The organism is Streptomyces albireticuli, assembly GCF_021228125.1.
Classification (GTDB): Bacteria; Actinomycetota; Actinomycetes; order Streptomycetales; family Streptomycetaceae; genus Streptomyces; species Streptomyces albireticuli.
The window spans coordinates 1-114,753 of sequence record NZ_JAJQQS010000009.1 but is presented as its reverse complement, the minus strand read 5'-3'; the positions used below and the strand labels follow the sequence as shown (position 1 = coordinate 114,753).

Annotated in this window: 97 protein-coding genes, 2 tRNA genes and 1 pseudogene (1 of these 100 only partly in view); 43 read left to right on the top strand and 57 right to left on the bottom strand. The window is 72.9% G+C overall.

The features are described from left to right. The 7 genes from LUZ64_RS18240 to LUZ64_RS18210 all read right to left on the bottom strand — a co-directional run. Positions 1–310, bottom strand: the 5' portion of a protein-coding gene (locus LUZ64_RS18240) for a hypothetical protein (protein WP_095585122.1). It extends 188 nt beyond the left edge of the window; the window shows 310 of its 498 coding nt (coding positions 1–310); its start codon is at positions 308–310; the stop codon falls past the left edge of the window. Between the two features lie 81 nt (positions 311–391). After that, on the bottom strand, positions 392–616 hold the full coding sequence (locus LUZ64_RS18235; protein WP_095585123.1) for a DUF397 domain-containing protein: 225 nt from the start codon (positions 614–616) through the stop codon (positions 392–394). 97 nt (positions 617–713) lie between these two features. Further along, complete coding sequence (locus LUZ64_RS18230) at positions 714–1,550, bottom strand: helix-turn-helix domain-containing protein (RefSeq protein ID WP_095585124.1); 837 nt, start codon at positions 1,548–1,550, stop codon at positions 714–716. Further along, positions 1,547–2,059 (bottom strand): DUF6879 family protein, encoded by a 513-nt coding sequence (locus LUZ64_RS18225; RefSeq protein WP_095585125.1) that lies wholly within the window; start codon positions 2,057–2,059, stop codon positions 1,547–1,549. The genes LUZ64_RS18230 and LUZ64_RS18225 overlap by 4 nt, the downstream gene beginning before the upstream one ends. After that, on the bottom strand, positions 2,043–2,252 hold the full coding sequence (locus LUZ64_RS18220; RefSeq protein WP_095585126.1) for a hypothetical protein: 210 nt from the start codon (positions 2,250–2,252) through the stop codon (positions 2,043–2,045). The genes LUZ64_RS18225 and LUZ64_RS18220 overlap by 17 nt, the downstream gene beginning before the upstream one ends. A gap of 345 nt (positions 2,253–2,597) precedes the next feature. Beyond that, positions 2,598–2,945: a hypothetical protein gene (locus LUZ64_RS18215; protein ID WP_232390171.1), complete on the bottom strand. Its 348-nt coding sequence runs from the start codon at positions 2,943–2,945 to the stop codon at positions 2,598–2,600. 134 nt (positions 2,946–3,079) lie between these two features. Continuing rightward, positions 3,080–3,877 (bottom strand): exodeoxyribonuclease III, encoded by a 798-nt coding sequence (locus tag LUZ64_RS18210; RefSeq protein WP_095585128.1) that lies wholly within the window; start codon positions 3,875–3,877, stop codon positions 3,080–3,082. Between the two features lie 67 nt (positions 3,878–3,944). Here LUZ64_RS18210 and LUZ64_RS18205 point away from each other — a divergent pair, with 67 nt between their 5' ends. Next, positions 3,945–4,427 (top strand): GNAT family N-acetyltransferase, encoded by a 483-nt coding sequence (locus LUZ64_RS18205; protein WP_095585129.1) that lies wholly within the window; start codon positions 3,945–3,947, stop codon positions 4,425–4,427. A gap of 153 nt (positions 4,428–4,580) precedes the next feature. On the opposite strand, the gene LUZ64_RS18200 is transcribed toward LUZ64_RS18205, so the two are convergent. From LUZ64_RS18200 to LUZ64_RS18190, 3 genes are all read right to left on the bottom strand, one after another. Continuing rightward, positions 4,581–5,075, bottom strand: coding sequence for a DUF1269 domain-containing protein (locus tag LUZ64_RS18200; RefSeq protein WP_170116967.1), 495 nt, complete (start codon positions 5,073–5,075; stop codon positions 4,581–4,583). Between the two features lie 232 nt (positions 5,076–5,307). Further along, positions 5,308–6,606 carry a sensor histidine kinase gene (locus tag LUZ64_RS18195; protein WP_232390172.1) on the bottom strand — a complete coding sequence of 433 codons (1,299 nt, stop codon included), beginning with the start codon at positions 6,604–6,606 and terminating at the stop codon, positions 5,308–5,310. Positions 6,607–6,626: 20 nt separating this feature from the next. Then, positions 6,627–7,109 (bottom strand): hypothetical protein, encoded by a 483-nt coding sequence (locus LUZ64_RS18190; protein WP_095580036.1) that lies wholly within the window; start codon positions 7,107–7,109, stop codon positions 6,627–6,629. Between the two features lie 265 nt (positions 7,110–7,374). On the opposite strand from LUZ64_RS18190, the gene LUZ64_RS18185 reads away from it, so the two are divergent. Next, positions 7,375–9,639: an alpha-N-acetylglucosaminidase gene (locus LUZ64_RS18185; RefSeq protein ID WP_095580038.1), complete on the top strand. Its 2,265-nt coding sequence runs from the start codon at positions 7,375–7,377 to the stop codon at positions 9,637–9,639. Positions 9,640–9,737: 98 nt separating this feature from the next. Here LUZ64_RS18185 and LUZ64_RS18180 read toward each other — a convergent pair whose 3' ends face one another. Beyond that, positions 9,738–10,736 (bottom strand): Lrp/AsnC family transcriptional regulator, encoded by a 999-nt coding sequence (locus LUZ64_RS18180; RefSeq protein WP_095580040.1) that lies wholly within the window; start codon positions 10,734–10,736, stop codon positions 9,738–9,740. A 70-nt stretch (positions 10,737–10,806) separates the two neighbouring features. On the opposite strand from LUZ64_RS18180, the gene LUZ64_RS18175 reads away from it, so the two are divergent. Beyond that, a complete protein-coding gene (locus tag LUZ64_RS18175) occupies positions 10,807–11,739 on the top strand; it encodes an inositol monophosphatase family protein (RefSeq protein WP_095580042.1) in 933 nt (310 codons plus the stop codon). Between the two features lie 135 nt (positions 11,740–11,874). Here the strand turns inward: LUZ64_RS18175 and LUZ64_RS18170 are convergent. The 7 genes from LUZ64_RS18170 to galU form a co-directional block, all read right to left on the bottom strand. Beyond that, a tRNA-Ala gene (locus LUZ64_RS18170) sits at positions 11,875–11,948 on the bottom strand. Between the two features lie 90 nt (positions 11,949–12,038). Then, complete coding sequence (sepX, locus tag LUZ64_RS18165; RefSeq protein WP_095580044.1) at positions 12,039–13,193, bottom strand: divisome protein SepX/GlpR; 1,155 nt, start codon at positions 13,191–13,193, stop codon at positions 12,039–12,041. A 176-nt stretch (positions 13,194–13,369) separates the two neighbouring features. Next, complete coding sequence (locus tag LUZ64_RS18160; RefSeq protein WP_095580046.1) at positions 13,370–14,005, bottom strand: GNAT family N-acetyltransferase; 636 nt, start codon at positions 14,003–14,005, stop codon at positions 13,370–13,372. After that, a complete protein-coding gene (locus LUZ64_RS18155) occupies positions 14,002–14,688 on the bottom strand; it encodes a MogA/MoaB family molybdenum cofactor biosynthesis protein (protein ID WP_232390173.1) in 687 nt (228 codons plus the stop codon). The genes LUZ64_RS18160 and LUZ64_RS18155 overlap by 4 nt, the downstream gene beginning before the upstream one ends. Next, positions 14,685–15,200: a cyclic pyranopterin monophosphate synthase MoaC gene (moaC, locus tag LUZ64_RS18150; protein ID WP_095580048.1), complete on the bottom strand. Its 516-nt coding sequence runs from the start codon at positions 15,198–15,200 to the stop codon at positions 14,685–14,687. The genes LUZ64_RS18155 and moaC overlap by 4 nt, the downstream gene beginning before the upstream one ends. A gap of 48 nt (positions 15,201–15,248) precedes the next feature. Continuing rightward, positions 15,249–16,574, bottom strand: coding sequence for a molybdotransferase-like divisome protein Glp (gene glp / locus LUZ64_RS18145; RefSeq protein WP_232390198.1), 1,326 nt, complete (start codon positions 16,572–16,574; stop codon positions 15,249–15,251). A 46-nt stretch (positions 16,575–16,620) separates the two neighbouring features. Beyond that, the gene (gene galU, locus LUZ64_RS18140) at positions 16,621–17,523 is read right to left on the bottom strand and encodes a UTP--glucose-1-phosphate uridylyltransferase GalU (RefSeq protein ID WP_095580050.1); all 903 of its coding nucleotides are present in this window, start codon (positions 17,521–17,523) and stop codon (positions 16,621–16,623) included. Between the two features lie 51 nt (positions 17,524–17,574). On the opposite strand from galU, the gene LUZ64_RS18135 reads away from it, so the two are divergent. Next, positions 17,575–18,213, top strand: a complete 639-nt coding sequence (locus LUZ64_RS18135) for a 5-formyltetrahydrofolate cyclo-ligase (RefSeq protein WP_232390174.1) — start codon at positions 17,575–17,577, stop codon at positions 18,211–18,213. 101 nt (positions 18,214–18,314) lie between these two features. On the opposite strand, the gene LUZ64_RS18130 is transcribed toward LUZ64_RS18135, so the two are convergent. Continuing rightward, positions 18,315–21,194, bottom strand: coding sequence for a penicillin acylase family protein (locus LUZ64_RS18130; RefSeq protein WP_095584891.1), 2,880 nt, complete (start codon positions 21,192–21,194; stop codon positions 18,315–18,317). A gap of 247 nt (positions 21,195–21,441) precedes the next feature. On the opposite strand from LUZ64_RS18130, the gene LUZ64_RS18125 reads away from it, so the two are divergent. The 5 genes from LUZ64_RS18125 to mscL all read left to right on the top strand — a co-directional run bounded on the left by LUZ64_RS18125 (position 21,442) and on the right by mscL (position 26,594). Then, positions 21,442–22,941, top strand: coding sequence for a potassium/proton antiporter (locus LUZ64_RS18125; RefSeq protein ID WP_095584890.1), 1,500 nt, complete (start codon positions 21,442–21,444; stop codon positions 22,939–22,941). 264 nt (positions 22,942–23,205) lie between these two features. Beyond that, on the top strand, positions 23,206–24,483 hold the full coding sequence (locus LUZ64_RS18120) for an MFS transporter (RefSeq protein ID WP_095584889.1): 1,278 nt from the start codon (positions 23,206–23,208) through the stop codon (positions 24,481–24,483). Between the two features lie 66 nt (positions 24,484–24,549). Next, positions 24,550–24,888: an FmdB family zinc ribbon protein gene (locus tag LUZ64_RS18115; RefSeq protein WP_095584888.1), complete on the top strand. Its 339-nt coding sequence runs from the start codon at positions 24,550–24,552 to the stop codon at positions 24,886–24,888. 219 nt (positions 24,889–25,107) lie between these two features. Next, complete coding sequence (locus LUZ64_RS18110; protein WP_232390175.1) at positions 25,108–25,995, top strand: S-methyl-5'-thioadenosine phosphorylase; 888 nt, start codon at positions 25,108–25,110, stop codon at positions 25,993–25,995. A 125-nt stretch (positions 25,996–26,120) separates the two neighbouring features. Continuing rightward, entirely contained in the window at positions 26,121–26,594 is a 474-nt protein-coding gene (gene mscL / locus LUZ64_RS18105; RefSeq protein ID WP_095582197.1) for a large conductance mechanosensitive channel protein MscL, read from the top strand. 27 nt (positions 26,595–26,621) lie between these two features. Here mscL and LUZ64_RS18100 read toward each other — a convergent pair whose 3' ends face one another. Continuing rightward, on the bottom strand, positions 26,622–26,807 hold the full coding sequence (locus LUZ64_RS18100; protein ID WP_095582196.1) for a hypothetical protein: 186 nt from the start codon (positions 26,805–26,807) through the stop codon (positions 26,622–26,624). 221 nt (positions 26,808–27,028) lie between these two features. Here LUZ64_RS18100 and LUZ64_RS18095 point away from each other — a divergent pair, with 221 nt between their 5' ends. Next, a complete protein-coding gene (locus LUZ64_RS18095; protein ID WP_232390176.1) occupies positions 27,029–28,255 on the top strand; it encodes a low temperature requirement protein A in 1,227 nt (408 codons plus the stop codon). A gap of 231 nt (positions 28,256–28,486) precedes the next feature. Then, positions 28,487–29,590 (top strand): P1 family peptidase, encoded by a 1,104-nt coding sequence (locus LUZ64_RS18090; RefSeq protein WP_232390177.1) that lies wholly within the window; start codon positions 28,487–28,489, stop codon positions 29,588–29,590. A 272-nt stretch (positions 29,591–29,862) separates the two neighbouring features. On the opposite strand, the gene LUZ64_RS18085 is transcribed toward LUZ64_RS18090, so the two are convergent. From LUZ64_RS18085 to LUZ64_RS18065, 5 genes are all read right to left on the bottom strand, one after another. Continuing rightward, a complete protein-coding gene (locus LUZ64_RS18085; RefSeq protein ID WP_232390178.1) occupies positions 29,863–30,618 on the bottom strand; it encodes a VIT1/CCC1 transporter family protein in 756 nt (251 codons plus the stop codon). Positions 30,619–30,669: 51 nt separating this feature from the next. Then, entirely contained in the window at positions 30,670–31,449 is a 780-nt protein-coding gene (locus tag LUZ64_RS18080) for a class I SAM-dependent methyltransferase (protein WP_095585304.1), read from the bottom strand. 94 nt (positions 31,450–31,543) lie between these two features. Beyond that, the gene (locus LUZ64_RS18075) at positions 31,544–32,518 is read right to left on the bottom strand and encodes an ABC-2 membrane transporter-related protein (RefSeq protein WP_095585305.1); all 975 of its coding nucleotides are present in this window, start codon (positions 32,516–32,518) and stop codon (positions 31,544–31,546) included. Continuing rightward, entirely contained in the window at positions 32,515–33,432 is a 918-nt protein-coding gene (locus LUZ64_RS18070) for an ATP-binding cassette domain-containing protein (protein ID WP_095585306.1), read from the bottom strand. The genes LUZ64_RS18075 and LUZ64_RS18070 overlap by 4 nt, the downstream gene beginning before the upstream one ends. Continuing rightward, positions 33,429–33,914: a GntR family transcriptional regulator gene (locus tag LUZ64_RS18065; protein WP_232390179.1), complete on the bottom strand. Its 486-nt coding sequence runs from the start codon at positions 33,912–33,914 to the stop codon at positions 33,429–33,431. The genes LUZ64_RS18070 and LUZ64_RS18065 overlap by 4 nt, the downstream gene beginning before the upstream one ends. 351 nt (positions 33,915–34,265) lie before the next feature. Between LUZ64_RS18065 and LUZ64_RS18060 the strand changes: the two genes are divergently transcribed. From LUZ64_RS18060 to LUZ64_RS18030, 8 genes are all read left to right on the top strand, one after another. After that, positions 34,266–34,565: a hypothetical protein gene (locus LUZ64_RS18060; RefSeq protein WP_095585308.1), complete on the top strand. Its 300-nt coding sequence runs from the start codon at positions 34,266–34,268 to the stop codon at positions 34,563–34,565. Between the two features lie 222 nt (positions 34,566–34,787). Then, complete coding sequence (locus LUZ64_RS18055; protein WP_232390180.1) at positions 34,788–35,468, top strand: hypothetical protein; 681 nt, start codon at positions 34,788–34,790, stop codon at positions 35,466–35,468. A gap of 1,411 nt (positions 35,469–36,879) precedes the next feature. Then, positions 36,880–37,422 (top strand): DUF6879 family protein, encoded by a 543-nt coding sequence (locus tag LUZ64_RS18050; protein WP_095581794.1) that lies wholly within the window; start codon positions 36,880–36,882, stop codon positions 37,420–37,422. A 69-nt stretch (positions 37,423–37,491) separates the two neighbouring features. Continuing rightward, the gene (locus LUZ64_RS18045; RefSeq protein WP_095581795.1) at positions 37,492–38,727 is read left to right on the top strand and encodes a helix-turn-helix transcriptional regulator; all 1,236 of its coding nucleotides are present in this window, start codon (positions 37,492–37,494) and stop codon (positions 38,725–38,727) included. Between the two features lie 333 nt (positions 38,728–39,060). Then, entirely contained in the window at positions 39,061–39,195 is a 135-nt protein-coding gene (locus LUZ64_RS37170) for a hypothetical protein (protein ID WP_267897180.1), read from the top strand. After that, on the top strand, positions 39,192–40,358 hold the full coding sequence (locus LUZ64_RS18040; RefSeq protein WP_095581796.1) for a methyltransferase domain-containing protein: 1,167 nt from the start codon (positions 39,192–39,194) through the stop codon (positions 40,356–40,358). The genes LUZ64_RS37170 and LUZ64_RS18040 overlap by 4 nt, the downstream gene beginning before the upstream one ends. Before the next feature lie 26 nt (positions 40,359–40,384). Continuing rightward, the gene (locus LUZ64_RS18035) at positions 40,385–40,918 is read left to right on the top strand and encodes a DUF6879 family protein (RefSeq protein ID WP_095581797.1); all 534 of its coding nucleotides are present in this window, start codon (positions 40,385–40,387) and stop codon (positions 40,916–40,918) included. A 118-nt stretch (positions 40,919–41,036) separates the two neighbouring features. Next, positions 41,037–41,699, top strand: coding sequence for a hypothetical protein (locus tag LUZ64_RS18030; protein ID WP_232390182.1), 663 nt, complete (start codon positions 41,037–41,039; stop codon positions 41,697–41,699). Positions 41,700–41,745: 46 nt separating this feature from the next. Here LUZ64_RS18030 and LUZ64_RS18025 read toward each other — a convergent pair whose 3' ends face one another. The 5 genes from LUZ64_RS18025 to LUZ64_RS18005 all read right to left on the bottom strand — a co-directional run bounded on the left by LUZ64_RS18025 (position 41,746) and on the right by LUZ64_RS18005 (position 47,643). Beyond that, a complete protein-coding gene (locus LUZ64_RS18025; RefSeq protein ID WP_095581799.1) occupies positions 41,746–43,803 on the bottom strand; it encodes a PTS fructose transporter subunit IIABC in 2,058 nt (685 codons plus the stop codon). 115 nt (positions 43,804–43,918) lie between these two features. After that, a complete protein-coding gene (locus LUZ64_RS18020; RefSeq protein WP_143593458.1) occupies positions 43,919–44,155 on the bottom strand; it encodes a hypothetical protein in 237 nt (78 codons plus the stop codon). Continuing rightward, complete coding sequence (gene pfkB / locus LUZ64_RS18015) at positions 44,152–45,150, bottom strand: 1-phosphofructokinase (protein ID WP_095584868.1); 999 nt, start codon at positions 45,148–45,150, stop codon at positions 44,152–44,154. Before pfkB ends, LUZ64_RS18020 begins: the two co-directional genes overlap by 4 nt. Then, complete coding sequence (locus tag LUZ64_RS18010) at positions 45,147–45,908, bottom strand: DeoR/GlpR family DNA-binding transcription regulator (protein ID WP_095584869.1); 762 nt, start codon at positions 45,906–45,908, stop codon at positions 45,147–45,149. The genes pfkB and LUZ64_RS18010 overlap by 4 nt, the downstream gene beginning before the upstream one ends. Before the next feature lie 199 nt (positions 45,909–46,107). Next, a complete protein-coding gene (locus LUZ64_RS18005; RefSeq protein ID WP_095584870.1) occupies positions 46,108–47,643 on the bottom strand; it encodes an MFS transporter in 1,536 nt (511 codons plus the stop codon). A 95-nt stretch (positions 47,644–47,738) separates the two neighbouring features. Between LUZ64_RS18005 and LUZ64_RS18000 the strand changes: the two genes are divergently transcribed. Further along, complete coding sequence (locus tag LUZ64_RS18000; RefSeq protein WP_095584871.1) at positions 47,739–48,722, top strand: helix-turn-helix transcriptional regulator; 984 nt, start codon at positions 47,739–47,741, stop codon at positions 48,720–48,722. Positions 48,723–48,861: 139 nt separating this feature from the next. Here LUZ64_RS18000 and LUZ64_RS17995 read toward each other — a convergent pair whose 3' ends face one another. Beyond that, a complete protein-coding gene (locus LUZ64_RS17995; protein WP_095581075.1) occupies positions 48,862–49,923 on the bottom strand; it encodes a sigma-70 family RNA polymerase sigma factor in 1,062 nt (353 codons plus the stop codon). 626 nt (positions 49,924–50,549) lie between these two features. Here LUZ64_RS17995 and LUZ64_RS17990 point away from each other — a divergent pair. After that, positions 50,550–50,999 carry a hypothetical protein gene (locus LUZ64_RS17990; protein ID WP_232390183.1) on the top strand — a complete coding sequence of 150 codons (450 nt, stop codon included), beginning with the start codon at positions 50,550–50,552 and terminating at the stop codon, positions 50,997–50,999. A 116-nt stretch (positions 51,000–51,115) separates the two neighbouring features. Then, positions 51,116–52,234 (top strand): questin oxidase family protein, encoded by a 1,119-nt coding sequence (locus tag LUZ64_RS17985; protein WP_095584742.1) that lies wholly within the window; start codon positions 51,116–51,118, stop codon positions 52,232–52,234. Between the two features lie 68 nt (positions 52,235–52,302). On the opposite strand, the gene LUZ64_RS17980 is transcribed toward LUZ64_RS17985, so the two are convergent. Then, positions 52,303–53,097, bottom strand: a complete 795-nt coding sequence (locus LUZ64_RS17980; protein WP_095584741.1) for a dioxygenase family protein — start codon at positions 53,095–53,097, stop codon at positions 52,303–52,305. 129 nt (positions 53,098–53,226) lie between these two features. Here LUZ64_RS17980 and LUZ64_RS17975 point away from each other — a divergent pair, with 129 nt between their 5' ends. After that, complete coding sequence (locus LUZ64_RS17975) at positions 53,227–53,787, top strand: MarR family winged helix-turn-helix transcriptional regulator (RefSeq protein WP_095584740.1); 561 nt, start codon at positions 53,227–53,229, stop codon at positions 53,785–53,787. Positions 53,788–53,943: 156 nt separating this feature from the next. Here the strand turns inward: LUZ64_RS17975 and LUZ64_RS17970 are convergent, their stop codons facing one another. Together LUZ64_RS17970 and LUZ64_RS17965 are read right to left on the bottom strand one after the other, a co-directional pair. After that, entirely contained in the window at positions 53,944–55,452 is a 1,509-nt protein-coding gene (locus LUZ64_RS17970; RefSeq protein ID WP_095584739.1) for an MFS transporter, read from the bottom strand. Between the two features lie 82 nt (positions 55,453–55,534). Next, entirely contained in the window at positions 55,535–56,179 is a 645-nt protein-coding gene (locus tag LUZ64_RS17965) for a TetR/AcrR family transcriptional regulator (RefSeq protein WP_095584738.1), read from the bottom strand. Between the two features lie 348 nt (positions 56,180–56,527). On the opposite strand from LUZ64_RS17965, the gene LUZ64_RS17960 reads away from it, so the two are divergent. Continuing rightward, entirely contained in the window at positions 56,528–57,826 is a 1,299-nt protein-coding gene (locus LUZ64_RS17960) for a M6 family metalloprotease domain-containing protein (RefSeq protein ID WP_095584737.1), read from the top strand. On the opposite strand, the gene LUZ64_RS17955 is transcribed toward LUZ64_RS17960, so the two are convergent. Next, positions 57,792–58,418, bottom strand: coding sequence for a TetR family transcriptional regulator (locus LUZ64_RS17955; RefSeq protein WP_095584736.1), 627 nt, complete (start codon positions 58,416–58,418; stop codon positions 57,792–57,794). The two genes, LUZ64_RS17960 and LUZ64_RS17955, sit on opposite strands and share 35 nt — an antisense overlap. A 105-nt stretch (positions 58,419–58,523) precedes the next feature. On the opposite strand from LUZ64_RS17955, the gene LUZ64_RS17950 reads away from it, so the two are divergent. The 3 genes from LUZ64_RS17950 to LUZ64_RS17940 all read left to right on the top strand — a co-directional run bounded on the left by LUZ64_RS17950 (position 58,524) and on the right by LUZ64_RS17940 (position 59,262). Beyond that, positions 58,524–58,673 (top strand): hypothetical protein, encoded by a 150-nt coding sequence (locus LUZ64_RS17950; RefSeq protein WP_095584735.1) that lies wholly within the window; start codon positions 58,524–58,526, stop codon positions 58,671–58,673. A gap of 1 nt (position 58,674) precedes the next feature. Beyond that, positions 58,675–59,145, top strand: a complete 471-nt coding sequence (locus LUZ64_RS17945; RefSeq protein WP_232390184.1) for a hypothetical protein — start codon at positions 58,675–58,677, stop codon at positions 59,143–59,145. A 44-nt stretch (positions 59,146–59,189) separates the two neighbouring features. After that, positions 59,190–59,262 (top strand) — tRNA-Arg (locus LUZ64_RS17940). Positions 59,263–59,363: 101 nt separating this feature from the next. Here the strand turns inward: LUZ64_RS17940 and LUZ64_RS17935 are convergent. Then, a complete protein-coding gene (locus LUZ64_RS17935) occupies positions 59,364–59,864 on the bottom strand; it encodes an RICIN domain-containing protein (protein WP_095584733.1) in 501 nt (166 codons plus the stop codon). Between the two features lie 853 nt (positions 59,865–60,717). Here LUZ64_RS17935 and LUZ64_RS17930 point away from each other — a divergent pair. Both LUZ64_RS17930 and recQ read left to right on the top strand, forming a co-directional pair. Then, complete coding sequence (locus tag LUZ64_RS17930) at positions 60,718–62,844, top strand: restriction endonuclease (RefSeq protein WP_232390185.1); 2,127 nt, start codon at positions 60,718–60,720, stop codon at positions 62,842–62,844. A 246-nt stretch (positions 62,845–63,090) separates the two neighbouring features. Further along, positions 63,091–64,971, top strand: a complete 1,881-nt coding sequence (gene recQ / locus LUZ64_RS17925; RefSeq protein WP_095580834.1) for a DNA helicase RecQ — start codon at positions 63,091–63,093, stop codon at positions 64,969–64,971. Between the two features lie 204 nt (positions 64,972–65,175). Here recQ and LUZ64_RS17920 read toward each other — a convergent pair whose 3' ends face one another. Next, positions 65,176–66,273, bottom strand: coding sequence for a questin oxidase family protein (locus LUZ64_RS17920; RefSeq protein ID WP_095580833.1), 1,098 nt, complete (start codon positions 66,271–66,273; stop codon positions 65,176–65,178). Positions 66,274–66,390: 117 nt separating this feature from the next. Here LUZ64_RS17920 and LUZ64_RS17915 point away from each other — a divergent pair, with 117 nt between their 5' ends. Continuing rightward, positions 66,391–66,963, top strand: a complete 573-nt coding sequence (locus LUZ64_RS17915; RefSeq protein ID WP_095580832.1) for a MarR family winged helix-turn-helix transcriptional regulator — start codon at positions 66,391–66,393, stop codon at positions 66,961–66,963. Here the strand turns inward: LUZ64_RS17915 and LUZ64_RS17910 are convergent. Then, positions 66,893–67,549, bottom strand: a complete 657-nt coding sequence (locus LUZ64_RS17910; protein ID WP_232390199.1) for a class F sortase — start codon at positions 67,547–67,549, stop codon at positions 66,893–66,895. The two genes, LUZ64_RS17915 and LUZ64_RS17910, sit on opposite strands and share 71 nt — an antisense overlap. Positions 67,550–68,774: 1,225 nt before the next feature. Beyond that, complete coding sequence (locus LUZ64_RS17905; RefSeq protein WP_095581626.1) at positions 68,775–69,311, bottom strand: GVDTG sorting domain-containing protein; 537 nt, start codon at positions 69,309–69,311, stop codon at positions 68,775–68,777. Positions 69,312–69,731: 420 nt separating this feature from the next. On the opposite strand from LUZ64_RS17905, the gene LUZ64_RS17900 reads away from it, so the two are divergent. Genes LUZ64_RS17900 through LUZ64_RS17885 form a run of 4 tightly spaced genes read left to right on the top strand, consistent with a single transcriptional unit; the run spans position 69,732 to position 77,770 of the window. Continuing rightward, positions 69,732–71,618, top strand: a complete 1,887-nt coding sequence (locus tag LUZ64_RS17900) for a S1 family peptidase (RefSeq protein WP_232390186.1) — start codon at positions 69,732–69,734, stop codon at positions 71,616–71,618. After that, positions 71,615–73,921, top strand: coding sequence for a serine/threonine-protein kinase (locus LUZ64_RS17895; RefSeq protein WP_095583473.1), 2,307 nt, complete (start codon positions 71,615–71,617; stop codon positions 73,919–73,921). Before LUZ64_RS17900 ends, LUZ64_RS17895 begins: the two co-directional genes overlap by 4 nt. A 13-nt stretch (positions 73,922–73,934) precedes the next feature. Continuing rightward, positions 73,935–75,527: a vWA domain-containing protein gene (locus LUZ64_RS17890; RefSeq protein WP_232390187.1), complete on the top strand. Its 1,593-nt coding sequence runs from the start codon at positions 73,935–73,937 to the stop codon at positions 75,525–75,527. Beyond that, positions 75,524–77,770: a GlnX family signal transduction membrane protein gene (locus LUZ64_RS17885; protein WP_095581534.1), complete on the top strand. Its 2,247-nt coding sequence runs from the start codon at positions 75,524–75,526 to the stop codon at positions 77,768–77,770. The genes LUZ64_RS17890 and LUZ64_RS17885 overlap by 4 nt, the downstream gene beginning before the upstream one ends. A 58-nt stretch (positions 77,771–77,828) precedes the next feature. Here LUZ64_RS17885 and LUZ64_RS17880 read toward each other — a convergent pair whose 3' ends face one another. Both LUZ64_RS17880 and LUZ64_RS37530 read right to left on the bottom strand, forming a co-directional pair. Beyond that, positions 77,829–79,718 (bottom strand): DUF8823 domain-containing protein, encoded by a 1,890-nt coding sequence (locus tag LUZ64_RS17880; protein WP_095581535.1) that lies wholly within the window; start codon positions 79,716–79,718, stop codon positions 77,829–77,831. A gap of 235 nt (positions 79,719–79,953) precedes the next feature. Further along, positions 79,954–82,722, bottom strand: a complete 2,769-nt coding sequence (locus LUZ64_RS37530) for a D-alanyl-D-alanine carboxypeptidase (protein ID WP_095581536.1) — start codon at positions 82,720–82,722, stop codon at positions 79,954–79,956. A 262-nt stretch (positions 82,723–82,984) separates the two neighbouring features. Here LUZ64_RS37530 and LUZ64_RS17870 point away from each other — a divergent pair, with 262 nt between their 5' ends. The 3 genes from LUZ64_RS17870 (at position 82,985) to LUZ64_RS17860 (ending at position 85,412) form a co-directional block, all read left to right on the top strand. Beyond that, complete coding sequence (locus LUZ64_RS17870) at positions 82,985–83,755, top strand: GOLPH3/VPS74 family protein (RefSeq protein ID WP_095581537.1); 771 nt, start codon at positions 82,985–82,987, stop codon at positions 83,753–83,755. Positions 83,756–84,154: 399 nt separating this feature from the next. Then, complete coding sequence (locus LUZ64_RS17865; RefSeq protein WP_087930610.1) at positions 84,155–85,012, top strand: helix-turn-helix domain-containing protein; 858 nt, start codon at positions 84,155–84,157, stop codon at positions 85,010–85,012. Positions 85,013–85,208: 196 nt separating this feature from the next. Then, positions 85,209–85,412, top strand: coding sequence for a DUF397 domain-containing protein (locus tag LUZ64_RS17860; protein WP_087930609.1), 204 nt, complete (start codon positions 85,209–85,211; stop codon positions 85,410–85,412). 111 nt (positions 85,413–85,523) lie between these two features. Here LUZ64_RS17860 and LUZ64_RS17855 read toward each other — a convergent pair whose 3' ends face one another. The 3 genes from LUZ64_RS17855 to LUZ64_RS17845 form a co-directional block, all read right to left on the bottom strand. Continuing rightward, positions 85,524–86,669 (bottom strand): ADP-ribosylglycohydrolase family protein, encoded by a 1,146-nt coding sequence (locus LUZ64_RS17855; RefSeq protein WP_095581538.1) that lies wholly within the window; start codon positions 86,667–86,669, stop codon positions 85,524–85,526. Between the two features lie 78 nt (positions 86,670–86,747). Next, positions 86,748–87,785: a DUF8017 domain-containing protein gene (locus LUZ64_RS17850; protein WP_232390188.1), complete on the bottom strand. Its 1,038-nt coding sequence runs from the start codon at positions 87,783–87,785 to the stop codon at positions 86,748–86,750. A gap of 337 nt (positions 87,786–88,122) precedes the next feature. Next, positions 88,123–90,717: a bifunctional FO biosynthesis protein CofGH gene (locus LUZ64_RS17845; protein ID WP_095578678.1), complete on the bottom strand. Its 2,595-nt coding sequence runs from the start codon at positions 90,715–90,717 to the stop codon at positions 88,123–88,125. Positions 90,718–91,210: 493 nt separating this feature from the next. Between LUZ64_RS17845 and LUZ64_RS17840 the strand changes: the two genes are divergently transcribed. Together LUZ64_RS17840 and LUZ64_RS17835 are read left to right on the top strand one after the other, a co-directional pair. After that, positions 91,211–93,355 (top strand): WD40 repeat domain-containing serine/threonine protein kinase, encoded by a 2,145-nt coding sequence (locus LUZ64_RS17840; protein ID WP_143593002.1) that lies wholly within the window; start codon positions 91,211–91,213, stop codon positions 93,353–93,355. 138 nt (positions 93,356–93,493) lie between these two features. Then, the gene (locus tag LUZ64_RS17835) at positions 93,494–95,704 is read left to right on the top strand and encodes a WD40 repeat domain-containing serine/threonine protein kinase (protein ID WP_232390189.1); all 2,211 of its coding nucleotides are present in this window, start codon (positions 93,494–93,496) and stop codon (positions 95,702–95,704) included. Between the two features lie 17 nt (positions 95,705–95,721). On the opposite strand, the gene LUZ64_RS17830 is transcribed toward LUZ64_RS17835, so the two are convergent. Continuing rightward, positions 95,722–96,582 (bottom strand): TIGR03619 family F420-dependent LLM class oxidoreductase, encoded by an 861-nt coding sequence (locus LUZ64_RS17830; protein WP_095583417.1) that lies wholly within the window; start codon positions 96,580–96,582, stop codon positions 95,722–95,724. Between the two features lie 449 nt (positions 96,583–97,031). Between LUZ64_RS17830 and LUZ64_RS17825 the strand changes: the two genes are divergently transcribed. Together LUZ64_RS17825 and LUZ64_RS37525 are read left to right on the top strand one after the other, a co-directional pair. Next, the gene (locus LUZ64_RS17825; protein ID WP_107426670.1) at positions 97,032–98,579 is read left to right on the top strand and encodes a CehA/McbA family metallohydrolase; all 1,548 of its coding nucleotides are present in this window, start codon (positions 97,032–97,034) and stop codon (positions 98,577–98,579) included. Between the two features lie 46 nt (positions 98,580–98,625). After that, entirely contained in the window at positions 98,626–99,699 is a 1,074-nt protein-coding gene (locus LUZ64_RS37525) for an EF-Tu C-terminal domain-related protein (protein ID WP_095583418.1), read from the top strand. Positions 99,700–99,722: 23 nt separating this feature from the next. On the opposite strand, the gene tgmC is transcribed toward LUZ64_RS37525, so the two are convergent. From tgmC to LUZ64_RS17800, 4 genes are all read right to left on the bottom strand, one after another. Then, complete coding sequence (gene tgmC / locus LUZ64_RS17815) at positions 99,723–100,862, bottom strand: ATP-grasp peptide maturase system methyltransferase (protein ID WP_095583419.1); 1,140 nt, start codon at positions 100,860–100,862, stop codon at positions 99,723–99,725. Next, on the bottom strand, positions 100,859–101,824 hold the full coding sequence (gene tgmB / locus LUZ64_RS17810) for an ATP-grasp ribosomal peptide maturase (RefSeq protein ID WP_095583420.1): 966 nt from the start codon (positions 101,822–101,824) through the stop codon (positions 100,859–100,861). Before tgmB ends, tgmC begins: the two co-directional genes overlap by 4 nt. 14 nt (positions 101,825–101,838) lie before the next feature. Then, a complete protein-coding gene (gene tgmA / locus LUZ64_RS17805) occupies positions 101,839–102,090 on the bottom strand; it encodes a putative ATP-grasp-modified RiPP (RefSeq protein ID WP_095583421.1) in 252 nt (83 codons plus the stop codon). A 67-nt stretch (positions 102,091–102,157) separates the two neighbouring features. Further along, a complete protein-coding gene (locus LUZ64_RS17800; protein WP_095583422.1) occupies positions 102,158–102,577 on the bottom strand; it encodes a DUF6415 family natural product biosynthesis protein in 420 nt (139 codons plus the stop codon). Between the two features lie 270 nt (positions 102,578–102,847). On the opposite strand from LUZ64_RS17800, the gene LUZ64_RS17795 reads away from it, so the two are divergent. Both LUZ64_RS17795 and LUZ64_RS17790 read left to right on the top strand, forming a co-directional pair. After that, positions 102,848–103,717: a helix-turn-helix domain-containing protein gene (locus LUZ64_RS17795; protein WP_095583423.1), complete on the top strand. Its 870-nt coding sequence runs from the start codon at positions 102,848–102,850 to the stop codon at positions 103,715–103,717. Further along, a complete protein-coding gene (locus LUZ64_RS17790) occupies positions 103,707–103,937 on the top strand; it encodes a DUF397 domain-containing protein (RefSeq protein ID WP_211305116.1) in 231 nt (76 codons plus the stop codon). Before LUZ64_RS17795 ends, LUZ64_RS17790 begins: the two co-directional genes overlap by 11 nt. Here LUZ64_RS17790 and LUZ64_RS17785 read toward each other — a convergent pair. The 8 genes and pseudogenes from LUZ64_RS17785 to LUZ64_RS17750 all read right to left on the bottom strand — a co-directional run bounded on the left by LUZ64_RS17785 (position 103,900) and on the right by LUZ64_RS17750 (position 114,432). Next, complete coding sequence (locus LUZ64_RS17785) at positions 103,900–105,000, bottom strand: class I SAM-dependent methyltransferase (RefSeq protein ID WP_095583424.1); 1,101 nt, start codon at positions 104,998–105,000, stop codon at positions 103,900–103,902. The two genes, LUZ64_RS17790 and LUZ64_RS17785, sit on opposite strands and share 38 nt — an antisense overlap. 101 nt (positions 105,001–105,101) lie before the next feature. Further along, the gene (locus LUZ64_RS17780; RefSeq protein ID WP_095583425.1) at positions 105,102–105,512 is read right to left on the bottom strand and encodes a hypothetical protein; all 411 of its coding nucleotides are present in this window, start codon (positions 105,510–105,512) and stop codon (positions 105,102–105,104) included. Between the two features lie 229 nt (positions 105,513–105,741). Further along, positions 105,742–107,361, bottom strand: a complete 1,620-nt coding sequence (locus tag LUZ64_RS17775; RefSeq protein WP_095583426.1) for an APC family permease — start codon at positions 107,359–107,361, stop codon at positions 105,742–105,744. 276 nt (positions 107,362–107,637) lie between these two features. Continuing rightward, the gene (locus LUZ64_RS17770; protein WP_095583427.1) at positions 107,638–109,392 is read right to left on the bottom strand and encodes an N-acyl-D-amino-acid deacylase family protein; all 1,755 of its coding nucleotides are present in this window, start codon (positions 109,390–109,392) and stop codon (positions 107,638–107,640) included. Positions 109,393–109,599: 207 nt separating this feature from the next. Continuing rightward, on the bottom strand, positions 109,600–110,724 hold the full coding sequence (locus LUZ64_RS17765; RefSeq protein WP_095583428.1) for an LLM class flavin-dependent oxidoreductase: 1,125 nt from the start codon (positions 110,722–110,724) through the stop codon (positions 109,600–109,602). A 141-nt stretch (positions 110,725–110,865) separates the two neighbouring features. Further along, positions 110,866–111,655, bottom strand: a pseudogene (locus LUZ64_RS17760) (SDR family NAD(P)-dependent oxidoreductase). A 397-nt stretch (positions 111,656–112,052) separates the two neighbouring features. Further along, positions 112,053–113,030: a TIGR03619 family F420-dependent LLM class oxidoreductase gene (locus LUZ64_RS17755; protein WP_232390190.1), complete on the bottom strand. Its 978-nt coding sequence runs from the start codon at positions 113,028–113,030 to the stop codon at positions 112,053–112,055. Positions 113,031–113,190: 160 nt separating this feature from the next. After that, positions 113,191–114,432: an amidohydrolase family protein gene (locus tag LUZ64_RS17750; RefSeq protein ID WP_232390191.1), complete on the bottom strand. Its 1,242-nt coding sequence runs from the start codon at positions 114,430–114,432 to the stop codon at positions 113,191–113,193. Positions 114,433–114,753: the final 321 nt, after the last annotated feature.

Here is a 114,753-nt window from a genome sequence, read left to right as displayed (position 1 = left end):
GGGCGGCGTCACGGTCGGCAGCCGGGACGAAGCGTGGCGCATGCTCCGCGAGCCGCTCCCCGAGCCAGTCCGCGGCTTCCTTGGGCTCGTCCCAAGTGCCCTGGATCAGCGCGGCGGGCTTCACCAGCCAGTACGCCGTCTCCAGCGGGGGCAGACCGGTCACCCGCCACTCCGCCGTGGCCTGTCGGTACCGCTCCCGCACATCCGGCGGGCTGGTGTCCGTCGGAGGCGTCGGGGAGGGAGGCCGCCGCGCACTCTCCCTGTCGAACTCGGCTTTGTCGCCCACCCAGAGATAACCGTGGAAATGCACAGCCGCAGCCCTTCCCGGAACGCTGATGGGGGCGGCCCCCGCGCTCCCGCAGCGGGAAGGCGAGGGCCGCGTATCGAGGGGTCAGGCCGAGAGCCCGAAACGGGCCGGATCGATACCGGCCGCGTCCAGTTCCGCGAGAGTGAACCTCAGCGGCTCCGCGCCGGGCCGCTTGCTGTCACCGAGGGCGTAGACGCCGGCTCCGATACGGGCGAGAGTGACGCACGATTCGCCGTCCGGGTGCGTGTTGCCACCGCACGCCTTCATGAACCGGACGTCTTCGAGAGGCAGGCCGTACAGATCGGTCACAATGAGCCTTCCTGAGGGAGTAGGACGGTTTCCGCAGAAGTGCTCCCACATCGTGGATCCGCGCCAGTCACAAGACCAGCTCTATTCACGTCCTGGCTTAAAGATCACGAGCGGCGTCTGCGCACTCCCTCAAGAAGGTTCGGGCATCGTCCCCGAGAAGAGCATGTCGTTCCATGACGGAAAACAGTTCCAGATGTGCGGCCACATCCCGGGAGTCCCTCAGTACGAGAATCCCGGCAGTCGTCTCCACTGTGGTCAGGGTCGTGTCATAGATCGTAAATGTGTCCATCGGGGCAACCGGAATGTGCCCCCTGGCCGGGACGACTCCCAGTTTCACGTTGGGAAGTCTCGACACCGAGACCAGCCGGTCCAGCTGCATGGCCATGGCCGGGGCGGGAACGAGAGGCCATTTGACGGCCAACTCCGACAGGAGAAAAGTGAACTTCTTGGTCGTGTCGTACAGGATCTCCTGACGGTCCAGCTTCTTCGTGATCAGCCTGCTCTGATCGCCCTGCAGGTGAGAAAGGCTGGCTTTGATGTACTCCGGCGTGGACAGGAGCCCAGTAATCATCGACAGCAGAAAGTATCTGAACTCGGATGACGAGGACTCCAGGCCGGCCAGCTCCTGCTGCTTCTGATGGAGCCCTCGGCGGCGAAGCGACCGCAGATCCTGCCATTCGGTATGGGCGGTCCTCGCGAGAGCCGTCGCCTCATCGATCAGCTCCTGCGGGGCGTCGGTCGCCCTCAGGATGCGTTCGACATCGATGATGCTCGCGAGGACCTTCCCGTTCTCGATCCTGCTGATCTTGGATTGAGACATGTTGCAGCGCTTGGCGAGCCGGTCTCCGGAGAGCCCGGCCCGCTTGCGTACGTCCTTGAGCATGGCCGCCAGATCCTGCTTGGACTGGCCCATCTGCTCGGGATGGAGCGTCACCCTCCCGTGTACTCCAGGAACGGAACGGACTCGGACACCGCGATCCGCTGGTATTCGACGAACCGACCGACGTCTCCATCATGCAGCTCGCGGCTGATCTGCGTGCCATCCGGACGGTAATTCATGAGAACCACCTTGGATCGGTCGAACATCCAGAAGTCCGGGACTCCTGGCAGCGGATTCTCCCGTTCCGTCACGTCGAGGATGCGGATATCCTCACCGGCCTTGATGTGGTGCCGGTAGTAGTACTCGAACTCGAATCGCAGGTATTCAGAGAGAGGGCGAGTCACGATGTGAACCCGCCCGACCCTCTTGCCCCCCTCGCTCCACCCCCGGACCTCACTCATCCAGCTCGACCAGTAGTCGTCGGGGGATTTCTCGCCGGCCAGGAAGCGATCCATCTTTTCGACTTCTTGAGGCATGGTGTAGACGGGCAGCGTCTCCAGGCGCCACGCCTCCGACCGCATGAAGTCGAAGCACCTGTTCCACTCTTCACCAGCCAAGAGCACGGAAAGCCTCCTTGAGAACGCTCTCGGGAACCTCCACGAGCCCCTCACCGCGAGGCGGAGTGAAGGCGTCGGACACGTTGCCCTGCACCACGAACGATCCTGTCGCCGTGCGGTACACGTTCGGGCAGTCCTTTTCTCCGCATTCACCATCGCCGTTACCGGTGAGACGGGTGAGCGCCGCGCGTCCGGACATGCGAACCCCCTTGACCGTAGGCCCTGTTGGGCCGACTGCCGACGACGTTACGAGGGTCTATGCATGAGCGTCCATGCCAGGACGCGACTATGCGCGTGTTGGACTAAGGATCTTGTCGCGGCACCTAACCAGTGCGCGGACACGGCCGTGCAGGGATCGGGCGACGGTGACTGCTCACTCGCAAGAGTCCACTGTCCGACGAGGCACAACGACCGGGTATAGGCGATCGCCCCCACGAGCACCCCGGAAAGCGAAACCCCCACCCGGCCGTTCAGGCCGGGCGGAGGCCCGGGGTCGCGGCGAAGGCCCGATCCATCTGCCGGGGCGGGCCCATGAACCCGACTGTCACATGCCGGGCTCCGCGCGGGCCGCCATGTGGCGGATGTCGGACGCCTCTTCCAGGAGCGCCTTGGCTTCGGCCGGATCGGCGCACTCGTAGGCGGCACGGTGTTCGAGAGCGGTGACGTGGGCGTCGAGCCGCGGGTCGCGAGCGATCGCGTACTCGCCCCACCAACGGGCCATGAAGGCGGGCACCATGCTGATGTCGTACGCGTCGGCGACGTACCGCTTCCAGTGCGCGTCGAAATCGGGCAGGAGCTGGGGGGCGTGCTGGGCGATGGCCGCGCGGAGTGCCTTCGGGGTTCTCTCCGGCATGGGCGGGGTGCCCGGCTCGCCCATGGCAGCGGTGGGCATCGTGTCCCTCCTCCGTCCGGCCTGTGCTTCCTGGTGCGGGATACCGCCCGTGTGCAGCCTATCGCCGCACAGGCCGCGCGCGAGGGCGTACGGGGCACACGGCCGAACCGTGCCCCGCCCGCCCTCTCGCCGGGCTACTGGCCGTAGACGACGGTCACCGGCGCGTGGTCCGACCACCGCTGGTCATGGCTGGCCGCCCGCTCCACGTACGCCTTCACCGCGCGCTCCCCCAGCCCCGGCGTCACGACCTGGTAGTCGATGCGCCACCCCGAGTCGTTGTCGAAGGCGCGGCCGCGGTAGGACCACCAGGAGTACGGGCCCTCGACGCCCGGGTGGAGGGCGCGGACGACGTCCACGTACGCCGCCTCGTCGAAGACGCGGGTCAGCCAGGCGCGCTCCTCGGGGAGGAAGCCGGCGCTCTTGCGGTTGGCCTTCCAGTTCTTGAGGTCGGCCTCGGTGTGGGCGATGTTCCAGTCGCCGCAGACGATCACCTCACGGCCGTCCGCCGCCGCCCGCGCGCGGAGCGCGACCAGGTACGGCAGGAACTCCGCCATGAAGCGTTCCTTCTCGTCCTGGCGCTCCGTGCCCACCTCGCCCGAGGGCAGGTAGAGGCTCGCGACCGTGACGCCCGGCAGGTCGATCTCCACATAGCGGCCGCTGCCGTCGAACTCGGCCGAGCCGAAGCCGACCCGCACCGCCTCCGGCTCCCGGCGCGAGTAGATCGAGACGCCCGCGCGGCCCTTGGCCGCCGCCGGGGCGTGCACCGTGTGCCAGCCGGCCGGCTCCCGGACCTCGTCGGGGAGCTGGTGGGCCTCGGCGCGCACCTCCTGGAGGCAGACGACATCGGCCTCGGTCTGCGCCAGCCAGTCCACGAAGCCCTTCTTGGCGGCGGCGCGCAGCCCGTTCACATTCACAGAGGTCACGGTGAGCATTCCGGCACGATACCGACTTCCAAGACACCCCTGCCGCCGAACCCCCACACACCCGTACGATTTTCCGATGCGCATCGTGACTGCCACTTACGATCACCCGGACGCCGTGAAGCTCACTGACCAGGTGCAGCAGGAGTACGTGGAACGCTACGGCGACGGCGACCTCACCCCCATGGACCCGGCGCAGTTCGACCCGCCGCGTGGCCTATATCTCATCGCCTACGACGAGGACGGCTCCCCCGTCGCCACCGGCGGCTGGCGGTCCCAGGAGGCGGGCGAGGAGGGCTACGCCGACGGGGACGCCGAGCTGAAGCGGATGTACGTCGTCCGGGGTGCGCGCGGGCGCGGGCTCGCCCGGAAGATCCTCGCGGCCCTGGAGGACGACGCGCGCCGGGCCGGGCGCACCCGGATGGTGCTGGAGACCGGCGTCATGCAGCCCGAGGCCATCGCCCTGTACCTCTCCTCCGGCTACGAGCCGGCCGAGCGGAAGTTCGGCCTGTACCGGTTCCACGTCGACAGCCGGTGCTTCACCAAGTCCTTCCTCGTCTGACGGAGGCCCCGGCGGAGGTCCTTCCTCCTCTAACGGAGGCCCCCGCGGAAGTCCCCTTACCTGAACGGAGGTCCCAGCAGAGGCCCCCGCCTGACGGAGGTCCCGGCGGAACCTGGAAGCGCGCCCGGCGGAAGCCCCCTCGCCCGAACCCCCTCACCTGTCCTCGATCGCCGCCTCCACCGCCTTCCGCACCCCCTCCGCCGGATACCTCTCCACCGCGTCCCCGTACGGCTCCAGCGCGCCGTCCACCAGCTCCGGGCGGTCCTCCGCCACCTCCGCGATCAGTACCGTGCTGCCCGGCGGCACCTCCGCCGCCAGCATCTCCACCGCCGCGTTCGCCGCCGTCGCCTCGCGCGCGTCGTGGGCGCCGCCGATGAGCCCGCCCGCCCCGAAGCCGATCATGATGCCGAGCGGGCCCCCGAGGATGCCGACGAGCCCGCCGACCAGGCCGCCCACCGCGAATCCCCGCGCCGTGCCGGTGTGGTCCTCGGAGTCCGGGAACTCCAGGTTGCCCTCCGCGTCCCGGCTGATCACCGTGGCCTCGCGCAGGCGGATGTCACCGTCCTCGTGGGCCTGCCGCAGGGCGTCGAGGGCGTGCCGCCCCGCCCCGGGGCCGTCGACGTTCATGAACAGGACGTGTTCGTCCATCGTGGCCGCTCCCATGCGTCCGCCGCGTCAGCTTCCGCTGCTCCGGCTGTCCTGCCTGCTCCGGTTGTCCTGCCTGCTCCGGCCGTGCCTTCCTGCCGCGCCGTCTTCCCGCTACGTCGTCCGCCCGCCGCGTCGTCTGCCCGCTACGTCCGCGCCGACAAGGCCCGGTCTCCACCGGGCCCCGTCGAATCCGACGGTTCCACTTTTGCGGCTACCCCGTCGGTCCGCACGTTCACGCCCCGGCGCCCCCGGCGTCCCGGACGTCCCCCGGCCCGCCCGCCGGGGAAGGGCGGCCGTCCGCCCCCTCCGGCCCCCGCACCGCCCCCGTGAGGTCCAGCGTCGCCTCCGCTCCCCCGTCCTCCGGGTTCGCGAACGCCAGCCCCGCCCCCAGCACCCTGGCCTGGCCCGCCGCGATCGTCAGGCCCAGGCCCAGGCCCAGGCCCGACCCCGAGCCCGTACGGAACCGCTGCGGGCCCCGTGTGAGCAGCTCCGGCGGGAAGCCGGGCCCGCTGTCCCGCACCCGGACGACGCCGCCGTCCACCTCCACGACGACCGGCGCCCGGCCGTGCCGGAACGCGTTCGTCACCAGGTTGGCGAGGATCCGCTCCACGCGTCGTCCGTCGGTCTCGACCAGGGCGTCCGCGACGATCTTGACCGTCACCTCGGCACCACCCGCCTCCGCCGGCACAGCCGTGCCCCGCACCGCCCGCCGCGTCAGCTCCCCCAACGCCCGTACGTCCGTGTCGGCGCGCTCCGCCGAGCCGTCCAGCCGGGCGACCTCCAGGACGTCCTCCATCAGGCCGCTCACCCGCCGGGCCCGCTCCTGGACCATATCGGCGGGCCTGCCGGGCGGCAGCAGCGCCGCCGCCGCGACCAGGCCGGCCACCGGCGTGCGCAGCTCGTGGGCGATGTTCGCGGTCACCTCGCGCTCGGCCGCCAGCCGGGCGGCCAGCGCGTCGGCCATGGTGTTGACGGCGACCGTCAGCCGCGCGATCTCGTCCTTGCCGCCGCGCGGTCTCAGCCGGGCGCTGAGGTCGCCCTGGGCTATCCGCTCGGCGGTGCGCGCGGAGGCGTTCAGGCGGCGGCCGGCGACGGTCGCGAGGCCCACCCCCACGACGCACGCGAAGGCCGTGCCGAGGCCGCCCGCCCACCACAGGACCTGGTCGAGGTCGCGGAGGTTCTTCGTCTGCCGGGTGTAGGGGTGCTTGACGACGATGACGTCGTGGCCCAGCCGGCTGCCCGCCCAGAGCGTCGGCTCGGGGCCGCCGCGCTCCAGGTACGTGGCGCGTTTGCCCTTGTCGATCGCGGCCCGCAGGGGCCCGGGTATCCGGTCGGGGTTGATCAGCGTCCGGGGGCGGTCGACGCCCGCCGCGTGGTCCTCGACGGCCGTGCCGAGCCGGGTGTCGATGGCCTCGCGGGCGGTCTCCAGCTGGTTCATGGCGGTGCGGTGGTGCACGACGAGCCCCATGATGACGGCGACCAGGGCGGCCGTGGCGGTGATGGCCACACCGATCTTCGTGCGCAGTCCCATGGCTGGCGGCTCCTCGACGGCTAACGCTGGGGGACGTGGAGCCGGAGGTCGCGCAGGCCGGCGGGGCCCGGCACGGAGCGCTCCGCGGGCAGGCCGCCGGGTTCGACCGTCGCGCGGCTGTAGTAGGCGGAACGATCCTGTCGTACGAGCCCGCTGAGCGTGACCTTCGCCCTGCGCGGCCCCTCCTGGCACCCCGGGCCGCACCAGGCGCCCTCCACCCGGCCGACGGCGACCGCGGTGGCCCCGCCCCAGGTCCGCCAGCGCAGGCCCGCCAGCCGGACGGTCTCCGAGACCGGGAGGGCGGCCGGGCGGCGGAGCGGGGACTTCCCCGGGCCCTCGGAGACGTACACCGGGCCGCCGGTGGCCGCCGGAGGGCTCTGCGCGGGGCCGCTGACCTTCAGCCCGCCGGGTTCGGCGCATCCGCACAGCAGCACGGCCGCCGCCAGGGCGGCGGCCAGGGCCGCGGCGCCGAGGGGCACGGTGAGGGTTCGCGGGGAACGCACGGGATCGGGCTTCCTCTGAGGGATCTGAGAGAGCTGCGGGGGCTGCGAGGGCTGTGGGGTCTGAAGGATCCGAGGGGACGGACGGATCGGATGAGCCCGCACGCCTAGCAGTTCCGACCCACCCGATGGGGCCATTCGTGCCAAATGTAACCGGCGTGGCTGGATTGCCGCCCGCGCCCTTGCCTCGCGGCGGTCGTCAGCTCGTAGGATCACCGCGCTCCAGTGGTCCAGTCCGGTCGCCGCAGTGCCACGGTGGAGGTCACTCATGCACATCGCCCGTCGTACGCTCCTCGGCGCGCTCGCCGGATCCGCCGCGCTCGGGGCCGTGGGCCCGTCCCCCGCCGCTGCCGACGACGAGGCCGGGGCCGCCGCCACGAGCGCGGCCGGGGACGCCGCCGACGCCGACCGGGTGACGGAGGCCGGCCAGGCCGAGGCCAGGGCCTCCGCCACGGCCGCCGCTGCCGCCCTCGCCCGGCTGCTGCCCCGCCACCACCGCCAGGTCACCTTCCGCACCGTGCCGCGCGCGGGCGGCGCGGACGCCTTCCGGGTGACGGGCGGGACGGGCGCCCTCGTGGTGGCGGGCACCACACCCGCGGTGCAGCTCACGGGCTTCCACTGGTACCTCAGACACACGGCCCACGCCCACTTCTCCTGGAACGGTGCGCAGACCGCCCTCCCCGACCGTCTCCCCGGCGTCCGTACCCCGCTCGTCAAGGCCGCGAACGTCACCCACCGCTTCGCCCTCAACGACACCAACGACGGCTACACCGGGCCGTACAAGGGGTGGGACTACTGGGAGCGGGAAATCGATGTACTGGCCCTCCACGGCTACAACGAGGTGCTGGTCTACGCGGGAGCCGACGCGGTCTACCACCGGACGTTCGCGGAGTACGGCTACGACGACGCGGAGCTGCGCCGCTGGCTGCCCGGCCCCGCCCATCAGCCGTGGTGGCTGCTCCAGAACATGTCCTCCTTCGGCGGACCGGTCTCCGGCGAACTCCTCGACCGCCGCACCGCCCTGGCGAAGCGGATCGTACGGCGGCTGCGCGAGCTGGGCATGACACCGGTGTTCCCCGGCTACTTCGGCACGGTGCCGCCCGGCTTCACCCGCCGCAACCCCGGCGCGCGCACCGTCCCCCAAGGCAACTGGGGCGGATTCCGCCGCCCCGACTGGCTCGACCCGCGCACCCGGCACTTCGGGCGCGTGGCCCGGACCTTCTACCGGGTGCAGAAGGAACTGTTCGGCTCCACGTCGATGTACAAGATGGACCTGCTGCACGAGGGCGGCAAGCCCGGGAACGTACCCGTGGGCGAGGCGGCCAGGGCCGTCGAGAAGGCGCTGCGCGCCGCGCACCCCAAGGCGACCTGGGCCATCCTCGGCTGGCAGGAGAACCCCCGCCGCGAGATCGTCGACGCCGTCGACAAGAGCCGCATGCTGATCCTCGACGGCATCTCCGACCACTATCCGAACGTCACGGACCGCGAGGCCGACTGGGGCGGCACGCCCTACACCTTCGGCTCGATCTGGAACTTCGGCGGCCACACCGCGATGGGCGCCAACACCCCCGACTGGGCCGCCCTCTACGACGACTGGCGCACCCGGGACGGCAGCGCCATGGACGGCATCGCCCTGATGCCGGAGGCCGCCGACAACAACCCGGCGGCCCTGGCCCTCTTCAGCGACCTGCCGTGGACGGACGGGGCGGTGGCGCTCAAGGAGTGGTTCGAGCGGTGGCCGCGCTACCGCTACGGCGGCGCGGACGCCCACGCCGTCCGCGCCTGGGACGTGCTGCGCCGCACGGCCTACGGCACCAGCCGCGCCGACCGTTGGAGCGAGCCCGCCGACGGCCTGTTCGGCGCCCGCCCGGACCTGGCCGTCAGCCACGCCGCCGCCTGGTCGCCGCGCGCCCTGCGCTACGACGCGGAGCAGTTCGACCGCGCCCTGCCCGAACTGCTCGCGGTGGCCCCGGCCCTGCGCCGGAGCAGTGCGTACCGCTATGACCTCCTCGACGTCACCCGGCAGTGCGTGTCCAACCGCGCCCGGCTCCTGCTGCCCCGCGTCAAGGCCGCCTACGACGCGGGCGACCGGGCCCGCTTCCGCGAGCTGACGCGCCAGTGGCTGAGCTGGATCGACCTCCTGGAGAAGACCGTCGCCACCGACGCGGACCACCTGCTGGGCCGCTGGATCGCCGACGCCCGTTCCTACGGTTCCTCCGAGGCCGAGCGCGACCGTCTGGAGTACGACGCGGTGTCCCTGCTCACCACCTGGGGCGGCCGCGCCTCGGCGAACGGCGGCAAGCTGCACGACTACGCCAACCGCGAGTGGTCCGGGCTGGTCGGCGGGCTCTACCGGCTGCGCTGGAAGACGTACTTCACGGAGCTGGACGCGGCCCTCACGGCCCACCGCAAGCCGAAGCCCATCGACTGGTTCGCCTTGGAGGACCGCTGGACGCGCCATCACCCGGCGTACCCGGCGCGGCCGTCGGGGGACATCGTCCGGGTGGCCCGCGAGGTGGCGGCGAAGCTCTGAGCGGACGGCCCGGCCCGGGCCGGCGATCCGGCTCGGGCGGACGATCCGGCCCGGGCGGTCGGACCCGGACGGCCCGGTCGCACCGACGACCAGGAACCTCAGAGCCGCACGCCCGCCCGCTTGACCGCCCGCCCCACCACCGTCGTCTCCGCCCGCGCGATGCCGAGGGGCGCGAGGACGTCGGTGGTGAAGCGGTACAGCCCGCCGAGGTCCTCGCAGAAGAGCGCCACCAGGAGGTTGGAGGGGCCGCTCGTCGCCAGCACGCCGTGCACCCGTGGGTGCGCGGCGAGCACCCGGCCCGCCTCGGCCAGCCGGGCGGGCGGCACCTCCAGCCACAGGTTGGCGTCGACCGCCATGCCCAGCAGGCGCGGGTCGACACCGACGTGGGTCCGCAGCAGCCCGGCCCCGGTCAGCCGCCGCAGCCGGCGGCGCACCGTGGACTCGGGGACGCCGAGCTCGGCGGCGAGCGCGGCGCCCGGCAGCCGGGCGTCCCGGTCGAGGACGGCGAACAGCCTCGCGTCCAGGGCGTCGGGGGCGTACGTGCCCCCGGCCGGAGCGGAAACCTCCGGGGGCCCGGCCGGGTCCGGGGCCGGGGTCAGCGCCGCCGCCTCCCCCTCGTCCAGCCAGCCGGCCCGCCACTGCGCCGCGTCGGCGTACACGTGCAGGACGGCGTGGACGGTGCTGTCCGCGACCGCCCGGGTGGCGGGCAGCTGCCGGTAGAGCAGCCGGTCGCGGTCCCCGGCGGTCGGGACGACCACGGCGCCGATCTCCTCACCGCCCATCAGGATGTCGACGAACGGCACGTCGGGGCGGGCGGCCAGGGCGTCCGCGAGCGTCTCGACCTTGCCGCGCAGCACCCGTACGCGCAGGACGAGCGCCCCGACCGCGCCACTGCCCTCCGGGTCCGGCATCCGGGTGACCCGCACCAGGCCGGCCTCCCGCATCCGGGCCAGCCTGCGCGCGACCGTACGGGCGGAGACGCCGAGGACCTCCGCGATCCGCCGGGTCTCGGCGCGCCCGTCGATCTGGAGGGCGGAGACGATCCGGCGGTCGAGGAGATCCAGCGTCCTGGCGGGATCCGCCACTGAGGTATCCATGATTTCCACTATCCGCCACTTCCCGCCCCTCCAGGGGCAGTCCGGGGCGCACCCTCGATAGACATCCGCCATGACCTCGAACACCGCGCCCACGAAGACCCCGACCGCCCAGACCCCGACCGCCCAGACCTCGACCGCGCGGACCCCGACCGCACAGACCCCGAACCCGAAGATCGCGAACCCGAACCCGAACACGGCACCGGACCTCGCCCGTCTCCTCCCCGCCGCCGTCGAAGCCGCCCGCGCCGCGGGCACCCAGTTGGCCGGCCACCGGCCGGCGGAGCCTGTGCCCGCCACCGACCTGGCGTCGTTCGCCGAGGCGTTCCGCTCCTACGACGAGCCCGCGGCGGCCCTCCTCCACGACCGGCTGGGCGCGCTCCGGCCCCAGGCGGGGCTGCTCACGGACGAGTTCGGGGACGAGGTCCCGGACGAGGGCGAGTGGTGGCTGTGCGACGCGACCGACGGCGCCGTGCAGTACCTCCAGGGCCTGCCGTACTGGTGCGTCTCGGTGACCCTGCTGCGCGACGGCGCCCCCGTCCTCACGGTGCTGCACGCGCCGCTCCAGGGCATGACGTACACGGCGACGCTGGGCGGCGGTGCCCGTCTGGGCTCCCGTCCGGTGCGGCCGTCGCGCCGGGCGCTGTCCGCCGCCGTCGTCGCCACGAGCCACCCGCCGTTCGCGGACCGCCACCCCGAGGCCGCCCGCTGGGCCGGTGCCTCCCTGGGCGCGGCCCTGGGCTCCGTGCTCGCCGTGCGCAACCTCGGACCGACGTCCCTCCAGGTCGCCCATGTCGCCTCGGGCCACCTCGACGCGTTCTGGTCGTACGGGCCCGACGCCGCCAATCTGCTGCCGGGCGCCCTCATCGCCCGCGAGGCCGGCGCCACGGTCACGGACGCGGCCGGAGCCCCCTGGACCCCCCGCTCCGCGGGCTTCCTCGCCGCTTCCCCGACCCTCCATCAGGAATTCGTGACCTCTGTCACAAACTCCCCCGCCCTCGGGTGAATATGCCGGGGCTTCAGAGACTTCGGCCCGTCGGGCGCCCCAACAACCCCCGGAACGCCGAAATCCCGCCCGATCGTGATGATCGGACGGGATTCCGTCTGCCTTTCCCGGGCGGACCCGGGAGAGGCGCTGCGGTGGACCTGTGGGGATTTGAACCCCAGACCCCCTCGATGCGAACGAGGTGCGCTACCAGACTGCGCCACAGGCCCTTGCAACGAGTGAAACTCTAGCACCTCCATACGGGTGCTTGGAAATCCGCTCCCCCGCTGGTCAGCGGCGGGGGTCGCGGACGGCCCCGATCACTCGTTGGCCGCGCGGGGGCGGCCGTCCTCCGCGTACTGGTCGAAGAGGGGGGTGCGGCCGCGCTCGCGGGGGCGGCGGCGGCCGCGGGCCGGGCGGCGCTCCTGCGCGGGCGCGGGGGCGGCGGCCGGTTCGGCGGTGCTGGAGCGGGCGGAGCTCCAGGTGTCGGGCGCGCCGAGGTCGACGCTCTCGACACCGCGTGGGGCGACCGGCGCGGTGACGTACGTCGGCAGCGGTACGGGCACGGGCTCCCAGCCCTCGCCGCCGGCGCGGCGGTCGCGCTGCTGGTCGACCCACTCCGCGTGGTCCGTCTGCTCGACGAGCGCGCGGCGGTCCGCCGTCACCGAGGGCTCGGGCACCGGCGGCGGCGTGGGCGCCGGGTGGGAGACCGTGTCAACGGGGGCGGCGGCGGTCACGGGGTCCGGCGCCGCCGCGTGAGGGCGGGGGCGGCCCTCGCGGAGCCGCTGGGCGGCCAGCTCGGCGCGGCGCTGGTCCATGGTGAAGGCGAACCGGCGCCGTTCCTGGATCCGCAGATAGATGATGTACGCGCTGAGCAGCAGGGCGGGCGCCGCCGGGACCCAGAGGAACGCCAGGCCGCCCACGCCCGCGACGACCGCGCCGACGGTGAAGGCCAGGAAGAGGATCACGGTGGTGCGGCGGCGGCGCGCGAGGACCTTCGAGCGCCGGGCGCGCTCGGCCGCCGCCGAGGCGGCCGCGACACCGGCCGCGCCGGACGGCCCGGAAAGACCCGGAGACCCCGACGGACCCGACGGACCCGCAGCCCCGGAATGAGACCCCTGCCCGCCGGACGCCGGCGACGCGGACGACTGGCCCGACGCCGGCCGCTCCCCGGAAGAGGGCGCGGCGAAGGGCCGGACGTCGACCATTTCGGTCGGCGTGTCCGGCTCGGGCACGCGGGCCTCCGGCTCCGCGGGCTCGGCTGAGACCGGCGCGTCGTCGGAGGCGCGCCCTTCCAGGTCCTTGGCGTAACGGCGCTCCATTCCCGCCCGTCCGGACAAGAGCCGGATGGCGGTGCTGAAGCGTTCCGTCGGACGGGCCTCATTGAGCTCGTCCTGCCTACGGAGCCACATCGGCACCAAGTAGGCGGCCCAGGCCCCGACGATGACTGCGTAGATGAGGCCGCTGCTGCTCACAGTTCACACCGTAGAGGGGTCCACGCGAGGGATTCCGCCAATTGGCCCGGTGTGTCGCACGATCCGGCTGATATCTCGAACTTTTTTTGTGATTGTTGGGGCCGAGATCACTCGAATACCGTCAATTGACAGTCAATTTCGAACGTTTATTCGTTTTCTTGTTCGGTTTGTTTTTCCTATTCGGCGGCGCCGGCCGAACGGGTGCCCGGCCGCGAGCGGTGCCAGCGCGCCAGCAGCCCGTCTCCGGTCTCCTCCGCCGTCAGCGCGTAGACGAGGTGGTCCCGCCAGGCCCCGTCGATGTGCAGATAGCGGGGCCGCAGCCCCTCCTCGCGGAACCCCAGCTTCTCCACCACCCGGCGGCTCGGCACGTTCTCCGGCCGGATGCAGACCTCCACCCGGTGCAGCCCCAGGGTGCGGAAGCAGTGGTCGACGGCGAGCGCGACGGACGTCGGCATCACGCCCCGGCCCGCGACGGCCGCGTCCACCCAGTAGCCGACGTGGGCCGAGCACATCGAGCCCCAGGTGATCCCCGCGACGGTCAGCTGCCCGGCCAGCCGCCCCTGGTACTCCACGACGAAGGGCAGCATCCGCCCCGCGTGCGCCTCGGCCCGCAGATGGCGGACCATCTGCCGGTACGTGGGGCGCTGGGCGACGGGCCCGTCCGGCGGGGGCGGCGGGATGGTGGCCTCCCAGGGGCGCAGCCAGTCGCGGTTGCGCCGGTTGACCTCGCGCCAGGCGTGCTGGTCACGCAGCCGGATCGGGCGCAGCAGCACGTCGCCGTCGGCCAGCTCGGCGGGCCAGACGGCGCTCAGCTCGGGCTCCCGGGTCCGGGGTGGTCACCGCCGTGGACCTGGTCCAGGGCGTGCGGCAGCAGCCGGCCCAGCACGGCCAGGCCGTCGCGGACCCCGCCCGTCGAGCCCGGGAGGTTCACGATCAGGGTGCGGCCGGCCACCCCGGCGAGGCCCCGGGAGAGCGCGGCGGTGGGGACCTTCGCCAGTCCTTCGGCGCGCAGGGCCTCGGGGATGCCCGGGATGTCGAGGTCGAGGACGCGGCGGGTGGCCTCGGGGGTGCGGTCGGTCGGCGAGACGCCCGTGCCGCCCGTGGTGACCACGAGGTCGTACGCCGCCGCGACGGCCTCCCGCAGGGCGGCCTCGACGGGGTCGCCGTCGGGGACCACGCGCGGCCCGTCGACCGCGAGGCCGAGCTCCGTCAGGCCGGCCACCAGGAGCGGGCCGCCCCGGTCGGCGTAGACCCCGGCGGCGGCGCGGTTGGACGCGGTGACGACGAGCGCGCGGTACGGGCCCGGACGCTCGGGCCCCTCAGGGTGCTGGGGACCCCCAGGGCCCTCGGAGCGCTCAAGGCGCTCGGGGCTCTCAAGGCGCTCGGGCTCAGGGCGCTCAGGGCGCTCGGGGCTCTCAGAGCCCTCAAGGTTCTCGGCGCCCTCACCCCGGCCCTCGGAGCCCTCACCACCGTGGCCGTCCGGCCGCGCGCTCACGCCTCGCCCCCGTCCCGCGCGTCCGCGGCGGCGCGCGCGTAGTCGCCGGACTTGCCGCCCGTCTTCTCCTCGACCCGTACGTCCGTGATGACCGCGGCCTTGTCGACGGCCTTCACCATGTCGACGACGGTCAGGGCGGCCACGGAGACGGCGGTCAGGGCCTCCATCTCGACGCCCGTGCGGTCGGTGGTCTTCACGGTGGCGCTGATCTCGACGGCGTCGTCGGCGACCGTCAGGTCGACCTTCGCGCCGGACACCGCGAGGGGGTGGCAGAGCGGGATGAGGTCGGGGGTGCGCTTGGCGCCCATGATCCCCGCGATCCGGGCGGTGGCCAGGGCGTCGCCCTTGGGCACGCCCTCGCCGCGCAGCAGCCGCACGACCTCCGGGGAGACGAGGACCCGGCCGCTCGCGCGGGCCGTGCGGGCGGTGACGGGCTTGGCGGAGACGTCGACCATACGGGCCGCCCCCGCGCTGTCCAGATGGGTGAGGCTGGGGTCCTGGGCGCTGCTCATCGTTCTCCTGATCCGGTCCTTGTGGGCAGACACCGTATCGGCAGCGTGTCAGGGAGTCCGGTCGAGAGTCCGGTCGAGGGTCCGGTCGAGGAGAACGACGTCGAGCTCGGTGCCGGCGGCGACGGCCGTCGTCGCCTCGGGGACGACTATCAGGGCGTTGGCGTCGGCGAGGGCCTTGACGAGGTGCGAGCCCGCCCCGCCGACGACCCTGACCGTGCCGTCCTCGTGGCGTGCCCGCAAGTACTGACGGCGGCCTTCGGGCGAGGAGGCGATCGCGTCGGCGCAGACCGCGCGCACGGTGGGGCGGTCGAAGGGGTCGAGTCCCATGAGGGCGCGGACGGCGGGCCGGACGAAGAGCTCGAAGGAGACGTACGCGCTGACGGGGTTGCCCGGCAGGGCGAACAGGGGTGTCCGGTCGGGGCCGATGCGGCCGAAGCCCTGGGGCTTGCCCGGCTGCATGGCCAGCTTGCGGAAGGAGACGCTGCCCTCGTCGCCGGCCAGCTCGGAGAGGGTCTCCTTGACCACGTCGTAGGCGCCGACGCTGACGCCGCCGCTGGTGACCACGGCGTCGGCCCGGATGAGCTGGTCCTCCAGGGTGGAGCGCAGGGTCTCGGCGTCGTCGTCGACGGCGCCGACGCGGTAGGCGATGGCTCCGGCGTCGCGGGCGCAGGCGGCCAGGGCGAAGCTGTTGGAGTCGTGGATGCGGCCGGGGGCGAGGGGCTCGCCGGGCGGGACGAGCTCGCTGCCGGTCGACATGACGACGACGCGGGGTCTGGGGCGCACCTTCACGGTGGCGCGGCCGATGGCCGCGAGGAGGCCGATCTGGGGCGGTCCGAGGACCGTGCCGGCGGCGAGGGCGAGCTCCCCGGCGGAGACGTCGCTGCCACGGGCGCGGACGTGCCCGCGGGCGGCCACCGGGCGGTGCACGCGGACCTCTCCCGTGGCGCCGTCGGGGTCGGCGCTGTGCGCGGCCATGGCGGCGGCGGGGCCGCCGCCGGTGCCGCCGTCGGTCCACTCCACGGGCACCACGGCCTCGGCGCCGGGGGGCAGGGGCGCGCCGGTCATGATGCGGGCGGCCTCGCCGGGGCCGACGGTGGGCGGCTCACCGCTGCCCGCGGCGATGTCGCCGATGACGGTCAGGACCGCCGGGAACTCCTCGCTCGCGCCCTCGACGTCGGCCGTGCGGACGGCGTAGCCGTCCATGGAGCTGTTGTCGAAGGGGGGCAGGGCGAGCGGCACGGTGACGTCCTCGACCAGGACGCAGCCCTGGGCGTCCAGGAGCTGGAGCTCGATCGGCTCCAGCGGGCGGATCCGGCCCAGGATGTCCCGGAGGTGTTCCTCCACCGACCAGAGGCGCTCGTCGTCCCTCGCCACGTCGGTGTGCGCGTGAGTGCCCTTGTCGGCGGTCTTGCTCAAGGTGCTACATCTCCTCGGTGACGTAACGGCGAAGCCAGGCGCGGAAGTCCGGTCCTAGATCTTCACGTTCGCACGCCAGTCTGACAATGGCGCGGAGGTAGTCACCACGGTCCCCGGTGTCGTAGCGGCGGCCCTTGAAGACCACGCCGTGCACGGGTCCGCCGAGGCCGGGCTCGGCGGCGAGGGCCTGGAGGGCGTCGGTGAGCTGGATCTCGCCGCCGCGGCCGGGCTCGGTCTCGCGCAGCACGTCGAAGACGGCGGGGTCGAGGACGTAGCGGCCGATCACGGCGTAGTTGCTGGGCGCCTCGGCGGCGTCGGGCTTCTCGACCAGGCCGGTGATCTGCATCACGCCGTCGACGTCGGTGGGCTTGACCGCCGCGCAGCCGTAGAGGTGGACCTGCGAGGGGTCGACCTCCATGAGGGCGATCACGCTGCCGCCGTGCTTGCGCTGGATGTCGACCATGTGCGACAGCAGCGGGTCGCGGGCGTCGATGAGGTCGTCGCCGAGGAGGACGGCGAAGGGCTCGTCGCCCACGTGGGGGGCCGCGCACAGCACGGCGTGGCCGAGGCCCCGGGGGTCGCCCTGGCGGACGTAGTGCATGGTCGCCAGGTCGCTGGACTCCTGGACCCGGGCGAGCCGGGAGTCGTCGCCCTTGCGGCGCAGGGCCTCCTCCAGCTCGTAATTGCGGTCGAAGTGATCCTCCAGCGGCCGCTTGTTACGGCCGGTGATCATGAGGACGTCCGACAGCCCGGCCAGGACGGCTTCCTCCACCACGTACTGGATCGCCGGCTTGTCGACGACCGGCAGCATCTCCTTGGGCGTCGCCTTGGTGGCCGGGAGGAAGCGGGTGCCGAGACCGGCGGCAGGGATGACAGCCTTGCTGATCCGAGGACGCGATTGAGTCATGGGCCGAACACTAACGGTTGGGAATGGGCGGAAGATGAGGCTCCACCGAGTATGACCCGACACAGGGAGTTTGTACGAACAGTGATCAAGTCTGACGGTACCAAGGGTGAGTTGCGGAAGAGCCTCCTGGCGGTGAGAGCCGGGTTGACCCCCGATGAGCTGGAGGTGTCCGGAACGGCGCTGACCGGCCGCGCGCTGGGCCTGCCGGAGATCACGGAGGCGGGAACGGTGGCCGCCTATGTCTCGGTGGGGCGCGAACCCGGCACCCGCGCGCTGCTCGACGCGCTGCGTGAGCGGGGCGTACGGGTACTCCTTCCGGTGCTGCTCGGCGACAACGATCTCGACTGGGCCCGCTACGAGGGCCCCGACCGCCTCGTACGGGCCGGCCGCGGCCTGCTGGAACCGGCCGGCGAGCGGCTCGGCCCGGAGGCGGTCACCGGCGCGGACACGGTGCTGCTGCCGGGCCTGGCGGTGGACGGGCGCGGGATGCGGCTGGGGCGGGGCGGGGGGTCGTACGACCGGGTGCTGGAGCGGCTGGACCGGGCGGGGGTGGCGCCGGTGCGGGTGGTTCTGCTGTACGACCACGAGGTGGTGGAGCGGGTGCCGGACGAGCCTCATGATCAGGCGGTGGACGTGGTGGTGACGCCCGGTGGGGTGCGGAGGTTTTCCCCTGCCCGCCCCTTCCCGTAACCGGGCCGGAATTCCGCCCGGCACGCGAAACGCCGGACGGGCTGGAAATCAGCCCGTCCGGCGTTTGAGGACCGGGGTCCGGGGCGGAGCCCCGGGAAGGGTCACGGCTTCAGCGTCAGCTCCGCGTCCGTGCCCTTCTTCACCGCGCCCGGACTGAAAGCCCAGGGCAGCAGTTCGCCCTTCGCCCACTTGTCCGTCTGGTCGTAGTAGTGGTCGTTGTAGGCGTGGCCCGACGCGCCCGTGAGGTTGATCCACCGGGACTTGTCGAGATCGTCGAGGTTGACGACCATCCGCATCGACGGCACCCAGACGGCCTCGTAGCCGCCCGCCGCGTTCCAGCCGGAGGCGTTGACCGCGGCCTCGCCGCCCGCCAAGTTCCAGGGCCCGCGGTTGAGGACCCACCGGACGATGCCGGGGCCTTCCTTGCCGAGGGTCTGGTTCTTCAGGGTCAGCTGGTGCAGACGGCCCCAGCTCCAGGAGTTGACGTCCTTGCCGAGCTTGGAGGTGAGCTCCCAGCGGGCGTCCTTCATGGCGCGCGCGAGCAGCTCGTCACGGTTGCTGGCGCCCGGGTTGCTGCGGGTGCCGAACTTCCACCAGTCGTCCTCGGGCTTGTCGAGGATCGAGCGGACGACCTCGAACCAGCGGTCGCCGCCGTCGGGCTGCGCGGAGTCCGCGTCCCGCTCGCCGCACTCGGTGACGAGGCGGGTGTTGCCGTCGAGGTCCTCCTGCGGGCCGGCGTCGTTGGCCGGGCGCACCCGCAGGCACTGGTCCTTGACCCGGAGCTCCTTGGGCAGCTTGTTGCCAAAGGCGAGCTTGAGGGTGTTGCGCCAGACGGCGTTGAAGTACGCGGCGGCGGCCGAGTCGGCCTCCTGGGTGTAGTCCCAGCCCTGGAGGAGCTTCTGGGCCTCGCGGACGTACTTCGTCTCGCGCTCGTTGGCGCCCTTGAGCTCGATCTTCAGCAGGTACGGGGTGAGCAGCTTGGCGATCTCGCTGGTGTTGTCCATCTGCATCTTCTGCATGTCGTCCGTCGAGATCTTCCCCCCGTCCTTGATCTTCGACTGGATGAGCTCGTTGATGCGCTGGCTGCGGACGCCGTAACCCCAGTCCGAGGTCAGGTTGTACGGGTACTTCTTGTCGACGACGGCCTGGTTGGCGGTGACGATGTAGCCGCGCTTGGGGTCGAGCTCCCAGGGCAGCTCGTCCTGCGGGATCCAGCCGGTCCACTTGTAGGCCGGGTCCCAGCCGGGGGCCGGGTAGCGGCCGTCGCCCTTGCGGACGGGGATGCGGCCGGGCGCCTGGTAGCCGATGTGGCCCTTGGTGTCGGCGTAGACGAGGTTCTGCGAGGGGACCTCGAAGGCGGCGGCGGCCTTGCGGAACTGGGCGAAGTCCGTGGCGCGGTTCAGCTCCAGGAGCGCGTCCATGCTCTTGCCCGCGTCCAGCGCGGTCCAGCGCAGCGAGACGGCGTAGCCCTCGGCGCGGTCGGGCGCGGGGTCCTGGACGGGCGCGTCCTGGCCGACCTTGCCCAGCTCGGTGTTGCGGTCGGAGACGACCGGGCCGTTCTTGGTGGTGCGGATCGTGAACTCACGGTCCTTGCCACCGGCGACCTTGATCTTCTCCTTGCGCTGGGTGAAGGGGACCTGCTTGCCGTCGTAGAGGTAGCTGTCGGCGGTGACCTTCTCCAGGTAGAGGTCGGAGACGTCGGCGCCGAGGTTGGTCATGCCCCAGGAGATGTCCTGGTTGTGGCCGATGACGACGCCGGGCATGCCCGCGAAGGTGTAGCCGGCCACGTCGTACGGGCAGGCCGCGCTGGTCTTCGTGCAGTGCAGGCCCATCTGGTACCAGAGCGACGGCAGCTGCGGCGCGAGGTGCGGGTCGTTGGCCAGCAGCGGCTTGCCGGTGGTCGTGTACTTGCCGGAGACGACCCAGGAGTTCGAGCCGATGCCGTTGCCGGAGGGGCCGAGCAGTGCCGGGATCTTGTCGAGGGTGTTGGAGAGCGAGGACAGCCCGGTCTTCAGGCCGTTCGCGGCGCCCGCGCCACCGGTGGTGGCGGGGGTACCGGCGCCGGCCGTGCCGCCGTTCTGCGCGTTCGGGGTGGTCTGACCGTTCTGACCCGTCTGGCCGTTACGGCCGTTCTGCCCCGGCAGGCCGTCCTGACCGTTCTGGCCGGTCTGACCGTTCTGGCCCGCGGTCGGCGTGGCCTTGGGGTCGAACGCCTTGGTGGCCGGGTCGACGGCGCCGCCCTCGACGACCGGCTTGTTCCGGCCGTACGGGTAGGCCGGGTAGAGCTGCTCGATCTGCTTGGGGCTCAGCCGGGTCGAGGCGAGCGAGCGGTCGATCTCGTCCTGCATGTTGCCGCGCAGGTCCCAGGCCATGGCCTTGAGCCAGGCCACGGAGTCGACCGGGGTCCACTGCTCGGGCTTGTAGTCGTTCTCGAACTCCAGGGCCGCGTACTCGACGGACAGCGACTTGCCCTGATGGTCCTTGAGATACGCGTTGACGCCGTCGGAGTACGCCTGGAGGTACTTCTTGGTGGTCGCCGAGAGCTTGGTGTCGTACTCCTCCTGAGCGACCTTCCGCCAGCCCATCGTCCGGACGAACGCGTCGGTCTCGACCTGACCGTCGCCGAACATCTCGGAGAGGCGGCCGGCCGTCAGATGGCGGCGGACGTCCATCTCCCAGAACCGGTCCTGCGCCTGGACGAAGCCCTGGGCGCGGAAGAGGTCCTCGGCGGTGTCCGCGTAGACCTGCGGAATGCCGTTGGCGTCACGGGCGACCTTCACCGGCCCCGACAGACCCTTCAGCTGAAGGGTGCCGCTCGTCTCCGGGAAGGAGGCGCGGACCGTACTGACGCTCCAGTACGCGCCGAACCCCACGCCCGCCACGATCAGCAGCACGAGGGTGATCACGAGCAGCCGGGCGCGTCGGCCTTTCTTCTTACCGGTCTTCTTCTTGCCGGAAGGGCCGGTCTTGTTGGCGGGCATCGCTGTCCTTAGAGGGGCAGGGTGGTCCTGGAGTGCTGAAGCAACCATAGGCGCAGGGCCAGGAGCGGCCCGACGCGGAGTCCGGCCGCCGAAGTGACATAGATCGCCATCGCCCCTCTGTGACCGCCGTCACGCGTCAAGAACGCGTAAAATATTAGGTTAGGAAATGAAGTTCCCATCGGCCGGAGGAACGTTCCGGCCGAAACCCGCCCGTTATCCGTGGAAAGACTCGTGAAGGGACCGGCCCCTGACTGTCCACCACCTCAACGAACTCCTGCTGATCTGCTCTGTCGTACTGCTCGTCGCGGTGGCGGCGGTACGGATCTCCTCGCGCAGCGGGCTCCCCAGCCTGCTCATCTATCTGGGCATCGGCGTCGCCATCGGCCAGGACGGCCTCGGCGTCTCCTTCAACGACGTCGGCCTGACCCAGGTGATCGGCTACGCGGCGCTCGTGGTGATCCTCGCCGAGGGCGGTCTCGGCACGAAGTGGCATGAGATCAAACCCGCCCTGCCCTCCGCCGCGGTGCTCTCCACCCTCGGCGTCGCCATCAGTGTGGGCGTCACCGCGGCGGCCGCCCATTACCTCGCCGGTGTCGACTGGCGCCAGGCGCTGATCATCGGTGCGGTCGTCTCCTCGACCGACGCCGCGGCCGTCTTCTCCGTCCTGCGAAACGTTCCTCTGCCGTCCCGGCTGACGGGTGTGCTGGAGGCGGAGTCCGGCTTCAACGACGCTCCCGTGGTCATCCTCGTCGTCGCCTTCTCGGCGGCCGGGCCGGTCGACCACTGGTACCTGCTGGTCGGGAAGATCGCCCTGGAGCTGGCGATCGGCGGTGCCGTCGGCCTCGCCGTCGGCTTCCTCGGCGCGTACGGGCTGCGGCACGTCGCCCTGCCCGCCTCCGGCCTCTACCCCATCGCCGTGATGGCCATCGCGGTCGCCGCCTACGCGGGCGGCGCCCTCGCGCACGGCTCCGGATTCCTCGCCGTCTACCTCGCGGCGCTGATCCTCGGCAACGCCAAGCTGCCGCACTGGCCGGCCACCCGCGGCTTCGCGGAGGGCCTCGGCTGGATCGCGCAGATCGGCATGTTCGTCCTGCTCGGCCTGCTCGTCACCCCGCACGAGCTGGGCGACGACATCATCCCCGCGCTAGTCGTCGGCCTGGTGCTGACCATGGTGGCGCGCCCGGTGTCGGTGTTCCTGAGCCTGGCGCCGTTCCGGACGACCTGGCAGGAGAAGACCCTGCTGTCCTGGGCCGGACTGCGCGGCGCGGTACCGATCGTGCTGGCCACCATCCCCATGGTGGCCGAGGTGGAGAACAGCCGGACCATCTTCAACATCGTCTTCGTCCTCGTGATCGTCTACACCCTGGTGCAGGGCCCGACCCTGCCCTGGCTCGCCCGTCACCTGCGGCTGGGCGAGCACGAGCCGGAGGACCTCGGCATCGAGTCGGCGCCGCTGGAGCGGCTGCGCGGCCATCTGCTGTCCGTGGCGATCCCCGAGCCGTCGCGGATGCACGGTGTGGAGGTCGGCGAGCTGCGACTGCCCCCCGGGGCGGCGGTGACGCTCGTCGTGCGCGACGGCACCAGCTTCGTGCCGTCGCCCACGACCGTGCTGCGCCGGGGCGACGAGCTGCTGGTGGTGGCCACGGACCCGGTGCGGGACGCGACCGAGAAACGACTGCGCGCGGTCGGCGAGGGAGGAAAGCTTGCGGGCTGGCTGGGGAGTACGGGTACGATAAAGAGGAAGTAACCTATTTAGTTCGAAATCCTTGATCTTCGAACTGACTCAACGGGTCCACTTCACTGTCGACCGTACCGGCCGGCGACACCGACATCACCGAACCAACTCTGCCTGATGCAGGGCTGGCGCGACCGCACGGCGGCCGCGGTCGCGCAGTACAAGGCGGCCCGCTCGGCATCTACCACGGTCCTGCGCGAGAGGACAGCTCTCGGCGCGCTCCGTGCGGCTTTCCCCGTTCGGTGCGCGCTACCAGGCGGCGGAAAGGCCCAGGCCGTGGCAACCACGGTCAACGACAACGCCGAGGCCAAGCCGGGATACGGACAGCTGCTGCGCACGCGCGGCGCCTGGACGTTCCTGCTCCCCGGCTTCCTGGCGCGGCAGCCGTTCGCGATGCTCACCATCGGCATCCTGCTGCTCGTCGAACACACCACCGGCTCGTACGGCAAGGCGGGCGCCGTCTCGGCGACCGCGGGCGTCGCCATGGCGCTCTTCGCGCCGCAGAGCGGCAAACTCGCGGACCGCTTCGGCCAGGCCCGGGTGCTCGTACCCGGTGTGGTCGTGCACGCGGCGGCCATCGCCCTGCTGATCACGCTGGCGCTGGCGGACGCACCCCTGTGGGCGCTCTTCGCCGCGGCGGTGCCCGCCGGCGCCTCCACCCCGCAGATCGGGCCGATGGTCCGGGCCCGCTGGGCGGCCAAGCTGGACGGCTCGCCCCTGATGCCCACGGCGGCGGCCTTCGAGTCGGTCACGGACGAGTTCACGTTCGTGATCGGCCCGGTGCTCGCCACCGCGCTGTGCACCGGCGTCCACCCGGCCGCCGGTCTGATCACCGAGGCCGTGCTCACCATCGGCGGCGGTCTGCTCTTCGCCGCCCAGCGGTCCACCCAGCCCACCCCGGTCCGCATCGCCGCGGGCGGCCCGGAGAAGCACGCGTCGGCGCTGTCCGTGGCGGGCGTCCGGGTGCTCGCGATCGCGTTCCTCGGCATCGGTTCCGTCTTCGGCGGCATGCAGGTGTCGATGACGGCCTTCACCAAGGAGCTCGGCGAGCCGGGCCTCAACGGTCTGATGTACGGCACGTTCGCGGCCGGAAACATGATCGCGGGCTTGATCTGCGGTGCCGTCGCCTGGCGTATCAGCGCCCAGCGCCGGCTCCTGATCGCCTACCCGCTGCTGGCGCTGGCCACCACCCCGCTGTGGGCGGCGGACGCGCTGCCGGTGCTGGGCGGGCTCGGCCTGCTGGTCGGTCTGTGCATCGCCCCGGCGCTGATCACCGGCTACACGCTGGTCGAGAAGCTGGTCCCGGCGGGCAGCCGCACCGAGGCGTTCACCTGGCTGACCGGCGCGGTCGGCCTCGGCCAGGCGGCCGGCGCGGCCGTCGGCGGCAAGCTCATCGACGCCCACTCGGCGAGCACCGGATTCCTGGTGCCGCTGGTGGGCACGGCGGCCGCGATGGTGGTCCTGCTGGCGCTGCGGAAGGCGCTCACGCCGCACGGGGAGTCCCTCATCGCGGCACGTGGGGTGGGTCACCGTGAGTCCGTCTCGGTGGACTGACGCGTCGGAATACTGCAATATGGATCGTCGTTAGCACTCAACGAGTGAGAGTGCCAGGAGGAGCAAGTGCCGACTTACCAGTACCAGTGCACCGAGTGCGGCGAGGGCCTCGAGGCGGTGCAGAAGTTCACCGATGACGCCTTGACCGTGTGCCCGAGCTGCGACGGACGCCTGAAGAAGGTGTTCTCCGCGGTCGGCATCGTCTTCAAGGGCTCCGGCTTCTACCGGAACGACAGCCGCGGCGCGTCGTCCAGCAGCAGCCCCGCCAAGGCGAGCGGCACCACGAGCACCGCGTCCAAGTCGGACTCCTCCTCGTCGGCGTCCACGTCGAGCACGAGCACGGCCTCCGCGTCGAGCTCGTCCGGCACGTCCGGCACGTCCGGCAGCAGCACGTCCGCCGCCTGACGACGCCGTCCGGAAACATCACGGAGCCCGCCGCCCCTCACCGGGGCGGCGGGCTCCGGCGCGTCCGGGGTGTCCTGTGGGGCGCCCTGGCCCGTCTTGGCTCGTCCCGCCCCCACCTGGCCCCCCTGGCCCCCTGGCACCCGGCCCCTCCCTGGCCCCTCCCTGGCCATGATCGGCCATGCCGTCCGGGGCCCGGTGGGGCGCCGCTAGGGTGGCCGCATGGTCGATACAGACACCCTGATGGTCGGAACGGACAGCGGGCCCGCGGACGGCGTGCGCGCGGACATAGGCGTGATCGGCGGGTCGGGGTTCTACTCCTTCCTGGAGGACGTGACCGAGGTCGTCGTGGAGACCCCGTTCGGGTCGCCGAGCGACTCGCTCTTCGTGGGCGAGCTGGCCGGCCGCAAGGTCGCCTTCGTGCCCCGTCACGGCCGCCGCCACACCCTGCCGCCGAACCGCATCAACTACCGGGCCAACCTCTGGGCCCTGCGGTCGCTCGGCGTCCGGCAGGTCCTGGCCCCCTGCGCGGTGGGCGGGCTGCACCCGCAGCTGGGCCCGGGGACGCTCGTCGTGCCGGACCAGCTGGTCGACCGTACGAAGTCGCGGGTCCAGACGTTCTTCGACGGCGAGCCGCTGTACGACGGGCGGGTGGCCAACGTCGTCCACACCACGTTCGCCGACCCCTACTGCCCCACGGGGCGCGCGGTGGCGGTCGCGGTGGCGCGTGGCCACGGCTGGGGGCAGGTGGTGGACGGCGGCACGATGGTCGTCATAGAGGGGCCCCGGTTCTCGACCCGCGCCGAGTCCCGGTGGCACGCGTCCCAGGGCTGGTCCGTGGTCGGCATGACCGGGCACCCGGAGGCCGTCCTCGCCCGTGAGCTGGAGCTCTGCTACACCTCGATGGCCCTGGTCACGGACCTGGACGCGGGCGCCGAGGCCGGCGACGGCGTCAACCACGGCGAAGTGATGCGGGTCTTCGCCGAGAACGTCGGCCGACTGCGCGAGGTCCTCTTCGCGGCGGTCACCGCGCTGCCGGAGAACGACGGCCGGTCCTGCCTGTGCGCCGGGGTGCACGAGGGCTGGGACCTGGGTATCGAGCTGCCGTAACGGCTCTTGCGCTCCGGATCACCGGACAGAGCTGGCAAAATCTCCCGTACGTTGCGGAACGATTCATTCCGCAACGTACGGAGACAGAGCAAGCGAATCAGAGCAGAGACAGTGAGGCAGCAGCGGTGAGCGAGAAGAAGACAGGCGTCCTCGGGGGCTTCAAGGCGTTCCTGATGCGGGGCAACGTAATAGACCTCGCCGTCGCCGTCGTCATCGGCGCCGCGTTCACCAACATCGTGAACTCCGTGGTCAAGGGTGTGATCAACCCGGTCGTCGGCGCCTTCGGCACCAAGGACCTGGACCACTACGCGTCCTGCCTCAAGGGCCCCTGCGACAAGAACGCGGCGGGCGAGGTGACCAAGGGCGTCTTCATCCAGTGGGGCACCGTGCTCAGCGCGACGCTCACCTTCCTGATCACGGCGGCGGTCGTCTACTTCCTGATGCTGCTGCCGATGAAGCGCTGGCAGGACCGCCAGGCGGCCAAGGCCCCGGCGGCCCCCGCCAAGGAGACCGAGCTGGAGCTGCTCACTCAGATCCGCGACGCGCTCGTGGAGCAGCGGCGCGAGCCGGGCACGGACGCGGTGCCGGCCCAGCGCTAGGGCTCGCGCCTTCCGGCGTCACCGACGTCACACGTGGTGCGGCGGCTTCTCGTCCAGGAAGCGGGCCAGGTCGGCGGCGCCACCGCCACCGCCGGAGGGACGGTCGCCCCAGCCGTGGTCCGTGTCGTCCGAGGACTGCTGCGACAGCGGGTCGTCGAAGATCAGGGCGGCGGGACGGGGCCGCGGCGCGGGCGCGGGGGCGGAGTCACTCATCCGTCCAGGGTACGGGGCGGCCGGGGTACGGGGCGGGGGCCGGCGCGGGCGGGCGGCGGCGCGGGCGGGCGGCGGCGCGGGCGCGTACCCGCTCGCCCGTACGCCCTCACCCTCTCGTCCGCCCCCCGCCCGCCCGTACACGGCCGTACGCGACCGTACGCACTCCCCCGCGGGCGCCGCCTCGCCGCGCGCACCGCGCCGCCGCCGGTGACAATCGGCGCATGAGCGAGCACCCCGTGGCCCGGACCGGTGCCGTCCTGCGGCGGATGGTCGCGCGCGCCCGCGACGAGGAGCACCGCGCGGCGACACCGCTGGAGCTGTTCTTCGACCTCTGCTTCGTGGTCGCCGTCGCACAGGCGGGCGCCCGGCTGGTGCACGCGCTCGCGGAGGGACACACGGGCACGGGGATCATCTCCTACCTTTTCGTGTTCTTCGGGATCTGGTGGGCGTGGATGAACTTCTCGTGGTTCGCCTCCGCCTACGACTGCGACGACGTGCCGTACCGGGTGCTGACCCTGGTGCAGATGGCGGGCGTGCAGGTCTACGCGGCCGGGGTGCCGCGCGCCTTCGACAAGAACGACTGGACGATCGCCGTCCTCGGGTACGTCATGATGCGGCTGGCCCTCACCACACAGTGGCTGCGGGCCGCGCGGTCCGAGGAGGATCCCGGGGCGGCCCGCACGGCCCGGCGGTACGCGATCGGCCTGGTGATCTGCCAGCTCGGCTGGGTGGCCCTGCTGTTCGCCCCGGAAGACTCCCGGAAGTGGCTGTTCCTGATCCTGGTGGCGGCGGAACTGTCCGTGCCGCCGATCGCCGAGCGGAACACCCCGACGCCCTGGCACCCGCACCACATCGCCGAGCGCTACGGCCTCTTCACGGTGATCGTCCTCGGCGAGACGATCACGGCGGGCACGGTGGCGGTGCAGTCGGCCCTGGACGAGAACGAGGCGCTGGACGAGCTGCTGCCGATCGCGGCGGGCGGGCTGCTGATCGTCTTCGCCGCCTGGTGGATCTACTTCGCGGTGCCCATCCACGAACGGCTGTCCTCCAACCGCTACGCGATCCCCTGGGGGTACGGCCACTACCTGATCTTCGCCTCGGCGGCGGCGATCGGCGCCGGCATCGAGGTGGCGGTGGAACAGGCCGTCGGAAAGGCACACGTCTCGACGACCGCGGCGGCGGCCGCGGTGACGGTCCCGTCGGCGGTCTTCCTGTTCGTGGTGTGGCTGCTGCACTCCCGCCATTACAAGAGGGGCGCGGCGCAGCAGGCGGTACTGCCGGTCTCGGCGGCGCTGATGCTGGCGTGCACATTCGCGGGGCGGGCGGCGGTGCTGCTGGCGGGGGTGGTGGCGGGGGTGACGGTGGGGGTGGGGGTGACGTTGGCTTCGCGGGGTGGGGAACGGGGCGGGGGTCCGGGGGATGTCTCCCCTGCCCACCCCTTGCCGTAACCGGGTGCTTCGCCCCGGACGGGCTGAAATCAGCCCGGCCGGCGTTTGAGGACCGGGGTCCGGGGCGGAGCCCCGCCACGCGGCGGAGCCGCACATCGGATGCAGCGGGAAGGGGCGGGGCTGGGGAAAGGCCCCGCGCAGCGGAACCCGACCCCCGGCACCCCGCGCACCACCGCCCCCGCTCCCGTTAGCCACAACCCAACCCCCGCCCCCCCGTGGTACCCAAGCCCCATGACTGACGCCCGCACAGCCCCGCACCCCGGCCCCCAGGACGCCCTCACCGACGTTCCCGGCCTCCGCGTAGGCCACGCCCACCGCACAGGCAACGGCTTCCTCACCGGCACCACGGTCGTCCTCGCCCCGGAAGGCGGCGCCGTCGCCGCCGTGGACGTACGGGGCGGTGGCCCGGGCACCCGGGAGACGGATGCCCTGGACCCGCGCAACCTCGTACAGAAGGTCGAGGCCGTCGTCCTTTCGGGTGGCAGCGCGTTCGGGCTGGACGCCGCGTCCGGGGTGGTGGCGTGGCTGGAGGAGGCGGGCCGCGGCTTCCGGGTGGGGCCGGACCCGTCCCAGGTCGTACCGGTCGTCCCGGCGGCGGCGCTCTTCGACCTCGGCCGCGGCGGCGACTGGCGGGCCCGGCCCGACGCGGCGCTGGGCCGCGAGGCGGTGGTGGCGGCGGCGCGTACGGAGCCCGGGGCGCCGGTCGCGCAGGGCACGGTGGGCGCGGGTACGGGGGCGGTGGCCGGCGGGCTCAAGGGCGGCGTCGGCACGGCCAGCGCGGTACTGCCGTCGGGGACGACGGTCGCGGCGCTGGCGATCGTCAACGCGGCGGGTTCGGTGGTCGAGCCGGTGACGGGCGCGCTGTACGGGCGGCTGGCCATGGGCGAGGTCGAGGTCCCGGACCGGGAGCGGCACCGCGCCGCCCAGGAGAGGCTGGCCGCGGCGGTGACGGAGTCCGCGAAGCGCTCGGCGGCGTCCGCGCGTCCGCCGCTGAACACGACGCTCGCCGTCGTCTGCACGGACGCGGTCCTCACCCGCGCCCAGGCGCAGAAGCTCGCGGGCACGGCACACGACGGCCTGGCGCGCGCCGTACGCCCGGTCCATCTCCTGAACGACGGCGACACGGTCTTCGCTCTGGCCACGGGCGCGCGCCCGCTGGTCGCGGAGGACGTCTTCGGGGACACGACGGTACTGGCGGCGGGGGCGCTGAACGAGATCCTGGCGGCGGGGGCGGATGTGCTGACGCGGGCGGTGGTGAAGGGGGTGCTGGCGGCGGGTTCGGTGGACGGGGCGGGTGGGGTGTTCCCGTCCTACGGGGAGTTGTACGGCGGTTGATCGGCGGGTGGGGTTGCCGCTGCGCGGGGCCGTTTCCCCACCCCGCCCCTTCCCGTAACCGGGGGCAAGCCCCCGGACCCCCTTCCGCGCTCCGCGCGGTGTCCTCAAACGCCGGACGGGCTGAATTCCGCCCGGTTCCGGGCAACCACTCAGCCCGTCCGGCGTTTGAGGACCGGGGCCCGGGGCGGAGCCCCGGTTCGGGAAGGGGCGGGTAGGGGACAAGGCCCGCCGCAGGCGCACCACCGCACCCCCACCCGCACACCCACACCCCCTCAAACCCCCACCGCCCCCAGCAACGACCCCGCCCCGTACGTCACCCCCATAGCCACCACCCCACCCCCCGCATTACGCAGCACAGCCCGCCCCACCCCCGCCCGCCCCATCCGTGCACTCCCCCACCCGCACAGCGCCAGCGCGCAGAGCACGGCCACCACCGTGACCGGCAGCCGGATGTGCGGCGGGGGCAGGACGATCGCGAGGAGGGGGAGCAGGGCGCCCGCCGTGAAGGCGAGGAAGCTCGCGCCGGCGGCCTGCCAGGGGCTGGTGAGTTCGTCGGGGTCGATGCCGAGTTCGACCTCGGCGTGGGCGCGGAGCGCGTCGTGTTCGGTGAGCTGTTCGGCGACCTCGCGGGCGAGTCCGGCGGTGAGGCCCTTGCCCTCCAGGAGCTCGGTGAGCTCGTCGAGTTCGGCCTGCGGGGCCGCGACGAGCTCCTTGCGCTCCAGGGCGAGGGCGGCCTGTTCGGAGTCGCGCTGGGTGCTCACCGATACGTACTCGCCGGCGGCCATGGACAGGGAGCCGGCCAGCAGTCCGGCGAGCCCGGCGGTCAGCAGCGTGCCGCGCGCGTCGGTGGCCCCGGCGACGCCGACGACGAGGCCGGCGGTGGAGACCACGCCGTCGTTGGCGCCGAGGACGGCGGCGCGCAGCCGGTTGAGTCGGTTGCCGAGGGCGCCGCCCTCGTGGGGTTCGTCGTGAGCCGGGGACAGGCTCTCGGCACGGGACGTCCCGACGTCCGCTTCGTCATCGCTCACCAGGCGAGGCTCTCACCCGTCCCCCCGCTCAGGACGCCGGACTCACCCCTGTCACCCGGGCAGGCTCACCCGGATCTTCGACTGGCCGTGCGGCCGGGTCTCCCAGTCCTCCATGAAGCGGGCGCGCAGCCCGTACTTCTCGGCGAGGGCGATCAGGGTCTGCGTGCGGTAGTAGAAGTCCTCGCGCAGCACCTGGTGCTCCGCTCCCTCCGTGCGGTCGAAGGTGAAGTCGAAGAAGCCGCCGGGGGCGAGCACACGGCCGACGTGGGCCAGGCACTCCTCGATGACCTCGATCGGCGAGTGCGAGAAGACGCTGTGCGCGTGCACGACGTCGAAGTGCGCGTCGGGGAGGAAGTCGAGGGTGAGGTTCTGGGTGATGGTGAGGTGGGGCAGCTTGTCCTGGAGACCGAAGGTCGTCAGGGTCTGCTTGGCGGAGATGAGGATGTCGGGCGAGATGTCGATGCCGTAGTAGTTGCCGGCGTCGAGGTGGTCGATGAAGAGGCGGCCCGCGCGGAGGTTGCCGCAGCCGATGTCGAGCATGCGGTGGTGCGGGGCGAGGCCGTGCTCGGCGAGGTAGTCGAACTGCATCTTGCCGAGCGCGAGCCAGCGGTCGTGGCTGCGGCTGCCGACGGCCGCCTCGGGGTTGCGTGCGGTGTCGGAGGCCATGACCGCGCGGTAGTAGTCGACGTGATCGGGGTGCTTCAGACGCAGCCAGGTGTCACGGGCGTGGCGCTTGAGATAGGGGGCGATGCGTGCGGGGTTGCTGACCGCGTAACGGACCTTGTGGCCGAGGTGGCTGCGGTTCTTGAGCATGGCTTTGGACGAAGACATGGGGGATGACCTCCTTCGAGCGGGACGAACGAGACGGGGGGTGGTACGGAGAAGGGGTGCGGAAAGGTGATGCGGAAGAGGAGAGGGCGCGGCGTCAGATCACCGCGCGGCGCCGCAGCACGACGCAGATCAGCGCGAACAGCACGGCCGCCAGCCCCAGGAAGATCGCGGTCTCGATCCACTGGAAGACCCAGAAGTCGCTGCTGGGATAGACCTTGTGGTACCGGCCGACGAAGCCCTTCTGCGCCATGCACGTCTTGAGGTCCGGCAGGCCCTCGCCCCACGGGCAGGCGTCCGCGATCGGCCGCTTGCGGCCGGCGCCGTCGATGAAGCCGAACTCGCCGGTCGACCACGCGCTGCGGACGTTCTCCCGCGGCGCGTCGCCCTGGCTGATCCTGGCCGTGGGCTCGATCCAGCTGGAGCGGAAGGTGTTGAGCAGGAAGCGCAGGCCGACGACGACGCCGAGCACGACGCCCATGGCGGGCAGGGTGCGGCGGATCAGCAGACCGGCGGCGGTGCCGGCGGTGAGGCCGAAGAGGGCGCAGGCGACGGCCGCGGGGCCGGTGGCGTTGAAGATGTAGCCGTCGTGCCAGTAGAGCCCGTCCAGCATGTTGGAGATCGGCGACCACCACCAGGCGACGAGCGCCGCGAGGACGGCGGAGCCCAGGACCGAGCAGAGGACGGCGAGCCCGAAGCGGGCGGTGAACCAGCGGCGGAGGCCGACGCCCTGGGTGAGGGCCAGCTTCCAGGTGCCGCTCTCCAGTTCGCGGCCGAGCAGCGGCGCGCCCCAGAAGATGCCGATGATCACGGGGAGGGCGGCGCTGAGGGTGCCGAGGGCGACGATGCCGTCGTCGTTGTCGCTCAGCAGCCGCTGGGCCTGTTCGAGGTCGGTGCCGGCGCACTCCTCGGAGTCCCAGCCCTTGCAGACCTTGAAGTGGTGGGCGTCGATGAACGACATCATGTCCGCGCGCTGGAACGCGACCCACGCCACGCAGGCGAGGAGGAGCGCGGCGCCGGTCAGGACGAGTGCGCGCTGCTGGCGCCAGGCCAGCCAGAGGGAGCCCTTCACGCGGCCGCTCCGTCACGGCCGGTGTCTTCGGTGGGGCGGTCGTCGGAGCGCAGGTAGGCGAGCAAGAGTTCTTCCAGGGACGGGGTTTCGGTGATCCAGTGGTCGCCGGTGGGCGCGGTGCCGCGGACGAACGCGGTGAGCTGGCGGCCGGTGACGGTGGCCTCCACGACCGTGCCGCGGTCGAGCCCGGCGGGCAGCCCGTCCCCGGTGGAGGCGTCGGCGAGGCCGGTGAACCGCACATGGTCCTCGCACAGCCGCTGGACGTCGCCGTCGAGCCGTACGCCGCCGTGCTTGAGCAGCAGCACGTGGTCGCAGACGCTCTCCAGCTCGGACAGGATGTGCGAGGAGATCACGACGGTGGTGCCCCGTTCGGCGACCTCCTCCATGACCAGGCCCATGGCCTCGATGCGTACGAGCGGGTCGAGGTCGGCGAGCGGCTCGTCGAGGAGGAGCAGCTCGGGGCGCTTGCCGAAGGCGACGGCGAGCGCGACGCGGGTGGCCTGGCCCTGGGAGAGGGTGCCGATCCGGGTGTCGAAGGGGATGTCACCGGCGCGGACGATGCGTTCGGCGGCGGCCTGGTCCCAGTCGTCGTTGAGCTCGCGGCCGAAGCGGAGGGTGTCGCCGACGGTGAAGCGCGGGTAGAGCGGCTTGTCCTGGGCGAGGAACGCGGTACGGGCGCGGGCCTCGTCGCTGCCGGGGGTGGCGCCGAAGACGCTCAGCTCACCGGTGGTGGGGTGGAGCAGGCCGGTGGCGAGGTGGAAGAGCGTGCTCTTGCCGGCGCCGTTGGGGCCGACGAGGGCGGTGATCTTCCCGGCGGGCACGGTGAATGCGCAGTCGCGCAGCGCCCACCGGCTGCGGAATCTGCGGCCGAGGCCCGTGGCCCGCAGGGCCGTGGGGACGGTCGGGTCGGTCACGTGTCTTCCTCCATGGACTGCGGTGATCGGCGGACCACCCGTTCGGGCGATGGCGTCGGGCCGGGGGCGGGGGCGGGGGTCGCCGCCCGGTCGGCGGGGGCGACGTAGAACGTCTCGTCGAGGACGGCCTCGGCGAGCGCCTCGACGTCCTCCCGCTCCAGCCCGGCCGCGCGGGCGCGCGCCACCCAGACGACGGCCTCCGCGCGCAGCGGCGAGTCCGCCCCGGCAGCGGCCCGGGACAGCGACCGCTGTACGAACGTCCCCTGCCCCGGCCGTGGCTCGACCAGCCCCTCGCGTTCCAGCTCCCGGTAGGCCCGGAGCACGGTGTTGGGGTTGATCGCGACGGCCGCCACCACCTCTCTGGCGGTGGGCAGCCGGTCGCCCGGCTCCAGTGCACCCAGACGCAGGGCCTGTCTGACCTGGTGCACGAGCTGGAGATACGTCGCTACACCACTGCGCCGATCTATCCGGAATGCGATCATTTCGCACACTCGTTTCACTAAGGTGTTAGTGGAATGATGCGAGGGTACGACGATGACGTCAAATCACCACAGAAAGCATCCGGCGGATCACGGAGTGGTACGAGCGGACCTGTGACGGGGTGGCCGGAACGGGGCGGCGCCCGCGAGGGCGCGGAGGCGCGTCGTCCGGGCCGAGCCCCCGGGTGGGGGCACGAGCCGTCGACTGGCGACCCACCCCGCTCACCACGCCGCGTGAAACCCGGACACGCCCGCGCGGGACGCCCTCGGGACGCCGCTCCCACACGCCCATTTCCGGGAGTCCGGGGCGGGCCCATCATCAGGGCAGGCAGTACCGAGAAGAGAGGCAACCTCATGAAATCGAGGGCATTCCGCCTCGTCCCGGCGGCGGCGGCGCTCACGGCGGGTCTGCTGCTGGCCGGGGCGTCGGGGGCGGCCGTCGCGACTCCGTCGGAGGAATCCCCGAGCGCGACCGGCAGCGCCGCTAGCAAGTCGGACGACCAGCTGACACGGGCGAGTTGGACAACGCGTGGCGAGTACTACCACAGCAAGGACTGCTGCCACGGGGCGGGCAAGCACGGCAAGCAGAAGGGCGAGTGGCACGAGTACAAATGCGAGCGCCACGGCCACTGGTGGTGGCTGCAAACCAAGTAAACGACGGATCGGCGCGGGACTTGTGCCCCCGGGGAGTCGCCCGGGGGCACAAGACTGTCGCCCGTCCGCCCCTCCGCCGGAGTCCACCCGCGGGTGAATGCCGTAAACGCGGCGCACCGCCTTTAACCCGCCCGAACCCGTCACTTTTCACACGGTCGGCAGTTCACTCGACATGGAAGTACGCCGGTCATACGGGAACCGGCGCCGACTGGGAGGAATGCTGTGAGCATCGTTCAGAGGGTCGCTGCCGCCGCCACGCTGGTCGTTACCGCTCTCGGGTTCGGGTGCGGGTCCGCCTCGGCCGCGGGCCGGGGCGAGGGTTCGACGCACATCTACTGCAACAACCCGTACAACGCCACGCTGGTCGACGCCTCGGGCGGGACCGCGGTGGTGCGTCAGGCGCAGGACCTTCTGGGGATCGGTGTGGGTGGGGACGGCTCGGGCGGGTCGGGCGCGGGCGGCAACGGGGCCGGCGGCAACGCCACCAGCGGTAACGCCAGGGGTGGTTCGGGCGCGGCCGACAACGGCGGCGGCTTCGGCAACATCGGCGGGCCCGTCTTCGGCGACGAGGGCAGCTCGGCGCCGGGCGGCTCGGGTACGAGCGGTCCCGCCTCGGGCGGTCCGGGCCGGGGCGGCGTCGGCACCGGGGGCCCCGGCAGCGGCGGGTCCGGCGCGAGCAGCGGCGCCCAGCACCAGGGGGCGACCGCCAACGGCGGGAAGGGCGGCAGCGCGGACCTGTCCAACGTCCAGCAGGCCAACCACAACCGGTGCGGGGAGAGCGACGACTCCGAGACCAGCAACACGGTCGACAAGAGCACCGCGATCGACAACAGCACCTCGGTGGACAAGTCGGTCCGGACGAGCAACCTGCGGATCGACCGCGGTGGCCGTCCGCGGCACTGAGCGCCGCTGACATCCCGATGACGAGGCCCTGGGGGCGATGCCCCCGGGGCCTCCGGCTGTGCTGTGCCGTGCCGTGCTCAGTCGACGGCCCGGCCGCACGTCCGGACGGCGGCCCGGATGGCGGCGACGCGGGCGGGGACGTCGGCCGGGGGCACGCCGTGCGGGGCGCGTGGGCCGTCCTCGCCCCGGCAGTGGCGGCAGACGCCGCCGGGGAAGGCTTCGGGGCGGCCGGGGGCGCGGCAGACGGTGCATTCGACGATGCGGAGCGGTGGGCGCGGGGCCGGTTCGGGGTGGGGGTCGGGGTGGGGGGTCGGGCGACTCCGGCGGCATCTTGTCGACGAGCCGCCGCCGGGCGAGGGCGCCCGCGCTGTGCACGTCCGGCGGGAGGCCGGCGGTGAGGGCGCGTACGACATCGGCGTCGTCGGCGCCGAGTTCCAGCCACTGGGCGGCGAGGCCTTCCAGGGCGGCGCATTCGGCGGCGGAGAGGGTCATGCGGGGGTCTGTGCGGCCGATGGAGGCGAGGAGGAGGTAGGCGCGGGCGCGGGTGGGTGCCGGTGTCGGTGGGTCGGGGGCGGGGCGGGGTGGGCCCTCCGGGGCTGCATGATTTACGGGCCCCGTTACGCGCCGCTGCCCGCCTTCCCGCCGTCCGGCCCGCAAATCACGCGTCACGCCCCTTGCCGGGCCCACCCCGCCCCGCCCCCTCCCGCCGCACTCCGACTGCGGGCCGGTGCCGCCCGGCAGGTTTTCGGCCAGGAACGTCTGCCACCAGTCGTCACTCCTGGCGGCGCGGGAGAAATATGTCCGGGTCACCCAGTTCCAGCTCCCGCCGTCACCCTTGATCCGCTCCGTCACCCGCCGCAGATGCCCGGCCTCCGAGAGGCGCCGCAGCGCGGTGAGGCAGGCGGCCTGCCCGTAGTCGGGAAGCTGTGCGGCCAGGGTCTTGGCGTCCATCGCCGCCCCTTCGGGAAGCCGGTCGACGTAGGTGGCGATGGAGGCTTCACGGGGGCGGAGATGAGCGAAGTCGCCCCGGCGGCGGGTGGCTTGATCGGGTACGGATCGCTTGCCGTAGCCGGAAGTCGCGGCGGGATGGGGGTGCGGGGCGCGCGAGGCACCACTAAAGTCGACGTCAGCCATTGGATCGGCTCCACGATCTCGGTGGTCAGACCCCGGACCCGGTGTTGGCGCACCGACCGGGGTCGTTTGTTGCTGCGAACGCTAGAACGCGGCGACAGGTCGTCGCAACCCGATCACCCAAAGTGAACTAGCCGTGGTATGGACGGCAGTTGGGAGGGCGGGTGGGTGGTATCCACCACCCGTTCCTCACAAAGAGCGCTCGGGTCCGGGAACCCGGATCCCGGGGCTCAAGCGCCCCGAGGCGCAATGCCCTCCACGCCCCACAAAGGGAGAGCACATGCCTACGCACATCGACTTCGACGAGTTCGACGAGATGTTCGAAACCTTCAAATACACCGCGTGGCGTCTGGAAACCCGGCGCGCGTACCAGTCCGACGAAGAATCCGAGACCTACCGGCGTTTCTCGCGTGGCCTGGACGCCGCTTACGACCTCGACGACCCGTGGTGCAGCTCGCGCCGCGAACAGACGGCCCTCGGTAAGAGGTTCGAGCGCGTACGAGTCGTCGACGCCCCGCCCACGCCGGGGCAGCTCTACCTCCTCGACGGGGCCCGGCGGAACGCCGCTGTCGGGGAAGACATCCGCCACCTGTGGCGCGACGACGCCGCCCGGCTAGGCCTGCCCGCCGAGGACTTCTGGCTCTTCGACGCTCGCGTGGCCACTCTCCTGCACTTCGACGAAGCGGACCGCATCACAGGCATCGCACTGATCACCGACCCCGTCGAGATCGTCCGGTACTGCCAGATCCGCGACGCCGCATGGCATCACGCGGTCAAGCACGAGCAGTTCATCAAGGCGGTGCGCGCCGAGAGTCGGCACTGAACGGAGCTCAGGGGAAACGCTCATCGCCGCGTCACAGCCCTACCCTGGGCTCGAAGGGACGGTGAGCCCATGTCCACTGGATTGTCCGACAACATCAGGAAGCACCGTCGTGCGGCCGGCCTGAGCCAGGAGCAACTCGCCCATGAGGCCGGCCTCTCCCTGGGCGTCGTGCGCAAGGTCGAGCAGGGCGGGGACGCGCGCGTCGAGACGCTGCACACCCTCGCCCGCGCGCTGGGGGTATCCACCTCCGCCCTCTTCGCGACCGAGGCACCGAAACCCGTCATAGGCGACGAGGCGAACCGGCGCTACCTCGCCGAGCTGCGGCAGGCGTTGATGCCTCCGGTGGGGCTCACCGACACGGCCGGGGACCGGGGCGAGGCCCGGGAACTGGCCGAGCTTCGGGAGGGCATCGCGGACGGGCACGCGCTCTACCACGCGGACCGTTACGGCTCCGTCGCGAAGAGGCTTCCGGGGCTGCTCCGGTCGGCCGAAGCCTGCGTCGCCGCGCTGGAGGGCGAGGAGCGGCGACAGGCGGTCGTCCTACGGGCCCAAGCGCTGCTGCTCGCGGGCAAATACCTCACCCAGGTGCGGCAGTACGACATGGCTTATCACGCCCTCGCGGAGAGCATCCGGCTCGCCCGGGACATCGGCCGGACCGACACCGCCGCCACGGGCGTCGTCGGCATGTGCTGGCTCCTGCTGCGCCAGGACCGCTTCGACGAGAGCGAGCGGCTCGCCGAGCGTACGGCGGCCGAGCTGGAACCCCGCTTCTCGACCGCCGATCCGGGACGGCTCGCGGTGTGGGGCGAGTTGTCCCTGCGGATCGCCTCGGCCGCCCTGCGCAACAACCGGCCGGACGTCGCCCGGGAGGCACGGCGGATGGCACGGACGGCGGCCGGGGCGATGGACTCCGAGCACATCGACCACCGGAGTCACTGGTCGACGTTCGGGCCCGTCACGGCGGAGCTCAAGGAGGTCGAGGACCTCTCGATCGTCGACGACGCCCGCGGAGTGCTCCGGCGCGCCGACAACGGCCTGTTGGGCAAGGGCTCGCTGCGAAGCCACGGCAGGCCGAGCGCGAACAACTGGGACCGCCACCGGCTCGACGTGGCCAAGGCCTATGTGTCCGTCGGGTCCCACCAGGACGCGATGGACGAACTGAAGCGGCTGCGGAAGTCCTCCGGCGAGTGGCTGAAGCACCAGGCGATGGCGCGCTACGTCATGAGCGACCTGCTCGCGTCCCGCAAGCGGACCCTCACCCGGGACATGCGGGAGATGGCGGCCCACCTCGGTGTGGTGCGGTAAGTACCACGCTACGTGTCGCATCGCGCCCGGAGCCCGGTGAAGTACCACGCCAGGCTCCTGGTTCGGCCCCACGGGCAGCCCTACGTTTCCGGTGTGATCCAGAGATCGGAACCAACCGCGGTCCACGACCGCCCGGATGACCGTCCGGCCGTTCCCCCATGGTGCATGGAGTGCGCCCAACTCACCCTGGCGCACGTCACGGCCGTCCAGGACGGACGGTGGCACGACGCCATGGCAGCCGCGGAAGCGCGGACGCGGCACCGACAGGAAGCCCATCAAGGAGTCGGCACTAGGGATGTCCCCCCGCCGACGACACTACCCAGGAGGCACACGATGCACGGATCCCGGCTGATGGCCGACGGCGGCAACCCCCAGGACGACAGCGACAGCGGCAACAAGCACGGCGGCGGCGGGTCGGACGAGGGCGGAAACACCAATGACGGCCGGGGCCCGGCGGACGGAAAGTGAGCGTGTGCGAAGGGAGGGAGACGGGCCCCGAGGGGCTCGTCTCCGCGCTCGTCGAGAAGGGCGTGCTCGGCGACGACTGGCTGCCCGCGTTCCGGGCCGTGCCCCGGCACCGCTTCGTGCCGGACGTCATCTGGCCGGGCCGGGCCGGCATGAACCGGCAGAGCGACCGGATGGTCCGTACCGAGGACCCCGCGGCATGGTGGGCGGTCGTCCACCGCGACGTGCCGATCACCACCCAGTGGGACGACGGCGCCTACACCGGCCCCGGCCGGGGCCGGACGCCCTCGTCGTCGAGCTCGATGCCGACCATGGTCGCCTCGATGCTGGCCGCGCTGGACGTCGAGCAGGACAGCACCGTCCTGGAGATCGGCACGGGCACGGGCTGGAACGCGGCGCTGCTGTCGCACCGGCTCGGCTCCGAGAACGTCGTCACGGTCGAGGTCGACGCGCGGAGTGCGGGTGAGGCGCGACGGCGGCTGGCGCACGCCGGGTTCACGCCCCGGTGCGTCGTCGGTGACGGCGCCCGGGGCTGTCCGGAGCACGCGCCTTACGATCGCGTCATCGCCACCTGCTCGATCGGCGCCGTCCCCGAGGCGTGGATCGAACAGACCCGGCCCGGCGGAGTGATCGTCACCCCGTGGGGGCCCACGTACGGCGGGGAGGCCGTGGCACGCCTGACCGTGGCCGGGGACGGAACGGCGTCCGGGCCCTTCGTCGGGTCCAGCGCGTTCATGCGGCTGCGGGCTCAGCGCAAGAACCTGCCGCCGGTACCGGCTTGCCCGGACGGGCGAGCCGAGCGGCGGACCACGGACCTGTCCCCCGACGACGTGGGCGACTGGATCCACATGTTCGTCATCGGGGTCCGGGTGCCGGACCTCTTCTGCCGGGTGGACCCCGGGGTCGAGGGCGCGTACCGGCTGTGGCTGTACGACACCGCTCTGACGTCCTGGGCCTCGGCCGGCTTCGACAAGGGCCGCACGGCGTTCCCCGTCCACCAGTCCGGGCCGCGCCGCCTCTGGGACGAACTGGAAACCGCATACCGGTGGTGGGAGGCCCACGGCCGCCCCGGGTTCGAACGGTTCGGGCTGACCATCGCCGAAGGCGGCCGCACCGACGTGTGGCTGGACGAGCCGACGGCTGTTCTCCAGGCGGCGACCGCGTGACATTCGGCGGACGACAGAGGAGTGACGTGGCAAGAGACCTGGTCCCCTTCGGGGAGATCACCCACCTCTTCGAGGACTTCGCCCACACCGCGTGGCGGCTGGAAACCCGGCGCGGGTACGCCTCCGACCGGCGCGGTCCCAGGTGGGCCCGGTTCCGGGCCGGGGAGACACTGGGCTACCAGCCCGGCCATCCCTGGCACGCGAACGTCCGGAAGCAGACGAAACTCGGCAAGCGGTTCGAGCGCGTACGACTGGTGGACGATCCGCCGACGGAAGGCCAGCGTTTCCTGCTCGCCTCAGGGCTGGGAAACGTGGCGGCGGGCGAGGACATCCGGAACTTGTACCGGGCCGACGCCGCGCGCATCGGGCTGCCGGAACACGACTTCTGGCTGTTCGACTCCCGGACCGTCGTCGAGTTCGTCTTCGACGAGCGGGGCGAGAACCTCGGTGTACGCGTCGTCGAGGACGCCGAGGCCGTCGTCCGCGCCTGCCAGGCGCGGGACGCGGCCTGGCACCACGCCGTCCCCACACAGGAGTTCCAGGCGCAGTCGCTCGGATAAGCGGTCGCGGGCGTCCCGGGTTCCCTCGCTTCGGCCACGCCGTCGGCCCGGAAGGGAGCCGGAATCAGAGTGCCTTGCGGCGAGATGTTACGTACTGTTCCCTTTTGTGAAAAGCAGCATGAAAGTCCACCGCGTGCGGCTCGGCGCGGACGAGTACCGGGTGATATCCCCGGCCCGGCCCGCGCGGGGCGCCTATCTCCACGACCGCTGGGCGGCTTCCATGTATGTCGACCGAGAAGCGTCGGAGCAGCTCTTCGCGGCCTGGTGGCTCGCGGCGCGTTCCCCTCGGTCGCTGGTGTACGTGCCGATGAGAGGCAACGGCGCGGCGCCGGACGGGCTGCCGGATACGGCCGGCGAGCCGGTCGCACCGCTGGACCTCGTGCTGGTGGACCACCGGGTGCAGTTCCCCGTGTCGCGGTGGAAGGCCGTACGGGCGCGGCTCGGGGCCGGGCGGCTTCACACCGTGAAGATCCCGGCGGACGGATTCCGCGACGAGGGGGCCGATGTCCACCCCCTTTACGGGACCGAGGGATTTCGGGACTACCTTCATTTCGAACGGGCGGCGGACACGCTGTTCGTCGTCGGCAGTTCCTTGGCCTTCCGGCAGACCGGGGCCATGGTGCGGGAACTCATCGCCGATGAATACGCGTTCCGGCGCGGCCACGGTGACCCGCACCACTGCGTCGAGCTCAGTTCCGGCCCGTGGCACCGCCGCCGCACGCGCGGGCGCGTGTCCGCGCGGCTGCACATCCAGTACTGCGAGGGGATGCGGGCCGCGTAGTCACGGCCCCGGGCCCCGGGCCCCGGCCCCCGCGTCCGGTGCCCGCTCAGGCCGCCACCCGCGCCCCGGCGGCCTCGGTCTCCGGCCCGGACACCGGCCCGCGCAGGCTCTTGAGGGCCACGACCGAACCCGTCGCCACCGCCACACCCGCCGCGATCGCGACCAGGTACAGGAACGGCGCGCCGATCAGCGGGACGACGAACACACCGCCGTGCGGAGCCCGGAGGGTGCAGCCGAAGGCCATCGACAGGGCGCCGGTCACCGCGCCGCCCGCCATCGCGGACGGGATCACGCGCAGCGGGTCGGCCGCCGCGAAGGGGATCGCGCCCTCGGTGATGAACGACGCGCCCAGCACCCAGGCCGCCTTGCCGTTCTCCCGCTCCGCCGCCGTGAACAGCCGGCCGCGCACCGTCGTGGCCAGTGCCAGGGCCAGCGGCGGGACCATGCCCGCCGCCATGACCGCCGCCATCACCTTGAGGCTGCCGTCGTTGGGGTGCGCGAGGCCGCCGACCGCGAACGCGTACGCGCACTTGTTGAGCGGACCGCCCAGGTCGAAGCACATCATCAGGCCCAGGAGCACGCCCAGGACGACGGCGTTGGCGCCGGACAGGCCCGCCAGCCAGTCGGTGAGCGCCTTCTGGAGCGAGGCGACCGGCTTGCCGACCACCAGGAACATCAGGAACCCGACCACCGCCGAGGACAGCAACGGGATCACCACCACCGGCATGATCCCGCGCAACACCGGCGGTACGTCCAGCCGTTGCACGGCCAGCACCGCACCGCCCGCCAGCAGACCGGCGATCAGACCGCCGAGGAAGCCCGCGTTGACGGTGAGCGCGATCGCGCCGCCGACGAAGCCGGGCACCAGGCCGGGCCGGTCGGCCATGCCGTACGCGATGTAGCCGGCCAGTACGGGCACGAGGAAGCCGAACGCCGCGCCGCCGGTCTGGAACAGCAGCGCGGCCCAGCTCGCCGACTCCGTCCACACGAAGTGACCCGCCACGGACGGCGCCTTGTTCACCTCGTACCCGCCGACGGCGAACGCGAGCGCGATGAGGAGGCCGCCCGCGGCCACGAACGGGACCATGTAGCTGACGCCGGTCATCAGCCAGGTGCGGAGGCGGGTGGCGAAGCCGTCGCCCGCCTCCGCACCCGCGTCCATCGGCGCGGGCGGGGACGCCTGCGGGGACGCGGACGGCTCCGGCGCCGGGCCGGTCGTCCCCCGCGCGGCCTTCGCCCGCACCTCCGCGATCAGCTCGGCCGCCCTGCTCACCCCGGCCTTCACCCCGACGTCGACGACCGGCTTGCCCGCGAAGCGGGCCCTGTCCCGGACCTCGACGTCGTGCGCGAGGATCACGCCGTCCGCCCGCGCGATCACCTCCGCGTCGAGCGCGACGAAACCGGCCGAGCCCTGCGTCTCCACCACCAGCTCGACGCCCGCGTCCCGCGCCGCCCGCTCCAGCGCCTGGGCGGCCATATAGGTGTGAGCGATGCCGGTGGGGCAGGAGGTGACGGCGACGATATGGAAGGGGGTGGGTGGCGCCTCTTCCGGCTCAGGTGATGCCGTTCTCGGGGCGGATGACGACTTTTCCGGGGCGGATGACGTCGTTTTCGGCTCGGCTGTCGGCCCTTCCGACTCGGCCTCCTCCCCCGCCTCCTCCGCCTCGTCCCCCCTGATCAGCGCCGCCACTCTCCCCGCGTCCCCCGCCGAGCGCAGCGCCTCCGTGAACTCCGGCACCATCAGGCGCCGGGCCAGCCCCGACAGGATCGTGAGGTGGTCGCTGTCCGCCCCCGCCGGTGCCGCGATCAGGAAGACCAGGTCGGCCGGGCCGTCCGGGGCGCCGAAGTCGACGCGGGCCGCCGAGCGGCCGAACGCCAGCGTGGGTTCGGTGACATGGGCGCTGCGGCAGTGGGGGATGCCGATGCCGCCGTCGAGCCCTGTCGGCATCTGCGCCTCGCGCGCGGCGACGTCGGCGAGGAACCCGTCGAGGTCGGTGACGCGCCCGAGTTCCCGCATCCGCTCGGCCAGCGATCTCGCCGCCGCTTCCTTGGTCTCGGCGGCCAGGTCGAGGTCGACCAGTGCCGCCGTTATCAGCTCACTCAACGCGGGCTCCCTTGCTCGCGATCGCGCCCTGCGGGCGGTGGGGGGACGGAGAAAACAACGGAGAAAACAGGGGATGGGTGTATGAGGGGGGGCGGGGGGTGCCGGCGCCGGGCCGTCACTCGCCTTCGCGGCTCGCGCCCACCGCCGCCCGCGGCACGACAGGACCCGTGCAGTACGGGCCCACGGGGCCCGGCCGTGCCTTACGGGCCCTCGTCAGGGCCGCCAGCGCCGACGCGGCCGTCACGACCAGTCGGCGTATCCACCGGTCCCGGCGCCGCACGGCCACCCGGCGACGGCGGCGCGCGGCCGCGCAGCGGGACTTCACCGCGCCTGCGGCGCAGCGCGAGGTCATGAGGCCGGCCCGGTCGGCGCGGCCGGAGGCACCACCGTGGACACCGGTGCGGACACCGGCTCGGTCAGCGCGCGGTCCCACGGCACGTCGGCCGTGACCGTGACCGCCGACGGGTCGAGGTCCGCGGGCGCCGGCATCGCGCTGCCCGGGAGCTGGACCGCCGCCGCTCCGTGGGCGAGGGCCGCCGCCAGGGCCTCGGGGCCGGTGCCGCCCGCGGCGAGGAAGCCCGCCAGAGAGGCGTCGCCCGCGCCGACGTTGCTGCGGACGGCGGGCACCCGGGCGGTGCCGAAGTACGTGCCGGAGTCGTCGACGAGCAGCTGGCCGTCCGCGCCGAGGCTGGCCAGGACGGAGCGCGCGCCCAGTGCCCGGAGCGCCCGCGCGGCCCGGGCGGCGTCGCCGACCGTGGTCAGCGGGCGGCCGACGGCCTGGGCGAGCTCCTCCGCGTTGGGCTTGACGACGTCGGGGCGCTCACGGAGGGCGGCGGTCAGGGCCGGGCCCGAGGTGTCCAGGGCGATCCGCGCGCCGGCGGCGTGGGCCCGGGCCACCAGCTGCCCGTACCACTCGGGCGCGAGGCCGCGCGGCAGGCTGCCGCAGCAGGCGATCCAGTCCGCGCCGGACGATCGTTCCCGCACGGCGACCAGCAGCGACTCGGCCTCACCGGCGGTGAGTTCGGGGCCCGCCGCGTTCACCTTGGTGAGGGTGCCGTCCGGCTCTGCGACGGCGATGTTGACCCGGGTGGAGCCCTGTACGGGCACGCCCGCGACCTCGATGCCGCGTTCGCCGAGCAGCCGTGCCAGCAGCGCGCCCTCCGGGCCGCCCAGGGGCAGCACGGCGACGGTGCGGCGGCCGGCGGCGGCCACCGCGCGGGAGACGTTGACGCCCTTGCCGCCGGGGTCGACCCGGTCCGTCCCGGCGCGCAGCACCGCGCCGCGCTCCAGCCGGGGGACCTCGTAGGTGCGGTCCAGGCTCGGGTTGGGGGTGACGGTGAGGATCATGCGCGGACCACCGCCGGGCCCGCCGCCTCGACAGCGCGGGCGTCCTCGTCGGTGAGGCCGGTGTCGGTGATCACCAGGTCGATCTCGTCGAGGCCGGCGAAGCGGGCGAAGTGCCGCTGCCCGTACTTGCCGGAGTCGGCGAGGAGCACGACCCGCCGGGCGGCCGCGACGACGGCCCGCTTGACCGCGGCCTCGGCCGGGTCGGGTGTGGTCAGCCCGCCCTCGGGCGAGAAGCCGTTGGTCGCGACGAAGGCGACGTCGGCGTGGATCTCGGCGTACGCGCGCAGGGCCCAGGCGTCGACGGCCGCGCGCGTACGGTGCCGTACCCGCCCGCCGACGAGGTGCAGGGCGATGCCGGGGTGGTCCGCGAGGCGGGCGGCGACCGGAAGGGCGTGGGTGACGACGGTGAGGGAGGAGTCCAGCGGGAGCAGGGCCGCCAGGCGGGCCGCCGTCGTCCCGGCGTCGACGACGACGCTGCCGTCGGGCGGCAGCTCCGCGAGCGCGGCCCGCGCGATGGCGTCCTTCTCGTCGGCCGCCGTGGTCTCGCGCTCGGCGAGGTCCGGCTCGAAGTCGAGGCGGCCGGCGGGGATGGCGCCGCCGTGCACCCGGCGGACGAGCCCGGCCCGGTCGAGGGCCTTGAGGTCGCGCCGCACGGTCTCGGCGGTGACCTGGAACTCCTCGGCGAGGGACAGCACATCCACCCGGCCGCTCTCACGGGCGAGCCGCAGGATCTCCTGCTGGCGCTCCGGTCCGTACATGGTTCTGTGTCCGTTCGATGCCCGGGTGTGTGGTCTGCGGCCCACGTTACCGGCCGTAAGGCGCGGAAGTAAACAGATTCGGGCGTCGAACGGGCAGAAGTGGGCTCTTGGAAAACGACAAAACGCCGGGTGGGCCGGAAGAACCGGCCCACCCGGCGTCCGAGAGCCGGAATCCGGGCCCCCGTGAGCGCGGGCGCGGTCAGACCGCCGCTCGCTCCGTCTCCTTCTCCAGCTCCACACCCGCGGTCACATCGGCTTCCGCCTCGGCCGGCTTCCGCTTCGGCAGCAGGAACATCAGCGCGAAGACCACCACCAGGCCCGCCGCGACCCACCACATGGCGTTGGTGAACGCCTTCCCGAAGATGTCCGCGAGCGCCTCCCGCCGCGGGTCGGAGTCGTCGATCACCGAGAAGAAGGCCACGGAGACCAGGCCCAGACCGATCGCGTTGCCGAGCTGCATCGTGGTGTTGATCAGGCCGGACGCCGAGCCCGCGTGCTCGCGCGGCACCTCGGAGAGGATGGCGTCCGTGATCGGGGAGACGATCAGGCCCATGCCCGCACCCATCACGATCAGCGGCAGCGCCATCTGCCAGGAGGCGATGTCGGCGCCGTAGTGGTCGGCCTCCCAGATGTAGGTCAGCACACCGGCCGCCATCACCAGCGCGCCGGCCTGGAGGACCTTACGGCCGAAGCGGGGCACCAGCTTCTGCACGGACATGCCGGCGGCCGTCGAGACGGCGATCGAGAACGGTATGCCGGTCAGGCCCGCGCGCAGCGCCGACCAGCCGAGGCCGATCTGCATGTACATCGTCCAGACCATGAAGAAGATGCCGGTGGTGACGCCGAAGGCCAGCTGCACACCGACGCCGCCCGCGAAGCTCTTGACCTTGAACAGCGACAGCTCGACCAGCGGTGAGCCGTCCTTGCGGGTCTTGTGGCGCTCGTACGCGACGAAGGCGACGAACATCGGCAGCGAGCCCGCCATCGAGACGAAGCCCCACACCGGCCAGTCGTGCTCCCGGCCCTGGGTGAGCGGGTAGAGCAGCATCAGCAGGGCGACGCTGGCCAGGACCATGCCGACGAGGTCCAGCTTGAGCGCCTTGGGCGCCTTGGACTCGACGATGAAGCGACGGCCGAGGATCAGACCGGCGATGCCGACCGGAAGGTTGATCAGGAAGATCGGGCGCCACTCCAGGCCGAAGAGGTTCCACTGGGTGAGCAGGGCGCCCAGCAGCGGGCCGGAGACGGCGCCGAGGCCGACGACCGCGCCGAACATGCCGAAGACCTTGCCGCGTTCGTGGGCGGGGAAGGTGACATGGATGATCGACAGCACCTGAGGCACCATCAGCGCGCCCATCAGGCCCTGGAGCACCCGGGCGGCGACCAGCAGCTGCGGGTCGCTGACGATGCCGCAGAGCATCGAGGCGAGCGTGAAGCCCCCGATGCCCAGCAGGAATATCTTCTTCCGGCCGTAGATGTCACCGAGACGGCCACCCGTGATCAGACCGATGGCGAACGCGAGCGCGTACCCCTCGCTGAGCCACTGGAGGACGCTGAAGGACGCCCCGATGTCGCGCTGGATGCTCGGCATCGCGATGTTGACGATGGTGACGTCGACCAGGTCCATGAAGGACGCCGTCATCACGACCGCCAGCGCCAGCCAGCGGCGGCGGTCGGCGGGCGCGGACGCGAGGGGTCCGTCGGTCTGTGAGGCGGATGGCGGAGCGGCGGTCATCAGGCGGTGGCCTTTCCTGGACTTTCGGGTACGTCCCTGACGCTAACCCTCATGTAGGACAGGACGTGTCCCATATCGCTGGCAGGCTGGGAGACATGAGCGACACTCCCGCACGGCTGCTGAATCTGCTCTCCCTGCTCCAGACACCGCGCGAATGGCCGGGCAGCGAGCTCGCGGAACGGCTCGGGGTCACCACCCGGACGATCCGGCGCGACGTCGAACGCCTGCGGGACCTGGGCTATCCCGTCCAGGCCACGATGGGCGCGATCGGCGGCTACCGGCTGGCGGCGGGCGCGGCGATGCCGCCGCTGGTCCTGGACGACGAGGAGGCCGTGGCCATCGCCGTGGGGCTGCGCGCGGGCGCGGGCCACGCCGTCGAGGGCATCGAGGAGGCGTCGGTACGGGCCCTCGCCAAGCTGGAGCAGGTGCTGCCGTCCCGGCTGCGGCACCGGGTGGCCGCGCTCCAGGCGGCCACCGTCCCGCTCACCAGGGGCGACGGCGCGACCGTCGACCCGCGCACACTGACGGTGATGGCGTCCGCCGCCACGGGTCAGGAGCGGCTGCGCTTCGCCTACCGCAAGGGGGACGGGACGGAGACGCAGCGGCTCGTCGAGCCGCACCGGCTCGTCAGCACGGGGCGCCGCTGGTACCTCGTCGCGTACGACATCGACCGCGGCGACTGGCGGACGTTCCGGGTGGACCGGGTCAGCGAGCCGTTCGCGACGGGGGCGCGGTTCGTCCAGCGGGAGCTGCCGGCGGCGGACGCGGCCGAGTTCATGAGCCGCTCCCTGGCCAGGCTCCAGCCGACGTACCGGGTCGTGGTCGACCTGGAGGCCCCGGCGGCCTTCGTCGCCGCGCGCCTCCCGCGCGCGATCGGCAGCCCGGCGACGCTCGACGAGCGGCGGTGCCGGCTCGACATCACGACGGCGGACTCGCTGGAGTGGGTGGCGTTCCGGCTGGCCCTGCTGGACTGCGAATTCCGGGTGCACGAGCCGCGCGAGCTGATCGAGCACCTGCGGGAACTGGGCGCCCGGATCAGCCGGGCGGCACCGGCCGAGCCCGGCCCGGCCGGGAGCTGAGACCGCTTACGGGCCGGGGCGCGCCACCGCCGGACCCGCCCGCGCGGCGCGCGGGCGGGGGAAGGACCCCGACGCGGGGGGGGGGTGGCGCCGGGGTCCGGTCTATGAGGTTATGCCCTTAAGGCCCGCTTCGCAGAACTCACGCCGCCGCGTCGAACCCCGTGTCGTGCGCCATCTTCTTCAGCTCCAGCAGCGCGTGCTTCTCGATCTGCCGGATCCGCTCACGGGTGAGGCCGTGCTGCTTGCCCACTTCCGTGAGGGTGCGCTCGCGGCCGTCCTCGATGCCGTAGCGCGCCTTGATGATCGAGGCCGTGCGCTGGTCGAGGCGGCCGATGAGGTCCTCGAGCTCCTCGCTGCGCAGCAGGGCGATCACGGACTGCTCGGGCGACACCGCGGAGGTGTCCTCCAGCAGATCGCCGAACTGGGTGTCGCCCTCGTCGTCCACCGACATGTTGAGGCTGACCGGGTCGCGGGCCCAGTCCAGGACATCGCCCACGCGCTCGGGCGTGGCGCCGAGCTCCGCGGCGATCTCCGAGTGGTCGGGGTCGCGGCCGTTCTCCCGGTTGAACTCGCGCTGGACGCGCCGGATGCGGCCGAGCTCCTCGACGAGGTGGACGGGCAGCCGGATCGTCCGGGACTGGTCCGCGATGGAGCGGGTGATCGCCTGCCGGATCCACCACGTGGCGTACGTGGAGAACTTGAAACCCTTGGTGTAGTCGAACTTCTCGACGGCGCGGACCAGGCCGGCGTTGCCCTCCTGGATCAGGTCGAGCAGGGGCAGGCCGCTGCGCGGGTAGCGGCGGGCGACGGCGACGACGAGGCGCAGGTTGGACTTGATGAAGACGTCCTTGGCGTGCGCGCCGGCGGCGGCTATCGCCTCCAGCTCCGCGCGGGACGCCCCCTCGTGCGGGGACTCCGCGCGGGACGCGCCCTTGCCCTTACGGGGGGCGGCATCGGTCGCCTCCGCCGCCGCGGCCTCGTCGAGGCCGTCGAGAAGCTGCTGGGCGTAGACGCCCGCCTCTATGGTCTGGGAGAGCTCGACCTCCTTCGCGGCGTCGAGCAGGGGCGTGCGCGCGATCTCGTCGAGGTACATGCCGACCAGGTCGCGGTCGGCGATCTCCCCGCTCGCGGCGCGAACGCTGCTCGTCCCCCCAGCGCCCTTGGCGGCGGTCTGACGGCGGGCGACGGCACGGGTTGCCATGCGTGCTCCCTTGCGATGAGTGGGTCGCGGGACGGATGGGGCTCCCAGGGCGGACCCTGTCACGAGTGCCCCGTCCGATGGAAAGAACGACTGGAATCCGGACAGAATTCCCGCGGAACTCCTTATTTTTTGTGATCATGCAGTATCCTGCCCGGCCACAGCACGGGAGGGGGGTCGTCGGACCCTATGGAAGCGCAGGTCAGGCCGGCTTCGGTCGGTGGGCGCGCGGCGGGTCGTGCGGGCCGCGGGTGCGTGCTTCCACCCCTGAAGACGGCTCGGGGGCCGGTCCGGTTGCGTCATACGGGTGCCGCCGCGCGGGGCCTTTCCCCAGCCCCGCCCCTTCCCGAAACCGGGGCTCCGCCCCGGACCCCGGTCCGCAGGCGAATTCAGCCCGGCCGGCGATTGAGGCCACCGCGCGGAGCGCGGAAAGGGGGCCCGGGGGCGGAGCCCCGGTTTCGGGAAGGGGCGGGTAGGGGACAAGGCCCCGCGCAGCGGCACCCCCACCCGCACCCCGCCACCGCCACCGCCACCCCGCAACGCGCCGCGCCACCGCCCCACTGATCGAGTTGCCCCGCCCACCCCCGAGGTGTGCCCTGGTACAGACGGCCCCACGAGAGGAGCCCGCCATGCCGACCCACTCGATCATGCCCGGGCATCACCACCACGCCCACGAAGGCCCCGGCCCCGTCGCCCGCGGCACGCACCTGCCGCGCACCGGCCGCGAAGGCCGCGCAGGCCACTGGACCAGGAACGTCCCGGTCGCCGGCGGCATCGTCCTCGGCCTGTACGCCACGTACCTCGCGAGCCAGAACGGCTTCTCCACCCTCGGGTACTGGATGCTCGGACTCGCCGTCGCCGTCGTCTCCATGGGCCTCGGCTACGTCCTGATCCGTCAGCGCCACCGGATGACCACCGAGGTCCGCTCGGCCGCCTACGGCGCGCTCTTCGGCTGCTCCATGGGCTTCCTGTACAGCCTCGGCGGCGGCACGGCGCTCCGCGCCTCGGAGATCGGGCTGCTGCTGGGCCTGGGGATGGGCCTGGCCTCGTACTACGTCTTCTACTGGCACGAGCACTGACCTCCGCCGCCCTGCCCCGAGCGGCCCGGAACCGGCCCGGAACGACCTGACAGGGTCCTCCGATGTAGGTCCACAGACCGTTCCGCGCCCCTTACCGACGCGCCTAGCGTGAGGGGATGGCCGACATCGAAGCGCGCGAGAACCCCACGTCCGTCGCCTCGAGCGGAACGCTCGACGAAGCACTCGAACGACTGCACGCGAGCGGTCCGGAGTTCGAGGGCTGGCTGAGCAACCACGCTCCCATGGCCGTCGAGGCCCTCGTCCGCCACGGGCAGGCGGCCACCGTCCACCCCTGGCTGGACGTCTACCGCACCCGGCTCGACGAGCTGCCCCGCGCCCACTACCCCGTCACGGGGGCCAACTGGCGCGAGGCCCTCGGCGACCCCCGCCGCGCCGGCGACTGGATCGAGCGTTTCACCCGCCTCCTCGCCGAGCGCCCCTGGCGCGACGTCCTCGCCGAGTGGTGGCCCCGGCTGCTGCCCGGCATCACGGCCGCCGCCACCCACCCGGTGATCCGCGTCGGCCACGCCGTGCGCACCCTGCTCGACGGCGAGGACGCAACCGGCGCCCCCCTCACCGGGCCGCGCGTGGCCGAGCTCGGCCACGCGCTCGGTTACTGGGCCGCCCGCCACCAGCCGCTGCCCGTGCCCGTCCGGCTCGGGGCCCCCGGAACCGCCGGGACCGCGGACGTGGCCGAGGCACTGGCCGCCGTCCCGCTCGTACCCGACCGGAGCGGCGGCATCCGCGACCGCCTCGCGCAGCTCCCCTCGACCCCCGGCTGGCCCGCCCGGGCCGCCACGCTGCGGCCGCCCGCCGGTCCCGACGAGGCGCGGGAGCGGCTCGGGGAGCTGGTCCGGGAGGCGACGACGCGGTACGCGGCCCACGGGCACGGGAACCCCGTCATGCTGGTGCACGCCGCGACCGCGCCCAACGCCGTGCTGCGCACCCTGCCGGCGCTGCCCCGCGAGCTGTGGGCGGCGAGCCTGGCCGCCGCGTGGGAGGCGAGCGCCGCGGTGATCACGGCCTACTCCCCCGCCGGGCCGGCCGCGCCACGGCCGGAAGGCGGCGTCCCCGGCACCGCCGAGGAGGTCTTCGCGCGGGCCGCCGCGCACGGCGACGCGCACACGATCAAGTTCACGGACACGGCGCTGGACGTCGCCGCGGCAGAGCCGGAACGGGCGCCGCTGGTCTGGGCGGCCGCCGCCGCGAGCCGCGAACTGATCGCCCCGGCCTGATGCGGAGGGCTCCGGCGCCCTCGCCCCCGCCTTCGGCCCCGGTCGCGGCCTCGGCCGAACCGCGGGCCTCAGCCGAACTGCAGGGACCGCTTCGCCAGGCCCGCCCAGAAGCCGTCGATGACGCTACGCCCGCCGGCCGGCTCGTCCCCGGCGGCGCCCATCGCGACGAACAGCGGCGCGAAGTGCTCGGTGCGCGGGTGGGCCAGCCGGGCCGCCGGGGACTTCCGCTCGAAGTCCAGCAGCGCGTCGACGTCCCCGCCTTCGAGCGCCTCGCGGCCCCACGCGTCGAATTCCGCCGACCAGCTCGGGGGCGTCGGCCCGGTGTGCCGCAGCGCGGCCAGGTTGTGGGTGAAGAAGCCGCTGCCGACGATCAGCACGCCCTCGTCGCGCAGCGGCGCGAGCCGGCGCCCGATCTCCATCAGCCGCCGCGGGTCGAGGGTGGGCATGGAGACCTGGAGTACGGGCACGTCCGCCTCCGGGAACATCTCGACCAGCGGTACGTACGCGCCGTGGTCCAGCCCCCGGTCCGGGATGTCCTGGACGGGCGTGCCGGGCGCGCGCAGCGCCTTGCGCACCTTCTCGGCGAGCTCGGGGGCGCCGGGCGCCTCGTACCGGACCTTGTAGTAGTGCTCCGGGAAGCCCCAGAAGTCGTACACGAGCGGCACGGTCTCCGTGGCGCCGAGGGCGAGCGGGGCCTCCTCCCAGTGGGCGGAGACCATCAGGATCGCCTTCGGGCGCGGCAGGCCGGCGGCCCAGGCGGCGAGCTGGCCGGGCCACAGCGCGTCGTCCGCGAGGGGCGGGGCGCCATGGGAGAGGTAGAGCGTGGGCATACGCCCGCCGGCGGGGGTTGCGGTGACCTGCATGGGCCCTCCAGGCTGTTCGGGGCGCGATACTTGAACTCTCAAGCGTCTTGGTCAGAGCTTAACCGCGTCTTATTTAAACTTCAAGGATTGAGCACCAAGAGGAAGCCGGTGGGTGAAACAGTGGATGTCATGACCAAACGACGCGTAGCGGACGCAGGGGACACGGCGGCGGAGCAGACCCCGACGTCCACCGGGACCCCGGCGGCCGAGGAGCCGCGCTGGCTCGGCGCGGAGGAGCAGCGCACCTGGCAGGCGTTCCTGAATGCCACCGCGCTCCTGGAGGACCATCTCGACCGGCAGCTCCAGCGCGACGCCGGGATGCCGCACATCTACTACGGGCTGCTCGTCCACCTCTCCGAGGCGCCGCGCCGGCGGCTGCGGATGACCGAGCTCGCCCACAACGCCAAGATCACCCGGTCCCGGCTCTCGCACGCGGTCGCCCGCCTGGAGAAGCACGGCTGGGTCCGGCGCGAGGAGTGTCCCTCCGACAAGCGGGGTCAACTCGCCGTCCTTACGGACGACGGTTACGAGACGCTGCGGAAGTCCGCGCCCGGCCATGTGGCCGCGGTCCGGGGCGCGATCTTCGATCGGCTCACGCCGGAGCAGGTCGAGCAGCTCGGCGACATCTGCCGGACCGTCGCGAACGGCCTCCAGCCGGCGTCGGGGGCGGACCTGCCCTGGCTGCGCTGACCGGCGGCGGGCACATGCCCCTACGCGCGCTCCCGTACGGACACGCGCCCGTACGCCCCCTACCGCGGTGACGGGCGCGCGGACACGCGTAAGGCCCTCCGCCCATGGGCGGAGGGCCTTACCGGCGGGGAGCCTACGGCGGCTGCCGACGGCTCGTCAGTGCACCATGACCGGCACGGAGTCGGCGGCCTCGACGCCCTCGCCGTCACCGGACGCGACGGTGTGCCCGCCCTGGTGACCGGTGTTGATCGCGAGGAAGGCGATCAGCGCGGACACCGCCAGGATGCCGACGGCCCACCAGATGGCGGTGGAGTAGCCGTGCACCATGGACTGGAGCTTGAGCAGGTCCACGGAGGTGGCGCCCGCCGCGTGGGAGGTGGCGTAGGCCGTGGTGGCGCTGGCGGCGATGGTGTTGAGCAGGGCGGTGCCGATCGCGCCGCCGACCTGCTGCGAGGTGTTCACCATCGCGGAGGCGACACCGGCGTCGCGCGGCTGGATGCCGTGCGTGGCCAGGCTCATGGCGGGCATGAAGGCCGTGCCCATGCCGAGGCCCATGACGACCAGGCCGGGCAGGATGCCGGTGACGTACGAGGTGCCCAGGTCGATCTGCGTGAGCAGCAGCATGCCGACGCCGGCGAGCAGGAAGCCCGGGCCCATCAGCCAGCGCGGCGCGACCCGGGTCATCAGACGGGCGCCGATCTGCGTCGATCCGGCGATCATCGTGGCGATCATCGGGAGGAAGGCCAGACCCGTGGTGACGGGCTTGTATCCCTTGACCACCTGGAGGTAGTAGGTGAGGAAGAGGAACAGGCCGAACATCGCGATGGCGGCGAGGCCGAGCGAGAGGTAGACACCGGCGCGGTTGCGCTCGGTGAGGACGCGCAGCGGCAGCAGCGGGGCCTTGACCTTGGACTCGACGACGACGAAGGCGGCCAGGAGCACGCCGGCCGCGATGAACATCGCGACGGTGCTGCCGGAGGTCCAGCCGTCCGACTCGGCGCGGGTGAAGCCGTAGACCAGCGAGACCAGTCCGAGCGTGGACAGGACGACGCCGGGGATGTCGAGCTTCGAGGGGTTGCGGCCCTCGGCGGGCTCGTGGATCACGGCGATCGCACCGGCCGCGGCGACGACGGCGAAGGGGATGTTCACGAAGAACGTCCAGCGCCAGTTCAGGTACTCGGTGAACACGCCGCCGAGGATGAGGCCGACACCACCACCGGCACCGGCGATGGCGCCGAAGACACCGAACGCCTTGGCGCGCTCCTGGGCCTCGGTGAACATCACCGAGAGCAGCGACAGCGCGGCCGGCGCGAGCAGCGCGCCGAAGACGCCCTGGAGCGCGCGGGCACCCAGCAGCATCCCGAGGTTGACCGCGGCGCCACCGAGCGCGGAGGCCAGGGCGAAGCCGATCAGACCGATGACGAAGGTCTTCTTACGGCCCCACAGGTCGGCCAGCCGGCCACCGAAGAGCAGCAGACCACCGAAGGCGAGGGCGTAGGCGGTGATGACCCACTGCCGGTTGCCGTCCGAGATGCCGAGGTCGGACTGGGCGGAGGGCAGCGCGATGTTCACGATGGTCGCGTCGAGGACGACCATCAGCTGGGCCAGGGCGATGAATATCAGCGCTTTCCAGCGCCTGGGGTCGGGAGTGGTGGTTTCTGGCATGGGAGTGCCTACCTCAGTGGTGCGGTGGTGGGACGGGTGGGCGAAAAGTGTTGGGGGGTGGCGAAGTTCGTGGGGCGCGGTGTTACCCGGGACACTCGGTGCGGCGCAGGTCCTCCAGGGTGACCGCGCTGCCGGGGAGCTCGGAGCGGGCCGGGGCCATCAGCCCGTCGAGGAACAGCTGAAGGTGCCGGTGCGCGAAGCGGTCGAACATCGAGCTGGCGCAGCTTCCGGGCAGCGGCCTGGTCAACTGGGCGATGGCGACCATCAGATCACCGACGTCGACGCCTTCCCTCAGCTGTCCGGACACCCGGGCGGCGGCCATCAGCTCCTCGACCCCGCGGTCGACGCGCTCGCGCGCCACCACGTGGTCGGGGTGGGTCGGGTCGATGCTCTCCTGGAGCATCGAGCACAGGGCTCCCACCCGTTCGTCCACGGCGGCGTGGGCGAAACGCCTCAGCGCTCGGAAAGCATCGGGCTCCTCAGCTCTTGCTGCCTCCGCCTGGTCCGCGACACGGGTCAGTACGGAGAGGGTGACGTGGTGGATCAGCTCGGAGCGATCCGCGAAGTGCCGATACAGCGTGGCATTACCGACCCCGGCCCGTCGAGCGATTTCATCGAGCGAGCCCTCGACCCCGTGTTCGACGAACGCCTCGCGGGCCGCGGAGACGATCCGCTCCCGGTTGCGGAGGGCGTCCGCGCGGAGGCGGGGCTGCTGGGCGGTGGCCACGTGGTGGCACTCCTTCCTGGTCTCCCTGCGGCTTTCTGCGACTCCCGGGTCTTCCGGGCAGGCGCGGCGTGCACCTGTGAGGGGTGCGTACGGCCGGGCCGTGACGTCTGCGGGTGCCGGGGCGTAAGCGGGGAGCGATTCCCCGTTTCGTCCGGCGAAGGCTTAAACGGGGAGGGGCTCCCCGTTTATTTCCCGGCGTTTCCGTGACGCGCGCCACACCCACGAAAGGACCACGCGCGGCGGTGCCGGCCCCCCATCTGCCACGGCCGGAGGGCGCGTGGCCGCACCCCGGCACAGGGTGATCGGACAAGAGCGGTCTTCCGTCGTACGCGGCAGGAGGTGGACGGCATGCGACTCCTGACCCTCCTGGTCACGGCCTGCACCACCTTCGCCCTGACCTCTCCCGCCGCCTCGCGCGCCGAGCCGGCCGCCGAGCCCGAGCCCGCCGGGGAGCCGGTCACCCTGGAGACGGACGGCCGGCGGCCGTCCGGGCCGTGCGCGCTGCGCGGCATGACCGACAGCGTCTCCGAGGCCGCGGACACCCCGCCCGGCTTCGCGCGCTCGAACGGCACCGTGCGGGCCCTCACCCTCTTCGTCGACTTCCCCGACGCGCAGGCCGAGGGCACCCCGCAGGAGCGGTACGCCGAGTTCTTCCCGGCCGTCGCGGACTACTACCGGACGTCCTCGTACGGGCGGCTCGACTACCGCTCCACGCCGGTGCCGCGCTGGATCCGGATGTCCCGCAAGTACGCCGCGTACGGGATCGCGCGCGGCGCCCCCTTCGAACGCGGCTACCGCGCCCTGTCGAAGGAGATCGTCGACGCGGTGGACGACACGGTGGACTTCCGCCGCTTCGACCTGGTCAATGTGCTGGTCACACCGAACGCGGGCCCGCCCGCCACCGAGGACGTGCAGTCCGTGACCTTCGCGGGCGCCCCCACCGGGCTCACCACCGGTGACGGCACGCCCTTCAAGAACGTCTCGTTCATCTGGAGCCGGCAGACCGGGGACAGCCCCTACCGGGTCCTCAACCACGAGAACGCGCACGCCTTCGGCCTCCCCGACCTCTACTACACCGGCGGCGGCAGCGGCCTGCTGAAGACCCCGGTGGGCCACTGGGACCTGATGGACGAGGACTGGGGGCCGTCCGACGACTTCCTCGCCTGGCACAAGTGGAAGCTGGGCTGGCTGGCCCCGGGGCAGGTGGAGTGCGTGATGACCCCGGGCCCGCGCACGGTGACGCTGACGCCCGCCTCGGTCCCCGGCGGCACCAAGCTGACGGTCGTGCCGCTCTCCCGGACGCGCGCCGTCACGGTCGAGGCCCGCGCCCGCGGCCCGCTCGACCGGACGGTCTGCCGCCCCGGGGTGCTGGTCACGACGCTCGCCACGGACATCCCGTCGGGCGCCGGGCCCGTCCACGTCTCGGACGCGACACCGGGCAGCGACGGCTGCTGGACGACCGACCCGAACGTGAATCCGCAGCTGAGCGACGCGCCTTACGTCGTGGGAGAACGCTTCTCGACGGGCGGCGTACGCGTCGCCGTCACGGGCCGGGACCCGGACGGCAATTGGCGGGTCACGGTGGAACGACTCCGTCCGCCGTCGTCCCGCCTCAGCCGTCCAGCCAGTGGCGCCGCCCGAGGCTGATCAGCCGCAGCTGCCGCCGGGCGGTGTCGGCGATCCGCCGCCGCTCCTCGGGGCCGGCCGCCTCGATGAACGCGGACGCGGTCATCACCAGGTGGTCGACGTAGAGCCCGGCGAGCATCCGCACGTCCTCGGCGCTCCACCCCGCCGAGAGCTCCTGCGCGCCGAGGGCCTCGGCGACCTCGTCGCCGAACCGGTCCAGCTCCGCGCCGATGGCCTCCCGGACGGCGCGCACCCCGCCGTGCCGCTCCCGCGCGATGAACCGTACGTGCGCCGGGTGCAGCTCCACGTGCGCCGCCACGGCCTCGACGGTGCCGTCGATGACCTCCTCGGCCTCCGACCGCTCGGCGAGCACGGCCCGCACCACCACGTGCAGGCTGCCCAGGGACTCCCCCACCAGGGCCACCCCGAGGTCGGCCATGTCCCGGAAGTGCCGGTAGAACGCGGCGGGCGCCACCCCGACGACCCGGGTCACCTCCCGCAGCCCCAGGCTGCTGAGGCTCTGCTCCTCCAGCAGCCGCAGCCCGGCGTCGAGGAGGGCCTCCCGGGTCTTCCGCTTCTGGGCCTGCCGGACGCCGAGAGTGTTGCTGCTCATGGAGTCAGTAAACAACTGTTTGCCGGAAGGGGCCAGGAGCGGTACGCTCGAAGCGCATTCAGTGAACAACTGTCACTACAACTGTTCACCGAGAAAGGAAGCGTGATGATCTTCCTCGTCGCAGCCCTCCTCGTCCTGGGGATCCTGGTGGGAGCCGCGGCACACACACCGCTCCCGGTCCTCCTCCCGGCGGCCGGGGCCGTCGCCCTCTGGCTGCTGGCCTTCTCGGTCCGCGAACACCTGAGGGAGCGCTGACATGACGAGCCGGACGACGAGCCGCGAGGCGACGCGGCGGCGGACGACGACCACGGCCCACGCCCCCGAGGAGACGGTGGCCACGGGACACACCCCCGGAGAGACGGCGACCACGGGCCACGACCCCGGGGAGAGTGCGACGGCGAGGCCGGGGGCCGCCCCCGAGAAGGCCGCCCCTGAGCAGGCCACCTCGGGGAAGGCCGCCACCGGCCCGGACGCCGGGCACCACCCCCACCGCTCCGACGCGGACTCGATGGCCGTCTGGTCCTTCGTCCTGGGCCTGGTCGGTCTACTGGTCTTCAACCTGGTCCTGGGCCCGGTCGCGCTGACCCTGGCGGCCCTGGCCCTGCGCCGGAACACCACCCGCCGGGCCCGCGCCGCCCTGGGCCTGACCCTCGGCGCGGCGGACCTGATCGTCCTCGCGGCGCTGGCGACGACGGACCACACCCTCTCCTGGTCCCTCGCCACCTGACCCCCCGCCCCCACCACCCGCTACACTGACGGCGGCCCTGCCTCGCCTCCGTAGCTCAGGGGATAGAGCACCGCTCTCCTAAAGCGGGTGTCGGCAGTTCGAATCTGCCCGGGGGCACCGTGAAGGCCGGAGGCCCTTCCGTCGGACACGACGGAAGGGCCTCCGTGCTTTTCGGGCACCGGCCGGGCGGGCGGGCCCGGCCGGCGGGGTTCCCGGCGTCAGACGACGAGCGGCAGGTAGCGCTGGAGATCGCTGTTGTTGCAGGCGCGGAGCATCACCGCGTTGGCGATGCCGTTGTCCGTGATACAGCCCTGCGGGTATTTGCGGCTCTGGAAGGCCGAGCCCGAGTCCTTGATGTCGTAATTCCAGTACTGCGACTGGAGATTGGTGTTGCAGGACTCCAGGGCGATCTCCTTGTTGAGGCCCTTGGCCGTGAAGCACATGTTCGGGTGCCGCTTGCTCGCCACCTGGTAGCCCGGGTGCTTTCCGGTGACGAGGTGGAACTCCTGGTCGGTGGTGCCGTCAGGGTTGTACGACTTGGCGTGAGTGCCGCCGAACGCGTCGAGGTTGCGGTCCGTGCTGAAATTCTGGAACGTGTACCAGACGTCTCCGGGATCGGCCGGGTGGCCGGCCGCGGTGGCGGTTCCGGAGGCCAGCAGGCCCCCGCCGAGCAGGGCGGCCGCGGTCACGGCGACGGCGGCGTTCCTGATCCTGGTCATGTTGCCTTCCTTTCCGACGGATTCACGTCGCCCGGGTGGAAACCTCGCCGGGCAACTTCCCGAGGCACTCGCCTCGTTCGAGGAACCTACGGGCGGTCACACCGGGAAAACAGAGGTGTTTCGCGTCAGTGAATTTCCTTGAAAGCCGGGCGTTCCACGCGACCGCATTCCCGTACCGCGCGCCCTCGGGCAAGCATGCGAGGCGGCCAGCGCGGGACTGGCCGTAAACCTTCACCGGAGGGACGGACCGGTGGGGGCGATTTCGCAGGACGGATCGCCTGAGCAAAGGAACGCGCCACGGCCGGTGGCCTCGCGGCCGGGTGCGGAGCGCGAGCTTCCGGCCATCCCCGCCGGCCCGCCCGGCGCGCGCCCCGGCTCGAACCCGGCCCGGGGCCGCCACCGGACGGGCGGGGCCGGGGCGGCCGAATCGCCGACGAAACGACGTCCGGGGGATTCCCCCGGGGGCTCGTTCACCGTTGCCCCGATTTCCCTGTCTTCCCCGGCTTCTCGGAAGTCTCTGCTTCCCCCGCTTCCCCCGCTTCCCCCGCATTCCCCGTCTCCCCACCAGGACACCACGGCATCTGGCGCTTCGTCAGAGACCGGAGCGGCGAGCCGGGCCCGCGCCTACGGCCCGATTCGGCGTTCGTTTCGGCGTGTTCATGACCTGAGCACGCATCCACCGCCCGGTGCGTCTCACACCCCGTCCGCTCCGGCCGGGCCGCACCGAGAAGATCGATCCGGTCGGATTACGCCTACTAATGTGACTAAAGTCGACTCATGACCGCTGGTTTTCGGGGCCAGTGCGTGGCTTTTCCGGGACCCCGCAGGTCTCGGGGGGAGGACATGTATCCGCATGAGTCGTCGCTCCAACGGACTGATAGGCATCTGGGCCGAGGCGCAACGCCAGCAGCAGCGGCAGCGGGAGGCCGAGCACCGGGAGCGGACGCAGGCCCAGCGCGAACAGGAGCGGCAGCAGCGCGCGTACGAACGTGAGGCCGCCCGGCTCGACCGCGAGCAGCGCGCGGCGTACCGGCAGCGGCGGGAGGCCGAGGCGCGGCGCCGCACCGAGGAGCTGGACGCCCGGGTCGCGGAGTTGACGGGCGTACTGCTCACCGGCTGCGGCGAGCCCGCCTTCACGACGGCGGCGCTGCGCCGCCCCGAGGAGGTCGAGCCGTTCCAGCCCGGCCACCTCGCCCACCCCGTGCCCATGCCCGACCCCGCCCGCTACCGCTTCGCCCGGGCGCAGTTCGAGCAGGACTGGCACGCGGCCCAGCGCGCCGAGACGCAGCGGCGGCAGCAGCTGGCCGCCTACCGGCAGCAGTACGAGCAGTGGGCGGCCGACCGGCTCGCCGAGACGCGGGCGCACAACGCCGGCGTCGAGGAGATGACAGCGGCGCTGCGCCGACGCGACCCGGACGCCGTCGTCGAGTACTTCTCCGCCGCCCTCTACGCCTCCTCCGCCTGGCCCGAGGAGTTCCCGCACCAGGTCTCCGCCGCCTACGACCCGGGCGCCCGGCAGCTCGTGCTGACCTGGGAGCTTCCGGGGTACGACCTGGTACCCGCGGCCAAGTCCGTGCGCTACATGCCCACCGCCGACCAGGACCGCGAGACGGCCCGGCCGGCGGCGCAGCGGCGGGCGGTCCACCGCGACGTGCTGGCCCAGTCCATGCTGCTCGTGCTGCGCGAGCTCTTCGCCGCGGACGAGTTCGGCGCGCTGGAGTCCGTCTCGGTCAACGGCTTCGTCGACGACCACGACCCGGCCACCGGCCACCGGGCCGAGATCGTGCTCGCGACCGTCGCGGTCTCCCGGCCCGTCTTCGACGGGCTGCGGCTGGAGCAGGTCAGTGCCGTGGACTGTCTCACCGACGGGCTCGGCGGCCAGCTGTCGGCCCGCCCCGACCAGCTCACGGCGGTGCGGCCCGGCCGGATGCCGGACGAGGTCGGCCAGGGCGTCGTCTCGCACGGCGGCGGCGAGGACCCGGACCTGTACGCCATGGACCCCGTCGAGTTCGAGGGGCTCGTCGCCCAGCTGTTCCGCGCCCGGGGCATGCGCGCGGTGATGACGCAGCGCTCCAACGACGGAGGCGTGGACGTCGAGGCCCTGGACCCGGACCCCATCAGCGGCGGCCGGATCATCGTCCAGGTGAAGCGCTACCGCAAGACGGTCCCGCCGACCGCGGTGCGTGACCTGTACGGGACGGTGCAGGGCGCCGGCGCGAACAAGGGCGTGCTGGTGACGACGTCGGGCTTCGGCCCCGGCTCGTACGCCTTCGCCAACGGCAAGCCGCTGACCCTGGTGTCCGGCGAGGAGCTGGTGGGACTGCTGGGACGGCACGGGCTGCGCGGCCGGCTGGGCGACACCAGCGCGACGCCGCCGCGGCGGGGGGTCACGGCGGGGGCGGACACGGGTACGGACGGTGCGGGGGCGAGTGCGGGCGGTACGGGCACGGGTGCGGGGTCCGGCTCGGGGGCCGGTGCCGCCCCTGAGCCCGACGCCTCGCACAACGTCCTCGGCATGTCCTGGAGCGGCGGGGTCGCCCTCGACATCTGCGCCCTCGTCTGCCGGGGCACGCGGGTGCTCAGCGACGATCACTTCGTCTTCTTCAACAATCCGGTCACCCCGGACGGCTCCGTGCGCTCCGTCCCGCCGGCCGCCGCGGACAAGGCCGCGGTCCGGGTGTCCTTCGACACACTGCCGGCCGACGCCGACCGGCTCGTCCTCGCCGCGGCCGTGGACCCGCAGGTCGATCCGCGGGCCGATCTGACGGGGTTCACCGACGCCCGGATCCGGCTCTGCGACGCCTCGGGGGCGGAGCTCGGCCGGCTGGAGGTCTCCGACGGCCGTCCCGGGGAGACGGCCCTGGTCCTGGGCTCGTTCCGGCGGCGCGGGAACGGGGACTGGGACTTCGTGCTGGGTGGGCAGGGGTACGAGGGTGGGCTGGAGGCGTTGGTGCGGGAGTACGGGATCGAGGTGGCGTAGGGGGTGGCGGGGGCGGGGGCCGGCCGCTGCGCGGGGCCTTTTCCCCTACCCGCCCCTTCCCGAATGTCCTCAAGCGCCGGACGGGCTGAAAATCAGCCCGTCCGGCGCTTGAGGACCGGGGCCCGGGGCGGAGCCCCGGTTCGGGAAGGGGCGGGGTGGGGAAAGGCCCCGCGCAGCGGCACCCCCACCCGCCCCCACTTATCCACATCACCCATCCGTGTCCGCCGATCCTCGTAGACTTTCCGGATGGCCGACCCCACTGAGACCGCCTGCCCCACAGACCCCAGCCCAGTCCCCAGCGAGGCCCTGAGCTGCCTGCGGCGCGTCTTCGGTTACGACGCGTTCCGGGGCGAGCAGGAAACGATCATCGAGCACGTCGTCGCCGGCGGCGACGCGCTCGTCCTGATGCCGACCGGTGGCGGCAAGTCGCTCTGCTACCAGATCCCGGCCCTCGTCCGGCCGGGCGTCGGCGTCGTCGTCTCCCCCCTGATCGCCCTCATGCAGGACCAGGTCGACGCCCTGCGGGCGCTCGGGGTCCGCGCCGGGTTCCTGAACTCCACGCAGGACCTCGACGAGCGGCGGCTCGTCGAGGCCGAGTTCCTGGCGGGCGAGCTGGATCTGCTCTACCTGGCACCGGAGCGGCTGCGCGTGGAGTCGACGCTGCGGCTGCTCGACCGCGGCAAGATCGCGCTGTTCGCCATCGACGAGGCGCACTGCGTCGCGCAGTGGGGCCACGACTTCCGGCCCGACTACCTGGCCCTCTCCCAGCTGCACGAGCGCTGGCCGGACGTGCCGCGCATCGCGCTGACCGCGACCGCCACGGAGGCCACCCACGGCGAGATCGCGGCGCGGCTGAATCTGAAGGACGCCCGGCACTTCGTCGCGAGCTTCGACCGCCCGAACATCCAGTACCGGATCGTGCCGAAGAACGACCCGAAGAAGCAGCTCCTGGAGCTGCTGCACACCGAGCACTCCGGTGACGCGGGCGTCGTCTACTGCCTGTCCCGCAAGGGCGTGGAGGACACGGCCGGCTTCCTGGTGGCCAACGGCATCGACGCCGTGCCGTACCACGCGGGGCTGGACGCGGCGACGCGCGCCGCGAACCAGTCGCGCTTCCTGCGGGAGGACGGCGTGGTCGTGGTGGCCACGATCGCCTTCGGCATGGGCATCGACAAGCCGGACGTCCGCTTCGTCGCCCACCTCGATCTCCCGAAGTCCGTCGAGGGGTACTACCAGGAGACCGGCCGCGCCGGGCGGGACGGCCAGCCGTCCACGGCCTGGCTGGCCTACGGGCTCCAGGACGTCGTCCAGCAGCGCAAGATGATCGACGGCTCGGAGGGCGACGACGCCCACCGCCGCAAGCTCGGCGCGCACCTCGACGCGATGCTGGCCCTGTGCGAGACGGTCGACTGCCGACGGGTGCGCCTGCTCGCGTACTTCGGCCAGGCGAGCGGTCCGTGCGGCAACTGCGACACCTGTCTGACGCCCGCCGAGACCTGGGACGGCACGATCGCCGCCCAGAAGTTCCTCTCGGCCGTGCTGCGGCTGGCCCGGGAGCGGCGGCAGAAGTTCGGCGCGGGGCAGATCATCGACATCCTGCTGGGCAAGAAGACCGCCAAGGTCATCCAGCACGACCACGACGGCCTGACCGTCTTCGGCATCGGCACCGAGCTGGGCGTCGCGGAGTGGCGGGGCGTGGTGCGGCAGTTGCTGGCCCAGGGCCTGCTCGCCGTCGAGGGCGACTACGGCACGCTCGTCCTCACCGACGCCAGCGCGGAGGTGCTGGGCAGGCGCCGCGAGGTGCTGCTGCGGCGCGAGCCCGCGAAGCCGGCCCGCGCCGCGAAGAGCTCGTCCCGCTCCGGCGGCTCCGGCAAGCGGTCCGCGCCCGTCGATCTGCCCGCCGAGGCGGTGCCGGTCTTCGAGGCGCTGCGGGCGTGGCGGGCGGCGACGGCGAAGGAGCTGGGCGTGCCCGCGTATGTGATCTTCCACGACGCGACGTTGCGGGAGATCGCCACGGCTTCGCCCTCGTCGCTGGACGAGCTGGCGGGGGTGAGCGGTGTGGGTGAGAGCAAGCTGGCGAAGCACGGGGAGGCGATCCTGGGGCTGCTGGGGGCGCCCGCCGCGTAGCGGGCGCCCTGGCGGGCGGCCTTTCCCCACCCCGCCCCTTCCCGCGCATCGGATGCGCGGCTCCGCCCCGGAACCCGGTCCTCAAGCGCCGGACGGGCTGATTTCAGCCCGTCCGGCGTTTGAGGACACCGCGCGTCAGCGCGGAACCTGGGGTCCGGGGGCTTGCCCCCGGTTACGGGGAAGGGGCGGGGCTGGGGAAAGCCCCTACGCCCACCCCATCGGCTTGATGCGCCGCTGCGCCGCCAGCGCCGCCGCACCGAACCGCGGGTCCGGCCGCAGCGCGTGCTCCCGTCCGCACGCCTCCGTGAACTTCAGTACGTGCTCGTCCCCGTGCTCCACGGCCCGCGCGGCGAGCTCCCCGAAGGACAGCGGTTCCGTCTCCGCGGCCTCGCGGGCCGCCTCCGCCTCACCGCCGCGGTCGGCCGTGAAGGCCAGCAGGAACGCCACGTGCACCTGCCAGAGCACGGCCACCGTCGGCTCGTGGAGCTCCACGGGCAGGTGGGGCAGGACGAGGCGGACCGCGGCGGGTGCCGTGACGCCGTGCACGAGGGGGATCGGGAAGACCTCGGGGTGGCCCAGGTAGACCCCGGCGAACTCCGTGGTCATCTCGCTGAGCAGCCACTGCGCGCGGGCCGGGGCGAGGGCGTCGAGCGCCTCGGACCAGCCGGCGAGCTCGTCGGGGCGGGCGAGCCGGCGGGCCGCCTCCGCCCGGCCCCGCTCGCCGGGGAACGGGGTGCGCGGCAGGGCGGCGACGGCGCCCGGCAGGTCCAGCCCGCCGCGCATCCGCACCTGGCCGGGGAGGTGGGCGAAGCGGGCGGCCCAGTAGGCGAGGCCCCGGGACAGCTCCGTGAGCTGGTGCGGGGTGGGCAGCGGGGTGGCGGCGAGGGAGCGTACGGCGTGGGCGGTGCGGATCAGGCCGTGCGTCAGGCCGGCCAGCAGGCCGGGCAGCAGCCGGGGCCACCAGCGGACGAGGACGTCGCGCCAGGCGGCGTCGGCGAGTTCGCGGACGAAGAGCTGTTCCCAGTCGCCGGCCCGGGAGAAGTCGCCGAGCGCGGGCCGCCAGGACGACTCGTCGGCGGGGTCGAGCGGGAAGCTCCGCGCCGGGACCTCGTGGTGGGGCATGGCCGTGCGGTAGCCCTCGACCCAGGCGGCGACCGCGTCTCCGTGGCCGAGCACGGCCAGCGCCTCGGCACCCATGGGGCCGTGGTTGGCGAGGTCGGCGCCGGCCCCGCGCTCGTAGCCGAGGTCGGCCATGCGCTCCAGCGCGTCGTTCAGTGCGTCCCGGTATCCGATGACGGGCATGGCGGTACTCCCCCTCCGCTCGGGTCCGGACGGGGCGCCGGGGCCACCGCGGGCGGCCCCCACCCTCTGTTCGGATTCCCGAATAGTTTGGTTTTCCGAAGCGTCTACACTCGCAGTATGCCGCACGACCCCGCAGCCGCGGAACGCACCCCGTCCTCCCCGGAAGCCGCCGCGACCGCGGCCGGTCCGGCCTCCGGGCCCGCCGCGCCCCGGGTCCCCACCCCGCAGGAGATCGAGGCGATCGGCCTCGTCCCCCTGCTGGCCCCCTACCTCCGGCAGGCCCGCGGCCAGATGCCCGACGACCTGCGGGCGGCCTTCGAGGCCCACAGCCTCACGCCGCGGCACGGCGCCGTCCTTCCGCAGCTGCTGGCCGAACAGCCCCTGGCCGTGGGCGAGCTGGCGCAGCGGCTGCGGCTCTCGCTGTCGACGACCAGCGAGCTCGTGGGCGCCCTGAGCCGGGCCGGGCTGGTGGAGCGCCGCGAGGACCCGGCGAACCGGCGCCGCACCCTGGTCGCCATCCCGGCGGACCGGCTGCCCGTCGTCCAGGAGTTCATCACCGCGCGCTCGCAGCCGATGCTGCGCGCGCTGGACAGCCTGTCGCCGCGGGACCGCGCGGGGTTCATCGCGGGCCTGACGGCGTGGGCGCGAGAGGTTCAAGCCCAGGACGGGGCGACTGCCGCACACCGGTGAGGTGGGCGTAGACGACGACGTTGCCCAGGTAGGCGTGGGCCTCCTCGTCGAATCCACCGCCGCAGGTGATCACCCTCAACTCGGCGCGGGCGGTGTGCCCGTAGACCTTCCGCGAGGGGAATTCCTTGCGGCTGTAGACCTCGATCGCGTCGATGGTGAAGACGGCCGTGCGGGCGTCCGCGCGCGGCACCTCGACCGTGAAGCCCTTCTTCAGGGCGCCGAGGCTGTAGAACACGGCGGGGCCGGTGGCCGTGTCGACGTGTCCGGCGATGATCGCGGTGCCCGCGGAGCCGGGCGCGACCCCGTCCGCGTACCAGCCCGCGAGGTTCTGGTCGTCGTCGGGCGGGCTGGAGAGGCTGCCGTCGCGGAGCAGGGCGAGGGGGCGCATCGGGGCGTCGACCCGTATGGACGGGATCCGTATCCCGATGGGCTGGGCGGGTTCCAGCGGCGGCGCCTCCGCCCCGTGGCCGGGGGCGGCCGGGCCGGGCCGGCCGGTCGCGAACGCCTCGGCGGCGGAGGGCTGCGGCGGCGGCCCCTGGGCGCCGGCGCCGTGCCGTATCAGCCAGCTCCCGGCGCACAGCGCGATCGCGAGGAGTACGGCGACGACGGTCTTGTACCGGGACTCCTCGGCGTAACCGGAACGGTGCCCGGACCCGTAGGCGGCCCGGTACGGCCCCCCGGAACGGCCGGTCCGAGCACCCCGCGCCCCGTACGCGCGCACACCCCCGCCCGAGCCGTGCCCGGCCCCGGCCCCGGCCCTCGACCTCGACCTCGACGAGCCGGACGCCTCGCCGTACGCACCGAAGCCCCGCGCCCGGCCCCACCACCCCGCGTGCGCGCGGGCGCCCTCGCCCGAGCCGCCCCCGGACCCGCCCCCGGACCCCCGCGCGGCCGACACCTCGCCGTACGCACCGAAGCCCCGCACCCGGCCCCACCACCTCTCGTCCGCGCGGGCGCCCTCGCCCGGTCGGCGCCCCTCCCCGGACCCCGGGCCGCCCGGCCCCGAGGACGGTTCGCCGTGCCCGCCGGGACCCCGCCCCCGCCACTCCTCGTACGCGCGCACACCCCCGCCCGTACGCGACCCCGCCCCGGCCCCCCGGCACGTCGCCCCCGCCTCCGGGTCCCGGGCCCGGGCTCGGCGCCCGTCGTGCGGGCGGGCGTCCGGCGGCCCGCCCTCGTAGCGCCCACCCGGTCCCCACGTCCGTACCGCGTGGAGGCTCCACGCCCCGCGCCGGAGGGCGACCCGCGACCCGATCCGGCGGAGGAGCCCCGTCGGGGTCTCCTCCCGCGTCCCGGGGTCGCTCGCGGGCCGCGTCCTCGTGTCGCCCGGCGACCGCGCCGGGCCCCGGGCCGCGTCCGGAAGCCCGGCCTCCCCGGCCGCCCGCTCCTCCCGGTCCCCCCGGTCCTCGAACGCACCGGCGGGCCGGGCCCGCCGCCCCCGAGGCTCCCCGGGCCCGTCGGCGGCCCCGGGCCGCACCGCCGCCCCGGGCGTACCGCCTGTCCGCGACGCCCCACGCGCGGCGTCCCGACGTCCCTCGGCGGCCCCGCCCACGCGCGTCGCGCCGTCCCGCCGCGCCACCGCGCCCGCCCCGGCCCGCCCGGCACCATCCACGACCGGCACCGGCACCGGAGCCACCGCCGACGCCGCCCGCCGCCGGGACTCGCGCGCGCGGCGTTGCCGGGCCCGCTTGCGGGAGCGCTGGCCGCCGTGCTTCTGGGACATCGGGATCCTCCACCGCGCCCCCGGTCCCCGGGCGTTCGCGCGCGGGGACCGGGGAGGGAGCCTGCCGGACGGGGGGAGTGCGCGGGTGTCAGATCCGGTTGCCGCCGCCGCGCCGGCGCAGGAACCAGGTGCCGCCGACGGCCGCCGTCGCCAGCACCGCCGCGCCGGCCACGATCTCCGTCATGCCCGAGCCGTCACTCGTGGAGCCGACACCGGTCTGCACGCCGCCCGTCGGAGGCTTCGGGCTGGCGCTGCCGCCACCGCCGCCACCGCCGCTCGTGACGACCAGGTCGCCGGTGGCCTCCTTGCCGTTCTTGCACTTCACGCCGATGCCGTACGTGCCCGGCTTCGCCTTGTTCGGCACGGTGAACTGGCCGACCACGACCTCCTTGTGGGTGCCCGGCGTGAGCTGGAACGAAGCCGGTCCGCCGACCGCGCTGGCGTCACCCGTGCCGGAGCCGTTCGACCCGCACGCGGTGGTGTTCACCGTGACCATCGTGCCGGGCTGCGCGGGGTTCGGGGTGACCTCGACCTTCCCGAAGGTCGCGGCGAGCGAGGGCGAGCCCGCCAGTCCGAGGGCGGCTATGGTCAGGGCGGTCCCGGTGAGCACTCGTGCTGTACGCATGCCTGTTCCTCCGAGAGCGCGGACGCGGCACCGGTGTGCCGGCGACGGAGTGGGGGGTTCCGCGCTCCTCCAAGCCGAGGGAACCGGCGTTCCGGCACCCCCGCACCTTGACGTCACATCAGATGGACCGCCCCGGCCACGCACACCGGGCCCACCGGACGGCGTAACGGCAGGTCACCAGGGGTGACCGCGCGGTCACCGGTCCGGCGGCACCCGATCACGGCGAACGGGTGACCCGCCGGCGCCCACGGAGCCGTACGCACCACCCCGGCGCACGCCCCCTCCACACGCCTCAGCCGCCACCCCCACCCCACTGCCCTCACCCCTCCCGCCGCGAGCTCTGCCCTGAACCACACGGAACGGTGGCCCATGAGTCACAAGGGGTCACAGCCGAGGAGCCCGCGCGTATGCTCTGCGCCCATGGGGGAGAGCACCGAAGTCCCCGTCAACGACCAGGTGTTCGAGGAAACGTGGCGGGTGCGCATTTCCACGCCCGGCGGCGGCATGCTGGGCGCCGGGATCCTGCTGGGCGTCGACACCGTGCTGACCTGCGCCCATGTGATCCCGTGGGACGGCGGCCCGGAACCGGCCGGCGAGGTCCTGGTCGAGCTCGTCGGCGTCGCCGACGCGACGCCCGTGCGGGCCCGGGTCGCCGAGGGCGCCTGGGTGCCGGAGCAGGAGGACTCCCGGGGCGACGTCGCCCTGCTGAGACTGGCCGAGCCCCAGCACGCCCGGCACGCGGCCCCGCTGCACCGGATGGCGCCGTCCCCGGGCCGGACGGTACGGATGTTCGGCCACCCGGACATCCCCGGCCTGCGCGACGGCGTGTATTTCTGGGCCACGATCGACGGCCCCTGCGGTCCGCGCGGCGAGTGGGTGCAGCTGTCCCCGCGCACCCCCGCCGAGACCGTGCGCCCCGGCTTCAGCGGCGCGGCCGTGACCGACGTCGAGACCCACCGGGTGCTGGGCATGGTCGTCAGCCGCTACGACGACCGGACCACGGACGCCCCCACCGGCCAGCGGCTGCACCTGTCGTACATGATCCCGATCGAGACCATCGTCCGGCACCTGCCGCGGATCGAGGAGCACGTCGGCGGCCGGCGCGGCAACGACCTGCCCTCCGTGCCCCGGGGCGCCCCGCTCGACCAGGACTTCGCCCGCTGGCTGGCCCGCTGGCTCCGGGCCGCCGACGGCGGCGGCCGCCGCGGCATCGAGGCGATCGTCATCAAGAAGGGCGAGGCGGCCCGCGCCGCGACCCTCAGCCGGGCCGTCGCCCTCGCCGACCGCGAGGTGACGGCCGACTGCCCGCCCCCGGTCCCGGCCCCGGCGCCGCGCCCCTCCGACCACCCGGCCCCGCACCCTTCCGGCCACCCGCCCCCGGCGCCGCGCCCCTCCGACCGGCCGCCCGACCGGCCGCCCGAGCGCCTCCGCCCACGCCGCCCGGACAGGTCCCCCGGCCCGCCCCGCACCCTGCGCCCCCCGCTCCCCGTCGACGAGACCGTGCCGCCCGTCGGCAGCGTCGATCTCGCCCTCGACGTCTCCGGCGAGACCGTCGCCCAGGTCGCCGAGCGGGTGGCCGACCGGCTCGGCCTGCACACCGGCGACGGCGCCACCGCCGTCGGCCGCTTCGGCGAGATCCGCACGGTGCCGCTCACGGTCGTCGCCGAGGGCGTCGACTACGCCGAGGACCCCATGGCACTGGTCGAGTTCACCGACCTGCTCGCCGCCCGGGGCGCCCGGCTGCTCCTCGTCTTCCGTAACCCCGAATCGCAGAGCCTGGAGCTGGCGCTGAGGATGGCCGACCCGAGCAAGGACGAGATCACCGCCCGGCTCGACCGGGTCCACGACCGCATCGAGCACATCGCCCGCCGCGAGCGCGCCGCCCACGACCGGGCCGCCCTCGTCGCGCCCGTACGGACCGTGCCCCAGGAGGCGACGGGGCTGCGCCTCGACCTCACCACGCTCCGCTGCGACCCCGAGCGCGGCAGCAGACGGTTCCTGCCCAAGCTCGCGGCCTTCGAGAGCGCCGTGGAATCGGGGCTGCTCAGAGTCGAGGAGGCCATCGGCCTGGCCGAGGCGGGCGTGGCCCGCCGCGACGAACTGCGCGGCCGCCTGGAGGCGTTCTACGCCCTGCTCGCCACCCGCAGCCTGGAGGAGGAGCGGGCCACGGCACCCCTCTACCGCGTCGCCCACAACCTCCTCTACCAGGCGCCCTGCGAGCTCACCGAGGCCGAGCGGGCCGTGGAGCGGTTCGCCGAGGCCGTACGGCGGCACACCCACCGCCCGCGAGGAGGCGACCGGCAGTGACCCCACGGATCCCGCACGCCCAGCGCCCCGACTGCGACCGGCCCGACTGCCAGGGCTGCTCCGCCGACGGCACCGGCTTCTGCCGCGTCACCGGGCTCGCCCTGCGGTCCCCCGCCGAGGCGGACGGCCTCGCCGAGAGCCCGCCCACGGCCGGCACCCACCGCCGGCGGGCCACCGAGCGGCTGTTCACCGTCGGCCCGGCCGGCGACGGCCTGCTCGACCTGCCCGTCGTCCGCGCCCCCTCCCCCGAGGACCTGGTCGTCACCGACCCGCACGCCCCGCTCGGCGGCCGGACCTGCGGCTGGGAGGGCTGCACCGCCGTCGTCGGCCGGTCCTACGCCGGCCAGCCCGCCCTCACCACCGGCTTCTGCTCCCGCTGCGGCCACCCCTACGACTTCACCCCGCAGCTCTCCCCCGGCGACCTCGTCGGCGAGCAGTACCGCGTGGTGGGCTGCCTCGCCAACGGCGGCCTCGGCTGGATCTACCTCGCCGAGGACATCCGCCTGGAGGACCACCCCGTCGCTCTCAAGGGCCTCATCCACAACGGCGATTCCGTCACGGCCCTGCACATCGAGCGGAACTACCTGACCCGCCTCGACCACCCGCGCATCGTCCGCATCATCAACTACGTGACCCACCCGGGCCGGAGGGGCACCGGCGACGACGACCCCGACGAGCCGCCCGTCGACTACATCGTCATGGAGTTCGTCAACGGCATGCCGCTCTCGCAGGTCCGCGACCGCATAGGCCGCCGCGAGGGCCCCTTCGGCGAGGACCGCGTCTTCGAGTACATCCTCGCCTACGGCTGCGACGTCCTCGACGCCCTCGACCACCTCCACCGCGAAGGGCTCGTCTACTGCGACCTCAAGCCCAACAACGTGATGCACCAAGGCGAGCGCGTGAAGCTCATCGACCTCGGCGCCGTCCGCATCATCGGCGACCTCGAAGGCCCCGTCATGGGCGCCCGCGCCTTCATGGCCCCCGAGGTGATCCGCGACCTCGCCGCCGGCCTCTCCCCGCGGTCCGACCTCTACAGCGCCGGGATGACCCTCAGAGCCCTCTCCGACGAGGCCGGACCCCGCCCGCCCGGCCTGGCCGGCGAGTCCTACGAGCGCGCCGTCGCCCGCGCCGTCGCCGAGGAGCCGCTCGCCCGCTACCCCGGCGCCCGGGCCATGTCCGAGCAGCTGCGCGGCGTCCTCCGCGAGATCCGCTCACTGCGCACCGAGCGCGAACACCCGGAGCCCTCCACCCTGTTCACCCCCACCGCCGCACTCCTGGACGCCTCGCTCGGGCGCGTACCGCCCCTGGAGCGCTGGCTGTCCGGCGGACGGCGGCCGGTGCTCGACGGCGGCCTGCCCGCGCCCGAGCGGGTGCCGCTGGACCTGCCGGTGCCCTCCCCCGACCCGGCGGACCCGGCCGCCATGCTCCTGCTCCAGCCCACCGCCAGCGGCCCCCGCCGGCTCGTCCAGCAGCTGGCGGCCTCCGGCCACGACTCCGTGGAGATCCGGCTCCGGCAGTGCCGCGCCGCCCTGGAGCTCCACGAACTCGACGAGGCGGCCCGCTATCTGGCGGACGCCCGGCACCACCTCGGCCACGGCGGCCTGTACGACTGGCGGATCCACTGGCACCAGGGCCTGCTCGGCCTCGCCCGGGGCGACACGGACGCCGCGGAGGGCGCGTTCGACCGCGTCTACAGCGACCTGCCCGGCGAGTACGCCCCGAAGCTCGCCCTCGGCTACTGCGCCGAGCACCGCGGCGACCCGGACTCCGCCGAGCGCTACTACCAGGCCGTCTGGCAGCGCAACCGCTCGCAGGGCAGCGCCGCCTTCGGGCTCGCCCGCATCCGGCTGGCCGACGGCGACCGCACGGGCGCCGTCGACCTGCTCAGCAAGGTCCCCGAGGTCTCCCGCCACCACGACGCGGCGCGCACCGCCTGCGTACGGATCCTCGCCGGGCGGCTCCGCGCCGACGAGGGGCGCGGCCTGCCCGGCCTCGCCGAGCTCACCGAGGCCCTCACCCGCCTCCCGCAGCTCTATCTGGACGAGGGCCACCGCACCGGCCCGGCCCGCGACCGCCTGGAGGCCGAGATCCTCGACGTCGCCCTGGACTGGATCCGGGCGGAGTCGACACCCGTGGCCGACCGCGCGGGCGGCGGCCTGTTCGGCTCCGCCGACGAGGAGTTCACCATCCGCACCCGGCTCGAACAGAAGCTGCGCGGTCTCGCCCGGCAGGCGGGCACCCCGGCCGATCTCGGCGCACTGGTCGACCTGGCCAACCGCGTCCGCCCCAAGACCCGCTTCTGACCAGGGGGACCAGATGCACCGAGCGAACGGCAGCCACGCCGCACACCCCGGAGGGCACCGGCCGCCCACCGTGGCCGCGCAGCTGGGGCAGAACAAATACCTCGCCGCCGGCGACGGCACCGTACCGGCGCACGCCATCCTCACCGTGGAGACCGACGGCCTGGACCGGCTCACCGCCCGCGCCGGGTCCGCCGAGGTCATCGTCATCGACTGCTCCGGGTCCATGAACTGGCCCAGCACCAAGATCGCGGCGGCCCGGCGGGCGGCCGCCGCGGCCGTCGACGTGCTGCGCGACGGCACCCGCTTCGCCCTGGTCGAGGGCACCGAGCACGCCCGCGTCGTCTATCCGCCAGGCGGGGGCATGGCCGTCGCCGGACCGGACACCAGAGCCGACGCCGCCCATGTGGCGGGCGGGCTCGTCGCCATCGGCGGCACCGCCATGGCCGGCTGGCTCAGCTGCGCCCTGCACCTCCTCTCCGGGCAGGACGCCCCCATCCGGCACGTCCTGCTGCTGACCGACGGGCGCAACGAACACGACCCGCCGGGCCGGCTGGAGAGCGTGCTCGCCGACTGCGCCGCCGCGTTCACCTGCGACGCGCGGGGCATCGGCGACGAGTGGGCCGCCACCGAGCTCCGCGAGATCGCCGGCCGGCTGCACGGCGTCGCGGACGCCGTCGAGGACGACTCCGACCTGGAGGCGGAGTTCCGCGCCATGATGACCACCGCCATGGCGAAGGCCCTGCCGGACATGCGGATCCGGGTGAGCCTGCGCGAGGGCGGCGAACTGCGCTTCCTCAAGCAGGTCTTCCCCACCGAGCTGGACCTCACCGCCGAGGGCGTCCGGACCGGCGAGCTCACCTGGGAGTTCCCGACCGGCGCCTGGGGCGACGAGGCCCGCGACTTCCACCTCTGCGTCGCCACCGGCCCCGGCGGCGACCCCCGCGGCCAGGACCTCCAGCTCGCCCTCGTCACCCTGGTGACGGGCCCGGCCGAAGGCACCGGTGGCGCCGTGGAGGGCATCGCCCTGCCCGCGCCCCGCCCCATGCTGCTGCACTGGACGGACGACCACGCCCTGTCCACCCGGATCCACCCCCGCGTCGCCCACTACGGCGGTTACGCCGACCTCGGCCGGGCCGTCATCGCCGGCTGCGAGGCGTACGAGCGCGGGGCGCGGGAAGCCGCGGAGAAGGAGTGGGGCCGCGCGGTGCGGCTCGCCCACGAGCTGGGCGACGAGAAGGTGCTGCGCAGGCTCGGCCGGCTGGTGCACGTCACCGACCCGCCGCGGGGCGCGGTGCGGGTCCGCGGCGACGTCTCGCCCGGCGACCTCAACGCGGCCTGGGTGACGGCCGACCACAGCACCCAGTGGACGGCGCCCTCGGAGCCCGCGGACGCCCGGCGGGTCCCCGCCGCCCGGTCCGCGCGGCGCCCGGCCCCCACCCCGGACCGGCGGTGCCCGAACTGCGAACGCCTCGCGGCCCCCGCGGACAGGCACTGCGCCCAGTGCCGCTACCTCTTCCCGCGGTCGCCCGGGACCTCCGACGCCCCTGGGCCCTCCGTTCCCCCCGGCGTTCCCGACGCCCCCGACCCCCCTGGAAACGCCGTATGAACACGGAGCCCCCCGGCACCCGCCCGTACCTCATACGCCGCCTGGCCGCCCTGCTGATCGCCACCGCCCTCGCCTTCGGCGCCCTGATGGCCGCCTATTACGGGGTGGGCCGCAACGCCGCCGCGGTGACGGACCGCACGGCGCCGGCGATCGTCGAGGTCGAAGCGGCCCGTAAGGCGCTGAACGAGTCCTACACCAGCCTGGCGGGCAAGGAGACCGCCGAGGCCGAGGGCGTCGGCGAGACGTACGGCGCCGACCTCAACGCCGCCAGGCAGCACCTGGTGCAGGCCGGCCTCGGCACGGTCGCCGACAAGGAGGGCCGGGAGACGCTGCGGACCGCCACCGGGCAGGTCTCCTCGTACGACTTCCTGATCCAGCAGGCCGCCCGCAGCACCGGCAACGACACCCTCAGGGACGCCTACCTCGGCTACGCGGGGAACACGTTGCGGAAGAAGGGCAGCGGCATCGTCCCACGCCTGGAGAACGTCCAGCTCAGCCAGCGCGAGACCCTCGCGGACGAGACGTCGTTCGACGGGCTGCTGTGGTTCCTGTGGATCACGGCCTACGTGCTGTGCGCCGTGCTGGTCTGGCTCCTCGTGGACACCCAGCGCACACTGCGCCGGCGGTTCCGCCGCAAGCTCAGCCCGCCGCTCGTGGGGGCCACGGCGCTGGTGGCCCTGGTGCTGCCCCTCCTCACCTTCCTCAGCTCTCAGATCCAGCACAGCCTGAAGCTGGCGGCCGGCAAGCTCGGCACGATCAGCGATCCGGCCGGGACGCTGCCGAACGTGGAAAAGATCATGGGCGGCACCCACTGGCGGGCCGCGGTCGCGAGCTGGATCCCCCTGGCCGCCGTCGTCCTCGCCGCGCTGGTCGTGGCCGGCCTCCAGCCGCGGATCGAGGAGTACCGCTTCGGGAAGGTGCGGCACGGGGCGCGGCCGCGGCCGCGGGCCCTGACGCGGACCCGGATGTACCGGGCCGGTGCCGGGCTCCTCGCCCTGTGCCTGGTGCTGCTCGGGTCCGTGGTCAACGGCGGCCTGCCCGACCTGCGCGAGGGCCGGGTCACCGTCCTCGCCTCCTGGACCGGCGACGAGGAGAAGCGCTTCAGGGAGGTCCTGGACCGCTTCGGCGAGAAGGAGGACATCGAGGTCATCTACCAGGGCACCACCTCCCTGCGCGACGTCCTGCTGTCCCGGGTGGACTCGGGCGACGCCCCGGACATCGCGATCCTGCCCAGCCTCGGCGAAGCGGCCGAGTACACCGACGACCTGCGACCGCTCGGCAAGGGACTGGCGGAGCCGCTGAAGGACTACAAGCCGCTCTGGACCGCCGAGGACGACGCCGAGGTCCGCGCCGTCCCCGTCAAGGTCTCCCTGAAGAGCATCGTCTGGCACGACAAGGCGCGCTCCCGGGACCTCACCACGCTCGCCTCCCAGGGCGCCCGGTGGTGCGCGGGCATGGGCGGTGACGCGACGTCCGGCTGGCCGGGCACCGACTGGATCGAGGACATCCTGCTCCAGCGGAGCGGCAAGGGAACCTACATGGCATGGGCCCGGGGCGAGCTGCCCTGGGCCTCGGAGAAGGTCCGGGAGGCATGGCGGCTCTTCGGCGAGCGGCTCGGCACGGGGCCCGCGAGGACCGCCCTCCGGCAGGACTACACCCACGGCCCCTTCCCGAAGCCCGGCGAGCGGAGCGACGCCCCCGGGTGCGAGCTCCAGCACCAGGGCTCCTTCATCCGCACCACCTACCGGGACGGCGCGGACGCCACGTTCACCCCGTCCCGCGACCTCCTCCCCGAGGCCGACCGCACCGGCACCGCCCGCGAGATCTCGGCGGACTTCGCGACGCTGTTCGGCAAGAGCGCCGCCGCCGAGAAGCTCATGAGGTTCCTCACCGGTCAGGAGGCCCAGCGCATCTGGGCGAAACCCCTGCCGGACGACGAAGACAGGACCGCCACCCCCGGCGAGGACCCCCAGCGCCCCTTCTTCCTCACCTTCCAGGAAGACCTGCCAGAGGACTCGGTCAACGCCCGCGTCGACAAGGAGCTGCACGCCCGGGCCCCCCTGTGCCTGGACGCCTCGGACGTGATGCCCCCGCGGATGCGCTCCGCCTTCCAGCACGGCGTCCTGGACTACCTCAGCTCGCCCGACGCGCCGACGCTCAAGCGGGTCCTGGACGACCTGGACGCGGTCCGCGCGGACACGGCGAAGACCCCGCACGCGGATCCGCCCCGGGTGTGCAACTGACGGGCCGGCCCGCCGCCGGACCTCCGTGGGCCGGCGCCCGGGGCGGGGCGCCCGCCCGCTACGGCAGCAGCTCCTCCGGGCACCCCGTGCCGCGCGGCAGCTTGTACTTCGCCGCGATCCGGTACGTACCCGCCTTCGGGGCGTGCAGCACCGTCCAGTTGTCCTCCGGCTCCCCCGCCCGGGTCTCCTGCACCCGCTTGGAGAGACAGCCGTTGACGTTGACGGGCGGCTCGCCGCCCGGCCCCGTCTTCGGCGGCTGGACGTCCTTGCCGGACTCGTCCAGCAGGCCCAGCCACGGCGAGTAGGGGATGCGGACGAGGACCGGGCCCGCCTTCCGCACCGTGATCGTCCATTCGTCGGCGTCCGCGCGCTCGACGGTGGCGGGCGGCTCGGCCAGCGGGGTCGGGGACTCCACCTCGTACACCCGCCAGTTCGCGTCGGACCAGATCTCGCGCAGGTACGGCTGGCCCTTGGCGACCATCCTGGCCTCGCCCCGCGCGGCGGGGTCGGGCTCGCCCATGGGCAGCACGACGTAGTGCACGGCCCAGCGGTCGAGCCAGGCGCGGTAGCTGGCCGGGGTGAGCATGCCCGGCTCGTAGAAGAGCGGGTTGCGCTCGCGGTCCGCCTGGCGGTTCCAGCCGCGCGCCAGGTTGAAGTACGGGGCGAGGGCGGACGCCTCGCGGTGGCTGCGGGCCGGGACGACCTCGACGCGGCCCCGGCCGGCGTCCACCCGCTGGAGGCGGTCGACGACGGGCGCCAGCTCGCGCGCCCAGGAGGCGGCCGGGGTGGCGTGCAGGATGTCGCCGATGGAGTTGGCGGCCTGCCAGGCGGTGATGGTGGTCAGGGCGAGGACCAGCGCGGTCCAGTCGCGTGCCGAGCGCAGCAGCTCGGCCCGGGGCGGAAGCTTCCGCTCCACCAGGACGGCGAGGAGCACGACCCCACCGATGATCATGCCGAGCCGGGAGATGTTGGTGCCGATCTGCGAGGGGATCAGCCAGACCAGCAGCACGCCGACGGTGTAGAGGGCGGACACGAAGCGGACCGTGCGCCACTCCTTGGGCACGAAGACCACTCCGAAGACGCCGCTGAGCAGCGGCAGGATCACGGAGCCGAAGAACATCGGCTGCGTGCCGGAGAAGGGGAACAGCCACGCCGACAGGGCCACGACCACGACGGGCGGCAGGCCCAGCGCGTAGGCCGCCGGGCGGCGCTTGGTCAGCCACAGGGCGGCCGCCACGATGCCCACGAACAGGCCGGCGACCGGGCTGGACGCCGTGGCGAGGGCCGCCGACAGGCCGGCCAGCCCGGCCCGGCCCCAGCGGTACTTCCCCTCGGAGCGCCAGCGCGTGGGCCAGGCGAAGATCACGGCCACGGCCGCCAGGCCGAACATCATGCCGAGCCCGAAGGTCACCCGGCCGGAGATCGCGTTGCAGGCCAGCGCGAAGGCGCCGTAGAGGGCGGGCCACAGCGGGCGCCGCACGGCGCGGCTGCGCACCAGCAGCAGGGCGATCAGCCCGGCCGACAGGGTGCCCGCGATCATCATGGTGGGGCGGACGCCGATCAGGGCCATCAGATACGGCGAGATCGCGCTGTACGAGACGGGGTGCATCCCGCCGTACCAGGAGAGGTTGTACGCCGACGTCGGGTGCTGGAGCGCGAACTCCGCCCAGGCGTCCTGGGCGGCGAGGTCACCGCCGCTGGTGGCGAAGATCAGCACCCAGAGCACGTGCAGCAGCGCGGCGACGCCGAGGGTGGTCAGGACGGGCCGGCGCGCGAGCGCGCGGCGGGCCCGCCGCAGACGCGCGCGCGTGCCCGTGCCGTCCGCGCCGCCCGGGCCGTCCGGCGGCTGCCGTCGTATCCCGGAGGGAGCGGTCCCGGAGGAGGCTCCCTCGCTCCGCCCGCCCGGCTCTTCCGTTCTGCCGGTCCGTGTCGGCCCCACCGTGGTCACTACCCGTTCTCCCCGTCTTCCCCCGAGGTCTTCCCCCATCGTGGGGCACGGCGCCCGGCCGTGCTCAAACCCTCGCGACGCTAGCACGCCGCCGGGGCCCGTCCGGAACGCCGAACGGCCCCCGGTCCGTACCGGTGGGTACGGGCCGGGGGCCGCCGTCGCGCACCGCCGTCCGGGGGCCTCACGGGCCCCCGGGCGGCCTCCGCGCGGCCGGTCCGGCCGCGCGGGGGCCGATCTAGCCCAGGCGGGTCAGCTTGGCGCCGAAGGAGGGCTCCACGAGGTCCTTCTTCAGGGCCACCGGCACCTTCATCGCGCCGGTGCCGCTGCCGACGGTCAGCTCGCCGACCTCGGTGCCGGCCTTGGCCTCGTGCGGCACGGCCTTGGCGCCCTTGCCGATCGTGAGCTTCGCCGTCATACCGGGCCAGCCCGCGCCGGTCAGGTCCTTCGTCGCGACGACCGGGGTCTTCCCGCCCAGGCCGTCCTCGACGTAGCCGACGACGTCACCCTTCTTCACGATCGTCGTCGAGGTCAGGCTGTCCTGCACGGCCTTGATCATCTTGTAGCTGACGGTCTTGACCATCTTCAGGCTGTTCTCGGCGTTCGGGTCCGGGCCGCCCTTGAAGTGCTGGTCCATGGTGGCGCCGAGGATCAGGTGCTCCTTGCCGCCGACCGTGCGCTTGGCCGCCCACATCAGGGCGCCGCCGGCCGGGGTGCTGGAGCCGGTCTTGATGCCGAGCACCCCGACCTTGAGCAGCAGCTCGTCGTTGTTGTTGTTCAGGTGCGGGCCGTTGGTGACGTCCGCGTTGGGCTTGGCGACGATCTCGCGGAAGACCTCGTCCTTCATGACCGCCTCGGCCAGCTTCAGCTGGTCGACGGCCGTGCTGACGGTGGTCTTGTCGAAGCCGCTGGGGTCCGTGTACGTCGTCTTCGACATGCCCAGCTCCTTGGCGGCGGCGTTCATCTTCGCGACGAACGCCTCCCGCGTCTGGGCGTCCCAGCGGGCGAGGAGCCGCGCGGCGTTGTTGCCGGACGGGATGAGCAGCATCTGGAGCATGTCGTACTCCGAGAACTTCTCGCCCTTCGTCAGCGGCACCCGCGACTCGTCCTGGGACTTCGACTCGTTCTCCGCCTCGGCGTCGACCTCGATCTCGGGACCCTTGTCACCCTTCTGGAGCGGGTGGTTCTTCAGGATCACGTACGCGGTCATGACCTTGGCGACGCTCGCCGTCGGTACGGGCTTCTCCTCGCCGTACGTACCGAGGCTGCCCACGCCCTGGACCATCGCGGCGGCCTGGCCCTCGCCGGGCCACGGCATGGCGAACTTCTCGCCGCCGAAGGTGAAGGTGGCCTTGGCGGAGGCGATCGAGAGCTTGGTGTCCGGCAGCGGCCGGAACGCCTGCACCGCGCAGAAGACGATCAGGAGCAGGACCACCAGCGGGGTCCAGATCTTGACCCGGCGCATCGCGTTGCGGGCGGGCGTCTCCGGCGGCGGCGGGGTGTTCGTCAGCTGCGCGAGCAGGTCGAGGGGCGCGGCGGGCTGCGCGGGCACCTCGGGCACGGCGGCGGCGCCGTCCTTGGCGGGAGCGCCCTTCGGCGGCTGCGCCTTCGTCGGGGCGGGGGGCGTGACCGAGACCGGTATGGCGGGCTTGGCGCCCTTGGCCGGCCCGGCCGCCTTCTTCGGCTTCGCGGGCGCGGCGTCGAGCGACTTCAGCGGTACGAACTGGCTCGTGCGCTCCGAGTCCGACTCCGCGGGGGTCTCGCCCTTGGTCTCGGGCCCGACCTCGGGGGCCTTGAGCAGCTCGGTCGGCTGATCGACCGAGGCGGCGGCCTTGCCGTTCTTCTTCGGCGGAAGGACGCCGAAGGCGGCGGTGGCGCGGTCGGCGCCGTCACCCTTGGCGGGGGCTTCCGCACTGCTGTCACCCTTGGGCCGGACGGCACGGAAGACGGCGGTCGCCTGGTCGGCGGGGGCGTCCTCGCCCTTGGCGGGGGCCTTCTCACCCTTCGCGGGGGCCTCGGAACCGCCGTCACCCGCGGACCGGGCGGAAGCGCGCTCACCCTTCGCGGGAGCCTCGGAACCGCCCTCACCCGCGGACCGGGCGGAAGCGCCCTCACCCTTCGCGGGGGCCTCCGAACCGCTGTCACCCTTGGGCCGGACGGCACCGAACACGGCGGTCGCCCGGTCGGCGGGGACGCCCTCACCCTTCGCGGGGGCCTTCTCACCCTTGGCGGGGGCATCGGCGCTCTTCGCGGGGGTCTCGCTGTCGCCCTTGGGCCGGACCGCGCCGAAGACGGCCGTCGCCCGGTCGGCGGGAGCGGCACCGTCCTTGCCGGACGCCTTGCCGCTGTCACCGGCCCCCGCGTCCTTGCCGGAGGCCTTCGCGGCCTCGGCCGGAGCGTCCGCGCCGCCCTCGGCCTTCGGCGGGACCGTGCGGAACACGGCGGTGGCCCGATCGGCGGGGGCACCACTGCCCTTGCCCGCCGCCTCGGCGCCCTTCGCGGACGTACGCGCGTCGCCGCCGGTCTCGGCCTTCGCGGGGACTTCCGGGTCACCGCCGGTCTCGGAACGGGTCGCCCGGTCGGCCGGAGCCTTCCGGCCGTCCCCGGCGGCGCCCTCGGCGGGCGACTTCGCGGGAGCGTCCGTGGCACGGGAAGCCGCGGCCGCGGCCGTGTCATCGCCGCCGTCGACGGCGGACGCGGCGGACCGCTCGGCCTCGCCGGAACGCGCGCCTCCGGCGCTGTCCGCACCGTCCTCGTCCTCGCCGACCACCCACGCGGCCACCGCGGCCTTCAGCCGGGCGTCGCCCGCCTTGGGCGCGCCGGAGGACTTGGCCTCGCCGGACGGCGACTTTGCATCCGCATCGGTATCCGCGGCCTTCGGCGCAGCCGAATCCGCACCGGATTTCCCGGAATCCCGGAAAACCCCGAGCCGGGGATCACGCTCGCCGACAGTCGTCTCCCCCGACGACTTCCGCTGCTCCGACTTGTCGGGGGACTCGCCCGCCACCGATGCCTCCTCGAATTCCCAACGTCATACGCCGCCGCGAGGCGCCCAGCACCCCGCCGCCCGAACCTTCACAACGCTTACCAGTGTCCTGTGTCGCCGCCACGCCACCGCGCAACCGCTCCGTCAATGGGGTTCGACTGGCCTCACCCTCGTGCAAGACGAGACGACATACCTACCGGTTCCCACCCGAAGCCACCACGCACTCTCGACAGACCAATGTGAGAGGGGTCACCCTGTCACTCATCCACGCGGGGAGGCATGGATGGGCAGGAGCCGCAGAACAATTCCGGAGGAGCTTCTGCTGCTCGCCTTGGACCCGGCCACGGGAACCACGGCGCAGCCGCAGTCGCTCGACCTCGGTCTCGCCGGAGCACAGCTAGTGGAGCTGGCTCTGGCTGGACGGATAGCCCCAGACGGGGATCGTATCGCCGTGGTGATGCCACGGCCGACAGGAGATCCGACACTGGACTCCGCACTGGAGCTGCTGCGTCGTCGTGGCAGTCCGGTGCGCGCGGTCCACTGGATCGGCGGGCCCCGGCTGGGGCTCCGTCAGACGTATCTCACGCACCTGGAGCGGTGCGGCATGGTGCATGCCGTGGCGGGCCAGATGTGCGGGGTGCTGCCGACAACTCGCTACCAGGCGACGGACACGGCCATCAGCCGGGAGATCAGGGCCCGGCTGGACAGCGCGATCCGCACCGGCGTCCCGCCGGACCCGCGGACCGCCGCCCTGGCCGCGCTCGCGCACGCGGTGGGTCTGGGCAAGCACCTCTACCCGGGGAACGAGGGGCGGTCCTCCCGCTCCAGGCTCCGGGATCTGATCAGGCACGACCCGATGGGCGGACTGGTGGCCCACGCGGTGATGGACGTACAGAACGGCGTCGCCGCCCAGCCGCGGCGGGCACCGGCCACCGCGGCCGGTAACGGCGCCGGACCCGGACGCCGTACGGCGTCCGTGCGGGCGTCGGTGGGATCCGCCGAGCAGCCCGTGGCACACGGGGCGGCGCTGATGGCCCGTGCCGGAGCCTCATAGCCGGTTTCCCGGCCGGTCCCCCAGCCGGTCCCGACCGGTGGAGGCCGACCGCCGCGCACCCGTACTGCCGGCGGTTCTCCGCACCACGCACACGGCGCCCCGCACCACCCGTACACGGACACAGCACACGCACAGCTCCAGCAGACCGCACCGCAGTCCCCCGGCCGGATCGGGAGCCGCGACATCGCGCGGGGTGGTGGGCCGGGCCGCCCGGGACGGCGGCGGGGCCCGCCGCCCCGCGCACGCGTTCCCGGCCCACCCGGCCGGCCCCCGGATCACCGCACGTCAGCGCTCACCACGAGCGCACTCTGTGTCGGCATTTCCCAGCGCCGCCCCGGCCAGTGGTGGCAGGCTGCGAGGTCAGGAGACAGCAGCATGACGGAGCCGGAGGTGCGTCCCGTGGCGTCCAGTGTCAATCCCACCGTTAGGCGACGCCGATTGGGGCAGGAGCTGCGCAAGCTCCGCGAACTCAAAGGCATGACGGCCGAGGAGGTGGCGGAGCGGCTACTGGTCTCGCAATCGAAGATCAGCCGGTTGGAGAACGGGCGTCGCAGCATCAGTCAGCGTGACGTCCGCGACCTGTGCGGCGTGTACGGCGTCGAGGACCACCGCATCGTCGATTCGCTGATGCAGATGGCCAAGGAGTCGCGCCAGCAGGGCTGGTGGCACGCCTTCGGCGACATCCCCTACAGCGTCTACATCGGCCTGGAGACCGACGCCGCGTCGCTGCGCGTATACGAGGCGTCGCTCGTCCCGGGTCTCCTCCAGACCCCCAATTACGCGAGCGCCGTGACGGAGGGCTCCTGGCCGGAGGCGACGGCCGCGGACATCGAGCGCCGCGTCCAGGTGCGGATGCGCCGGCAGGAACGCATCACCGACCCGGAGAACCCGCTCCGGCTGTGGGCGGTCATCGACGAATCGGCGCTGCGCAGGATCGTCGGAAACCGGGCCATCATGCGCGAACAGATGCGACAGCTGGTGCAGTTCAGCCTGGAACCGCACATCACGGTGCAGGTGCTGCCTTATGACGTGGGCGCGCATCCGGGCATGTACGGAAAGTTCTCCATCCTCGAGTTCACCGACCCGCAGGACGCCAGCACCGTCTATCTGGAGGGAATCACCAGCGACCTTTACCTGGAGAAGCCGAATGACGTCCAGACCTACAGCGTGATGTATGAACATTTGCGGATGCAGGCATTGAACGCGGACCACTCACGACAGTTCATCGACAGGGTCGCCGAGGAGTGGGCGAGCTGAAGCGGCCGCACCGTACACCGACTTCCACCGTCGGGGGAAGAGACTCCTGGTATATGCCATCCGGTCGAGTGAACGGGCCATTCATCAGGTGATGTTGGCGCGTAACGTCGGTCGCACCGCGGGAAAACCGGTGCTTCGACCGGCGGTTCCGACGGAGCAATACTCACACGGCACTCACCAAGGCATGGGAGCAATCATGGCGATCCAGCAGGGAAAGACCACGTGGCGGAAGTCCTCGTACTCGCTGGCCAACGGCGACTGCGTGGAGGTCGCCTCCCCCCTCCCGCAGTCCATTGCGGTCCGTGACTCCAAGGACCCGCAGGGCCCCGTCCTCGGCTTCACCCCCGATGCCTGGGCCTCGTTCGTGACGACCGTTACCGATGGCGCTTACGACCTCTGACAGATCCGGCCGATAGAAGCCTTCCTGATCCATAAGCAGTTCCGCGCAGAGCCCTCTCGCCTGGTACGCCGTCCCGGACGAGAGGGCTCGGCCGTGTCCGGGCCCGTTGTGCTATCGCAACCACTCCGTGTCCAGGGCGCCGGGATAGCGGTCCGTCCAGGTCCCGGAGGACACCCCGGGGCCGTGCAGGGCGGCGCCCTGTGTCAGCTCCATCGCGAAGTCGTCGGCGAGTTCCAGGATCGTCGCCCGGCCCTCCAGTCCGGCCGTCCAGAGCGGCGGCAGCGCCGTCTCCCCGTGCAGTGCGCCGAGGAGGTTGCCGCAGAGGGATCCCGTGGAGTCGGAGTCGCCGCCGTGGTTGACCGCGAGCAGCAGGCCGTGGGCCATGTCCTCGGCGACGAGCGCGCAGTAGACGCCCATGGCGAGGGCTTCCTCCGCCACCCAGCCCTGGCCGAGCGACTCCAGCCGTTCCGCCGTCGGCGGCCCCTGGCGGACGGCGGTCAGCGCCCCTTGGAGCGCCTCGGTCGTCTCCTCGTGGCCCGGCCACCCGGCGAGCAGGGCGAGCGCCCGGTGGACGCCCGTCTCAAGGGTCTCGCCCCGCGCGGCGGCGTGCACGACGACCGCGAAGGCACCGGCCGCGAGATAGCCGGAGGGGTGCCCGTGGGTCTGCACGGCGCACTCGGCGGCCAGCTGGAGGACGTAACCCGGCTCCAGACCGGCGAGCAGCCCGAAGGGGGCCGAGCGCATGACCGCGCCGCACCCCTTGGACCCGGGGTTCCTGGGCGCTTCCAGGGTGCCCATCCGGTCGTCGGCGAGCCCGGAAAGACAGGCGTTGCCGGGCGCGCGCTGCGCGTACAGCCACTCCTGGCGGGCGAGCCAGCCGGTCTCCGGGTGGTGTTCGACCGGTCCCCGGGCGCGCTGGGTGAAGGCCCAGCGCAGATGCGCCCGGTGGACGTCGGCCGCCGGGTGCCAGGCGCCGGAGTCGCGCCGCACATGGGCGCGGATCAGGCCGTCGACGGTGAACAGCGTCATCTGCGTGTCGTCGGTGACCGCGCCGCGCCGCCCGTACGCGCTGACGTAGTCCCGTACGCCGTCCGGCCCGTGCGCGGCGCGGATCTCGGCGAGGGACTGGAACTCGATGCCCGCGCCCAGCGCGTCACCGATCGCCCCGCCCAGCAGACAGCCCCGCACCCGGGTGCGGAAGTCCTGCTGCCGGGCTCGGCTCCACAGCGCGGTGCTCGCGCCGGCGGTGGTGGTCACTTCACGGCCTCCTGCGTCGACGTCCGGTCCGGGTACCGGACCGCCGGAGCACTGTAAGCGACCGCGCCGGCGCCGGGCTCAGCCCTTGACCGGCCGCACCGTACCCATGATCTTGTCGATCTGCGCCTCGGACAGGGCGTTGGGCACACCCTGGTCGGCGTAGATCACCCAGCTGTGGAAGCTGCCGTCCGGGAGCTTCTCGACGATGCTCTTCACGATCGCCGTGGCGGGGACGCACTGGCTGGGCCGGTTGGCGACGGTGACCTTGGCGGTGGCCGTCCAGCCGTCGATGCCGTTCACCTTCCACGGCTTGGCCGGGGTCACGTCGATCTTGGGCTTGTTGCCCTTGCCGCCGTAGGCGTAGAAGCCCCAGTTCCCGGCCCAGTTGCGGGCGTTCTCCTGGATGCTCAGGGAGGTGTCGCCGCCCATCGTGCCGACGTTGGCCAGCTGACCCTTGCCCGCCTCGCCGATCGCGTTGGGGTTGGCACCGGACGTGCAGCCGCCCTCGCGGAAGCTGGCGGTGTCGCGCATGGTGATCTGCGGCTTACCGGCCTCGTCCGTGTAGGCGATCATCGTGTCCTGCGGGAAGAGCTTCCACTGCTCGCCCTTGGCCGGCACGTCGTAGCGGAACTTGTATTCCCGGCTGGTCTGCGTCTGCCAGCCGGTGACCATCGGCTGGTCTCCGGTGGGCGGTGCGCTGCCGCCGGCGTCGGGCGCGGGCTTGTCGCCCTGGCCCTTGTCCTGGCCCTGAGCCGCGGCCGACTCCTTCGACGGGGCCGGGTCCCCCTTGCCGTCGCCTCCCTTGAGCAGGAAGAAGGCACCGCCGCCGATGACGGCCAGCGCCACGACGCCGCCCACGACGGCGAGGAGCGTGCGGTTGCCCCGCCCCGAGGGCTGCGGCGGCTGGGGCATCTGGGGCTGCTGCGGGAAGTGCGGCTGCTGCGGGGGCGGCGGCTGCTGACCCTGCCACGCCTGACCGTACGGCTGCGGCGGCGCGGGCGGGCGCGCACCGGGCGGGCCGGGGGCCGGCGGCGGGGGCGGCGGCCCCTGCGGCGAGACGGCCGGCTGCGCGAACACGGTGGGCTGCGCGTGCACACCACCGGGCGGCGGGGCCACCGCCGGCTGATCGACGGCGGTGGCCTCGGGGACGCCCTGCGGGGTGCCGTGGGGCTGCTGGGGCTGGTGAGGCTGTGGGGGGGTTCTGAGGCCAAGACATGCGCGCCACGATAGGCGACGGACTGTGGACGTCCGGTCGCCTGTTCTCGACAGAACGGCAACATCGCGGTGCCACCCCTTCCCGAACGGGGCTCCGCCCCGGACCCCGGTCCTCAATCGCCGGACGGGCTGAAATCAGCCCGGCCGGCGATTGAGGCCACCGCGCGAAGCGCGGAAAAGGGGGCCCGGGGGCTTGCCCCCGGTTCGGGAAGGGGCGGGTAGGGGAAAAATCCCCCCGTCAATCCCCCAGCACCGGCAGCAACTCCGGCAGATGCCCGTCCGACGCCGCCGCCGCCGCGACCCGCTCCGCCGACACCGCCCCGTACGTCGTCGTCCGCGCCCGCGCCGGCCGCCCCGCCGCCTCCGCGATCGCCACCAGGTCCTGGATCGAGCGGTACGAGCCGTAGGAGGAGCCCGCCATCCGGGAGATGGTCTCCTCCATCAGCGTCCCGCCCAGATCGTTCGCGCCGGAGCGCAGCATCTCCGCCGCCCCCTCCGTGCCCAGCTTCACCCAGCTCGTCTGGATGTTGGTGATGTGCGGGTGGAGCAGCACCCGCGCCATGGCCGTGACCGCCCGGTTGTCCCGCATGGTCGGGCCGGGGCGGGAGATGCCGGCGAGGTAGACGGGTGCGTTGGTGTGGATGAAGGGGAGGGTGACGAACTCCGTGAAGCCGCCCGTCTCCTTCTGGATCTCCGTCAGCTTCCGGAAGTGGCCCAGCCAGTGCCGGGGCTGGTCGACGTGCCCGTACATCATCGTCGAGGACGAGCGGAGCCCCACCTCGTGCGCCGTCTTGACCACCTCGACCCAGGTGGCGGTCGGCAGCTTGCCCTTGGTCAGGACCCAGCGGACCTCGTCGTCGAGGATCTCGGCCGCGGTGCCCGGGATGGAGTCCAGCCCGGCCTCCTTGGCGGCGACGAGCCACTCGCGGATCGACATGCCGGTGCGCGTGGCGCCGTTGACGACCTCCATGGGCGAGAAGGCGTGCACGTGCATGCCCGGGACGCGCTCCTTGACCGCCCGCGCGATGTCGAAGTACGCCGTGCCCGGCAGGTCGGGGTGGATGCCGCCCTGCATGCACACCTCGACGGCGCCGACCTCCCACGCCTGCTGGGCGCGGTCGGCGACCTGCTCCAGGGAGAGGGTGAACGCGTCGGCGTCGGTGCGGCGCTGGGCGAAGGCGCAGAAGCGGCAGCCGGTGTAGCAGACGTTGGTGAAGTTGATGTTGCGCGTGACGATGTAGGTGACGTCGTCGCCGACGGTGGCCCGGCGCAGGTCGTCGGCGATGCCGCAGAGGGCGTCCAGGGCGGGCCCGTCGGCGTGCAGCAGGGCCAGCGCCTCGGCGTCGGTGAGACGGGTGGGGTCGTCGGCGGCCTGCTTCAGCGCCTGGCGCACGTCCCCGTCGATGCGCTCGGGCGCCATGCCGGGCGCCGCGGCCTCGCGCAGGGCCTCCCAGTCGCCGTAGACCTCGTCGAAGTCGTCCCGGCGGTCGGAGGTGCGGCCCTCGGTGTCGATGGTGCGGTTGAGCTCGGTGCGCCCGGTGGCGACGAAGACGTCCTCGGGCTCCTGCCAGGGGTGCCCCTCCACGACGGCGTCCTCGCGCGCCAGGCCCGTCTCCGGGTCGGCCAGGGCGCGGACGTGCGGCAGCAGGCGCGGGTCCAGCCAGGGCTCGCCGCGCTGGATGAACTCGGGGTAGACGGCCAGGCGTTCCCGCAGCCGGAAGCCCGCGGCGGCGGAGCGCTCGGCGAGCTCGTCGATCTGGGGCCAGGGGCGCTCGGGGTTGACGTGGTCGGGGGTGACCGGCGAGACGCCGCCCCAGTCGTCGATGCCCGCGCCGATGAGCCGCTCGTACTCGCCGGCCACCAGGTTGGGCGGCGCCTGGAGGCAGGCGGAGGGGCCCATGATGTGCCGGGCGACGGCGACGGTGGCGACCAGTTCGTCCAGCTCCGCGTCGGGCATGCCGCGCATCGCCGTGTCCGGCTTGGCGCGGAAGTTCTGCAGGATGAGCTCCTGGACGCCGTGGTAGGCGCGGGAGACGCGGCGCAGCGCGAACAGCGAGTCGGCGCGCTCCTCGTACGTCTCGCCGATCCCGATCAGGAGACCGCTGGTGAAGGGCACGGAGCTGCGGCCCGCGTCCTCCAGGACGCGCAGCCGCACGGCGGGCTCCTTGTCCGGGGAGCCGTAGTGCGGGCCGCCGGGCTCGCTCCACAGGCGGGTCGCGGTGGTCTCCAGCATCATGCCCATCGACGGGGCGACGGGCTTGAGCCGCTGGAAGTCCGTCCAGGACATGACGCCGGGGTTGAGGTGCGGGAGGAGGCCGGTCTCCTCCAGGATGCGGATCGCCATGGCGCGGACGTACGCGATGGTGTCGTCGTACCCCTCGGCCTCCAGCCACTCGCGCGCCTCGGGCCAGCGGTCCTCGGGCTTGTCCCCGAGGGTGATCAGCGCTTCCTTGCAGCCCAGTTCGGCGCCGCGGCGGGCGATGTCCAGGACCTCGTCGGGCGACATGAACATCCCGTGGCCGGCGCGGCGCAGCTTGCCGGGCACGGTGGCGAAGGTGCAGTAGTGGCACTTGTCGCGGCAGAGGCGGGTGAGAGGGATGAAGACGCTCTTCGAGTAGGTGATGACGCCCGGCCGGCCGGCCGCCTCCAGGCCCGCGTCGCGCACCCGGGCGGCGGAGGCACAGAGGTCGTCGAGGTCCGCGCCGCGCGCCTGGAGCAGCACGGCGGCCTCGGTGACGTCGAGGGCCACACCGTCACGGGCGCGCTTGAGCGCGCGCCGCATGGAGTTCGCGGTCGGTGCTGCCTGCTCGGATCCCTGCGCGCTCGAAGTCATTGTCCGAGCATACGAGCGCACCCGGCCGCCGCCCGAGGGTCCACCCGGACCTTTTGTGTGCCTCTCATCACGTCAGACGGAGGGCGCCTCCGAAACGGTGGGGGGAGCGGTGGTCATGGCCTGGACCTGCGAAGACGGCCGCCCGAGCGGAGGGATGTCTTTCGGCCAAAGAGCTTCCCGGGCGGCAGGCGGGCCGACCCGGGCGGCGGGCCTCGCGGCAAGCGGGCCGACGCGGGCGGCCGACCTCGCGACAAGCGGGCCGACGCGGGCGGCCGGCCTCCAGGGCCGGGCCGTCCGTCCGCCGCGCCGGGGGCCGCGCCGGGGGCCACAGGAGCGCGAAAGGGCCGCCGACGCTCCCGGACCTGCGTATTCCGCTACCGGCCCGCGCAGTTCGGCGGAGGAACCCCAGGGCTCCGTCCACCCTCCTCCGGCCGTCCGGCCATGGTTCAATGCCCTGCGTGATCACACGCATATCCGGAAGATTCGCGTAGCCATGGTGGATCCCCTGGCCCCTTCGGACCCTCGGCACATCGGCCCGTACCGGCTCGAAGGGCGGCTCGGCGCGGGCGGCATGGGGCAGGTCTTCCTCGGGACCTCGCCGGGAGGGCGCAAGGTCGCGCTGAAGGTCATCCGGCCGGAATTCGCGGACGCCGCGCGGTTCCGCGCACGGTTCGCCCGCGAGGTCGAGGCGGCACGGCAGGTGGGCGGATTCCACACCGCCCAGATCGTCGACGCCGACCCCGGGGCCGCGTCGCCCTGGCTGGCCGCCGAGTACATCCCCGGCCCCACCCTCCAGCAGGCCGTCACCGCGCACGGCCCGCTCGCCCCCGATGCCGTGCTCCGTCTGGGCGCGGGAATCGCCGAGGGCCTGGCCGCCGTGCACGATCGCGGCCTCGTGCACCGGGACTTGAAGCCGGGCAACGTCATCCTCGCCGCCGACGGCCCGCGCATCATCGACTTCGGGATCGCGCACGTCCCCGACGCCGGACCGATGACGCACACGGGCACCGTCATCGGCACCTACGCCTACATGTCGCCGGAACAGATCCGCGACCCCGCCCGGGTGACCCCCGCCGCCGATGTCTTCTCCCTGGGCTCGGTGCTCGCGTTCGCCGCCACCGGCCGGGGCCCGTTCGACGCGTCGACCGTTCCGGCGATCATCCACCGGGTCATGAGCGAGGCACCCGTGCTCACCGGCATCGCCGAGGGCGGCCCGCTGGACGTCCTGGTCCGCCACTGCCTCAGCAAGGCCCCTGCCGGGCGCCCGCCGACCGCCGAGGTCCTGCGCCGGCTGGCCGTCACGGCCCCCGCGGCTCCTCCCGTACCGGCCATGCCCCCGGCGGCACCGGCGTTCCCGGCCGCGTCCCCGGTCCCGGCCATGCCCTCGTCCGCGCCTCCGTTCCCGGCCACGCCCCCGGCGGCACCCCCGTTCACGGGCACACCGCCCGTCGCCGGGCAGCCGTTCCCGGCCGCGCCTGCCGCCGCCGGACGTCCGGTCCGGCGCCGCTCCGTGCTGTTCGGCGGGCTCGCCGCGGCGACGGCCGCGGTCGCCGTGCCCACCGCCTTCGCGCTGTGGCCGGAGGACGAACCGACCGCCGAGCCGAAGGACGCCCCGAAGGACAAGCCGAAGGCGGGCAAGAGCCCCGACCGCGACGTCACCCGCCCCGTCGGCGAACTCAAGGGCCACGAAGGGGACATCGACGGCCTGACGATCAGCCGGGACGGCAGGTTCCTCGCCACAGGCTGCTACGACAAGACCGTGAAGCTCTGGGACCTCGCCGCGGTCCGCGAGAAGGCCACCTGTGAAGGCCACGCCGAGCCCGTCATGTCGGTGGCCTTCGGCGCGGACGGCGCCACCCTGTACTCCGGCGCCTTCAAGGAGCTGCTCGCCTGGGACGCGAACAGCGGGGCCGCGAAGAGGAAACTCGCGACGTACCAGGGCGAGTTCGACTACGTCAGCTGCCTGGCCATGAGCCCCGACGGCAAGACCCTCGCCGTGGGCGTCGGCAGCCGGATCGAGCTGATGGACCCGGACACGGGCCGGGTCCGCGAAACCCTCGAAGGGCACACGGGGAGCATGCGCGCGGTCGCCTTCGGCCCGGACGGCAAGACCCTCGCCAGTGTCGCGGCGGACCTCGGCAAGAGCGGCATCCGGCTGTGGAACACCGCGGACGGCCGCCCGCTGGACACCCTGCGCGACGGCGGGGAGAAGAACTACTCCGGGGTGGCGTTCAGCCCCGACGGCAGGACGCTCATCGCGAACGGCCCCGGCATCCAGCTGTGGGACGTGGCCTCCGGAAAACTCACCAGGAAGCTCACCGACCGGCACGAGTACCTGGGCAGCGCGGCATACCGGCCCGCCGGCGCCGGGACCGCGGGGAAGGCGGTCGTCGTGGGCGGCGGCGGCTACGTCGAGGTCACGAAGACCGACACCGTCGGCCGCACGGTCAGCCTCTGGGACGCGGACAGCGGGAAGCTCACCGCCACCTTGGTCGTGGGCGACCCGAAGACCCCGCTGCGGGCCTCCGTCGACCACCTCGCCTTCACCCCGGACGGCAGGACCCTGGCGGGCGTGTGCAGCCCGGCGGCCAACGAGAACGGGGCCAAGCCGTCGGTCCAGCTGTGGAAGCTGCCGTAAGCGGCGGTCACGGCGGTCACGGCGGCCCGCTCGGGCCACCTGCCTCACCACCCCGCCCGCTCTGAACCCTTACCCCCTCTGATCTCTTACCTCTCTGATCTCTTGCCCCTCTGATCCCCTTCGCACCGGACGGAGCCCATGGACGCGCTCGGACCCGACGACCCGCAGTGGGTCGGCCCCTACCGCCTGGACGGACGGCTCGGCGAGGGCGGAATGGGATCGGTCTTTCTCGGTACGTCGCCGGGCGGCCGGAAGGTCGCGGTCAAGCTGATCAAGCGGGAGCTCGCGGCGACCCCGCAGTTCCGGCAGCGGTTCGCGCGCGAGGTGGACGCGGCGCGGCGGGTCGGCGGCTTCCACACCGCCCAGGTGGTCGACGCCGACCCCGGGGCCGAGTGCCCGTGGCTCGTGACGGCGTTCATCCCGGGCCCGACGCTCCACGACGTCGTCGCCGACGACGGACCGCTGGACGCCGCCGCCGTGCTGCGGCTCGGCGCGGGCCTCGCGGAAGGGCTCGCAGCGATCCACAAGTGCGGCCTCGTGCACCGGGACCTGAAGCCCGGCAACGTCATCCTCGCCGCCGACGGCCCGCGCATCATCGACTTCGGCATCGCCCGCGCCGTGGACGCCAGCTCGCTCACCGCGACGGGCACGATCATCGGCACCTACTCGTACATGTCACCGGAGCAGATCCGCGCCGACCGGGCGGGGGCGGCGAGCGATGTGTTCTCGCTCGGCTCGGTGCTCGCGTTCGCCGCGACCGGGCGCGGGCCCTTCGACGCGCCCACGCTGATCGAGGTCGTCCAGCGCATCCTGGGCGAGCCGCCCGCGCTCGACGGCGTCGACGACGGCGCGCTGCGGGAACTGCTCCTCGCGTGCCTGGCCAAGGAGCCCGGGGCGCGGCCGGCCGTCGACGGGCTGGCCGCGCGGTTCGCGGCGGGTGCGGACGGGGACGGCGGCGGGGGCGGGAGCGCGGTCGTGGGGTCCGGGCCGGTGGGGCCTGGGCCGGCGAGGTCCGGGCCGGTGGGATCCGAGCCGGTGGGGGCCGCGGCAGCGCCCGGCCCGGCGGGACCTGGACCGGCAGCGCCCGGCCCAGCGGGACCCCGCCCTGTGGATCCTCGTGTACCCATGACCGCCGCGGGTACCCCCGCGGCTGCCCCCGCCGCTGCCGCTGCCGCCGCCGCTGCCGCGCCCCCGCTGATGACCCACCCACCGACCGTCGCCGCACGCCCCGGCCCCCCGCCGACGCCACCGGGGTCCGGGCCGGGGAGCACCACCGCCGACGCGGGCGACAGCCCTCGGACGGGCGGGCTGTCGCGGCGCACGCTCCTGTTCGCCGGGCTCGGGACGGCGGCCGCCGCCACGGCGGTCGGGCTGCCGCTCCTGCTGCGTGGCGGCAAGGCGGACGGCTCCTCGGCCACCCGCACCAGGCCCGGTTCCCCGTCAGGCACTGCGAAACCGGAGAAGACCGAGAAGTACACCCGGCTCAAGGGCCTCCCAGCGGTGCGGGCGCTCGCCTTCGGCAAGGACGGCAAGCAGCTGTACGGCACCGGCCACAACACCATCTGGCGCTGGGACCCGAACACCGGGGAAGGCACCCCCGTCCGCATCGGCACCCCGGGGTACCTGCAGCCCGCGGTATTCAGCCGGGATCTCGGCCTCCTCGTCAGGGCCGAGGAGAACAAGGTCCGCGTCTGGGACACGGCCACCGGCAAGACCGTGCACACGTTCACGCTGCCCACCGAGCAGGGGCCGACCCAGAAGGGCTGGCCCACGGGTCTGGCCATCAGCGCGGGCGGCGACATGCTGGCCGCGAACACCTCGGACGGCCTGCACCTCTGGGAGCTGCCGTCCGGCAAGGAGAAGGGCACCTTCACCAACGCGTCCAGCGGCCCCGTGGCGATCAGCGGCGACAGCCGGACGCTGGTCGCCGGGCAGCCCCTCAAGACCCTGACCGCCGCGGGCGAGGACACCGCCACGGTCAAGGCCAGCGGCGGCGCCAGTGCCGTCGTCCTCAGCCCGGACGGAAGTCTCCTCGCGTTCGGGACGAGCGGCGGCCATGTGGCGGTGTGGAACGTCGAATCCCGCTCGGAGGTCGTCAGGTTCGAGGGCCTGGGCTCGCTCATGGCCCTCGCGTTCCACCCGGGGGGCCGCCTCCTGGTCGGCGGCGGCTCCGGTCCGACCGCCCGTGTGTGGGACACGCTCGCGGGAAAGGAGGTCGGCAGCCTCAAGTGCCCCAACTCGGTCGAGGCGATCGCCGTCAGCCCGGACGGGAGGTCCGTGGCGATCGGCCTGAGCATGGCGATCGACTACGACGCCAAGGACGCGGTCCTGCTCTGGCGGCTTCCCTGACGGGGAGAGCCCACCCGTCAGAGGAAGTCCGCGTGCGCGTCCAGCGCCCGCAGCACCTCCGCCTCGTCCGCCGACGGCAGCGCGACCACGACCTCCCGCAGCCCCAGCTCGGCGAAGTGCGCGAGCTTCCCGGCCGAGGGGTGCACGGCGTACGGCACGACCTCCGGCTCGCCCTGCCGCCCCGCGTCCTCCCACGCCCGGCGCAGTTGCGGCAGGGTCTCGCCCAGGCCGCTGCCACCGATGGGCAGCCAGCCGTCCGCGTACTCCGCGACGTGCGCGAAGAGCTTCGGCCCGGCAGTCCCGCCGATCAGGACGCGCGGCCCGTGGAGCGGCTCCGCGTCCTTGCGTTCGCGTGGCGCCCGCAGCGGTTTGGGGTGCGCCCAGCTGGCCCGTACGGACCCGAACTCGCCCTCGTAGGCCGTGGGTTCCGGTGCCCACAGGGCGCGCATCAAGGCCATCCGGTCCCGTACCAGCGCCCGCCGCGTCGCCCACTCCACGCCGTGGTCGGCGCCCTCCTCCACGTTCCAGCCGAAGCCGATGCCCAGGGTGAAGCGGCCGCCGCTGACGAAGTCGAGCGAGGCGACCTGCTTGGCGAGCACGATCGGGTCGTGCTCGGCGACCAGCGCGATCCCGGTGCCCAGCGTGATCCGCTCGGTCACCGCGGCGGCCTGGCTCAGCGCGACGACGGGGTCGAGGGAGCGCCCGTACTCGCGCGGCAGCGGGTCGTCGCCGGACGGGGCGGGCGTGTCACGGCTGACCGGGATGTGGGTGTGCTCGGGCAGATAGAGGCCGTCGAAGCCGCGCTGCTCCAGCTCGCGGGCGAGCCGGACCGGGCTGATGGTCTCGTCCGTGAGGAAGATCGTGGTGGAGATCCGCATGCGGGGGCACCTCCGTCGTGGCGTGTCGTGTGGCTGGTGGGTGACATGACGTGGGGCGGGACAGGGTGTGACGGTGCGGGGCGGGGCGGAACAGGACGGGGCACGGGTGGCGTGGCATCACCGTATGCCCAACGGCGCGCCGTGGATCCCGAACGACGCCGAACGCCATGCGACTGTCGCAATCGGATCCCTGGTCCGGGTGTGACGGCCGGGTCCCGGCCCGGTGTCGCGCCCGGGTCCCGGCCGGGCGTCGCGCCCGGACCTCCGAAGGCTGCCCGGCCGGACGGTCGGACAGGTGACGGCGGACCGCAATCCACCCGTCCGCACCCGTTCCGCTGTGCGCCACCCGGGCGTACAACGGTGTCCCAGGCGCACTTCCGTCACCTCTCTCCCGCGCCTTCCCGCGCCTTCCCGCCCCTGTGCCGTTCCCGTCCTCCCGGAGGCCCCGGATGCACCGACGCGACCTGCTCAGACTGACGGCCGCCGCCGCGGGGGCGGCGAGCGCGCTTACGCTCGACACCGTGACGTTCGCCCACGCCGACGGGTCCGGCTCCGGCTCCGGCGCTGCCCCCGGGCCCGGCGGCAGCGGACCGGCCGAGGAGTCCCGTACGGTCACGGGCCGGCTGCCCGCCGGCGCCCCGGACTTCGTGTACCTCCCGGTGGACGTGCCGCGCGGCGTCCGGGAGATCTCCGTCTCGTACTCCTACGACAGACCGGCCGTGCCGCCCGGCACCCGGGGCAACGCCTGCGACATCGGCCTCTTCGACGAGCGGGGCACGGGACCGGGCGGGCCGGGGTTCCGGGGCTGGTCGGGCGGGGCGCGCACGGAGTTCACGGTCGGCGCGGAACGGGCCACGCCGGGCTATCTCGCCGGGCCGGTGCGCCCCGGCAGATGGCACGTCTGCCTGAGCCCGTACACGGTCGCGCCGCAGGGCCTGGCCTACGAGGTGACGGTCACCCTGCGCTACGGGGCGGCGGGCGCGGCCCCCGTACCGGTGTACCCGCCGCGGCGCGCGAAGGGGCGCGGGCGCGCCTGGTACCGGGGCGACAACCACCTGCACACCGTGTACTCCGACGGCAAGCGCACCCCGGCCGAGGTCGCGGCCGCCGCGCGGGCCGCCGGCCTGGACTGGATCACGACGACGGAGCACAACACGACGTCGTCGCACGGCGCCTGGCAGGGCCTGTGGGGCGACGACCTCCTGATCCTCACGGGCGAGGAGGTCACCACCCGCAACGGCCACGTCCTGGCGCTGGGCACCGACCCCGGCACGTTCGTCGACTGGCGCTACCGGGCCCGCGACAACGCGTTCGGCCGCTACGCCCGGGCGATCCGCCGCGCGGGCGGCCTGGTCGTACCGGCGCATCCGCACGCGACCTGCGTCGGCTGCAACTGGAAGTTCGGCTTCGGCGACGCGGACGCGGTGGAGGTCTGGAACGGCCCGTTCACGCCGGACGACGAGGTGACGCTCGCGGAGTGGGACAACACGCTGGTCGCGGCGGCCCGGGGCGGCGGCCGCTGGCTGCCCGCCATGGGCAACAGCGACGCCCACCGCGAGCCCGAGCGGGTGGGCCACCCGCAGACCGTGGTCCTGGCGGACGGGCTGTCCCGGGAGGCGCTGCTGGCCGGCATCCGGGCCGGGCACAGCTGGATCGCCGAGTCGTCGGCCGTCCGGCTGTCCTTCACGGCGACGGGCGGCCGGGGCGCCCACGCGGGCATCGGCGAACGGCTGCGCGTGGACGACGACACGGCCGTGACGGTACGGCTGGACGTGTCGGGCGTGCCGGGCGACTGCACGGCGGCGTTCGTCACCGACCAGGGCACGCTGCTGAGCACGCCGGTCCCGGCGGACGGCCGGGTGGAGTGGCGCACCACACCGTCGCACGCGGCCTATGTACGGGCGGAGGTGCGGCATCCGGCGGCGGACGGCGGAACTCCGGGGGTACCGGGTCCGATGGCGGCCCTGACGAATCCGATCTTTCTGGGGCGAGAATGAGCGGGTGACGGCGGCGGCTGGGCCGCCGGGGTCTCAGGGAGCGCCGGTGCGGCACGAGCACGTCGAGTACGCGGGGGAGCCGGGCAGCGGTACGAGCACGCTGCGCGCGGCGGTGGCACGGCTGACGGCTCCCGCCGGTGAACGCCCACGGCGGCTGCCGCCCCGCGCGCCCGCCGAGAAGACACTGATCTCGCACCGCCCAGCCGGGCTCGTCCTCGTGCTCGACGCCGGGACGGGCATGACGGCCCGCGGTGGCGAACTCCTGGACCTGGCCCGGCGGGTCGGCGTCCGGCACGTGTCCGTCTTCGTGAACAAGTCGGACCTGCTGCCCGACCCCGAGCTGCGGGAGGTGCTCCGGCTGGAGATCCGGGAGTCGCTGTCGGCGCACGGCTACGCGGGCGGGGCGGCGCCGATCGTCTTCGGCTCGGCGCGCGGGGCGCTGGCCGGGGACACGGAGGGGACGGAAGCCGTGGAAGCCCTGCTCAGAGGGCTGGACCCGTGCCGTCCCGGCCCGGACGACGACACCATGAACCACCCGTTCCTGATGCCGGTCGAGGACACGTTCCACCTGAAGGACCGCCCGGCGTCCCGCCGCCTCGTCGTCACGGGCCGTGTCGAACGAGGCAGGGTCCGGCCGGGCGACGTTCTCGAAGTCGTCGGCCTCGGAGAGCCCGGCCGCACGGTGACCGTGACCGCCGTGGAGAGGTTCCGCGAATCCCCCGAGACGGCCGCGGCGGGCGACAACGCCGGCCTGGTCCTGGGCGGCACCACCCCGGAAGCGGCCCCGGAACGCGGCCAGGTCCTCACCACGCCCGGCACGGCGTCCGCCCACACCTCCTTCGAGGCCGAGGCGTACGTCCTCCCCGAGGACGACGGCGGCCTCGCCGTGACCTTCTCCGGCCGCCCCGAGGCCCAGTTCCACTTCCGCACCACGGCCGTCACCGGCCGGATCACCACCCTCCGCCAGGCCGGCGCCGTACGCGAGTCCACCCGGGGCGGCCACGTCTCCCTGACGGTCCGGCTGACGGCGCCCCTCGCCATGGAGACGGGGACGCCGTTCTCGATGCGCGTGTCGGGCAAGGCGATCGGTCCGGGCGTGGTGACGCGGGTCGTGGCGTAGGCGGAGCCGCGGAAACGGAGCGGTCAGGCGGGCAGCCGCCAGGAGGGCCCGTCGGGCGAGCCGATCCAGACGGTTTGACTCTGCTCGACGTCGACCGTCATCCCGAACCGGGACTGATCGGGTGCCCCGGCGCCCTGCCAGACCAGGAGGGCGTCCTCCACCTGGTCCCACAGCCGCAACGGCCCGTGCTGGTGGACCGTCCACCCCCTCCCGGAGGGTTCGGTCCACGCTTGTGACCCCGTGGCGACGTCCACCAGGACCGGGCCGTCACCCGTGGCCATGACCTCCGCCGAGGGGGCCGCGAGCTGTGCGACGAAATGCCCCGTCCAGTCGTCGAGGACGGCAGGGTCCACCCGCCCCGCGCGCGTGATTCCCTGGCGCCGGAAGAACACGGGCCGTGGCGGGCGCTCATGGGGTCGGGCGAGCATGTACGAGACGGGGTCTCCGGTGAAGCGACCGGAAGCGCTGCCGTCCTCGGCGACGGTGAGCCGGATCAGCCCCGAGGCGAGCATCCACCCGCTGAGAGTGGTCGTGATGCTTCCGCCCGCACGGACCTGCCACAGCCACGACGGAGGGATGTGGCGTACCGCGCAGGTCGCCACGACGGCGTCGTACTCCGCCCGTTCCTTGTGGCCTTGGAGGCCGTCCCCGACGACCAGGAACGGTGCGTATCCGGCCGCGCCGAGACGGGAGGCGGCCCGGCGCGCGATGCCGGGGTCGTACTCGACGGAGGTCACCCCGCCGTCCCCGATGCGGTGAGCGAGGATCGCGGTCGAGTAGCCGGTGCCCGTGCCGATCTCCAGGACGCGGCTCCCCTCGCGGAGATCGGCGAGTTGCACCATGCGCACGACCAGGGAGGGCAGGGTGGACGAGGAGGTGGGGCTTCCCGTCACGGGGGCATCGGCACGATCGGCGTCCAGGCCGTCCACCTGTGTCACCCACGTCCGGTCGGCACAGGCCAGGCCGGCCCATTCGGCCTCCCCGACCTCCTCGCGTCGTACGGGCACCCATGCGGCGCCTTCGGGCCGGTAGACCGCCTCCCCCAGGAAGACCTCCCGGGGCACGCTCTCGACCGCTTCTCTCAGCGCGGGGTCGGTGAGGGCTCCGGTCGCGGCGATCGCGTCGGCGAGCCCACGGCGGCACCGCCCACTGTCTACGTTCATCGGGACACTCCGGGGTGTTGAAGCCGATCGGCGAGGGCTCGGGTGATCTGCTCGGTGATGTGATCCGGGAACCAAGCCCATTGGCCATTGGGGTTGCACTCGTACATCCACCAGCGGCCTTCCTGGTCGACACCGAAGTCGAATGCGCCGAAGTCCAGACCGAATGCGTTCAGGTAGGCACGTACTGCCCGTGCAACGTCAGGTGGGACTTCGACGGAGCTGTACGTCAACTGGTCGTAGTGGAGCCTCCAGTCCAGGCCAGAGGACCCGTCGATACGCACGCCGAACAACTCGCCGCCCACGACGGTCAGCCGGACATCACACACCTTGTTCACGCGCTGTTGGAACAGGTGCGGTGCCATGGACAAGCGCTCGGTGATGGCGTCAGGGGTGACCTCGGCGGTCCAAATGTTCAGATGCCGCCCTTGGGCATCGGTGTAGTCCGTGTTCCGTATCGGTTTGTAGACCACGGGCCCGTGCTCGTCAGCGAAGCGCCGCGCACACTTCTGGTCGTTGGTGATTAGTGTCGGCGGAATCCTCAAGCCGCAGCGGGCAGCGGTGGCCAGTTGCGCGGGCTTGTGTTCCGCATCCCGGTTCCGCCACGGGTGATTGATGTAGTGGGCGCCGGGGAGCGAGCCGAGAACCCCACCGAGACCGTAGCGGCCTTGATCGATACACCACAGCGCCTCGGCACCCGTGACGTCCACCGGTGCGGTGTAGGGGCTGGGCCTGCGCCAGTACACCGCTCGCACCTGCGAGACGTCGAGGTCCCGGGTCGGGGTGGCAATCCGCCCTTCGGGCCCCTTCCCACCCACGAACACGTCCATGGTGACGGAGGAGGAAAGGTCACCGGGGTCCAGGCGGACGACCGGGACGTCCCTCTCGTTGAGCTCGGCGATCACGAGATCAGCGGTCACATCGTCGAGGCGGGTGACCACCACGACGGGCCGGCCGTCTGCCATCTGCAATCCCTCCCTCAGTCCGTGTCGCCCTCTTGGTCGCTTCCCTGGTCCGAGGTGCCGTCGAGGCTGGTCCTCGTCGCGGTCTCCTTCGACGTCTCCGACCTCTTGTGCTTGTCCATCACGGGCACGGACCTACCGCTCCCGTCCATGCTCCGGGGAAGCTGCGTGGCGGAGTCGAGCACGAGCGATTCGTGCGGAAGCCGCACGGTCTCCGGGAAGGGCCGCATACGGGTCAAGCCCCAGGGCAAAGCATCGGGATCGGACACCAGTGTCTCCTTCGGTCGCGTCTGGCGGATCAGTTTGGTACGGCCTTGAGCCGACCGGTAGGCGGCCTCAACCAACGGAATCGCGACCCCCTTGGTCGTGCGCGAGCCGCCGCTGCTGCCGGACCAGCGCGTCGGTGGCCTGCCCGAGGCTCCTCGTGAACACCATCGCCGAGCCGTACCCGTCCCCGGGCCCGATCCCCCGCCGGTAGCGGGCCTCCTTGACGACGGCGAGGGCGTCCCGCCGTACCGGGTCGTCCATGGGCAGGTCGTTCACGGACTCCTCCAGCGCGGTGGCCGCGGCCCCTACGAAGGCGAGCAGGCGGGTGGTGAGCACGCGCATGCGGTCGGGGGTGGGCAGGAGGCGGTCCATGGAAAGGGCTTCACGGATCACCTCCTCGATGGCGGACCGACGGGGGCCGGCAGCGGCTTGAGGACGTACAGGGGCGAGCTCTCCGACGTGGTGTCCGGTGCGGGAGAAGGCGGGCATGGGGCGGCTCCTTCACGAGAGTGACGGGATGCGTCTCGGTGGCCGAATCACCGTCCCGCAGCCGTGACTTCGGCCGCAAGCCGGGCCAACATTCCGGGGAAAATTGGCATATGACAAAGCTCCGGCATGGGTTGCAGGACCGGGTACAACAGCTGGAACACTGCCAACAGGGCGAGTTCGGGGGCCGACAGGGGCTTGCCGAGGACCAACAGGAACGCGCCAACGGGGTACGGAGGCGCGACACCGGGTACAGCACCGGGAGGGCTCAAAGTGGCAGCACGACGCGGTCCGACGTTCCGTCGGAGGGAGCTGGGCAAGGAGCTCCGCCGCCTTCGGGAGAAGAAGGGGTACAGCACCAAGGAAGCCGCCGCAGCCATCGAGAGCTCGGACACCAAGCTCAACAGGGTCGAGTCCGGGCACAACCAGCTTCCGCGTGTCCGCGATCTGGAAGACCTGCTCGACTTCTACGGCGTAACCGACCGGAACGACCGCGACTCCCTGCTGACGCTCCACCGAGAGTCGCTCAGTCCTGACTGGTACCGCCCGTACCAAAACTTCATGCCATCGGGCGCCCTGCTCTACGCGGGGCTGGAATCCGACGCCGTCACCATGCGCGCATGGCACTCGCAGGTTGTCTTCGGGCTCTTACAGACCGAAAGCTACACCCGGGCCATGTTCATGACGGCGAAGCCGGTTGACGAGAGGACAACCGAGTTCGTCGAGGAGAACGTAGCCCTCCGCATGAAGCGGAAAGAGATCGTGCACGGCGACGACCCGATCGAACTTCGAGTGATCATTGACGAGGCCGCGCTCCGCCGCGTCATCGGTGGCCCGGATGTCATGCGGGAACAGTACGAAGAAATCGAGCGGGTAGCAGCACTCGATCACGTGACGGTCCAGATCCTTCCGCAGAACCTCGTCACGTACCGCGCAAGCGCGAACTTCGTGATCCTGGACTTCGACTCCAAGCTCGACCCCGTGGTCATGGAGGACGGCCCACAGGTCATGACCGTGTCCGACAAGCCGCGCGAGGTCTGGCTCTACGCCCGAAGGTTCGACGCGATGCGCGAGAGCGCCCTGGCGCCGGTAAAGACCGCCGAGTTCCTCCACCGACTGGCGAGAGAGATCGATGTCGACTAACACACAGCTGACCGCCCTCGACCTGGCAGATGAGACCGCCTGGTTCAAGTCCTCCTACAGCGGAGACAACACCGGCGCCGGCTGCGTATCCATCGCAGCGCTGACCGGCCACGTCGGCATCCGCGACTCCAAACAGCACCACGGCCCCGCCCTCGTCGTGCCGACGGCATCCTGGTCCGCGTTCATCCGCGAGGTGCGGGCGGGCCGCCTGGGACGCTGAACCGCCCGTGAGGGGCCCGCACAACAATCCGGTACGCGTTCGAGAACCCCGCACGGCTCAGGAGCGGCGCGAGGAGCCGGTCCAGGCCGTACACGCCGGCCAGCAGCGGGAAGGCCGACCAGAACAGCGCCTCCCGGGCCATCCGCCGCGGCGCGGTCGGCGGATGGGCGTGCCAGGGCTCGTCGGCCGGTGGCAGGACGTGGCCGAGGGCGAGGGCCGCCGCGCAGGTCAGGTCGACCGCGGTGTGCGGTTCGTGCCGTTCGACGGCGACGACGGTGAAGCCGAGTGACTCCAGTTCGCGGCGGAGGTTGGCGAAGGGGAAGAGGTGCAGGTGCTGGGGCTGGAGGTACGGGATCCACCAGCGGCCCAGGACCCGGCTCATCGCGCACTCGGGGTCCGGTACCTCGATGATCAGGCGGCCGCCGGGGGCGAGAAGGGCCTTCGCGGCGGCCAGTTCCGCGCGCGGGTCGATGCTGTGTTCCAGGTAGTGGAACATGCTCACCACGTCGTACCGCCCCTCCAGTTCGGGGGCGAGTTCCGTCAGGCCGCCGCGGTACGCCTCGGCGATCCGGCCCCGGCGCCGGGCCTCCTCGACGCCCGCGCTGCGGTCGAGCCCGTCGAAGACGGTGCCCGGATGCACAGTACGGGCGGCCCCGGGGAAGTGCCCGTGCCCGGTGCCGACGTCGAGCCAGCGGCGGGGGGCGCCGAACGGGAGGAGGGCGCGGGCGCTGGCGAGGTAGCGCTTGCGGCTGCCCCAGGGGCCGAAGAGCCAGTCCGCGTGGGCGACGCCGAGGCCGTCGTAGTAGTCCCGGTAGTAGAAGTCCAGCCCCTCGGGTGTGAGCCGGGGGTTCTGGAAGGAGTGGGAACAGTCTCCGCACTGGTCCACGACGAAGGTGCCGGGCTTGTGCTGGAGCAGATCGACGGTGCGCAGCCTCGTGCGCAGCCGGGAGGAGCCGCACCAGGGGCACGTGGTGCGTTTCGGCGCGTGGAAGCGGTCCGTGCCGAGGGCGAGTTCGCGCTGGTATCCGGCGCGGCGCCGGGCGACCTCCTGGGTACGGTTCATGGATTCCCGGTACTCCCTGTGGTGTGGGGGGCGGCGAATGCCGCAGGGTGCGCGGCCGTCACGACGGCGCACCCCGCGGCACGGAAGGTCTCCCGGACGCGTCAGACCAGGTCCCCGCCGTGGCACGTGCGCCGGACGTCGAGCCACACCTTGGCGTCGGCCCCGTTGTGCCAGCCGGTCTTGAACTCCCGGCTCTCGTCGGACAGATACGGGTCGAAGTGGGTGAACGTCACGTCGTACGAGCCGATCAGCACCCGGGCGAACGGATTCGCGCAATACGCACGGTCCCACAGGGTCAGGATGACGCTGCTCTGCTTCTTGCCGTTGGACGTGCGCCGGCACTCCGTGTACTCGGCCTTCCCGCCCGACACGGTGATGGTCTTCTTCGGCTGGCAGCTCGCCGCCGTGACGCCGGACTGTGCCGCCGCCGGGCCGGCGGCGGCGAGCCCGCCGGCGAGTACGGCCGCCGCCGAGGCGGCCAAGGCGAGGCTGGTGCGTATGCGGGTTCTCATGGGCTGTCTCCCCCTGTGATGAGGTCGAGGATGCCGTCAGCCGGACATCCTGCCCATCCGCCGGGGGCTCGGCCAGAGCCGTGACCGAGCATGGCCGGAACAGAGGGGACAAGGGCAGGGTCGCGCCATCCGCCCCGTCCGCCCCGTGCGTTCACTGGTCCCGTCCGCCCCGTACGTTCACTGGTCCCTTCCGCCCCGTGCGTTCACCGGTCCCGTCCGCCCCGTACGTTCACTCGCCGACGACCACCGACACCGGCGTCGCCCCCGTCAGCACCTCGCCCCGGAAGAACGCCGGACGGCGCCACCGCATCACCAGCATCAGCGCCACACCGATCAGCAGCAGCCCCACACCGATGACGAAGACCGAGCCGACCCCCAGGACGGAGCTGCCGCTGCCGTACGCCGGGTCCCACATGTCGTAGAGCGTCTTGCAGAAGACGGCGGCCAGGAGGAGCCCGCCCAGCACGGGGAAGACCCCCTTGAAGAGCGCGTCGCGCACGGAGTCGCGGAGCACGCCGCGGAAGTACCAGGCGCAGGCGAAGGCGGTGATCGAGTAGTAGAAGCAGATCATCAGCCCGAGGGCGTAGATCGTGTCGATCAGGACGTTGGTGCTGAGGAAGCTCATCACGGCGTAGAAGACGCCGGTGGCGATGCCCGCCGCGACGGTCGCGCGGCCCGGTGACCGGAAGCGCGGGTGGACGCGGGCGAAGGACGGCGGCAGGGCCCGGTAGGCGCTCATGGCCAGGACCGTGCGGGCGACCGGCAGGAACGTCGTCTGGAGGCTCGCGGCGGCCGAGGCCAGGACGGCGACGAAGAGCAGGACGCCGAGCGCCGTGCCCATGACGGGGTCGGCGAGGGCGGCGAAGACGTTGTCGGCGGTCTCGGGGTTGCCGAGGCCCAGGCCCTCGTCGCCGACACCGGCGAACATCTGGGCGGCGACGGCGGTCAGGAGGTACGAGCCCACGAGCACGACCATGGCGATGAGCGCCGCCCTGCCGGGCGTACGGTCGCTGCCCTCGGTCTCCTCGTTGACCGTCAGACAGGCGTCCCAGCCCCAGAACATGAAGATCGACAGGGACAGACCGGCGGTGAAGGCCGCGAAGGACTGCACGGCGAAGGGGTTCAGCCAGCTCCAGGAGAAGCCGATCGACCCGGCCGGGAGGGAGAGGTCGCCGGAGCGGGCCTTGATCAGGGCCATGGTGACGAACACGGCCAGCACGGCCAGTTGGAGGCCGACGAGGGCGTACTGCACGCCCTTGGTGGCGGTCATCCCGCGGTAGCTGACGGCCGTCGCGAGCGCGATGAAGGCCAGGCAGGTCGCCACGTGCGCGGGCCGGTTGCCGTCGAGGGCGGCGACGGCGTCGCTGCCGGTGAGCTCGCCGAGGAGGAGGTAGAAGAAGGAGGTCGCGACGCCGGCGAGGTTGGACAGCACGATGATCGTCGCGATCACCAGGCCCCAGCCGCACATCCAGCCGACCTTGGGGCCGAAGGCCCGGACCGTCCAGGTGAAGGACGTGCCGCAGTCGGGCACGGCCTTGTTCAGCTCGCGGTAGGCGAAGGCGACCAGCAGCATCGGGAGGAAGCCGGCCAGGAAGACGGCGGGCATCTGGACGCCGACCTGGCCGACGGTGGGACCGAGGGTGGAGGTCAGGCAGTAGACGGGCGCGACGGTGGAGATGCCGATGACGGCGCTGCCGAGCAACCCGACGGAGTTTCCGCTGAGACCCTTGCCCCCGGCCGCGGCACCGGCGCTCCCGCCGGCGGGGCCGGGTCTTCCGCCGCGCCGTCTGCGGCGGGCGACGCTCATTACCGTGTCTCCGGCCCGTGGCCGCGGGGCTGTCTGAACCATGGGCAGGACGTTAAGCGCTGCTGTTTCCGCATCCCGGGTCTCACGGTCCAGCTTTCGAACCTTGAACGTAGCACCCTCCACGGCGAGTTGACCTGGCAAAGAAAGGTCATCCATGAGTTACGACAGGTAACACCAAGGGGACGGGCCGGTCCGGCCGCTTTACGGGAACCGCAGCGGCACCCCTTTTGTCCCGGTTCAAAAATTTCCCGGGCCCGCTCCGCGACACCGGGCCGTCTCAGCACCCGGTCCCCGTCGGCCGGTCTCGGCAGGCGTCCCTCAACCCCCGGTCCCCACCGTCTCCGTGTCCCTCCCCGACCGCAGCACCCTCCCCGGCAGCGCCCCCGTCGTCACGTCGTGCCGCACCGTCTCCACGCCGTTCACCCGCACGCTCACCACGCCCACCGCCCGCGAGTCCAGCCGCGGCCCGCCGCCGGGCAGGTCGTGGACGAGCGAGGCGGGGCCCGCGTCGATCCGGGTCGGGTCGAAGAGCACCAGGTCCGCGTGCGCGCCCTCGGCGATCCGGCCCCGGCCGCGGAGGCCGAAGAGGCGGGCCGGGTCGTCGGTCAGCATCCTTACGGCCGTCTCCAGGGGCACCAGCTTCCGCCCGCGCAGGCAGTCGCCCAGGAAGCGCGTCGTGTACGGCGCCCCGCACATCCGGTCCAGGTGGGCCCCCGCGTCCGAACCGCCCAGCAGCACGTCCTCGTGCTCCCAGGTGTCGCGGCGCAGCTCCCAGCTCGCGGCGTCGTCGTCCGTGGGCATCGGCCACAGGACCGTGCGCAGCTCGTCGGCGGCGCAGATCTCCACCAGGCAGGCGAAGGGGTCCAGGCCGCGCTCGGCGGCGATGTCCTCGACGACCCGGCCGGTGAGCCCCTCGTTCTCGCGGGCGTACGTGTCCCCGACGACGTACCGCCCGAAGTCCGACAGCCGCCGGAAGACGCCCGCCTCCTCGCTCCGGGCCCGGCGCAGCATCTCCGCGCGCACGGGCGCCCGGCGCAGCTCGGCGATGCGCCGGGGCAAGGGCAGGGCGAGGACGTCGCCCCAGCCGGGTATGAGGTTCAGGGCGCAGAAGGTGCCGAGCGACATGTTCATGGGCGTGAGGATCGGCATGGTGAGCGCGACGATCCGGCCGCCCGCGGCGCGGGCCCGGGCGCTCGCGGAGAGCTGGCGGGGCACGCGGTCGGGGACGGCGGCGTCGATGGTGAGGACGTTCCAGTTGAGGGGGCGGCCGGCGGCGGCCGTCAGCTCCGTCAGCAGGTCGATCTCGGCGTCGGAGAAGCGGTCGAGGCAGCCGGTGACGATGGCCTCCAGCTGGGTGCCCTCGTGCGCGCCCACGGCGCGGGCGAGGGCCAGCAGCTCGTCGGGGAGGGCGTGCCGGGACGCGACGGGCTCGCCGTCGCCGTCCGAGTGGGTGGTGGACTGCGTGGTGGACAGGCCCCAGGCGCCCGCGTCCATCGCGTCGCGCAGCAGGCCCGTCATCGCCGTGAGCTGCCCGGCGTCCGGTCTGCCGCCCACGGCGCCGGGTCCCATGACGTGGCGGCGCAGCGCGCAGTGTCCCACCATGAAGCCGGCGTTGACGGCGATCCGCCCGTCCAGCGCCGCGAGGTACTCCCCGAAGGTCGACCAGTTCCAGGGCGCCCCCTCCTCCAGGGCCGCCAGCGACATCCCCTCGACCTTGCTCATCATCCGGCGCGTGTAGTCGGCGTCGCCGGGCCGGGCGGGGTCGAGGGGCGCGAGCGTGAAGCCGCAGTTCCCGCCGACGACGGTGGTGACGCCGTGGCCGAGGGACGGGGTGGCGCAGGGGTCCCAGAAGAGCTGGGCGTCGTAGTGGGTGTGCGGGTCGACGAAGCCGGGGGCGAGGACGAGCCCGCTCGCGTCCTCCTCGGTCCGCGCCCGTTCCCCGATCCGCCCGGCGTGCACCCTGGACCGCCCGATGAGGGCGATCCTGCCGTCCCGGATGCCCACGTCGGCGGTGTAGGAGGGGCCTCCGGTGCCGTCGACGACGGTGGCGCGCCTGATCAGGTGGTCGAGCATGAGGGCTCACCTCGGTCTCTGTCGGGTGCGGGGGAGGACGGCCGGGGCCGGAGGACGGCAGGCCGGGGCGGAGGACCGCCGGTCGGGGCGGCCGGGACCGGAGGACCGCCGGTCGGGGCGGCCGGGCTCTTACGGGCTTGAGGGCGCGCCCGGCCGGAAGTCGGGGCGGTGACCCGGGAGGCACCGCCCCGACGCATGGGGGCCCGGTCAGCCCGCCGCCCGGCGCAGCCGCGTCGTCCGGTGCAGGGGATCCGTGTCGATCTTCGGGATGACGTGCTCCCCGATCAGCCGGATCGTCCGCAGGGTCTCCTCGGACGGCACCCCCACCGGCAGCCCGAACGCGAGCTGGTCGGCGCCCGCCTGCTCCCACCGCTTGCACTGGCGGAAGACCTCGTCCGGGTCGCCGCAGATCATCAGCTCCTCGGCGATGAGCAGCTCGATGATCTCCTCGGTGTACTCCGGGAGCAGTTCGGGCCACCGCGGGATGCCCTCGGGGCGGGGGAAGGTGTCGTGGTAGCGGAAGAGGAGCGACTGAAGGTAGTGCAGCCCACCGCGCGCCGCGGTGGCGACGGCCTCGGCGTGGGTCTCGGCGCAGATGGCGGTCGAGGTCACCATGACGTTGTCGTTGACGAAGGCGCCGACGGGCCGGGCCTCCTCGATCGCCGTCTTGTAGGAGTCGACCACCCACTCCATGTCGGCGACCTTCTGCACGCTGAAGCCGAGCACGCCGAGACCCTTACGGGCGGCCATTTCGTACGAGGAGGGGGAGCCGGCCGCGTACCACATGGCCGGGTGCGCCTTCCCGTACGGCTTGGGGAGGACCTTCCGCGGCGGCAGCGACCAGTGTTTGCCCTGGAAGCCCTGGTATTCGTCCTGGAGCCACATCCGGGGGAACTCGGCGATCGTCTCCTCCCAGATCTCCTTGGTGACGTTCATGTCGGTGACGCCCGGCATGAACCCGAGGATCTCGTGGCTGCCCGCGCCCCGGCCGGTGCCGAACTCGAAGCGGCCGCCGGAGAGGTGGTCGAGCATGGCGGCCTTCTCGGCGACCTTGGCGGGGTGGTTGACCTGGGGCAGGGGGTTGAAGATGCCGGAGCCGAGGTGGATGCGGTCGGTGGCGTGCGCGAGGTAGCCGAGGAAGACGTCGTTGGCGGAGAGGTGCGAGTACTCGTCCAGGAAGTGGTGCTCGGAGGCCCATGCGTACTTGAAGCCGGACCGGTCGGCCTGGATGACGTACTCGGTCTCTTCCATCAGCGCGTGGTGCTCGGCCTCGGGGTCGGTCCGCGACCGGTCGGCCGGTACGTAGCCCTGCACGAAGATCCCGAATTCCAAGGAGGTTCACCGTCCCTAGATCCCTGACGGATTCCTGGCAGCGGTCTGACAGTTTTCTGACTCTCCGTCAGATCTCCAGACTCTGGCACCGGTGCGGGGCACCGTCAAGACATCGCAGGGACCCGGCGGAGGGTACCGCCGTCACGAGGGCAGCGGAGCCCCGGCCAGCCAGCCGCCGTCCACGACGAACTGCTGCCCGGTGACGTACGAGGAGTCGTCCGCCGTAAGGAACAAGGCGAGCCGCGCCACCTCCTCCGGCCGCCCGGCGCGACCCATCGGCACCAGCTTCCGGTAGAACCCGGCCATGCCCTCCGCGACCCGCACGGGGTCGGCGCCGGGGGCGAGGAGGGCCGGGTTACTCATGGGGGGTGTCGATCGCGCCCGGGCACATGGCGTTGACACGGATGCCCCGCCCGGCGAGCTCCAGGGCGGCGACGCGGGTCATCGCGACGACGGCGCCCTTGGTGGCCGCGTAGGCGGTGAGCCCGGCCATGCCCGCGTGCGCCACGTACGAGGCCGTGTTGACGATCGTCCCGCCCCCGGCGGCGGCCAGCTCGGGCGCGGCCTCCCGCATGCCGAGAAAGGTGCCGAGCTGGTTGACGCGGACGACTTCGAGGAACTCCTCGCACGGGGTGCGGACCAGCTCGTGGAAACGGAGGATGCCGGCGTTGTTCACCAGCCCGTCGAGCTTGCCGAAGGCCTCCTTGGCCGCGGCGACGGCCGCCGTCCAGTCGCCCTCCTCGCCGACGTCCAGATGGACGTACAGGGCGGAGTCCGCGCCCAGTTCGGCGGCTACGGCCTTCCCCTGCTCGTCGAGTACGTCCGTAAGGACAACACGCGCGCCCTCGCGGACGAAAAGACGCGCCTCTTGTTCGCCTTGGCCGCGGGCGGCGCCGGTGACGAGGATGACGCGGCCGTTCAGTGCTGCCATGGGGGCTCCTGGGGGTGGGCGGGGGTGAGTGCGGGGGTGAGGGTGCCGGGGCGGTGCGGGGGTGAGGGTGCCGGGGCGGTGCGGGGGTCGGGTGCGGGGGTGCCGCTGCGCGGGGCCTTTTCCCCTACCCGCCCCTTCCCGAACCGGGGCTCCGCCCCGGACCCCGGTCCTCAAACGCCGGACGGGCTGGAATGCGGCTGCTCGGACCTTTTCAGGGAGGGCAACCTGTGCGAAATCCAGCCCGGCCGGCGTTTGAGGCCACCGCGCGTCAGCACGGAAAGGGGGCCCGGGGGCTTGCCCCCGGTTCCGGGAAGGGGCGGGGCTGGGGAAAAAGCCGCCCGCAGGGCACACCGACCCGCCACCCACCGAACCCCGCCCCCCAACCCCCACCCCGCCGCTAATCCACAAGCAGCGGCCCCACCGCCCCCGCGAACACCTCCATCTGCTCCAGCAACTCCCCCACCCCCCGGCAACGGAACCGCACCTGCACCTGATCCACCCCCATCCCCCGGTACACCCGCAACGACTCCGCCACCGTCCCCGCCGCCCCCGTGAGCGTCCCCACCCCCGTGTCCCAGGAGGCCGTCCCCACGTACAGCGGCTCCGCGATCGCGCCCACCGCGAAGGGGCCGTCCCGCCCGGCCTCCTCGCGCAGCCTGCGCAGCGTCGCCACGCGCCGGGGCAGGACCTCGCGCCGGTCGCCCTGGGAGAGCCAGCCGTCACCCCGGAGCGCGGCACGGCGGAGCGCGGCGGGCGAGGAGCCGCCCACCCAGAGGGGCGGCCGGGGCGTACGGGCGGGCCGGGGCCCCTGGCCGAGGCCGCGGAAGGCGAAGCGCCGGCCGCTGAACTCGGGGAACTCCGCCGGCCCCAGGGCCGCCTTCAGGGCGTCGACCGTCTCGTCCAGCACGGCCCCGCGCCGCGCGAAGTCCACCCCGAGCGCCTCGAACTCCTCCCGTACGTGCCCGGCGCCGACGCCGAGGACGAGCCGTCCGTCCGCGAGCCGGTCGACGGTGGCGTACTGCTTGGCGAGGGCCAGCGGGTGCCGCAGCGCGGCGACCGCGACATGGCTGAGCAGCAGGGTCCGCTCGGTGACGGCGGCGAGGTGGGCGAGGGTGGCGACCGGGTCGTACCAGACGGTCCCCATGGCGGCGGCCAGCCTCGTGGGGACGGCGACGTGATCGCAGGTGGCGAGGTAGGCGAAGCCGAGCCGGTCGGCGGCGCGGGCGATCCGCCGCAGCTCGCGGGGGCCGGCCTCGACCTCCCAGGGTTCGGCGTAGAGCGTGCTCAGGGAGGTGACGGGCACCTGCATGCCGTACGAGAGCCGGTCGCCGGGCAGTACGCGGAGTCCGGTGCGCGGCGTACCGGAATCTTGCATTCCGCCAGCCTCACGGCCTCCCTCGCAGCCCCCCTCACGCCCTCCCCCGACGCCGCGCCCGTCCCTACCCTCACGCCCGTCCCCGACGCCGCGCCCACCCCTGCCCTCACGCCCGTACCCGGCCCCGTCCCCACGCCCGTCCCCACTCCCCCGCCCCACCTCACGCACTCCCGGCCCCCGCCCCCGCCCCCGCCCAGAGCCCCTCCTCCGTCAGCCCCAGCAGTTCGATCGCGTTGCCGCGCACGATCCGCTCGACCACGTCCGGCGCCAGATGTCCCATCTGTTCCTCCGCGACCTCCCGGGAACGCGGCCAGGTCGAGTCCGAGTGCGGGTAGTCCGTCTCGTAGAGGACGTTCCCCGCGCCGATCGCGTCGAGGTTGCGCAGGCCGAAGGCGTCGTCGAAGAAGCAGCCGTACACGTGCGCGGCGAAGAGCTCGGAGGGCGGGCGGAGCACCTTGCCGTCGATGCCGCCCCAGCCGCGGTTCTCCTCCCAGACGGCGTCCGCGCGTTCCAGGATGTACGGGATCCAGCCGATCTGTCCCTCCGCGTACATGACGCGCAGGCCCGGGAAGCGGTCGAAGACCCCGGACATCAGCCAGTCCGCCAGGGAGAAGCAGCAGTTCGCGAAGGTGAGGGTGGAGCCGACCGCGGCCGGCGCGTCCGCCGAGGTGGAGGGCATGCGGGAGGAGGAGCCGATGTGCATCGCGACGACCGTGCCGGTCTCGTCGCAGGCTCTCAGGAAGGGGTCCCACGCGTCGCCGTGGACCGACGGCAGGCCCAGGTGCGGCGGGATCTCGGAGAAGCAGACGGCCCGTACGCCGCGGGCGGCGTTGCGCCGCACCTCGGCGGCGGCGAGGTCCGCGTCCCACAGCGGGACGAGGGTGAGGGGTATCAGGCGTCCGCGGGCGTCCGGGCCGCACCATTCCTCGACCATCCAGTCGTTGTAGGCACGGACGCCCAGCAGGCCCAGCTCACGGTCCTTCGCCTCGGCGAAGGTCTGCCCGCAGAAGCGCGGGAACGTGGGGAAGCAGAGCGCGGACTGGACATGGTTGCGATCCATATCGGCCAAACGTTCCGGCACGCTGTAGGACCCTGGACGCATCTCGTCGTAGGTGATTCCCTCCAGCCGGACCTCGTCCCTGGAGTATCCGACGGCGGTATCCAGCCGCGTGAGCGGACGGTGCAAATCCTCATAGATCCACCAGTCCGCCACCGGGCCCTCGTCCCCGGTGGCCCCCATGACCGGAGCGAATCTGCCGCCGACGAAGGTCATTTCCTTCACGGGAGCCCTGACGATTCGCGGTCCGACGTCGCGGAACTTCGCCGGGAGCCGGTCCCGCCAGACGTGAGCAGGCTCGACCGTATGGTCGTCCACCGAGATTATCTTGGGGAAGCTCGCCATGGCTGACACGTTAGCGACGAACTGACGGCCCGTCAGCATGCTGGTGCGACGGTCTGTGGCAGGCCTTGTGGAGAGGCCGGACCCCTGCTGACGTAGAGGCTCCGAACAAGGCAGACTGGCCGGTGCGACCGAGCGGGACAAGCAGGGGGTCACAATGGCCGGCGATACAGGGCACGGGCAGCAGCTTCGTTTCACCGTGCTCGGGCCCGTGCGGGCCCGGCGCGGTGGGGAGCTCCTCCACACCGGTTCGCCCCAGCAGCGCGCGCTCCTGGCCGCGCTGCTGCTGCGCGGCGGCCGCACCGCCACCGCGGCGGAACTCGT

Bases quoted from the DNA above. Each gene is read 5' to 3' on its own strand.
- LUZ64_RS18220 (WP_095585126.1), bottom strand. From the start codon at position 2,252: ATGTCCGGACGCGCGGCGCTCACCCGTCTCACCGGTAACGGCGATGGT.
- LUZ64_RS18215 (WP_232390171.1), bottom strand. From the start codon at position 2,945: ATGCCCACCGCTGCCATGGGCGAGCCGGGCACCCCGCCCATGCCGGAG.
- LUZ64_RS18210 (WP_095585128.1), bottom strand. From the start codon at position 3,877: ATGCTCACCGTGACCTCTGTGAATGTGAACGGGCTGCGCGCCGCCGCC.
- LUZ64_RS18205 (WP_095585129.1), top strand. From the start codon at position 3,945: ATGCGCATCGTGACTGCCACTTACGATCACCCGGACGCCGTGAAGCTC.
- LUZ64_RS18200 (WP_170116967.1), bottom strand. From the start codon at position 5,075: ATGGACGAACACGTCCTGTTCATGAACGTCGACGGCCCCGGGGCGGGG.
- LUZ64_RS18195 (WP_232390172.1), bottom strand. From the start codon at position 6,606: ATGGGACTGCGCACGAAGATCGGTGTGGCCATCACCGCCACGGCCGCC.
- LUZ64_RS18185 (WP_095580038.1), top strand. From the start codon at position 7,375: ATGCACATCGCCCGTCGTACGCTCCTCGGCGCGCTCGCCGGATCCGCC.
- LUZ64_RS18180 (WP_095580040.1), bottom strand. From the start codon at position 10,736: ATGGATACCTCAGTGGCGGATCCCGCCAGGACGCTGGATCTCCTCGAC.
- LUZ64_RS18175 (WP_095580042.1), top strand. From the start codon at position 10,807: ATGACCTCGAACACCGCGCCCACGAAGACCCCGACCGCCCAGACCCCG.
- moaC (WP_095580048.1), bottom strand. From the start codon at position 15,200: ATGAGCAGCGCCCAGGACCCCAGCCTCACCCATCTGGACAGCGCGGGG.
- galU (WP_095580050.1), bottom strand. From the start codon at position 17,523: ATGACTCAATCGCGTCCTCGGATCAGCAAGGCTGTCATCCCTGCCGCC.
- LUZ64_RS18135 (WP_232390174.1), top strand. From the start codon at position 17,575: ATGACCCGACACAGGGAGTTTGTACGAACAGTGATCAAGTCTGACGGT.
- LUZ64_RS18130 (WP_095584891.1), bottom strand. From the start codon at position 21,194: ATGCCCGCCAACAAGACCGGCCCTTCCGGCAAGAAGAAGACCGGTAAG.
- LUZ64_RS18110 (WP_232390175.1), top strand. From the start codon at position 25,108: ATGGTCGATACAGACACCCTGATGGTCGGAACGGACAGCGGGCCCGCG.
- LUZ64_RS18100 (WP_095582196.1), bottom strand. From the start codon at position 26,807: ATGAGTGACTCCGCCCCCGCGCCCGCGCCGCGGCCCCGTCCCGCCGCC.
- LUZ64_RS18095 (WP_232390176.1), top strand. From the start codon at position 27,029: ATGAGCGAGCACCCCGTGGCCCGGACCGGTGCCGTCCTGCGGCGGATG.
- LUZ64_RS18090 (WP_232390177.1), top strand. From the start codon at position 28,487: ATGACTGACGCCCGCACAGCCCCGCACCCCGGCCCCCAGGACGCCCTC.
- LUZ64_RS18080 (WP_095585304.1), bottom strand. From the start codon at position 31,449: ATGTCTTCGTCCAAAGCCATGCTCAAGAACCGCAGCCACCTCGGCCAC.
- LUZ64_RS18065 (WP_232390179.1), bottom strand. From the start codon at position 33,914: ATGATCGCATTCCGGATAGATCGGCGCAGTGGTGTAGCGACGTATCTC.
- LUZ64_RS18060 (WP_095585308.1), top strand. From the start codon at position 34,266: ATGAAATCGAGGGCATTCCGCCTCGTCCCGGCGGCGGCGGCGCTCACG.
- LUZ64_RS18050 (WP_095581794.1), top strand. From the start codon at position 36,880: ATGCCTACGCACATCGACTTCGACGAGTTCGACGAGATGTTCGAAACC.
- LUZ64_RS18045 (WP_095581795.1), top strand. From the start codon at position 37,492: ATGTCCACTGGATTGTCCGACAACATCAGGAAGCACCGTCGTGCGGCC.
- LUZ64_RS37170 (WP_267897180.1), top strand. From the start codon at position 39,061: ATGCACGGATCCCGGCTGATGGCCGACGGCGGCAACCCCCAGGACGAC.
- LUZ64_RS18030 (WP_232390182.1), top strand. From the start codon at position 41,037: ATGAAAGTCCACCGCGTGCGGCTCGGCGCGGACGAGTACCGGGTGATA.
- LUZ64_RS18020 (WP_143593458.1), bottom strand. From the start codon at position 44,155: ATGACCTCGCGCTGCGCCGCAGGCGCGGTGAAGTCCCGCTGCGCGGCC.
- pfkB (WP_095584868.1), bottom strand. From the start codon at position 45,150: ATGATCCTCACCGTCACCCCCAACCCGAGCCTGGACCGCACCTACGAG.
- LUZ64_RS18010 (WP_095584869.1), bottom strand. From the start codon at position 45,908: ATGTACGGACCGGAGCGCCAGCAGGAGATCCTGCGGCTCGCCCGTGAG.
- LUZ64_RS18005 (WP_095584870.1), bottom strand. From the start codon at position 47,643: ATGACCGCCGCTCCGCCATCCGCCTCACAGACCGACGGACCCCTCGCG.
- LUZ64_RS18000 (WP_095584871.1), top strand. From the start codon at position 47,739: ATGAGCGACACTCCCGCACGGCTGCTGAATCTGCTCTCCCTGCTCCAG.
- LUZ64_RS17995 (WP_095581075.1), bottom strand. From the start codon at position 49,923: ATGGCAACCCGTGCCGTCGCCCGCCGTCAGACCGCCGCCAAGGGCGCT.
- LUZ64_RS17990 (WP_232390183.1), top strand. From the start codon at position 50,550: ATGCCGACCCACTCGATCATGCCCGGGCATCACCACCACGCCCACGAA.
- LUZ64_RS17985 (WP_095584742.1), top strand. From the start codon at position 51,116: ATGGCCGACATCGAAGCGCGCGAGAACCCCACGTCCGTCGCCTCGAGC.
- LUZ64_RS17980 (WP_095584741.1), bottom strand. From the start codon at position 53,097: ATGCAGGTCACCGCAACCCCCGCCGGCGGGCGTATGCCCACGCTCTAC.
- LUZ64_RS17975 (WP_095584740.1), top strand. From the start codon at position 53,227: ATGACCAAACGACGCGTAGCGGACGCAGGGGACACGGCGGCGGAGCAG.
- LUZ64_RS17970 (WP_095584739.1), bottom strand. From the start codon at position 55,452: ATGCCAGAAACCACCACTCCCGACCCCAGGCGCTGGAAAGCGCTGATA.
- LUZ64_RS17960 (WP_095584737.1), top strand. From the start codon at position 56,528: ATGCGACTCCTGACCCTCCTGGTCACGGCCTGCACCACCTTCGCCCTG.
- LUZ64_RS17955 (WP_095584736.1), bottom strand. From the start codon at position 58,418: ATGAGCAGCAACACTCTCGGCGTCCGGCAGGCCCAGAAGCGGAAGACC.
- LUZ64_RS17950 (WP_095584735.1), top strand. From the start codon at position 58,524: ATGATCTTCCTCGTCGCAGCCCTCCTCGTCCTGGGGATCCTGGTGGGA.
- LUZ64_RS17945 (WP_232390184.1), top strand. From the start codon at position 58,675: ATGACGAGCCGGACGACGAGCCGCGAGGCGACGCGGCGGCGGACGACG.
- LUZ64_RS17935 (WP_095584733.1), bottom strand. From the start codon at position 59,864: ATGACCAGGATCAGGAACGCCGCCGTCGCCGTGACCGCGGCCGCCCTG.
- LUZ64_RS17930 (WP_232390185.1), top strand. From the start codon at position 60,718: ATGAGTCGTCGCTCCAACGGACTGATAGGCATCTGGGCCGAGGCGCAA.
- recQ (WP_095580834.1), top strand. From the start codon at position 63,091: ATGGCCGACCCCACTGAGACCGCCTGCCCCACAGACCCCAGCCCAGTC.
- LUZ64_RS17920 (WP_095580833.1), bottom strand. From the start codon at position 66,273: ATGCCCGTCATCGGATACCGGGACGCACTGAACGACGCGCTGGAGCGC.
- LUZ64_RS17915 (WP_095580832.1), top strand. From the start codon at position 66,391: ATGCCGCACGACCCCGCAGCCGCGGAACGCACCCCGTCCTCCCCGGAA.
- LUZ64_RS17905 (WP_095581626.1), bottom strand. From the start codon at position 69,311: ATGCGTACAGCACGAGTGCTCACCGGGACCGCCCTGACCATAGCCGCC.
- LUZ64_RS17900 (WP_232390186.1), top strand. From the start codon at position 69,732: ATGGGGGAGAGCACCGAAGTCCCCGTCAACGACCAGGTGTTCGAGGAA.
- LUZ64_RS17890 (WP_232390187.1), top strand. From the start codon at position 73,935: ATGCACCGAGCGAACGGCAGCCACGCCGCACACCCCGGAGGGCACCGG.
- LUZ64_RS17885 (WP_095581534.1), top strand. From the start codon at position 75,524: ATGAACACGGAGCCCCCCGGCACCCGCCCGTACCTCATACGCCGCCTG.
- LUZ64_RS17870 (WP_095581537.1), top strand. From the start codon at position 82,985: ATGGGCAGGAGCCGCAGAACAATTCCGGAGGAGCTTCTGCTGCTCGCC.
- LUZ64_RS17860 (WP_087930609.1), top strand. From the start codon at position 85,209: ATGGCGATCCAGCAGGGAAAGACCACGTGGCGGAAGTCCTCGTACTCG.
- LUZ64_RS17845 (WP_095578678.1), bottom strand. From the start codon at position 90,717: ATGACTTCGAGCGCGCAGGGATCCGAGCAGGCAGCACCGACCGCGAAC.
- LUZ64_RS17840 (WP_143593002.1), top strand. From the start codon at position 91,211: ATGGTGGATCCCCTGGCCCCTTCGGACCCTCGGCACATCGGCCCGTAC.
- LUZ64_RS17835 (WP_232390189.1), top strand. From the start codon at position 93,494: ATGGACGCGCTCGGACCCGACGACCCGCAGTGGGTCGGCCCCTACCGC.
- LUZ64_RS17830 (WP_095583417.1), bottom strand. From the start codon at position 96,582: ATGCGGATCTCCACCACGATCTTCCTCACGGACGAGACCATCAGCCCG.
- LUZ64_RS17825 (WP_107426670.1), top strand. From the start codon at position 97,032: ATGCACCGACGCGACCTGCTCAGACTGACGGCCGCCGCCGCGGGGGCG.
- tgmC (WP_095583419.1), bottom strand. From the start codon at position 100,862: ATGAACGTAGACAGTGGGCGGTGCCGCCGTGGGCTCGCCGACGCGATC.
- tgmB (WP_095583420.1), bottom strand. From the start codon at position 101,824: ATGGCAGACGGCCGGCCCGTCGTGGTGGTCACCCGCCTCGACGATGTG.
- LUZ64_RS17800 (WP_095583422.1), bottom strand. From the start codon at position 102,577: ATGCCCGCCTTCTCCCGCACCGGACACCACGTCGGAGAGCTCGCCCCT.
- LUZ64_RS17790 (WP_211305116.1), top strand. From the start codon at position 103,707: ATGTCGACTAACACACAGCTGACCGCCCTCGACCTGGCAGATGAGACC.
- LUZ64_RS17785 (WP_095583424.1), bottom strand. From the start codon at position 105,000: ATGAACCGTACCCAGGAGGTCGCCCGGCGCCGCGCCGGATACCAGCGC.
- LUZ64_RS17780 (WP_095583425.1), bottom strand. From the start codon at position 105,512: ATGAGAACCCGCATACGCACCAGCCTCGCCTTGGCCGCCTCGGCGGCG.
- LUZ64_RS17775 (WP_095583426.1), bottom strand. From the start codon at position 107,361: ATGGTTCAGACAGCCCCGCGGCCACGGGCCGGAGACACGGTAATGAGC.
- LUZ64_RS17770 (WP_095583427.1), bottom strand. From the start codon at position 109,392: ATGCTCGACCACCTGATCAGGCGCGCCACCGTCGTCGACGGCACCGGA.
- LUZ64_RS17755 (WP_232390190.1), bottom strand. From the start codon at position 113,030: ATGCAAGATTCCGGTACGCCGCGCACCGGACTCCGCGTACTGCCCGGC.
- LUZ64_RS17750 (WP_232390191.1), bottom strand. From the start codon at position 114,432: ATGGCGAGCTTCCCCAAGATAATCTCGGTGGACGACCATACGGTCGAG.